General features: G+C 65.9%; 86 protein-coding genes, 1 tRNA gene and 1 pseudogene. 53 read left to right on the top strand and 35 right to left on the bottom strand.

Features of this window, described 5'->3' with window-relative positions; all coding sequences use genetic code 11:
* Positions 1-167: 167 nt before the first annotated feature.
* Entirely contained in the window at positions 168-617 is a 450-nt protein-coding gene (locus AC1DN0_RS10215; protein ID WP_441636727.1) for an Lrp/AsnC family transcriptional regulator, read from the bottom strand.
* Between the two features lie 154 nt (positions 618-771).
* Here AC1DN0_RS10215 and AC1DN0_RS10210 point away from each other — a divergent pair, with 154 nt between their 5' ends.
* Complete coding sequence (locus tag AC1DN0_RS10210) at positions 772-1,380, top strand: glutathione S-transferase (protein ID WP_441636729.1); 609 nt, start codon at positions 772-774, stop codon at positions 1,378-1,380.
* A gap of 22 nt (positions 1,381-1,402) precedes the next feature.
* On the opposite strand, the gene AC1DN0_RS10205 is transcribed toward AC1DN0_RS10210, so the two are convergent.
* Complete coding sequence (locus tag AC1DN0_RS10205; RefSeq protein WP_441636731.1) at positions 1,403-2,134, bottom strand: oxygen-binding di-iron domain-containing protein; 732 nt, start codon at positions 2,132-2,134, stop codon at positions 1,403-1,405.
* Between the two features lie 220 nt (positions 2,135-2,354).
* On the opposite strand from AC1DN0_RS10205, the gene AC1DN0_RS10200 reads away from it, so the two are divergent.
* Entirely contained in the window at positions 2,355-3,518 is a 1,164-nt protein-coding gene (locus AC1DN0_RS10200) for a CapA family protein (RefSeq protein WP_441636733.1), read from the top strand.
* Between the two features lie 4 nt (positions 3,519-3,522).
* Here the strand turns inward: AC1DN0_RS10200 and AC1DN0_RS10195 are convergent, their stop codons facing one another.
* The 4 genes from AC1DN0_RS10195 to AC1DN0_RS10180 all read right to left on the bottom strand — a co-directional run bounded on the left by AC1DN0_RS10195 (position 3,523) and on the right by AC1DN0_RS10180 (position 10,173).
* On the bottom strand, positions 3,523-3,981 hold the full coding sequence (locus AC1DN0_RS10195; protein ID WP_441636735.1) for a GNAT family N-acetyltransferase: 459 nt from the start codon (positions 3,979-3,981) through the stop codon (positions 3,523-3,525).
* Positions 3,982-4,276: 295 nt separating this feature from the next.
* Entirely contained in the window at positions 4,277-5,755 is a 1,479-nt protein-coding gene (locus AC1DN0_RS10190) for an efflux transporter outer membrane subunit (protein WP_441636737.1), read from the bottom strand.
* A 2-nt stretch (positions 5,756-5,757) separates the two neighbouring features.
* On the bottom strand, positions 5,758-8,910 hold the full coding sequence (locus AC1DN0_RS10185) for an efflux RND transporter permease subunit (RefSeq protein ID WP_441636738.1): 3,153 nt from the start codon (positions 8,908-8,910) through the stop codon (positions 5,758-5,760).
* Between the two features lie 30 nt (positions 8,911-8,940).
* On the bottom strand, positions 8,941-10,173 hold the full coding sequence (locus tag AC1DN0_RS10180) for an efflux RND transporter periplasmic adaptor subunit (protein WP_045241947.1): 1,233 nt from the start codon (positions 10,171-10,173) through the stop codon (positions 8,941-8,943).
* Positions 10,174-10,606: 433 nt separating this feature from the next.
* Here AC1DN0_RS10180 and AC1DN0_RS10175 point away from each other — a divergent pair, with 433 nt between their 5' ends.
* Complete coding sequence (locus AC1DN0_RS10175) at positions 10,607-11,350, top strand: TetR family transcriptional regulator (protein ID WP_441636740.1); 744 nt, start codon at positions 10,607-10,609, stop codon at positions 11,348-11,350.
* A gap of 21 nt (positions 11,351-11,371) precedes the next feature.
* On the opposite strand, the gene AC1DN0_RS10170 is transcribed toward AC1DN0_RS10175, so the two are convergent.
* Positions 11,372-12,514, bottom strand: coding sequence for an ABC transporter substrate-binding protein (locus AC1DN0_RS10170; RefSeq protein ID WP_477103014.1), 1,143 nt, complete (start codon positions 12,512-12,514; stop codon positions 11,372-11,374).
* Positions 12,515-12,814: 300 nt separating this feature from the next.
* Here AC1DN0_RS10170 and AC1DN0_RS10165 point away from each other — a divergent pair, with 300 nt between their 5' ends.
* From AC1DN0_RS10165 to AC1DN0_RS10125, 9 genes are all read left to right on the top strand, one after another.
* Positions 12,815-13,489 (top strand): response regulator, encoded by a 675-nt coding sequence (locus AC1DN0_RS10165; RefSeq protein ID WP_477145689.1) that lies wholly within the window; start codon positions 12,815-12,817, stop codon positions 13,487-13,489.
* On the top strand, positions 13,489-14,958 hold the full coding sequence (locus AC1DN0_RS10160; RefSeq protein WP_477103013.1) for a sensor histidine kinase: 1,470 nt from the start codon (positions 13,489-13,491) through the stop codon (positions 14,956-14,958). The genes AC1DN0_RS10165 and AC1DN0_RS10160 overlap by 1 nt, the downstream gene beginning before the upstream one ends.
* Positions 14,959-15,329: 371 nt before the next feature.
* Positions 15,330-16,298 (top strand): Bug family tripartite tricarboxylate transporter substrate binding protein, encoded by a 969-nt coding sequence (locus AC1DN0_RS10155; protein WP_441636762.1) that lies wholly within the window; start codon positions 15,330-15,332, stop codon positions 16,296-16,298.
* A gap of 259 nt (positions 16,299-16,557) precedes the next feature.
* The gene (locus AC1DN0_RS10150) at positions 16,558-17,031 is read left to right on the top strand and encodes a tripartite tricarboxylate transporter TctB family protein (RefSeq protein ID WP_035865703.1); all 474 of its coding nucleotides are present in this window, start codon (positions 16,558-16,560) and stop codon (positions 17,029-17,031) included.
* A gap of 13 nt (positions 17,032-17,044) precedes the next feature.
* Complete coding sequence (locus AC1DN0_RS10145) at positions 17,045-18,559, top strand: tripartite tricarboxylate transporter permease (protein ID WP_441636765.1); 1,515 nt, start codon at positions 17,045-17,047, stop codon at positions 18,557-18,559.
* Positions 18,560-18,713: 154 nt separating this feature from the next.
* Complete coding sequence (locus AC1DN0_RS10140) at positions 18,714-19,772, top strand: AbrB family transcriptional regulator (RefSeq protein ID WP_441636767.1); 1,059 nt, start codon at positions 18,714-18,716, stop codon at positions 19,770-19,772.
* A 51-nt stretch (positions 19,773-19,823) separates the two neighbouring features.
* Positions 19,824-20,252 (top strand): PaaI family thioesterase, encoded by a 429-nt coding sequence (locus AC1DN0_RS10135; protein ID WP_441636769.1) that lies wholly within the window; start codon positions 19,824-19,826, stop codon positions 20,250-20,252.
* Between the two features lie 30 nt (positions 20,253-20,282).
* Positions 20,283-21,215 carry a patatin-like phospholipase family protein gene (locus tag AC1DN0_RS10130; protein ID WP_441636771.1) on the top strand — a complete coding sequence of 311 codons (933 nt, stop codon included), beginning with the start codon at positions 20,283-20,285 and terminating at the stop codon, positions 21,213-21,215.
* Between the two features lie 83 nt (positions 21,216-21,298).
* A complete protein-coding gene (locus AC1DN0_RS10125) occupies positions 21,299-22,792 on the top strand; it encodes an FAD-dependent oxidoreductase (RefSeq protein ID WP_441636773.1) in 1,494 nt (497 codons plus the stop codon).
* A gap of 13 nt (positions 22,793-22,805) precedes the next feature.
* On the opposite strand, the gene AC1DN0_RS10120 is transcribed toward AC1DN0_RS10125, so the two are convergent.
* The 5 genes from AC1DN0_RS10120 to AC1DN0_RS10100 all read right to left on the bottom strand — a co-directional run bounded on the left by AC1DN0_RS10120 (position 22,806) and on the right by AC1DN0_RS10100 (position 30,935).
* Positions 22,806-23,687, bottom strand: coding sequence for a ChaN family lipoprotein (locus AC1DN0_RS10120; protein WP_441636775.1), 882 nt, complete (start codon positions 23,685-23,687; stop codon positions 22,806-22,808).
* Positions 23,688-23,754: 67 nt separating this feature from the next.
* Positions 23,755-24,075, bottom strand: a complete 321-nt coding sequence (locus tag AC1DN0_RS10115; RefSeq protein ID WP_477103012.1) for a DUF2149 domain-containing protein — start codon at positions 24,073-24,075, stop codon at positions 23,755-23,757.
* Entirely contained in the window at positions 24,072-24,581 is a 510-nt protein-coding gene (locus tag AC1DN0_RS10110) for a MotA/TolQ/ExbB proton channel family protein (protein ID WP_035865554.1), read from the bottom strand. Before AC1DN0_RS10110 ends, AC1DN0_RS10115 begins: the two co-directional genes overlap by 4 nt.
* A gap of 6 nt (positions 24,582-24,587) precedes the next feature.
* Positions 24,588-28,637 (bottom strand): cobaltochelatase subunit CobN, encoded by a 4,050-nt coding sequence (gene cobN / locus AC1DN0_RS10105; RefSeq protein ID WP_477145688.1) that lies wholly within the window; start codon positions 28,635-28,637, stop codon positions 24,588-24,590.
* A gap of 21 nt (positions 28,638-28,658) precedes the next feature.
* Positions 28,659-30,935: a TonB-dependent hemoglobin/transferrin/lactoferrin family receptor gene (locus tag AC1DN0_RS10100; protein ID WP_441634332.1), complete on the bottom strand. Its 2,277-nt coding sequence runs from the start codon at positions 30,933-30,935 to the stop codon at positions 28,659-28,661.
* Here AC1DN0_RS10100 and AC1DN0_RS10095 point away from each other — a divergent pair.
* The 7 genes from AC1DN0_RS10095 to AC1DN0_RS10065 all read left to right on the top strand — a co-directional run bounded on the left by AC1DN0_RS10095 (position 30,934) and on the right by AC1DN0_RS10065 (position 38,810).
* The gene (locus tag AC1DN0_RS10095; protein WP_441634330.1) at positions 30,934-31,065 is read left to right on the top strand and encodes a hypothetical protein; all 132 of its coding nucleotides are present in this window, start codon (positions 30,934-30,936) and stop codon (positions 31,063-31,065) included. The genes AC1DN0_RS10100 and AC1DN0_RS10095 overlap by 2 nt on opposite strands.
* Positions 31,066-31,511: 446 nt before the next feature.
* The gene (locus AC1DN0_RS10090; protein WP_441634329.1) at positions 31,512-32,786 is read left to right on the top strand and encodes a beta-barrel domain-containing protein; all 1,275 of its coding nucleotides are present in this window, start codon (positions 31,512-31,514) and stop codon (positions 32,784-32,786) included.
* 120 nt (positions 32,787-32,906) lie between these two features.
* Positions 32,907-33,146, top strand: coding sequence for a hypothetical protein (locus AC1DN0_RS10085; RefSeq protein ID WP_441634327.1), 240 nt, complete (start codon positions 32,907-32,909; stop codon positions 33,144-33,146).
* Between the two features lie 108 nt (positions 33,147-33,254).
* Positions 33,255-34,277 (top strand): radical SAM protein, encoded by a 1,023-nt coding sequence (locus AC1DN0_RS10080; protein WP_441634325.1) that lies wholly within the window; start codon positions 33,255-33,257, stop codon positions 34,275-34,277.
* Complete coding sequence (locus tag AC1DN0_RS10075; RefSeq protein WP_441634323.1) at positions 34,274-35,218, top strand: cupin domain-containing protein; 945 nt, start codon at positions 34,274-34,276, stop codon at positions 35,216-35,218. The genes AC1DN0_RS10080 and AC1DN0_RS10075 overlap by 4 nt, the downstream gene beginning before the upstream one ends.
* On the top strand, positions 35,218-36,735 hold the full coding sequence (locus tag AC1DN0_RS10070; RefSeq protein ID WP_441634321.1) for a S41 family peptidase: 1,518 nt from the start codon (positions 35,218-35,220) through the stop codon (positions 36,733-36,735). Before AC1DN0_RS10075 ends, AC1DN0_RS10070 begins: the two co-directional genes overlap by 1 nt.
* The gene (locus AC1DN0_RS10065) at positions 36,732-38,810 is read left to right on the top strand and encodes a peptidase domain-containing ABC transporter (RefSeq protein WP_477145687.1); all 2,079 of its coding nucleotides are present in this window, start codon (positions 36,732-36,734) and stop codon (positions 38,808-38,810) included. The genes AC1DN0_RS10070 and AC1DN0_RS10065 overlap by 4 nt, the downstream gene beginning before the upstream one ends.
* A 178-nt stretch (positions 38,811-38,988) precedes the next feature.
* Here AC1DN0_RS10065 and AC1DN0_RS10060 read toward each other — a convergent pair whose 3' ends face one another.
* From AC1DN0_RS10060 to AC1DN0_RS10045, 4 genes are all read right to left on the bottom strand, one after another.
* On the bottom strand, positions 38,989-42,192 hold the full coding sequence (locus tag AC1DN0_RS10060) for an efflux RND transporter permease subunit (RefSeq protein ID WP_441634317.1): 3,204 nt from the start codon (positions 42,190-42,192) through the stop codon (positions 38,989-38,991).
* Between the two features lie 18 nt (positions 42,193-42,210).
* A complete protein-coding gene (locus AC1DN0_RS10055) occupies positions 42,211-43,446 on the bottom strand; it encodes an efflux RND transporter periplasmic adaptor subunit (RefSeq protein ID WP_477103010.1) in 1,236 nt (411 codons plus the stop codon).
* 195 nt (positions 43,447-43,641) lie between these two features.
* Positions 43,642-44,271, bottom strand: a complete 630-nt coding sequence (locus tag AC1DN0_RS10050; RefSeq protein WP_441634313.1) for an MOSC domain-containing protein — start codon at positions 44,269-44,271, stop codon at positions 43,642-43,644.
* Positions 44,272-44,391: 120 nt separating this feature from the next.
* On the bottom strand, positions 44,392-45,567 hold the full coding sequence (locus AC1DN0_RS10045; protein ID WP_441634311.1) for an MFS transporter: 1,176 nt from the start codon (positions 45,565-45,567) through the stop codon (positions 44,392-44,394).
* A 247-nt stretch (positions 45,568-45,814) separates the two neighbouring features.
* Here AC1DN0_RS10045 and AC1DN0_RS10040 point away from each other — a divergent pair, with 247 nt between their 5' ends.
* The 3 genes from AC1DN0_RS10040 to AC1DN0_RS10030 are packed head-to-tail and all read left to right on the top strand — an operon-like array spanning position 45,815 to position 49,153.
* Entirely contained in the window at positions 45,815-46,810 is a 996-nt protein-coding gene (locus tag AC1DN0_RS10040) for a glycosyltransferase (RefSeq protein ID WP_428178334.1), read from the top strand.
* The gene (locus tag AC1DN0_RS10035; protein ID WP_441634309.1) at positions 46,807-47,199 is read left to right on the top strand and encodes a GtrA family protein; all 393 of its coding nucleotides are present in this window, start codon (positions 46,807-46,809) and stop codon (positions 47,197-47,199) included. The genes AC1DN0_RS10040 and AC1DN0_RS10035 overlap by 4 nt, the downstream gene beginning before the upstream one ends.
* A 40-nt stretch (positions 47,200-47,239) precedes the next feature.
* A complete protein-coding gene (locus tag AC1DN0_RS10030; RefSeq protein WP_441634307.1) occupies positions 47,240-49,153 on the top strand; it encodes a hypothetical protein in 1,914 nt (637 codons plus the stop codon).
* Positions 49,154-49,156: 3 nt separating this feature from the next.
* Here the strand turns inward: AC1DN0_RS10030 and AC1DN0_RS10025 are convergent, their stop codons facing one another.
* Positions 49,157-50,170 carry a D-2-hydroxyacid dehydrogenase family protein gene (locus AC1DN0_RS10025; RefSeq protein WP_035865572.1) on the bottom strand — a complete coding sequence of 338 codons (1,014 nt, stop codon included), beginning with the start codon at positions 50,168-50,170 and terminating at the stop codon, positions 49,157-49,159.
* A gap of 565 nt (positions 50,171-50,735) precedes the next feature.
* On the opposite strand from AC1DN0_RS10025, the gene AC1DN0_RS10020 reads away from it, so the two are divergent.
* Positions 50,736-52,592, top strand: coding sequence for a phosphoenolpyruvate carboxykinase (GTP) (locus AC1DN0_RS10020; RefSeq protein WP_477145686.1), 1,857 nt, complete (start codon positions 50,736-50,738; stop codon positions 52,590-52,592).
* 107 nt (positions 52,593-52,699) lie between these two features.
* Here AC1DN0_RS10020 and AC1DN0_RS10015 read toward each other — a convergent pair whose 3' ends face one another.
* Positions 52,700-53,362, bottom strand: coding sequence for a response regulator (locus tag AC1DN0_RS10015; protein ID WP_035865578.1), 663 nt, complete (start codon positions 53,360-53,362; stop codon positions 52,700-52,702).
* Positions 53,359-54,765 (bottom strand): cache domain-containing protein, encoded by a 1,407-nt coding sequence (locus AC1DN0_RS10010; RefSeq protein WP_441634303.1) that lies wholly within the window; start codon positions 54,763-54,765, stop codon positions 53,359-53,361. The genes AC1DN0_RS10015 and AC1DN0_RS10010 overlap by 4 nt, the downstream gene beginning before the upstream one ends.
* A gap of 393 nt (positions 54,766-55,158) precedes the next feature.
* On the opposite strand from AC1DN0_RS10010, the gene AC1DN0_RS10005 reads away from it, so the two are divergent.
* The 3 genes from AC1DN0_RS10005 to AC1DN0_RS09995 all read left to right on the top strand — a co-directional run bounded on the left by AC1DN0_RS10005 (position 55,159) and on the right by AC1DN0_RS09995 (position 58,118).
* On the top strand, positions 55,159-57,231 hold the full coding sequence (locus AC1DN0_RS10005) for a carbon starvation CstA family protein (protein ID WP_477145685.1): 2,073 nt from the start codon (positions 55,159-55,161) through the stop codon (positions 57,229-57,231).
* Positions 57,232-57,289: 58 nt separating this feature from the next.
* Positions 57,290-57,484, top strand: a complete 195-nt coding sequence (locus AC1DN0_RS10000; RefSeq protein ID WP_013958452.1) for a YbdD/YjiX family protein — start codon at positions 57,290-57,292, stop codon at positions 57,482-57,484.
* A gap of 157 nt (positions 57,485-57,641) precedes the next feature.
* Entirely contained in the window at positions 57,642-58,118 is a 477-nt protein-coding gene (locus AC1DN0_RS09995; protein ID WP_477103009.1) for a hypothetical protein, read from the top strand.
* Between the two features lie 396 nt (positions 58,119-58,514).
* Here the strand turns inward: AC1DN0_RS09995 and AC1DN0_RS09990 are convergent, their stop codons facing one another.
* On the bottom strand, positions 58,515-58,820 hold the full coding sequence (locus AC1DN0_RS09990; RefSeq protein WP_441637266.1) for a hypothetical protein: 306 nt from the start codon (positions 58,818-58,820) through the stop codon (positions 58,515-58,517).
* Positions 58,821-59,012: 192 nt separating this feature from the next.
* Between AC1DN0_RS09990 and AC1DN0_RS09985 the strand changes: the two genes are divergently transcribed.
* Positions 59,013-59,915: a LysR family transcriptional regulator gene (locus AC1DN0_RS09985; RefSeq protein WP_045241972.1), complete on the top strand. Its 903-nt coding sequence runs from the start codon at positions 59,013-59,015 to the stop codon at positions 59,913-59,915.
* A 63-nt stretch (positions 59,916-59,978) separates the two neighbouring features.
* On the opposite strand, the gene AC1DN0_RS09980 is transcribed toward AC1DN0_RS09985, so the two are convergent.
* From AC1DN0_RS09980 to AC1DN0_RS09965, 4 genes are all read right to left on the bottom strand, one after another.
* A complete protein-coding gene (locus AC1DN0_RS09980; protein WP_441637268.1) occupies positions 59,979-62,663 on the bottom strand; it encodes a DNA topoisomerase III in 2,685 nt (894 codons plus the stop codon).
* Between the two features lie 214 nt (positions 62,664-62,877).
* A complete protein-coding gene (locus AC1DN0_RS09975; protein ID WP_441637272.1) occupies positions 62,878-63,294 on the bottom strand; it encodes a thioredoxin family protein in 417 nt (138 codons plus the stop codon).
* Between the two features lie 94 nt (positions 63,295-63,388).
* The gene (gene dprA, locus AC1DN0_RS09970) at positions 63,389-64,531 is read right to left on the bottom strand and encodes a DNA-processing protein DprA (protein WP_441637270.1); all 1,143 of its coding nucleotides are present in this window, start codon (positions 64,529-64,531) and stop codon (positions 63,389-63,391) included.
* On the bottom strand, positions 64,528-65,700 hold the full coding sequence (locus AC1DN0_RS09965; protein ID WP_441637274.1) for a LysM peptidoglycan-binding domain-containing protein: 1,173 nt from the start codon (positions 65,698-65,700) through the stop codon (positions 64,528-64,530). The genes dprA and AC1DN0_RS09965 overlap by 4 nt, the downstream gene beginning before the upstream one ends.
* 162 nt (positions 65,701-65,862) lie before the next feature.
* Here AC1DN0_RS09965 and def point away from each other — a divergent pair, with 162 nt between their 5' ends.
* The 10 genes from def to AC1DN0_RS09915 all read left to right on the top strand — a co-directional run bounded on the left by def (position 65,863) and on the right by AC1DN0_RS09915 (position 76,438).
* Positions 65,863-66,378, top strand: a complete 516-nt coding sequence (gene def / locus AC1DN0_RS09960) for a peptide deformylase (protein WP_441632555.1) — start codon at positions 65,863-65,865, stop codon at positions 66,376-66,378.
* A 110-nt stretch (positions 66,379-66,488) separates the two neighbouring features.
* Positions 66,489-67,502 carry a methionyl-tRNA formyltransferase gene (fmt, locus tag AC1DN0_RS09955; RefSeq protein ID WP_477103008.1) on the top strand — a complete coding sequence of 338 codons (1,014 nt, stop codon included), beginning with the start codon at positions 66,489-66,491 and terminating at the stop codon, positions 67,500-67,502.
* A gap of 43 nt (positions 67,503-67,545) precedes the next feature.
* Positions 67,546-68,187: a LysE family translocator gene (locus tag AC1DN0_RS09950; protein ID WP_441632551.1), complete on the top strand. Its 642-nt coding sequence runs from the start codon at positions 67,546-67,548 to the stop codon at positions 68,185-68,187.
* A 185-nt stretch (positions 68,188-68,372) separates the two neighbouring features.
* Positions 68,373-69,233, top strand: a complete 861-nt coding sequence (htpX, locus tag AC1DN0_RS09945) for a zinc metalloprotease HtpX (RefSeq protein ID WP_035865619.1) — start codon at positions 68,373-68,375, stop codon at positions 69,231-69,233.
* A 210-nt stretch (positions 69,234-69,443) separates the two neighbouring features.
* Positions 69,444-70,796: a 16S rRNA (cytosine(967)-C(5))-methyltransferase RsmB gene (rsmB, locus tag AC1DN0_RS09940; protein ID WP_035865621.1), complete on the top strand. Its 1,353-nt coding sequence runs from the start codon at positions 69,444-69,446 to the stop codon at positions 70,794-70,796.
* A gap of 19 nt (positions 70,797-70,815) precedes the next feature.
* On the top strand, positions 70,816-71,685 hold the full coding sequence (locus AC1DN0_RS09935) for a DUF4390 domain-containing protein (protein ID WP_441632548.1): 870 nt from the start codon (positions 70,816-70,818) through the stop codon (positions 71,683-71,685).
* Positions 71,682-74,150, top strand: a complete 2,469-nt coding sequence (locus AC1DN0_RS09930) for a sensor histidine kinase (RefSeq protein WP_477103007.1) — start codon at positions 71,682-71,684, stop codon at positions 74,148-74,150. Before AC1DN0_RS09935 ends, AC1DN0_RS09930 begins: the two co-directional genes overlap by 4 nt.
* Before the next feature lie 52 nt (positions 74,151-74,202).
* A complete protein-coding gene (locus AC1DN0_RS09925; protein ID WP_045241983.1) occupies positions 74,203-74,907 on the top strand; it encodes a response regulator in 705 nt (234 codons plus the stop codon).
* A 60-nt stretch (positions 74,908-74,967) separates the two neighbouring features.
* Positions 74,968-75,043, top strand: a tRNA-Phe gene (locus tag AC1DN0_RS09920).
* Positions 75,044-75,649: 606 nt separating this feature from the next.
* Entirely contained in the window at positions 75,650-76,438 is a 789-nt protein-coding gene (locus AC1DN0_RS09915) for an aquaporin (protein WP_441632559.1), read from the top strand.
* On the opposite strand, the gene AC1DN0_RS09910 is transcribed toward AC1DN0_RS09915, so the two are convergent.
* Complete coding sequence (locus AC1DN0_RS09910) at positions 76,422-78,215, bottom strand: carbohydrate porin (protein WP_441632544.1); 1,794 nt, start codon at positions 78,213-78,215, stop codon at positions 76,422-76,424. The genes AC1DN0_RS09915 and AC1DN0_RS09910 overlap by 17 nt on opposite strands.
* Before the next feature lie 416 nt (positions 78,216-78,631).
* Between AC1DN0_RS09910 and AC1DN0_RS09905 the strand changes: the two genes are divergently transcribed.
* Positions 78,632-79,765, top strand: a complete 1,134-nt coding sequence (locus AC1DN0_RS09905) for a TRAP transporter substrate-binding protein (protein WP_441632542.1) — start codon at positions 78,632-78,634, stop codon at positions 79,763-79,765.
* 108 nt (positions 79,766-79,873) lie between these two features.
* A complete protein-coding gene (gene rarD, locus AC1DN0_RS09900; protein ID WP_441632540.1) occupies positions 79,874-80,764 on the top strand; it encodes an EamA family transporter RarD in 891 nt (296 codons plus the stop codon).
* Positions 80,765-81,039: 275 nt separating this feature from the next.
* Here rarD and AC1DN0_RS09895 read toward each other — a convergent pair whose 3' ends face one another.
* From AC1DN0_RS09895 to AC1DN0_RS09880, 4 genes are all read right to left on the bottom strand, one after another.
* A complete protein-coding gene (locus AC1DN0_RS09895; RefSeq protein WP_441632538.1) occupies positions 81,040-82,023 on the bottom strand; it encodes a 2-dehydropantoate 2-reductase in 984 nt (327 codons plus the stop codon).
* A 53-nt stretch (positions 82,024-82,076) separates the two neighbouring features.
* Positions 82,077-82,841: a class II aldolase/adducin family protein gene (locus AC1DN0_RS09890; protein ID WP_441632536.1), complete on the bottom strand. Its 765-nt coding sequence runs from the start codon at positions 82,839-82,841 to the stop codon at positions 82,077-82,079.
* Between the two features lie 169 nt (positions 82,842-83,010).
* Positions 83,011-83,988 carry a DUF2272 domain-containing protein gene (locus tag AC1DN0_RS09885; RefSeq protein WP_441632534.1) on the bottom strand — a complete coding sequence of 326 codons (978 nt, stop codon included), beginning with the start codon at positions 83,986-83,988 and terminating at the stop codon, positions 83,011-83,013.
* Between the two features lie 238 nt (positions 83,989-84,226).
* Positions 84,227-84,505 carry an HU family DNA-binding protein gene (locus AC1DN0_RS09880; RefSeq protein WP_006162250.1) on the bottom strand — a complete coding sequence of 93 codons (279 nt, stop codon included), beginning with the start codon at positions 84,503-84,505 and terminating at the stop codon, positions 84,227-84,229.
* A 1,475-nt stretch (positions 84,506-85,980) separates the two neighbouring features.
* Here AC1DN0_RS09880 and AC1DN0_RS09875 point away from each other — a divergent pair.
* A complete protein-coding gene (locus AC1DN0_RS09875) occupies positions 85,981-86,547 on the top strand; it encodes an SET domain-containing protein (protein WP_441632531.1) in 567 nt (188 codons plus the stop codon).
* Positions 86,548-86,598: 51 nt separating this feature from the next.
* On the opposite strand, the pseudogene AC1DN0_RS09870 reads toward AC1DN0_RS09875, so the two are convergent.
* From AC1DN0_RS09870 to phhA, 4 genes and pseudogenes are all read right to left on the bottom strand, one after another.
* Positions 86,599-88,073, bottom strand: a pseudogene (locus AC1DN0_RS09870) (sensor histidine kinase).
* 24 nt (positions 88,074-88,097) lie between these two features.
* Positions 88,098-88,802: a response regulator transcription factor gene (locus AC1DN0_RS09865; RefSeq protein ID WP_035865653.1), complete on the bottom strand. Its 705-nt coding sequence runs from the start codon at positions 88,800-88,802 to the stop codon at positions 88,098-88,100.
* 143 nt (positions 88,803-88,945) lie between these two features.
* Positions 88,946-89,263: a 4a-hydroxytetrahydrobiopterin dehydratase gene (locus tag AC1DN0_RS09860; RefSeq protein WP_045241992.1), complete on the bottom strand. Its 318-nt coding sequence runs from the start codon at positions 89,261-89,263 to the stop codon at positions 88,946-88,948.
* A 177-nt stretch (positions 89,264-89,440) separates the two neighbouring features.
* A complete protein-coding gene (phhA, locus tag AC1DN0_RS09855; protein WP_441632557.1) occupies positions 89,441-90,373 on the bottom strand; it encodes a phenylalanine 4-monooxygenase in 933 nt (310 codons plus the stop codon).
* A gap of 266 nt (positions 90,374-90,639) precedes the next feature.
* Here phhA and AC1DN0_RS09850 point away from each other — a divergent pair, with 266 nt between their 5' ends.
* The 4 genes from AC1DN0_RS09850 to pbpC all read left to right on the top strand — a co-directional run bounded on the left by AC1DN0_RS09850 (position 90,640) and on the right by pbpC (position 100,260).
* On the top strand, positions 90,640-91,113 hold the full coding sequence (locus AC1DN0_RS09850; RefSeq protein WP_035865659.1) for an Lrp/AsnC family transcriptional regulator: 474 nt from the start codon (positions 90,640-90,642) through the stop codon (positions 91,111-91,113).
* Between the two features lie 86 nt (positions 91,114-91,199).
* The gene (locus tag AC1DN0_RS09845) at positions 91,200-97,232 is read left to right on the top strand and encodes an alpha-2-macroglobulin family protein (protein WP_441632526.1); all 6,033 of its coding nucleotides are present in this window, start codon (positions 91,200-91,202) and stop codon (positions 97,230-97,232) included.
* Complete coding sequence (locus tag AC1DN0_RS09840) at positions 97,229-97,930, top strand: lysoplasmalogenase (protein WP_441632524.1); 702 nt, start codon at positions 97,229-97,231, stop codon at positions 97,928-97,930. Before AC1DN0_RS09845 ends, AC1DN0_RS09840 begins: the two co-directional genes overlap by 4 nt.
* Positions 97,927-100,260, top strand: a complete 2,334-nt coding sequence (pbpC, locus tag AC1DN0_RS09835; protein WP_441632522.1) for a penicillin-binding protein 1C — start codon at positions 97,927-97,929, stop codon at positions 100,258-100,260. Before AC1DN0_RS09840 ends, pbpC begins: the two co-directional genes overlap by 4 nt.
* On the opposite strand, the gene AC1DN0_RS09830 is transcribed toward pbpC, so the two are convergent.
* Positions 100,172-101,716 carry an MFS transporter gene (locus AC1DN0_RS09830; RefSeq protein ID WP_477103005.1) on the bottom strand — a complete coding sequence of 515 codons (1,545 nt, stop codon included), beginning with the start codon at positions 101,714-101,716 and terminating at the stop codon, positions 100,172-100,174. The two genes, pbpC and AC1DN0_RS09830, sit on opposite strands and share 89 nt — an antisense overlap.
* Before the next feature lie 153 nt (positions 101,717-101,869).
* Here AC1DN0_RS09830 and AC1DN0_RS09825 point away from each other — a divergent pair, with 153 nt between their 5' ends.
* The 3 genes from AC1DN0_RS09825 to AC1DN0_RS09815 all read left to right on the top strand — a co-directional run bounded on the left by AC1DN0_RS09825 (position 101,870) and on the right by AC1DN0_RS09815 (position 105,007).
* Positions 101,870-102,760, top strand: coding sequence for a LysR family transcriptional regulator (locus AC1DN0_RS09825; protein WP_441632518.1), 891 nt, complete (start codon positions 101,870-101,872; stop codon positions 102,758-102,760).
* A 260-nt stretch (positions 102,761-103,020) separates the two neighbouring features.
* A complete protein-coding gene (locus AC1DN0_RS09820) occupies positions 103,021-103,998 on the top strand; it encodes a delta(1)-pyrroline-2-carboxylate reductase family protein (RefSeq protein ID WP_441632516.1) in 978 nt (325 codons plus the stop codon).
* 280 nt (positions 103,999-104,278) lie between these two features.
* Entirely contained in the window at positions 104,279-105,007 is a 729-nt protein-coding gene (locus tag AC1DN0_RS09815) for an OmpW/AlkL family protein (RefSeq protein WP_045241997.1), read from the top strand.
* A 91-nt stretch (positions 105,008-105,098) separates the two neighbouring features.
* On the opposite strand, the gene AC1DN0_RS09810 is transcribed toward AC1DN0_RS09815, so the two are convergent.
* On the bottom strand, positions 105,099-105,299 hold the full coding sequence (locus tag AC1DN0_RS09810) for a heavy-metal-associated domain-containing protein (protein ID WP_035865681.1): 201 nt from the start codon (positions 105,297-105,299) through the stop codon (positions 105,099-105,101).
* 260 nt (positions 105,300-105,559) lie between these two features.
* Here AC1DN0_RS09810 and AC1DN0_RS09805 point away from each other — a divergent pair, with 260 nt between their 5' ends.
* The 6 genes from AC1DN0_RS09805 to AC1DN0_RS09780 form a co-directional block, all read left to right on the top strand.
* Complete coding sequence (locus AC1DN0_RS09805; RefSeq protein ID WP_477145684.1) at positions 105,560-108,034, top strand: heavy metal translocating P-type ATPase; 2,475 nt, start codon at positions 105,560-105,562, stop codon at positions 108,032-108,034.
* Positions 108,031-108,498: a Cu(I)-responsive transcriptional regulator gene (gene cueR / locus AC1DN0_RS09800; RefSeq protein ID WP_441632511.1), complete on the top strand. Its 468-nt coding sequence runs from the start codon at positions 108,031-108,033 to the stop codon at positions 108,496-108,498. The genes AC1DN0_RS09805 and cueR overlap by 4 nt, the downstream gene beginning before the upstream one ends.
* A 76-nt stretch (positions 108,499-108,574) precedes the next feature.
* Complete coding sequence (locus AC1DN0_RS09795) at positions 108,575-109,543, top strand: alpha/beta hydrolase (protein ID WP_441632509.1); 969 nt, start codon at positions 108,575-108,577, stop codon at positions 109,541-109,543.
* Between the two features lie 168 nt (positions 109,544-109,711).
* Positions 109,712-111,412 (top strand): GMC family oxidoreductase, encoded by a 1,701-nt coding sequence (locus AC1DN0_RS09790; protein ID WP_441632507.1) that lies wholly within the window; start codon positions 109,712-109,714, stop codon positions 111,410-111,412.
* A gap of 357 nt (positions 111,413-111,769) precedes the next feature.
* Complete coding sequence (locus AC1DN0_RS09785) at positions 111,770-112,546, top strand: ABC transporter ATP-binding protein (protein WP_477142923.1); 777 nt, start codon at positions 111,770-111,772, stop codon at positions 112,544-112,546.
* Between the two features lie 9 nt (positions 112,547-112,555).
* Positions 112,556-113,246: ABC transporter ATP-binding protein (locus tag AC1DN0_RS09780; RefSeq protein ID WP_477104806.1), on the top strand; the 691-nt coding region annotated here is incomplete at its 3' end.

Genomic DNA, 113,246 nt, shown 5'->3' with positions numbered 1-113,246 from the left:
GATGACTTTCTGTTCCTGAGTCATGGCGGACTCCTTGTGGATTCCGCCGCACACTGGCACTCTGGGCTACGCCCTTCGCACCGATGTGCGGCGGCATGGATAACCAACCACTGTCAGATTTAGTCTAGGCTATTACATTTTAAGCCTTTGAAGTTAAGCAGCCAAATTCACCTCACTTGCCCCCCAATCGTCACCACCTTCCGCACCGGACTCGACAACACCAACGACGTAGTCACCGCCCCATGCACCGCCAGCGCATCCACCACACGCTCCAGCCCGCTAGGATCGCCAATCGCGCAACGCACAATAAAGCAATGCTCTCCGGTCACACGATCGGCACTCAACACCTCCGGCATACTCTCAAAGAGCCTCACATACTTCTGGATATAAGCATGCGTGGTCTCGATATGGATGATTGCCTGCAGGCCAAGCCCCACCGCCCGCAAGTTCACCCTCGCCCCATATCCCTCGATCACCCCCGCGTCCTCCAGCTTGCGCACCCGCTCGCTCATGGCAGGCTGCGACAGCCCGATGCGCTTGCCGAGCGCCGCCAGGCTCTGGCGCGCGTCGGCCTGCAAGGCTTCGAGGATCAGTCGGTCCTTCTTGTCCAGCTCCATCCAGCGCTCCCTTGACGCCCGGCGCGCGCCGCCGATGACTCATCGGTACGCCGCGCTGTTTTCCAATGCCTTCCCATGTATCGCAATGGCATGCCCCGATTATGCTGGAACACGCCCGGCTCGATGCAGGGCCCCATTCTCTTGCGGAGACAATATGCAACTCGTAGGCATGCTCGATTCCCCCTATGTGCGCCGCGTCGCCATCTCGCTGCGCCTGCTGGATTTGCCGTTCGAACACAAGCCGGTCTCGGTGTTCAGCACGTTCGCGGAATTCCACGCGATCAATCCCGTGGTGAAGGCGCCCACGCTGGTTTGCGATAACGGCGTGGTGCTGATGGAGTCCGGCCTGATCCTCGACTACACCGAAACGCTGGCCAGGCGCAGCCTGATGCCAGCGGATCCCGGCCGGCGCCAGCACGCGCTGCGCTTGACCGGGCTGGCACTGGCCGCCTGCGAGAAGACGGTGCAGATCGTCTACGAGCGGAACCTGCGGCCGGCGGACAAGCAGCATGAACCGTGGATCGGGCGCGTGCAAGGCCAGTTGCTCGCGGCGTACTCGGCACTGGAAGTGGAACTGGCGGGCGCGGCGCTTCCAGCGGACGAGCGCTTGCTCACGCAAGCCGACGTGACCACCGCCGTGGCGTGGAGCTTCACGCGGATGATGCTGCCGGAATCCGTCGATGCGCGCACGTACCCGGCGCTCGCGTCGTTCAGCGCCGCCGCGGAACGGCTGGCCGCGTTCAAGGACACGCCGCAGACGTGACCCCTTCCGCGCCGGCCGGTCATCAGTGCGCCAACGCCTGTGCAAGCGCGCGCAACAAGCCGGCGCCATCGCCCCGCCAGGCACTGCCATGCATGCAGGCCAGGGTCGTGGGCTCGAGCAGCGCCATGCGCTCAAGCATGGCGCCTGCGTTCGGCGTGTGTGAGAAATAATCCATGCCGCGCCGGAACGCTTCGCTGGGCCCCAGGATATCGGCGTCGGTGAGAGGGGGAAGGCCGGAACCGCCCTGGGTGAACAAGTCGCCGCAGAGCAGCGTGCCGGTGCGCTCTTCCATCAGGAACCCGCACTCCCAGGCATGCGGCAGATGCGGCGTATCGAGCCAGCGCACGGTATGGCGGCCAAGCGCTACGGCTTGCCCGTCCGCCAGGCCCTGCGCGGGCCGGTCGGCCAGGTCGTTGATGGACACCATCGCCGCAATGCTGCCGCACAGCGGCGATGCGTGGGGCGCCGCGGCCAGCCAGTCATTGAGCGAGCCGCATTCGTCGGCCTCCACGTGCGAAAAGGAAATATGGCGCAGCCGGTCTGGCGCCATCACGCTGGCCAGGGCTTCGCGCACCAGCGGGAACATCTTGCGCGGCCCTGTGTGGAACAACAGCGGCTCGTCATCAAGGATCAGGTACTGGTTGAAAGAGAAGCCGCCGGGACCGCCGTCGATGGTGACCGGGGTATTGATCCGATAGATCCCGTCTGCGATTTCATGGACATTGGTACCCGACAGGGCATTGGTGACAGTCATCGTTGTCTCCTGGAGATCGTCGGGGCGCGGGGCCCGGCCGTCGGTGCCGGCCTGCTTCATTCTAGGCATTGAAACACCGCTGGCACGCCCCCTTTTGCCTGCCTGGATGCACATCTGCTGCCGGCGCATTTTCCCGCGCACCAGCGCAAAATGGGAATGGCTGCGATCTCGCAAGCGGGTAATCGCGTATCCGCGCCAGCCTGGAAGACGGAAGTGCACGATGAATGACGTCAGCGGGACAACCTCCGGCAACGCGGCTCCGGCCGGCAACCGTGCCTGCGTGCGCTTGTTCCTGTGCGGCGACGTGATGACCGGCCGCGGCATCGACCAGATCCTGCCGCATCCGGGCAGGCCGCGCCTGTACGAGCGCGGGGTACGTTCGGCAATCGGCTATGTCGAGCTGGCGGAGCGCGCGACAGGCCCGATGCAGCGGCCCGTTGACCATGCCTATCCCTGGGGCGACGCGCTCGCGCTGCTCGATCACTTCCAGCCGGATGCGCGCATCGTCAACCTGGAAACCGCGGTCACCACCTGCGAGGATGCGCAGCCGGGCAAGGGCATCCACTACCGCATGCACCCCGCCAATGTGCCGTGCCTCACCAGCGCGCGGCTGGATTGCTGCGTGCTCGCGAACAACCACGTGCTGGACTGGGGATGCGCCGGGCTCGACGAAACCCTGGCTGTCTTGCACGGCGCCGGCTTGCTTACCGCCGGCGCGGGACGCGACGAGACGCAGGCCGCCGCGCCCGCCGTGATCCGGCTCGCGCGAGGAGGAAGGGTTCTCGTGTTTGCCTATGCCACCGCGACCAGCGGCGTGCCGGCGGACTGGGCCGCGGCAGCAGGCCGCGCCGGCGTAAGTTTCCTGCCGGACATCTCGGCGCGCGCCGCCGATCGGGTTGCCTGCCAGACAGCGGCGTTACGGTGCGCGGGCGACATCCTGGTGGTGTCGCTGCATTGGGGTGGCAATTGGGGGTTCGATATTTCGCATCAGGAGCGGGCCTTCGCGCACCGGCTGATCGATGCTGGCGGCGCCGACATCGTGTACGGGCATTCGTCACATCATGTGAAAGGCATCGAGGTGTACCGCGAGCGCCTGGTTCTCTATGGCTGCGGAGACTTCCTCAACGACTACGAAGGCATCGGCGGCCACCAGACATACCGGCCTGACCTGGTATTGATGTACGTCCCGCTAGTGGACGCCGCGACCGGCGCATTGCGCGCGCTGTCCGCCGTGCCGATGCAGATCCGCCATTTCCGCCTGCACCGCGCGCCGGAGGAGGGCGTGGCATGGCTGCACGCCACGCTCGACCGGGAAGGCGGCAAGCACGGCGCGCATGTGATCCGCGCAGCGGACGATACCCTGGTGTTGCGCTGGAACGGCTAGCGCGCTACGCGCGAACGGCCTTGGCCATCTCGCTGGTCGCATGCCAGCCCAGCGCCACATACAAGGAGCGGCCCATCTCCGTTGCGTGCAGGATGGCGAACTGGATCTCGCGCCTGGCGAATTCATCCTCGGCCAGTTGCATCAGCCTGCGCCCCAGCCCCTGCTTGCGGTGCGTCTTGTCCACATACACGTTCAGCACGTACCCGCGCTTGTCCTGCGTGGGATGGGACGGATGCGGCGGCCAGTCGATCCCCATCAGGCCGATGCCGGCCACGGGCAGGCCCTGATCCTCCAGCACGAATCCAAAATAGCTGCCATCGCGCAGGCGCGGCTCCAGCCACGGCCGGAACTGCCGCGTCATGGTCTGGAGAATGTCATTGTCGCGGCCGGCCTCGCGGAACATTTCCTCGCGATGGCGGCAGACCAGTTCGACATCGTCGACACCAAGCGAGCGGACTTCCATGGACGGCTTCCTTCGGGTAGCGGGTTGGAGAGAAGTGCGCGCGGCAAGATATTGTCCAGGCCGCGCCAGCACTATCCTAGCGCACGCTCCGCGATTCGAAAATTCTCCGCACCGGCAGCGTGGGCGCTCGCAGCGATTGGCATGCATCATGGTTCGCCGTGGATCCGGAATTGCACTGGCGCGCCAGAACGCATGCAGGGAACCCAGGAAGAAAAAAAGCGAAGCACCAAAGGCGCTTCGCTTTGAGGCCATCCGGCAAGCACGCGCCGGATGGCAGGACGAAAAACTGTCTGTCTTACTGCGTCGTCACTGCTGGCTTGATGCCGTCGGCCGAAGCCACCGGACCGGTCTCGCTCAGGCCGCCGCCAAGCGACCGGTACAGGTCGATGGCGTTGTTCAGGCGCAGTTGCCGCGCCTGGATCAGGTTCTGCTCGGCGGTGAACAGCTGGCGCTGCGCGTCGAGCTGGTCGAGCTGGCTGGAAATGCCGCTGCGGAAGCGACGCGTCGACAACTCGAAGCGCGCCGCCTCGGCGTCGCGCACCTGCGCCTGGCTTGTGACCTGACCTTCCAGCGTGCCGCGCGCCACCAGTGCATCCGCCACTTCCGCGAAGGCCGTCTGGATGGTCTTCTCGTAGTTGGCGATCTGGATATTCTTGCGTGTCTTGGTCAGGTCCAGGTTGGACAGGTTGCGACCGTAATCGAAGATCGGCAGTACCAGTTGCGGCGCGAACGACCACGCGCCGGTGCCTGAGTCGAACAGGTTCGAGAAGACCGGGCTGATCGCGCCAGCATTGGCAGTCAACGTGATGCGCGGGAAAAAGGCCGCGCGTGCAGCGCCGATATTGGCGTTTGCTGAAAGCAACTGCTGCTCGGCCTGGCGGATATCGGGACGCTGCTCGAGCAGGTCCGACGGCAGCCCTGCCGGGATGTCGCTGATGATGCGTTCGTCCGACAGGCGCATCGCTTCGGGCAGGTTCTCGATGGTGCCCAGCGGCTTGCCCACCAGCACTTCGAGCGCGTTCTGCGCCTGCGCGCGCTGGCGTGCCAGCTGCGCCGCGGAGACGCGGGCCTGCGCCACCAGCGATTCGTTGTCGCGCAGGTCCAGCGCCGACGTGGCGCCCGCTTCGAAGCGCTGCTTGGCCAGGTTCAGTGTGTACTCGCGTGTCTTCAGCGTGTTCTGCGCCAGTTCATACTGCTCGGCAAAGGAACGCTCGGACAGGTAGGCCTTGGCAACTTCCGAGACCAGCGAGATCTGCGCGGAACGGCGCGCCTCCTCGGTGGCGAAGAACTGCGACAGCGCGGCATTGGAAAGGCTGCGCACGCGGCCAAAGAAATCGAGCTCGTACGAAGCGATCGACCCGCCCGCCTGGTAGTAGTCGACGATATAGGAATTGCCCGTGGCCGACTGCGCGCGCGCGAACCCCTGGCGCGTCCAGCCGGCCGTAGCGTTGACGGTCGGCAGCAGGTCGGAGCGCTGCACCTGGTACAGCGCGCGCGCTTCCTCGATGCGCAGCGCGGCGGTACGCAGGTCGCGGTTGTTTTCCAGCGAGGTGGCGATCAGCGTTTGCAGGCGCGGATCGCGGAAGAACTCGCGCCAGCCGATCTCGCTCGCATGGCGGCTTTCGCCGGTCTTCACCTCGGCGGCCGCGTACCCTTCCGGCGCGTCCGGATAGTGCGTGGCCACCGGCGGGGCCGGGCGCTCATAAACGGGTGCCAGTGTGCAACCCGAGAGGACGCCCGCCACCAGCAACAGCGTGGTCAGTGTCTTTGTCATTGTCAGATTCCCTCTTTGGGTTCGAGCCGCTGCTGGTCCAGCATATGCTCGCGCTTGCTGCCCTTGAAACGGCTGCGGATCACCACGAAGAACACCGGCACCAGGAAAATCGCCAGCACCGTGGCGGTGATCATGCCGCCGATCACGCTGGTACCGATGGCGCGCTGGCCACCCGAGCCCGCGCCGGTGGCGATCGCCAGCGGCAGCACGCCCAGGATAAAGGCCATCGAAGTCATCAGGATCGGGCGGAACCGCAAGTGCACGGCTTCAAGCGTAGCGTCGATGACGCTGCGGCCCTGCGCCTGCAGATCCTTGGCGAATTCCACGATCAGGATGGCGTTCTTCGCCGACAAGCCGATGGTCGCGATCAGGCCCACCTTGAAGTACACGTCGTTGGGCATGCCGCGCAGGGTCACGCCCAGCAGCGCGCCGAGCACGCCCAGCGGCACCACCAGCAGCACCGCGACCGGGATCGACCAGCTCTCATAGAGCGCGGCCAGGCACAGGAACACAATGATCAGCGACAGCGTGTACAGCATCGGTTCCTGCGAACCGGCCAGGCGCTCCTCATAGGACTGGCCGGACCACTCGAAGCCGAAGCCCGGCGGCAGCTTGGCGAAGTTCTCTTCCATGATTTTCATGGCTTCGCCGGTACTGCGCCCCGGTGCCGCCTGGCCAGCGATCTTCACTGCCGGCAGGCCGTTGTAACGCTCCAGGCGCGGCGAGCCCATGATCCACTTGGAAGTGGCAAAGGCGGCGAACGCAACCATGTCGCCATTCTTGTTCTTCACGCGCAGCTTGGTCAGGTCGTCGGGCAGCTTGCGGTCGCTGCCTTCGGCCTGGGCAATCACCTTGCGCACTCGGCCTTCGTAGATGAAGTCGTTCACGTAGGCGGAGCCGAACGCGATGGCCAGCGTCGAGTTGATGTTGGCAACCGAAACGCCCAGCGTGCGCGCCTTCTCGCGGTCGATGTCGATCTGCAGCTGCGGCGCGTCTTCCTGGCCTTCGGGGCGTACACCCACCAGCGCAGGATTCTTCGCGGCCATGCCGAGCATCATGTTGCGTGCTTCCATCAGCTTGGTGTGACCCTGGCCGGTGCGGTCCTGCAGGCGGAAGTCGAAGCCCGAGGAGTTACCGAGCTCGGAAATTGCCGGCGGGTTCAGCGGGAAGATGATGGCGTCCTTGATGAAGGACAGCGCACCGAACGCCCGGCCAACCAATGCCTGCGCGGTCTCGTTGGCACCCGTGCGCTCCTTCCAGTCCTTCAGGCGCACGAACGCGATACCGCCGTTCTGGCCGCGGCCGAAGAAGGAGAAGCCCGCCACGGTGATCATCTGGTCCACCACCTTGGATTCCTTCTGCAGGTAGTAGTCCTCGATCTGCTTGAGCACGCCGATGGTGCGCTCCTGCGTGGCACCGTTGGGCAGCTGCACCACCGTGATCATGTAGCCCTGGTCTTCCTCGGGGAGGAAGGACGAAGGCAGGCGCTTGAACAGCACCACCATGCCGACGATGATGAGGGCGTAGATGATCAGGTAGCGGCCGCCACGCTTCAGGATGCGTGCCACCGTGCCCTGGTAGCCAGTGGCGGCGCGCGCGAAGGTGCGGTTGAACCAGCCGAAGAAACCCTTCTTCTCGTGATGATGCCCGGCCTCGACCGGCTTGAGCAGCGTCGCGCACAGCGCCGGGGTGAGCGTCAGCGCCAGCAGCGCCGAGAACGCGATCGACGAGATCAGCGACAGCGAGAACTGGCGATAGATGTTACCCACCGAACCCGAGAAGAACGCCATCGGGATGAACACGGCGGTCAGCACCAGCGTGATGCCGACGATGGCGCCGGTGATCTGGCCCATGGCCTTGCGCGTGGCGTCACGTGGCGAGAGTCCTTCCTCGCTCATGATCCGCTCGACGTTTTCCACCACCACGATCGCATCGTCCACCAGGATACCGATCGCCAGCACCATGCCGAACATCGTCAGCACGTTGATGGAGAAGCCGAATGCCAGCAGCATGCCCGTGGTGCCCAACAGGGCCACCGGCACCACCACCGTGGGGATGATGGTGGCGCGCATGTTCTGCAGGAACAGGTACATCACCAGGAACACCAGCACCACGGCTTCGACCAGGGTCTTGATCACTTCCTCGATCGAGATCTTGACGAAGGCCGAGGTGTCGTAAGGCACCGAGTACTGGTAGTCGGCAGGGAAGAACTTGGACAGCTCTTCCATCTTGGCGCGCACCGCGGTGGCGGTGGCCAGCGCATTGCCGCTCGGGGCCAGCTTGATGGCGATGGCCGCCGACGGCTTGCCGTTGGTACGGGCCAGCGTGGAGTAATCGGCACCGCCGAGCTCGACGCGACCGACGTCCTTGACGCGCACCGAGGAGCCGTCCGGGTTCGTGCGCAACAGGATGTTGGCGAACTGCTCCGGCGTGCTGAGACGGCTTTCCGTGGTGACAGTGGCGTTGAGCTCCGTGCCCTGGGGCGACGGCGTGCCGCCAAGCTCACCCACGGCGACCTGCACGTTCTGCTCCGAGATGGCAGCGGTCACGTCTTGCGGCGTCAGGTTGTAGCCGGTCAGCTTGGCCGGGTCCACCCAGATGCGCATGGCGTACTCGGTACCGAACAGGTCGGCCTGGCCGACGCCCGGCACGCGACGGATCGAATCGATCAGGCTGGCCGAGACGTAGTTACCCAGCTGGATAGCATCGGCCTGCCCGGACTTGGACGAGACCGTCAGGAACATCATGTAGTTGTTCCCGGCCTTGTCCACGCGCACGCCCTGCTGGCGCACCTCCGCCGGCAGGCGCGCTTCCACGCGCTTGAGGCGGTTCTGCACCTCGACCGAGTTCAGGTCGATGTTGGAGCCCGGCTGGAAGGCGATCGTGATCGTCGACAGGCCGGTGGCTTCGCTGGTGGAGTTGTAGTAAAGCAACCCGGGAATGCCGTTGAGCTCTTGCTCGATCACCGAAGTGACCGAGTCTTCAAGCGTCTTGGCGGATGCGCCCGGATAGGTCGCCGTCACCGAGATCGTCGGCGGCGCGATGTTGGGGTACTGGGCGATCGGCAGTTGCACGACCGACAGCAGGCCCCCCAGCACGATGATCAGCGCGAGCACCCACGCGAACACCGGCCGGTCAATAAAAAACTTGGCCATAAAACTGGCTCCCTTCGTTTTGCGCTGTGATTAGCCCTGCTTGGCGTCGGTCTTGTCAGCGGTCACCGCGGCTGGAGCAGAAGCGCCGCCGGCGGCAGGCTGCGCGGCAGGCGCCGAAGCGGCGGCGGTCTTCGAGACAAACGGCACCGCCTTGGCGGGCGCGCCGACCTTGACCTTCTGCAAGCCCTCGACGATCACCTTCTCGCCACCCTTGAGGCCTTCGGTGACGATCCAGTTCTCGCCGATCGCCTGGGGTGCCTTGACCGGCACCGAAGCCACGTTGCCGTCGCCGCCGACCACCAGCACCGATGCGCCCTGGCCGGTGCGGATCAGCGCGCGCTGCGGCACGGTCAGCGCGTTCTCGTCCACGCCCTGCTCGATCTTGACGCGCACGAAGGTGCCCGACAGCAGTTCCCGCTTGGGATTGGGGAATTGCGCGCGCAGCGTGATGGCGCCGGTGGTCGGGTCGACCGTCATGTCCGAGAACAGCAGCTTGCCGGTTTGCGCGTACTCGCGGCCATCCTCGATAAACAGATGGACGCGCGCGCCGCCGTCGACGCCCTTGACCTGGCCGCTCTCGATGGAGCGGCGCAGCTTCATCACTTCGCTGGCGGGCTGGGTGAAGGTGACCCAGATCGGGTCCACTTGCTCGACCGTGGTCAGCTTGGTGGCTTCGCCGCTGCCTACCAGCGCGCCTTCGGTCACCAGCGCACGGCCCACGCGGCCACTGATGGGCGCGGTCACGGCCGTGTAGCCGAGATTGATCTGGGCGGTGGAGACGGCGGCCTTGGCCGAGGCGATGTCGGCGGTGGCCTGGCCGGCGGCGGCCACGGCTTCGTCATATTCCTGCTTGCTCACCGCATTGACGGCGACCAGTGGCTTGTAGCGCTCGGCCTTCTGGCGCGCCGCCACGGCATTGGCCTCGGCACGGGCAAGGCTGGCCTTGGCCGACTCGAGTTGGGCCTGGTAGGGCGCAGGGTCGATCTTGAACAGCAGCTGGCCAGCCTTCACCTCGCCGCCCTCGCTATAGTTGCGGGACAGCACGATACCTGCGACCCGCGCCCGCACTTCGGCGGTACGCACGCCTTCCAGGCGGCCAGGCAGTTCGTTGATGACGGAAACGGTGGTGGGCGTGACGGTGACGACACCCACTTCCGGCGGCGGCATGGCGCCGCCCTGCGGCTTCTTGTCGCCACAGGCGGAGAGCGCGAGCGCCGACAGAACAGCGGCGGCAACGCAAGTGATACGTTGGGACTTCCTCATCGATAACCCCATGATGGCAATTTGAGATCGGCCGCATGAGTTCCCGGTGTCGTGTCCGGATACGGCGCGGCCCGCCGTCCTGCAAAGCGCCGGAAAGCGGGCAAAAAGTTTGATGCTAGCCACAATTGGCAACGCTGGCGTGACGCTTGCGACGAACGGTTGCCAATTAGTAACGACATGCCGACATGGCACCGCGAAATGAAGGAGGGCGCTGCGGTGCCGTTCGGCCGATAGACTGGCCGAAAGTCAGGCGAACGCGTATTATATATACATTCAAGCATGTATGTAAGAACTTGTTGCAATGCGGCGATAAGCACCCCGCACACCGGTCCTCATGTACCGGCACGGCGCGCACGTGCACAGGCGGACCCCACCCCTGCATTCAGGGAGACAGAACCAGACCGGTCCTTCGTGGCCGGCATCAGAGAACATCATGGTCAGACGCACCAAGGAAGAGGCGCTTGAAACACGCCATCGCATTCTCGACGCGGCCGAGGCCGTCTTTCACGCCCGCGGCGTTGCCCGTCCCTCGCTAGCCGATATCGCCGAAGCAGCCGGCGTGACGCGCGGCGCCATCTACTGGCATTTCAAGAACAAGAGCGACGTTTTCGCCGCCATGTCCGACCGCGTCCACCTGCCGCTCGAAGCACTGTGCGAGCCGGAACGCATTGCGAGCCAGGAAGACCCGCTGGGCAGCATTCGCGACATCTGCGCCTTTGTGCTGCGCCAGACCGTGGAAAACCCGCAATGGCGGCGCGTGTTCGAGATCGTGTTCCACAAGTGCGAAATGGTGGAGGACAACGGCGCCATCTTCGAGCGGCAGCGCCAGTCGCACCAGGAAGGCACGGTGAAGATGCGGGAGCATCTGCGCATGGCCGTGGAGCGCGGGCAGTTGCCGGCCGACCTGGACCTGGACTTGGCCGTCAATGTGTTCCACGCCTCCATCGGCGGCATGCTGTCGCACTGGCTGTTCGCGCCCGACGATTTCGATCTCGAGACCAATGCCGAGCGCGTGTCCGACGCCTTCATCGACACCCTCAGGCTGTCGCCGGCCCTGCGCAAAGGCTATGTGCCGCGCCCCGTCCCGGAGCTCAAGGCGGAAGTGGATTCAATGTGCCAGGAAGCACAGAAAGCGCAGACCGCTCTGAGCGCGCAGAAGCTAGCCGGGAAATCGTAAGCGGCCATCGCAAGCGGCCGCTCAGCCGCGCACGGCGTCGCGCCAGCGCGCCAGGAAGGTCCGTTTGCGCAGCGTATCCTGCGCCGCCAGCAGGCCGGGGCCCACGCTGATCGGCTTGAGCGCGTAGCCCAGCCGCTCGGCCAGCGCCGCGGCGGTGTGCTCGCTGTCGGTATCGGTACGGATCGTGTAGAGCTGCGAGGCAGTCTGCCCGAGCAGGGTCTGGCCAGCGCGCGAGAGCAGGAAATCCAGCCATAGCCGCGCCGCGTTGGGATGCGGCGCGCGGCGCGCGACAAACGCCACGCGCGACATGACCAGCGTGTAGTCACGCGGGGCAATCACATCGATTTCGGCGCCGCGCTCCATCAGCGAGAGCGCGTAGGAGCCGAGCAGGTTGTAACCCATCACGAATTCACCGGAAGCGATGCGCTCGATCATGCTCGCGGTCGATGCCGACAACTGCACGCCGCAGCGGCCCAGGGCCTGGGCCAGATACCAGAACTCGTCGCCCATGCGTGCGTCCTGCTGCGCCAGCAGATAACCCACTCCTGACTTTTCCACATCGTAGGTCACTACCCGCTGGCGCCAGCGCGGCGTGTTCTCCTGCAGCAGGCGCGCCAGGCCGGTGCGGCTTTTCGGCACTTGCATGCCGGCGAAATGGCGGCGGTTGTAGACGATCACGGCGGGCTCGAAGGTAGTGCCCCAGGCTTCGTCGCGCCATGCCGCCCAGGCCGGCAGGCCGGCGCGCTCCGGCGAGGCGTAGCGCAGGGCATGGCCATCGTTGACCAGCTTGATCTGCAGGTCCATCGCCGTGCTCCACAGCACGTCGGCATAGTCCGGTCCGGCCGCCTGCCCCGCGCCCAGGCGCGCGCTCTCCGTCAGGAAACGATCGTTCAGCTCCAGCGTATTCAGATCCTGGTAGCGCACCTTGAGGCCGGGGTAACGCGCCTCGAACGCTGCCACCAGCGGCCGCGCGATCTCCACGTCGGTGGAAGCATGCACATTGACCATGCCCTCTTGCAGCGCCCGCGCAATGATCTCGGCATAGCCCGCCGGGTAGCCGGCCGGCACCGGCGGGCCGGCCTGGGCGCGCGCGCCGCCGCTTAGCCCGGCACCCAGCGCGGCGGCGCCGGCCAGCACGCGGCGCCGCTTCCAGCTTGCCGGCATACCGGCGACAGCGGACGCCGCCGGGAGCGAAGGCGAAGCCGGCGGCTGTACGGGCAGCTGGGACAGGTGAGGGGACAGGTACGGGGACAGGAAAGGGGGCAGCTTGCGCAAGGCAGGAACCATCGGTGCTGACATCGGTGGCTGGAAAGGGCCATGGCACGCTCGCCGCGCGCGGCCCGGGGCGGAGGTATTATAGGCGCCCGCGGCGTGTCCCCGCGGCGGGCGCGGCGTTGCCAGGCTTGGCAGCGCCGCGAAACGTATTTGTTGAAACGGACGCCTATCGAGCAGGGGAGGACCGCCGTGCGCTTGTTGCTGGTGGAAGACGAGATTGAACTGGCGCGCTGGGTGGCGCGCGCACTGGAGCAGGGCGGCTTCGTGATCGAGCACGTGGCCGACGGCCTGYAGGCCGAGGCGCGGCTGATGGCCGAGGAATACGATGTGGTGGTGCTGGATCTCCGCCTGCCCGGCAAGGACGGCCTGGCCGTGCTCAAGTCCATGCGTGGGCGCGACGACCGAACGCCGGTGCTGATCCTGACCGCGCAGGACACGCTCGACGAGCGCGTGCGCGGCCTCAACCTCGGCGCCGACGACTACCTGCCCAAGCCCTTCGCCATTGCCGAACTCGAAGCCCGCATCCTGGCGCTGATCCGGCGCAGCCGGGGGCGAGCCCACCCGCGCCTGCAATGCGGCACGCTGGTATTCGACGGCGAGACCCGCAGCTTCACGCTGGCCGGCGCGCCGCTGGCGCTGACGCCGCGCGAGTCGACCTTGCTGGGCGCGCTGCTGGCCAAGAGCGGCCAGCCGCTCACCAAGGCGCAGCTGCTTGACAAGGTGTTCTCACTCGATGCCGACGTCAGCCCGGACGCCATCGAAGTGCTGGTGTACCGGCTGCGCAAGAAGCTCTCCGGCCACGGCGTGACCATCGTCACGCTGCGCGGCTTCGGCTACCTGCTGGAACCGGAAGGTCAGCCCTGATGCTGCGCCGCCTGCCACGGCACTGGCTGCGGCGCTGGCTGCAGGGCAGCCTGCGCCGCCAGTTGCTGTTGCTGCTGGTGCCCGCGCTGGCGGCAATGATGGCGCTCGACACCTGGCTGACCTACGGCACGCTGCGCGACGCCGCCAACGCCGCCTACGACCGCTCGCTCTACGGCTCCGTGCGCGCCATCGACAACGCCATCGGCATGGCCGGCGAAAGCGTGCAGATAGCACTGCCGGACGCCGCCATGGAGATGTTCGAGACCGCGGCCCAGACCCACGTCTTCTACCGCGTATCGCTGGAACGCAATGGCCGGATCGAAACCGTCACCGGCTACGATGACCTGCCGCTGCCCAAGGGTGGGATCGCCAGCAACCAGCCGCATTTCTACGATGCCGACTATCGCGGCGATCCGGTGCGCATTGCCGTGCTTGCGCATCCGGTGTACCGGCCCAACGCGCATATGCGCGTCATCGTGCAGGTGGCGGAAACCGCCGAGCCGCGCTTCGAACTCATCGCCACCGTGTGGCGCGGCGCGCTGGCGCGCGGCGTGCTGCTGATCCTGGTCAGCGCCGGCATCCTCGTGGCCGGCATCACCTATGTGCTGCGCCCGCTGGCACGCGTGCGCGACGATGTGCAGGCACGTTCCGCCGGCGACCTGACGCCGCTGGCCTTCGACCACGTGCCGATGGAAGTCCGCCCCCTGGTGGACGCCGTCAACCTGCATGTCTCGCGCTCCGACGCGATGACGCAGGCCCAGGCGCAGTTCATTGCCGACGCGGCCCACCAGTTGCGCACGCCGCTGGCCATCCTCAAGACGCAAGCCGAGTTTGCCCAGCGCCAGCTTTCCGCCGGCGCCGATCCCGCTCACGCGCGGGATGCCGCCGGGGAGGCGGTAGGCGGCATCGTCACGCAGCTGGAGCAGGCCGCGCGCCTGACCAACCAGCTGCTGGCGCTGGCGCGCGTACGGCAACACCCGGGCAGCGACACACCTGGCGACGCCGAGCCGCCGGACCTGATCGATGCCGTGGCCGTGGCAGAGCAGGTGGCGCTGGACTACTTGCCGCTGGCGCGCGGCAAGCAGCAGGACTTTGGCTGGGAGCGGCCGCAGGGGCTGGTGCTGCCGGTACGGGCCGATGCCGCGCTGCTGCGCGAGGCATTTGCCAATCTTGTCCACAACGCGATCCAGTATTCGCCGCGCGGCAGCAGGATCACGCTTTCCGCCGCGCGTTTCGCGGATAGCGCCTGCCTGGTGGTGGAGGACGATGGGCCGGGCATTCCCGTCGAGGAGCGCGAAAAGGTATTTGCGCGGTTCTACCGGCGGGTCGGGAATGTCGAACCGGGCTCCGGCCTGGGGCTGGCGATTTCCCGCGAGATGGCCGCGCGGTTCGGTGGCACGGTGGAGCTGGGAGTCGCGGTGCAGGGCAAAGGGGTTCGGGCGGTGCTGGCGCTGCCGATCGGGGAGTGAGACGGCGCCAGAAAGACCAGAAAGTCCAAAAGAACCAAATGTCCATACATCCACCCCCACGTAAACCCCACCCCATTCCCTGACAAATTGACAGCCTTTTGACAGTTTCCACCCCATAGAATCGCGCCATGGTCGCCGTACGGGCCAGACCAAGTCAGAAAACCAAAGAACAAGTCCGGCATGCAAGCGCTGCCGGGGACAGGAGACAACGCCAAGCCGGCCGCCCAACGCAGGCAGCGCCGGCGCACCGCACGACTCTCCCGCCCCCGACAGCCAGCTTCACCGCCAGCCGGACACCTCCGGGTCGGTCCTCGCCAGCATCGCCGGCAACCGTTCACCGGCAATCCTCTGAAAAAGAACAGGAGACCGTAATGCGTCGTTCGATTCATCGCTTTGCCCACGTCGTCATGGCTTCGGCCGCGATCACCGCCAGCGTGGCTGCCGCGCCCGCGTTCGCGCTCGACAGCGTGAAGTTCATGATCGGCGCCAACCCGGGCGGCGGCTTCGACCAGACCGGCCGCTCGCTGGGCGCGGCGCTCGTTGCCGCCGGCGTGGCCAAGACGGCCTCCTACGACAACAAGGGCGGCGCGGGCGGCACCATCGGCCTGACGCAGTTCGTCAATACCGACAAGGGCAACCCGAACGCGATGATCGTCACCGGCGCGGTGATGGTGGGCGCGATCGAAACCAACAAGCCGCCGGTCACGCTGAAGAACGCAACCCCGATCGCTCGCCTGTTCGCCGACACCATGGTGATCACGGTGCCGGCCAGCTCGCCGCTGAAGTCCATCAAGGACCTCACCACGCAGCTCAAGGCCAACCCGGGCAGCGTCAGCTGGGGCGGCGGCTCCAAGGGTTCGATCGACCACATCCTCGCGGGGCTGGTGGCCAAGGAAAGCGGCGTGGATCCGAAGAAGATCAACTACGTGCCGTTCCAGGGCGGCGGCGAAGCCTCGGCCTCGATCCTGGGCGGCCACGTGACGGTCGGCATTGCCGGCGTGTCCGAGTTCCTGCCCTTTATCAAGAGCGGCAAGATGCGCGCGCTGGCCGTGACCTCCAAGGAGCGCACCGCCGATATCCCGACCCTGAAAGAGCAGGGCATCAATGTGGAGATCTACAACTGGCGCGGCGTGTACGGCGCGCCCGGCATCACCGCCGAGCAACGCAAGGCGCTGGTGGATGCGGTGGTGAAGGCAACCGAGACGCCGCTGTGGAAGGAAACCCTGGCCAAGAACGACTGGACCCCGTTCCTGCTGACCGGCGACGAGTTCGGCAAGTTCGTGGACAGCGAGTCGGCCCGCCTGGGTGGCACGCTGCGTGAACTGGGCGTGGCGAAGTAAGCAGCCCGGTCTTACCGCTTCATTGCTTCACCGCTTCACCGCTTCACTGTTCGAACGTTTTACCTGTCGGCCCTGCCTGCGGCGCACCATAACGCCCGGTGCGCATGCAGCTGGCGGGGGTCCGGTGTCCACCTGCGATACCCAAAAGACCAAACTACAAATCGCCGGGCCCCCGCCTTAAGCGGGGACGACAAACCGCGGCAAGCCAAGGGTCGGCCAACACGACCGCAGGCGCCGCATGAAGGAGCCACTTCACATCATGAAACCCTCGCACCTGGCGATCGGCATAGCCGTATTGCTGCTCTCCGTTTTCTATTTCGTCGGCCTGTCTGGCATCTCCGGCGACGAAGGCTATGCCGGCCTGTCGCCGCGCTTCATGCCGACGCTGGTCGCCATCGGCCTGGCCGTGTGCGGCGCGGCGCTGACCTGGCAGGGCATTCGCGGCGGCTTTCGCAATATGCCCGAGGAAGACGCCGAGCTGCCCTCCGCACCGCATAACTTCCGTGGCTTCCTGTGGGTGGCTGCCGGGCTGGTGGCCAATATGGCGCTGATCGGCACGCTTGGATTCGTGCTGGCGTCGACCCTGCTGATGATCTGCGTGGCACGCGGCTATGGCAGCAAGCGCTTCCTGCGCGATGGCCTGATTGGCCTGTGCATTACGTTGCCGATGTGGGCACTGTTTGAATTCCTGCTCGGCATCAATTTGCCGCTGCTGCCCGTCGCCGGGTTCTGACCGGAGCTGATCCATGGATACTCTCAACCTGCTGATGCATGGCTTTGCCATCGCCATCACGCCAATCAACCTGATGTGGGCCCTGGTCGGCTGCTTCCTGGGCACCGCCATCGGCGTGCTGCCGGGCATCGGCCCGGCACTGACCGTGGCGATGCTGCTGCCGCTGACCGCCAAGGTGGAACCCACCGCGGCGCTGATCATGTTCGCCGGCATCTACTACGGCGCCATGTACGGCGGCTCCACCACCTCCATCCTGATGAACACGCCGGGCGAGTCGTCGACCATGGTCACGGCGATGGAAGGCAACCTGATGGCCAAGAGCGGCCGCGCCGGCCCGGCGCTGGCCACCGCGGCCATCGGCTCCTTCGTGGCGGGCACGATCGGCACGGTGCTGCTGTCGATGTTCGCGCCGGTGGCGGCCGACGTGGCGCTGCAGTTCGGTCCCGGCGAATACTTCATGATCATGCTGCTGGCCTTCACCACGGTGTCGGCGGTGCTGGGTTCGTCGTTGCTGCGCGGCATGACCAGCCTGTTCCTTGGCCTGGGCATCGGCCTGATCGGCATGGATTCGCTGTCGGGCCAGACCCGTTACTCGATGAACGTGCAGGAACTGTACGATGGCATCGATATCGTGGTGGTCGCGGTGGGCCTGTTCGCGGTGGGCGAGGCGCTGTTCAATGCCTTCTTCCCGCAGCCGGACGGCAGCTTCAACAGGCTCAGCTCGATCATGATGACCAAATCGGATTGGAAGCGCTCGGTGCCGGCATGGATCCGCGGCACCATCATCGGCTTCCCGTTCGGCCTGATCCCGGCTGGCGGCGCTGAGATCCCGACCTTCCTGTCGTACGCCACCGAGAAAAAGCTGTCCAAGCACAAGGGCGAGTTCGGCACGGTAGGCGCGATCGAAGGCGTGGCCGGCCCCGAGGCCGCCAACAACGCCGCGGTGACTGCCACGCTGGCACCGCTGCTCACGCTGGGCATCCCGACCTCGAACACCACCGCGATCCTGCTGGCGGCGTTCCAGAACTACAACCTGCAGCCGGGCCCGATGCTGTTCCAGACCTCGGGCGACCTGGTGTGGGGCCTGCTGGCTTCGCTCTACATCGGCAACGTGATGCTGCTGGTGCTGAACCTGCCGGCCATCGGCCTGTGGGTGCGCATGCTGCGCATTCCCACGCCGCTGCTGTACGGCGGCATCCTGATCTTCGCGGGCCTGGGCGCCTACGGCATCCGCCAGTCGTGGTTCGACCTGCTGCTGCTGTTTGTGATCGGCGTGCTGGGCATGGCCATGCGCCGCTTCGACTTCCCCACCGCGCCGGTGATCGTGGGCATGATCCTGGGACCGATCGCGGAGAAGCAGTTGCGCAATGCATTGTCGATCAGCCAGGGCGACTGGTCGATCTTCGTGACCCAGCCGATCTCGGCCACCATCCTGGCCATGACGGTGGCGGTGGTGCTGATCCCGCGCATCCTGGGCTGGCTGTCCCGGCGCTCGGCGCGCGGCAAAGTGGCTGACGCCACCGGTTGATTGGCGCAAAATGCGGGCAAGGCCCGGCACTCCAGGGTGCCGGGCCTTTTCGTTTGTGGCGCCGTGGCAGGCCATCGCATCGGCGCTGTTGTCCCTACATTCCGCTTCATCACAAGAACACCGCGCCGGCGCCCGCGCGCCAGGCCGCTGCGACATGCCTTCTCTTCTTCACCGCTGGCGTCCGGTCCTGCTGACGCTGCTGCTCGGCCTGGCCGCCGCGCTGCTCTGCACGCTGCTTCACACGCCCCTGCCATGGATGATCGGGCCGTTGCTGGCGGTGGCCACCGCGCGCATGCGCGGCGCCGACCTGCGCGCGCCCACGCAGGCGCGCAATGCCGGGCAGTGGGCCATCGGGACTTCGCTCGGGCTGTACTTCACGTCCGACGTGGTGGAACGTCTGCTGGAGTTCCTGCCGTATATCGTGGCGGGTTCGCTGTTCGCGCTGGTGCTCGGCTGCGGGGGCGCGTTCCTGCTGCGCAGGAGCACGGGCGTGGCGTTCAAGACGGCGTACTTCTCCACCGCCATCGGCGGCGCCTCGGAGATGGCAAACCTGGCCGAGCGCAACGGCGCGCGCATCGACCAGGTGGCCGCCGCGCATTCGCTGCGCGTGCTAATGGTGGTGGTGGCGGTGCCCGCGCTGTTCCAGTACGGCGGCATCCATGGGCTCGATCCCTATATCCCCGGTCCGCGCACGGTGGACTACCTGGGGCTGCTCGGGCTGATCGCGATCACCGTCAGCGCAGCGCTGGTGCTCAAGCGCTTCAACCTGCCCAATCCCTTCGTGATCGGCACGCTGCTGGCGGCAGCGGTGCTGACCGCCTCGGGCGTGGAACTGTCGGCCATCCCCACCTGGATGAGCCGCGCCGGCCAGTTGCTGATCGGYGTCTCGCTGGGGGCGCGCTTCTCGCGCGACTTCCTCCACACGGCGCCGCGCTTTCTCACCGGCGTGGCGCTGTACACGCTGGTCGCACTGGTGCTCTCCGCGCTGTTCGGCTGGGCCTTGTCGGCGCTGTCTGGCGTGCATCCAGCCACCGCCATTCTCGGCACCACGCCCGGCGGCATCGCGGAGATGTGCATCACCGCCAAGGTGCTGGAACTGGGCGTGCCGCTGGTGACGGCCTTCCACGTGATCCGGATGGCGTTCGTGGTGCTGTGCACCGGCCCCCTGTATCATTGGCTCAAACATCGCGCCGCGCCGGAGGAGACGGAATAGCAACCTGGCCCGGCCCCACCCCAGACAAACGGGAGTGCCATGCCAGAGTCAATGCCAAGACCCAAGCCGGAATCCAGCCTGACGCTTGCCGATATCGACGGCATCTTGCAACGCGTACTGGCGCCGTGGGTGCGCCAACTCGGCCTGCGTGCCGAAGCCGTTGATGCGCAGGGCGTAACACTGCGCCTGCCTTTCGACGAATCGTTTCGCCATGCGGGTGGCGTGGTGTGCGGCCAGGTGCTGATGGCCGCCGCCGATACCGCCATGATCGTGGCGGTCGCCAGCGCGGCGGGCGGCTTCCGCCCCATGACCACCGTCACGCTGACAACCAACTTCATGCGCCCGGTGATCGACGGCGACGTGCTGGTGCGCGCCAACGTGCTGCGCCTGGGCAAGACCGTGGTGTTCGGCGAAATCGAGCTGACCGGCACCGACGGCAAGCTGGCCGTGCAGGCCACCACCACTTAYGCGCTGCTGTGAGCGGCGCCATCACTGAATTGCATGCAATCCATGTATGAGCCCCGCAGCGTAGTTCCTGCTTCCGTCCAGCCCGCCGCGGCAGCCTCTCCGTTCGACCAGGTGGTGTTCGCCGGCGGCGGCAACCGCTGCTGGTGGCAGGCGGGCTGGTGGGATAGGGTGGCGCCCGAGCTGGGCCTGCGCCCGCGCGTGATCACGGGAATTTCCGCCGGCGCCGCCACGGCCTGCATGGTCTACACGCACGATTCCCGCGAGGTGATGGCGTACTACCGCGAGGTGCTTGCCGGCAACCGGCGCAATGCCTACTGGGGCAACCTGCTGAACAGGCAGCGCGTGTTCCCGCACTACGGCATCTACCGCACCGCCCTGCTGAGCATCTTCGGCGAGGGCCGCCTGGCGCGCTTGCAGGCGGCGCCGGAAATCCGCATCGGCGTGGCCCATATCCCGCGCTGGAGCGGTCCGCGGCTGGCGGTCATGGCTGGCCTGGTGGCCTACAACATCGAGAAGCACTGGCTCAAGACGCTGCACCCGCGGCTGGGCCGCAAGCTGGGCTTCCATCCGGAGTTCGTGCGCGCGCAGGACTGCGGCTCGCCCGAGCAACTGGCCGACCTGTTGCTGCAATCTTCCTCGACGCCACCCTTCACGCCGGTGCTCCGGCGCGACGGCCGGCCCGTGCTCGATGGCGGCATGGTCGACAACGTGCCGGTCGACGCGCTCGACGCAACGCCCGGCGACGTACTGGTGCTGGTGACGCGGCTCTATCCGCGTCCACGGCGCTTTGTTCTGCAACACGGCGCGCAGCGCCGGCTCTACCTGCAACCTTCGCAACGGGTACCGATCTCGAGCTGGGACTACACCCAGCCCGGCGCGATGACCGGTGCCTACGATCTCGGCCAGCGCGATGGGGAGACCTTTCTGCGCGAATGGCCGTCTGTCCTGAAGACGGAGCTTGGCACCGCCGCGTAGCGTTCAACCAGCGCGACGGCCGCCCTAGCGGCTCCGTCATCACGATGTGCAATGCGGCCTTCGCGCCGCAACAGGAGGCATTGATGACGAAACGCCAGGCAAGACCCACGACCGAGCGCCGCAGCGCGCGCAGGGCGACATCCGAGCAAGTGGTGGAGCACGTTCCCCGCCGCGGCAAGCGCCGCGCCGGCGCGCAGCGCGAAGCGGACTTCGTGGTAATCGGCGCAGGCTCGGGCGGAGTGGCGGCTTCGCGGCGCGCGGCCTCGCACGGCGCGCGCGTGGTGCTGGTGGAGCGGGATGCCATCGGCGGCACCTGCATCAATCGCGGCTGCGTCCCCAAGAAAATGCTCTCATATGGCGCCAGCCTGGCCGCCGTCCTGTCGGGCTGCCTGTCGCACACCGGCGGCAAGGAGGACTGGAGCGATGCCATCGTGCGTGTCAATGCGGAGATGGCGCGGCTGCACGTGGCCTATACGCACCACCTGCAGGAAGCCGGCGTGGAACTGCTGCGCGGCGATGCCACGGTGATCGCGCCGGACCAGGTACAGGTGGGCGCGGAGGTCATCCAGGCGAAACGCATCCTGATCGCCACCGGCGCGCGGCCGCGTGCCTTGCCGGTGCCAGGCGGCGAACTCGCCTGCACCTCCGACGACATCTTCACCTGGCAAAGCCTGCCGGCTTCGCTGGTGGTGATCGGAGGCGGCTACGTGGCGGTGGAACAGGCCTCGATCCTGTCGCGCTACGGCGTCAAGGTGGAGATGCTGGTGCGCGGGGAACGCCTGCTGCCGCGCTTCGACCATGAAGTTGCCGAGGCACTGGCCGAGGCGCTCGCCGCCAAGGGCGTGCGGCTGCATTTCAATACCGAGGTAACGCTGCTGAACCAGGCCAACGGTGCCATCGATGTGTGCTACCGGCAGCATGGCAATGGCGGCAATGGCAACACTGGCAACACTGGCGCCGGCGGCAGGGACCGCATCCAGACCGTGCGCGCGCAGGCAGCGCTGGCTGCCATCGGGCGCGACCCGCATTGGGACGGGCTCGGCCTGGAGGCGCTTGGCGTGCAGAAAGCCGAACAGGGCGGCATCCAGGTGGACCGCTCGTTCCGCACCAAGGTCCGCGCGATCCACGCCATCGGCGATACCATCGACGGCCCGCACCTGACACCGGTGGCCAGCGCGCAGGGCCGCTGGCTGGCGGACCGCCTGTTCGGCCGCCGCGGCGACCGATCGGATTTCGACCTGGTGCCTACCGCGGTGTTCTGCGAGCCGGCCATCGGCAGCGTGGGCCTGAGCGAGCAGGCCGCCATTGAGGAGGCGGGCAAGCCGGAGCGCATCCACACCGTGGTGCGCCGCTTCGTCTCGCTGGAGAACCGCTTCGCCGGCAGCGAGCAGGCGTCCATGGTCAAGCTGGTGGTGAATACGCGCAGCGGCCGCGTGCTGGGCGCGCACATGATGGACAACGCCGCGCCGGAAATCGTGCAGGCGTTCGCCGTGGCGCTGCGGCTGGGAGTGAGGCTGTCGCACCTGCAGACCACGGTGCAGTTGCATCCGACCGTGGCCGAGGAACTGTTCGGCTAAGCGGCCCCCGGACTCAAGCCGGCGCGGCTCCCGTCGCCGGCTTGGCGCCAGCGCAGGGATCGGCCCGCTTGTGCGCGGGCACCAGCACCACGCGGTCGTAGGCGCCGGCCTCCTGGCCGCTGGCCTGCTCCAGGTAGCCCACGCTGTAGATACTGCCCGGCTCGGCGGCGAGCCAGCGCGGCGCGCCCACGTCGCGCCGCACATGGCCGTTGCCGGCGATCAGCACCGCGCCGCGTTCGGCGTATTCGCGCATCGCGGCCGCCATCACCGCATCGCGCGCGGCCTGGGCATCGAGCATGCCCGGCAGCATGGCCTTGGGGAAATTGCCGCAATGGCCGCGGTCGAGCACCGCGGTCTGTTCCGTCACGATGTCTTGGGGCAAGGGCGCGGCAAGGCCGAGGCGCTTGCGCTCGGCTGCATCGAATACGCCATCGAGCCCGCCGCGCACGATGCGCCCCGCATCCGCCCGCGACAGGTTGGCCGCCACCAGCGGCAGGTCATAGCGCAAGGCCAGGGCCACCACCGGCGTGTAAAGCTCCCACTGCCAGTTCTTGCCGCCCGCCTGCGCCACCACATACGCCGCGTCACCAGGGCGCTCGCGGCGGGCGCGGTCGATATCGGGCTGGCGTTCGCGGTCGAACTGCTCCATTGCGATGGCCGGGCGCCAACCCGCTTCGAGCGCGCTCGACAAGGCAAGCAAGCGCCGCTTCTGGCCATCGGCGTTGTCGTGGACCTCGCCCAGCAGCACGTAGGTCTTACCGGTGAACTGGTGCGCGACGTCGCCAGCCACGGCGGCCGGTGGCGTACCCGCGCAGCCGGCGAGCGCGGCAAGCAAAGCGGCGGCGAGCGCCACGCCGGCGGCGCGGGCAATGGCAAGGCGTGAGCGAGTCTGCATGGCGGCGGTAATCCTGGTTTCTGCGGTTTTTTGCCTATGGTCCGCGGGCATGCCGCGGACCTGCCTATTATTGCCCAGTTGCCGCTTCCGGCACATAGACCATCGAGCCGTCCTTCAGCCGATAGGCAACGCCGGCCTTGGTGCCATCCCCGCTGCCGACTTGTCCGCTCGCCTGGTAGCGCACGACCTTCTCGCCCTGCTTTGAGACGATCTCCATATTCGGCTTGCCGGGATTGGTGATGACGGTGACGTCCGCATGCGTGAACGGGTTCATCGGGTTCTGCGCGATCGCCACCAGCAATGCGGCGATCACCACCAGGAACACGTCGATCAGGTTGACCACCGACAGGATGGGATCGTCGGCTTCGCTTTCTTCCAGGAACTTCATGCGTCGACCTCCCACTGCGGCTGGTGCTTGCCCAGCCACACCAGTTCCTCGGCCAGCCAGCGGCGCCGCACATTGACCACCCAGAACGTGATGCTGGCGGCGATCAGCGCGAGGATCACGGCAGAGAAAGCGATGGTGAGGTTCTCGCCCACGTTGGCGAGGTTGCCGCCCGACAAGCCTTTCAACGCCGGCCCCATCGGGATCATGGTGGCTACAAGCCCCAGCATGGGCGCCACGCGCGTGGCGATGCGCGGCCACTCCAGCAACCGATGCGCGGTCACGTCGAGTGTGTCCGGGTCCTTCACGCGATGGCGCAGCGCATACGCCACCAGCACGTAGCCGCGGCCGGTTTCGATCGTGTTGCGGCGGCGCTGCCAGCCTTGCATGGCGAACTCGCCGAGCGCCCAGAAGGCGTAGAGGAAGAGCAGCCCGATCAGGGCAAGCGTCGGGTACAGGAACAACTGGCCGACGTCGTACATCAGGGTTTCAAGCAGGGTAGGGGTCATGATGCCTCAGTAGGGTTTTGTTGGATTCCGGAAGAGTGGTGCGGCGCTGGCGCGGCGCCGCGCGCTGAGGGCGCCGCCGAGCACGGCCCCGGCCAGCGCGATGCCGGCGGCGAGCCACGACAGCACCGGCACGAGCGCCGCGGCGGGCGGCTTGCGCTCCACCAGTTGCATGCCTTGCACGGGTACGGATTGCGATGGCGGCGCGGGCTTTGGCTCGGGCTGCGTTTTCGCTTCAGGCTGCGGCGGCTGCGGGGCAGCCTGCGCAGCCGCGGCCTTCGGTGCGCCCGCCGGCGGTGCCGCGGGAGCTTGCGTGCCATAGCCCGCCGCGCCGGGGGCCGTGGCCTGCTGTTGCACGTAGCGGTTGAAGCTGCGGTTGCCGCTGCGGATATCGTGCCGCTGCGAGAGCGTCTGCCAGCGGTCGGCCAGCGTCTTGAGCATCTCGGGGTCGGCTTTCCAGTAGCCCTTGCGCGCGGCTTCCAGCATGCGCTCGATCACCTGGGCCTGGGCCTGCGGCGCATGCTTCTCGAACCATTCATCAAGGCCGAGTTTGTGCTTGTCCTTGACGTAGACCTCGGCGAACTCGGTCCACTGGTCGTCGCGCACGATCTCCGGCGCGACCGCGGTCCAACCCCAGAAGTTGTTGACGGTGTCGAGCATGTTGAGCGCGCCGCTATAGCCTTCGGCCTTCATGCCTTCGATCCAGCCCGGATGGAAATAGCGCGTGCGCAGTTCGGTGGCGAGGAAGGAAGCCGCCGTTTCCGTGCGCGCACTGTTCGCATCGCGCAAATTGGAGATCAGCAGCTCCGGCGCCTTGCCCGTCAGATGGCGCACGGCCAGGCCGATGCCGCCGAGATACTGGAAGGGATCGTCGGTGGTCAGCATGCCATACAGGTTGGAGCTGCGCGCCAGCAGCGCGCCTTCCACGCCCTTGAGGTTCTCGGCGTAGAGGTTGAGCTGCGGCAGCTTCTCGCCCCAGGTTTTTTCGTCGGGCCCGTAGCCGTACTGCATGCGCGAGAGATAGAGATTGGCGAGCTTGGCGTCCGCTTGCTTGCCGCTGCCGAAGCTGTCGCTGGCGAGCGTAGCGTCGTTGAGACCGGTGCCGTAGTTGCCCGACTCGCTGGCAAAGATGCGCGTCAGCGCCAGCGACTCGATGCGCTCGGGATTCATCTCCGCCGCCTTGAGTTGCGCCAGGCGCTCGCGCACCGCGCGCGTGCTCGCGGCCACCGCGTTGTCGGGCTCGGGTTGCGCGGCGGCCAGCTTGACCGCTTCGGCCAGCCACTTGATCAGGTTGGGAAAGTGATCGCGGTACAGGCCGGTGGCGGACAGCACCACGTCCACGCGCGGATGCTTGAGCTCCGCGGCGGGAATCGCTTCCACCCCGACCACGCGGCCACCGCCGTCCCACTTCGGGCGGATGCCCATGGCCGCCAGCGCCTGCGCTTCGAGCATGCCCTGATGGCGCATGGTCTCCACGCTCCACAACGAGAAGGCCAGCTTGGCGGGCCACTTGCCGTGACGCTTGCGCCAGTCGGCAATCATGGCTTGCGCCGCTGCTTGTCCGGCCTGCCATGCTTCCCGGCTGGGCACCTTGGAAGGATCGAAGCCATACAGGTTGCGGCCGGTCGGCAGCGCATCGGGATTGCGCACCGGATCGCCGCCTGTGCCGGCCAGCACGTAGCGGCCCGCCAGCGCGGTGAGAATGGCTTCGCTCTCAGGCGCGGCATCGAGGCTGGCGTAGAGCGTGCGTGCGCGCCGCATGTCTTCACGCTGCCTGGCGTCGGAAAGGCCCGTCAACGGCGCGCCGTCGATGACGTAGCGGTGCAACATGGCGTAGGGTTCCGACCGCGCCAGCTGCTTGTAATCGAGCGCGAAGAGTTCCTCGGGCTCATCGGGAAACACGCGCTTGAGCCAGGACTGGCCAAGCATGGCCATCACCGTGTACAACCGCAGCCCGGGATCCTGCGACTGGCCGAACGTGTGCAGCCCATAAGGCTGCAATGCGCCCGCGAGTTCGTGCAGGTGCGTGTGCAACGCATCCAGGTACTCGGTGAACTGCGCGCTCGCACGCGCCTGCGGCCAGCCCATGTCGTCGAACAGATGCATGCGCGCGCTGCGCTTGAGGATGTCCTCGCGCAGTGTGTCCTTCACCGCGCCGTTGTCCTGCTGCAGGTAGTTGTGCAACTGATCATGCAGCGCCGACAGGTCGGTGTGCAGGCCGGCCGGCTTGAACGGCGGCGTCTGGTGGCTGACGATGGTGGCGCGGCCCCGGCGCTTGGCCTGCAACGCCTCGCCGACGTCGTCGACGATGTAGGGATAGATCACGGGCACGCTGCCGAGCACCATGTAGGGCTGGTCGGTCACGGACAGGCCGCGCTCCTTGCCCGGCGTCCATTCCTGCGTCCCGTGGGTGCCGTAGTGCACCAGCGCCTCGCGCCCTTCGCGCGCCCACAGGTAGGCCGCCATGTAGAAATGGTTGAGCGGCGTCTTGGTGGAGTGATAAAGCGCCTTCTCGGCGGCTTCGTCGCGCTCGCCGCGTGGCGGCACCGGCATCAGCGCCACGTTGCCGAGCTGCAGGCGCGGGATGGCGAAGCCGGCCACGCCGTTGCGCCTGATCGCCATCGACGAGGCTTCGGGCTCGCCCCAGCGCGCGCTGACCTCGGCGCGGRACGCGGCGGGCTGCGCGTCGTACCAGCGGCGGTATTGCGCCATCGGCATCCACGCGGCGCGGTCCGCATCGAGCAGCGCGCCGAGCTGGCCTTCGCGGTAGAAGGGCGCGAGCAACGCGCCAAGATCGCGCTGCAGCGCGAGTTCGCCGGCGGCCTCGGTGCGGTAGCCCGCGGCATGCAGCGCGGCCAGGGTGGAAGACAGGCTGCGCGGCAGGTTGAGGAAGGATGCCGACAGGTTCTTTTCGCCAGCGGGATAGTTGTAGAACAGGATCGCCACGCGCTTCCCGGCATTGGGCGTGCGCTGCAGACGTGTGAGCGCCAGTGCCTTGTCGGCCACGGCATCGAGCTGCGCCGGCAGGCTGACGATGCTGCCGTCCTTGTGCGAAGTGGCGGCGGCCAGCATGGGATCGCTGACGCCGGCCAGTTCGGGCTGCACCAGGTAGAAGGGTGTATCGGTGAGGCTGATGCCGTGCGGATCGCGCTCCCAGTCCTGCGCATCGCCCTTGCGGTAGGGTATGACCTGCAGCACCGGGATGCCTAGCGTTTCAAACTCCGCCTTGCGGCCCGCCGCATTGAGCATGATCTGGCCGTTGACCAGCACATCGACAATGCGCTTGCCGCCGGGCGCGGCCATGCGCAGCACGCCGTCCGCATCCATCACCGGGCTGTAGAAGACGAGCGCGCGCGCGCCACGCGCTTCGATGCTCGCGATCAGGTCGTCGATAAAGGCGCTGTCCAGGCCGGAGACATAGGCCTGGTGGATGGCGACGCCGATCACCGGCGTGCCAGCGTGGCCGGATGCGCCGAGCGCCTCGTCCGGCGATTCGGTCACCACGCTGGCCAGGCGCGGATGGTAGTAAGCGGCTTTTGGAAACACCACCGGCGCGGGAATCGCGCCGTCCGCGCGCAGCTTGAACTGCTGCGCGGCCAGCGTGCGCATCATGGCGTCGAAGTTGGCGCGGCCACCGTTGACATAGTACGCATGCAGCTTCGCACCCAGCGCATTGTCGAGGCCGTGCGCCTCGAAGCGGTCGGTGGCGATCAGCAGGCGCGGCACGCGCGCATTGGTCCATTGCGGCCCCAGCTTCGCCAGCATCTCGGTGACAATGTGATCGCGCGGCGCATCGAGGATCAGCAATCCCGCGCCGTCGATGAATGGCGCCACATCCTGCGCGCTCATCCGTTCGAGATAGCGCGCATCGAGCGTCATGCCGTGCGCGCGCGCCATCGCCTGCAGGGGCTCGAACTTGCCCGCCGGCACCGGCGAGGTGGTCAGCACGGCAATCTTCGGCGTGGCCCGCGCCTGCTGCATGCCGAGCGCCAGAAGGGCAAGCCACAGCAGGCACAGCGCGCGGATCAGCCGCATCTTGGTTTTGTTTTGTGGGGACATGTCGGGTCGAATCGCCTCAGGTCAGAACGACAGCTTCACGCTGGCGGCGAAGGTACGCCCGGGCTGCGTATAGAAATCCAGGCCCGGCTCGCTGGCGGCCACGCTGCCCTGGCGCACATCGCCCCACAGCCAGTATTTCTTGTCGAACACGTTGTTCACCGACAGCACCAGGCTGGCGTAGCGGTTGAAGCGCCACCAGCCCTGCAGATCGACCACACCATAGCCGCCCGGCTTGAAGTAGGTGAAGGACGTGTCGTCGGTGCGCGTCACCGGGCGCGCTCCACGCCAGCGCAGGCTAGCGCCCTGGCCCTGGCTGTCGCTGCCGCGTTCCCAGGTCAGTGCGGCGCTGGCGCGCAGCGGCGAGACGCTGTTGAGCGGCTGGCCGGTCTGTTCGTTGTTGCCGTGCGCATAGGCCACGGCGCTGTCGACGCGCCACTGCGGCAGGAAGCGGTAGCTGCCGCGCCACTCGGCGCCGTAGATGCGCACGCTGCTCTGGTTGCGGTACTGGTACGTGGCTCGCAGGCCGGCGAGACAGGCGGGGTCGGACGGGCAGTTCAGCGCCACCTGTTCGATAAAGTCCTTGTAGCGGTTGTCGAATACCGCGACGCTGGACTGCACGCGCTCGTCGGTGTAGCGCGCACCGATCTCGAAGGAGCGGCTCTTCTCCGGATTCAGATCGCCATTGGGCGCGGCGCCGTAGCCCTGGATGGTGTTGCGGAAGCTGCCGTTGATTTCCTGGTAGTTCGGCGCGCGGTAGCCGAAAACGTACTGGGCCCACACATTGATGCGGTCGGTGGCTTGCCACAGCGCGGACAGCTTGGGCGAGACCGCCCAATCGCTCTTGCTGATGGCGGGCTTGGCGGCGACGCTGTTGTAGAGCTTGTCTTCGTCCGGCCCGAGCGCGTAATGGTCGAAGCGCAGGCCGGGCGTGAGCGTGAAGCGGCCGCCGGCGAACTGCAGTTCATCCTGCACGAAGATGCCGGTCTGGCGGGTCTCGCCCTTGGGGAAATCGTGGATCGGGAAGTTGTCGCCGGCCAGCGATTTCGACACCACGCCGGTGGTGCGGTTGTAGGCGGTGCCATCGCGCATCTCGCTGGTCTGCGTGCGCAGGAAATCCACGCCGGTGATCAGCCGGTGGCCTACGAAGCCCGTGTTGAACGACTTGTCGGCCTGCAGGTTGAAGCCGGTCTGCTGCTGTCGGAAGCCGAACAGCAGGTTCACGTCGCACAGGCTGCTGCCCGCCGTGGAGCCTGAGCAACCGGAGCTGGTCCTGCTGCGCACCTGGTTGGTCACGGTGTTGGACTCGCTCTCCTGATAGAACACGGTGGCGCCGAGGCGGTCGATCACGTGGCTGCCCGGCTTCCACTCGTAGTCCAGGCTGACGCGGTTGCGCGACAGGTCCTCGGTGCCGCTGGCGGCGGTCACGCGCGGCAGCGCGGTGGACAGGCGCAGGATATCGGTAAAGGTGTCGCTGTCACGATGCTCGTAGGTCAGCCTGAAGCGGTGGCCGGCGGCAGGATCGAGCACGATCTTGCCGAGCCAGGCGTTGGTCTCGCTGTTCTGCGGATTGGGCTTGGTGCGGCCGGTCGAGGTGGAACCGTTGCCGCCCATGTTTTCCACCTCGTGCCCCTTGCGGTGCGCATACATGAACAAGCCCTTGATGGTCTCGTTGCCGCCCGCCACGCCGGCGGTCTGGCCGAAACCGCGGTCGATGCCGTTCCACGACAGGCCCGCCTCGCCGCCCACCGCGCGGCCGCGCATCAGGTCCTCGGGATCCTTGGTGACGTACGAGACCACGCCGCCGATGGCGTCCGAGCCGTACAGGCTGGAGGCCGGCCCGCGCAGCACCTCGACCCGCTTGAGGAAGGAGAACTCGGGCGCGTCCCGGGTGGCGCTGGACAGGTTGGAGGGGCCGCCGCCGTTGTAATAGTCCGGCAGGCGCACGCCGTCGACCATCAGCAGCACGCGGTTAGCCTCGATGCCGCGGATATTGATGCTGCCGGCGCCAAAGCGGCGCCGGTCGCGCGGTACGTCGATATCGGGTTCGTCGGCAAACAGGCCGGTCTCGTCGACCGGCTGGGCGCGCTCGATGCGGCTGCCCTCGATGACGGTGATGGTGGAAGCGACGGCATCGGCGCGTTCCTCGGTGCGGGTGGCGGTGACCACCACCTCGCCCAGCGGGCGGACCGGATCGACGGCCGGTTCAGCGGCCAGCGCCGGACCACCGAGGGTGGCGCAGATGGCGATGGGCGTGACTCGTACGGAGGCGCGCAAGCGCGCCAGACAGCGGCGTTTCATGGATTTTCCCCAAAAGAAAACGAAACGCTGGCTGGCGGACACCGGGTCAGAACGGCTGGCTGGCGTAGTGTTGGCGCAGGTGCAAAGCGAGCCTGATCAACTTGAGAATGCGAATTATTCTCAACTTTGAGCAAGAAGTAAAGCCCCCCTTCCTGGGAGAGGGCGCATGGTGCCGACGAACGGTAGCAACTCGCTGGGAGCCACTGTCCGCCAACACCCATTCCTCAGCCACCGCAGCCGCCCGCTACCCTCGCTACAGCCGGGTCCAATTGACGGAGCGAGGCGTAGCTCATCCTCATTTTTTGCCGTTACAGCGCGAGGCGGGTTCATCGGCGCGAGTCAGAAAAATCGCCAGTAACTTTGGGAAATTTCTGCTGGCTGGTGACTATTTGCTTTTCTACAAATAAGGGCACTACCCAGCAATCTTGTCGTCTGGATGCTCGCAATAGCGGATGGGCGCCTCCGTGGGCTCTAGCGTTTGTTGCGCGCGAAGGTGCTCAACACGAGCATTGGCCCGATTTTTCCACGATTCTCGGGGCAGTCCACTTGTGTCGTCACAACAAAAAGGAGGGCTCTATGAACGAGAAGGCTCGACGAAGTATTTTTCGGCGAGAGGTATTGCAAAGGCACGACCAACAGGAACACGGGCCGATTCTCTTGGCGCAGTCAAGCCATAGTTGGCTGCTTGTTGGGCTGGCTGCCGCGATGTCTCTGGCGATTTTGCTGTACCTATTCTTTGGTAGCTACAGGCCTCGTACTGCTGCTACCGGCGTCCTAGTTCCTGAGGGGGGTGCGATTAGAATCCTTGCCCCCACCGGCGGCATTGTTTCTGAGCGTCACGTTCGCGAGGGGGAAATTGTGAAACAAGGTGCCGTTCTCTTTGTTCTTGCCGATGAACGAAGGCATGTCGGACAGCAGGAAAATACGAAGATCTCCGAATTACGTACGGCTTCGCTCAGTGAGCGCCGGGCAAGCCTGATGCGGCAGCGCGAAGCTGCGCACGAACTTGGTGTGACGGCGGAGCGTGGACTCCGCGCACAGTCTGAGAACGTCATGGACGAGCTGCGGCACAACAAGCAGGAACTGGACCTCCACGCGAAACGATTGACCGCATCAGAGTTATCTATCGAGAAACACAGAACACTGGCGAAATCGAACTACATATCTCAGGTGGCATTGCAGGAGAAGGAAGATCAGGCAGCCGCTCTTCAAGCGCAATTTCTCTCGATGCAGCGAACGCGCTCCCAGCTTTCAAGAACCCTCGCAACATTGAAAAGTGAGCTGGACCAGGTCTCTCTCAAGACGGCAGCTCAGATTGCTGAAATTAGTCGGGATCTGGCGATGCTCTCTCAGGAGACCACTGACGTGCAATCCCGCGACGTCTTCGCTATCACGGCACCGATGACGGGCAGGGCCACAGCCATTAATGCAGAACCTGGAGAGACCGTCTCCACGCAAACGCTTGCGGTGATTATCCCGGAAGGCGTGCCATTGGTAGCGCACTTGTTCGCGACCTCAAAAGCTTTCGGATTCGTACAAGTCGGCCAGTCAGTCCGATTGCGGTATCAACCCTATCCCTATCAAAGATTCGGACTGCAACGTGGCACTGTCGTTGAGGTTGCCAGCAGTCCCCTGCAGTCTGAAGAGGTCGCGGCGATGTCGGGGCTACCTGACAAGGAGGCCATGTATCGCATCATCGTCAGGCTTGACAGTCAAAGCATCCAAGCCCATGGGCGGCAGATTGATCTGTTGCCAGGAACCCTGCTCGACGCGGACATTGAACAAGAGAAGCGGCGCCTTATTGACTGGGTTCTTGCCCCAGTCGCGAGTGTAAGCAGCAGATATCTGTAGTTATCAATGGACAGTGGATTTGTCCGCTGTTTCCGCGGGCTCTAATCCGCATAACGGAGCGTCCTGCTCCGCAGGCGAACTCGTCCCGCCCTAGAACGGACGGTCATGGAAGGAAAACCAATGAATAAGTCGACCACGTTACCCATGGCGATTGAAAACATGCAATTCGATGAGTTCGGCCGCTACGAAGTGACCGAACTCATTATAGATGAGGAGCTCGATCTTGTAAGCGGAGGCTTTACCATCGGACAAATAAACATTGGCTATTGCCCACCTAAATCCAATGCCGGCTATTGCCAAGAACGACCTCCTCCTCAACCCAACAAAAAATGTGGAGAGGACGGCGATGAAGAGGGTTAAACAGAGCCACTAGCCGCAGACTTCGAGTGTCGGTCTCCGACCGACTTTTTTAACGCTCTGGCCGTCGGCTGTATAAATGGATGAGTCAGATTAAAGTTGCAGGACATTATGTTTCAGACCAACAATCAGTTGCTCTGGTCGACCCTCGACCCTAGATGCCTTGAACTCACACTTATGCCGACGGAACAGTGCAACTTTCGTTGCACCTACTGTTATGAGGATTTCTCCATCGGGAAGATGAGTCCCAGGGTGCAGGCAGCCTTGAAGCGATTCATGATCAATCGTATGGAAGGCCTCAAATACCTCAGTTTTCAATGGTTTGGCGGTGAGCCGCTGGCTGCCAAGAACATTGTTTATGAACTCAGTGCGTTCGCCCAAAAGCTGTGTCTGGACCACGGTGTGGGATTTGGCGGTGCTTTGACAACCAATGGCTATCTGCTGGACATGCAGACGGTTCAAAAGCTGTTCGGCTTGGGGCAGAGGGGTTATCAAATTTCCCTGGATGGCATGGGAGATGCACACGACAGAACCAGAAAGCTGACCTCCGGCACGGGTACATTTGATCGGATCTGGACCAACCTGAAGAGGCTCCGGGATAGCGAGCTGGGCGTATCGGTACTGCTTCGGGTGCACCTGACACCAGAGAACGCACAATCCGTGAAAGCGCTTGCGGTAATGTTGCGCGAAGAATTCCTCCACGACCCGCGGTTCTCCGTGCTGCTCAAGCCCATTGAAAATCTGGGTGGCCCTAACAGCGCGAGCATCGCGGCGTTGAACAAAGCGGAGCGGGCCAAGCTACTGGGTGAAATGCGAAGCCTGTTGTACCGCGACATGCCTTCCGCCGAGCCGTCTAAGACAACGGTCGGGGAGGTCTGTTACGCGAGCCGGCCGAATTCGTTCGTGATTCGCGCGGACGGCCGTGTACAGAAGTGTACGGTCGCACTGTCCGAGGCGCACAACACGGTTGGAAATCTGACCGACGATGGCAGCATTCGGCTCGACAGGCCACTCATGGGCCAATGGATGCGAGGCTATGAAACCGGTGATTCTCGCGACTTGCGTTGTCCCGCAGAACGTTTTCCCCAGCGCAACAACCATGAAAAGTTCATTCCTGTCGCACTGATTTCATGAAAAAGCACATCAATTTCAATATTGCCAAAGAGGAATTTATTTCCGACTTTGCTGATCGCAAGATGTACGTCGTACGAGCCGCGGTTGCGCCTTCGCTCTTGAGTTGGTCTGACCTCAACGCAGCGCTCTATTACATCGATCCCGTGCCACCCCATGTCCGGGTGCATCACAATGGCCTGGTCTCCGAGTCACGCTATGTGGAAGACTGTTCGATCGGAGGTCTTGCGGGGAAACGGCTCAACACCAGTGTGGTTCAAGGCTTGCTGTCCAGCGGCGCGACGATCGTACTCAATCGTATTGACGCCCGCCTTGAGCGAGTCCGACATCTGTGTGCGGAGGTCGGCGAATTTTCGAACGCCGAGACGCTGGCGAATGGTTACCTGGCCTTTTCCGGACGGGGCAGTTTCGGGCCCCATTGGGATACACACGACGTCATGGCCATCCAACTCATAGGCCGTAAACGGTGGAAGGTATATAAGCCAACTTTTCCATTGCCACTCCCGGGTCAAACCAGCAAGGAACACAAGGCCGATTGTCCAGCTGAACCCGTCTTCGACGGAATCCTGGAGGCGGGCGACCTGCTCTATCTTCCCCGAGGCTGGTGGCACGATGCCATACCTATTGGCGAGACGTTCCACGTTGCGATCGGCATGTACACGGCAAACGTGTTGCACTTTGTTTCGTGGCTTTGCCAACATGCCCTTCGCGAACACGAAGAACTGCGAAGAACCTTAAAACCTGGATGCGATGTGACTCAAGGGATTGCGGCGGCCGGCAAAGTCATTGAGAGACTGGTGAATGATCCCAGGCAACTTGCCCTTTTCATGGAGAAACTGAACAAGGCGAGAGTCACGCCCCATCAACCCTTCTCTCTTGAGTCTCTGGTGAGCTCAGCATCTATGAAGGAGCGGGAATCCGCCACAGTGAAAGGAGTTTGTTAGTGGTCCGCCCGCTTGTGATTCTGCTGTCGTCCTTTTTTTGGATCTTGTCGTGTCACGCGGACACGGCGACGAATCTTGGTGCCAAAGAGAAGGAACACTCGTCCACGGACATCAACTGGAGCAAGAGCGCCATTCAAGACATCACGCGCGCGCACGAAATCATCCGGGAGGCACATCCCGGCGTTCTGGACCCGACGGATCACGGCTTTCAACAGTGGTTTAAGCAAGGGTACGACGAAGCGACGGCGCTCGCCCTCCGTGCGAATTCCGAGGGCAAGGCGTTGGCGGCGCTACGCTTCTACATCGCGGGCTATAGGGATGGACATCTGGTCGTATGGAAGGAAGGCCAAGTTGGTGAGTCCCCTCGCTGGGCGGGATGGATCGTGCAGCGCCGCAATGGCAAGTACCGCGTTGCGGCGCGGGCCTCGGACTGGCCCGTCGACGTGCCCCAAATAGGCGATGAACTGCTTTCCTGCGACGGCCAGCGCATTGACGATTTGCTGGTGGAAAAAGTCGCTCCGTTCGTGGATAGACGCGTGGACCTGGAGGGCTCGCTGTCTCGTCTTGCGCTGCATCTGACCAGTGAGCCGCACTACGAAACGCTGTGGGAACCTTTGCGGTTGAAACACTGCGAGGTTCGATCCCCCTCAGGGAAAATTCGCCAGTTCTTGCTGAAGTCGCAGCTCTTCACGGAGGAGTTTCAAGCGATGACCAGGCCAGCGATGCCACGCCAAGGTATCAAGCAACCACGGCAGGGCATCCACTGGATTCATGCTACGGATTTCACCTTGTCGAGTAGCAAAGACATTGCATCGTTCGAAAGACTGTTGAACAGGGTCCGGGCTCTGGGAGAAGCCGATGCTGTGGTGCTTGACATTCGAGGCAATAACGGCGGAAAAACTTTGGTGGGCTACCGAATCCTATCGGCGCTATTCAAGGATGCCGTAGGGCGGAAACCCTCATCTGAACAAGTAGAGTCCAAGGCGTACTGGCGCGTTTCTGCGACCGCCCGCGAAGCGCTTGAGGCATACAAGACTGCGTTCAGCCAGGCGGAAGGCCCGGCAAGCCTGACTTACAGACTCCTGGACACTCTCCTGTCCCGCATGAATGAAGCCGCATCACTCGGCCAGGCGTTCGTCGAGCAAATGGATGTACCGCTCGATGAACTGACTGAGCATGGCAGTCCCTTTGATGGCAAGCTTGTGCTGGTCACAGGCCCGAACTGTGCGAGCGCTTGCCTGGACTTTGTGGAGATGGTGTTAAGCATTCCCGGAGCGGTTCACGTTGGGAGCGTGACCAGCGCGGATACGCGGTATTCGGACATAGCGCACGTATCGCTTCCAAGCACGGCGAAGATGTGGGTTCCACTCAAGGTTTGGAAGAACCGTAAACGCGCAGACAATGAACCTTATGTGCCGAAGTTCACCTTCGACGGCGATCTCAACGATACGGCGGCTGTTCAGGCATGGGTGATTGATCGCGTGTTGCCATCCATCACAAAAATTTCAACCAAGTGAATACCTATCTGCAAACTACTGCAGCAGAGTGCGGGCTAGCCTGCCTGGGCTACATAGCGGCTCACCACAAGCATGAGTTCTCGATGAGCGAACTTCGAGCTCGATTTTCTGTTTCCATCCGTGGCACGTATCTGCGCGATCTGATTCGATTGGGAGGTCTTTTGGGGCTAGGCGCAAGACCGGTTCGCCTTGAACTCGACGGACTTTCAAGGCTCTCTCTGCCATGCATACTTCACTGGGATCTCACGCATTTCGTGGTCCTGATGAGGGTCTCTGGCAACAGGATCACGGTACATGACCCAGCGCGCGGAGAGCGCTCAATGGCCCAGGCAGAGGCTAGTCAGCACTTCACCGGAGTGGCATTGGAAATGTGGCCCACCACGGCCTTTCAACAAATTAAGCCGAAGCCGCCGATAAACTGGCGAGACCTGATGGGCCCTATCTTGGGTCTTAGGCGTAGTCTGTCGCAGCTCTTTATACTGGCAGCAGCATTACAAGTACTGGCTTTGGTACTACCTCTTTTCACTCAATGGCTTATCGACGGCCCCGTTGTCTCTGGAGATACTGAACTGATATGGGTAGTCATCACGGGCTTCGTGATGGTAACGCTAATGCGGGTCGTGCTCGAATGGACACGTGGCTGGCTCGGAATCATTGCTATGCACCAACTCGGCATTCAATGGGCGTCGCGTGTGGTTGGGCATTTGCTTCGATTACCGACGAAATGGTTCGAGGTTCGACACACGGGAGACGTACTCTCGCGCTTTCAGTCCGCACAAAGCATCCAGCAAACCGTGACTGGAAAATTCGTCGACATACTACTGGATGGCCTGTTCGGTACTGTGACTGCCATAGTGATGGCGATCTATAGTCCAACGTTGGCAGCCGTCGTCGTAGCCACGATTGCAGGCTATGCCGCGATCCGTCTATTAGCCCACGACGCGTTTCACCGGGTTAGCGATGAGGCAATGACACATGAGGCGGTTGCGCAAACCCATTTCCTGGAGAGTTTGCGAGCCAYGCAGGCCATAAAAATTGCTGGTCTGGAAGAGCAAAGAGCCTCCCGCTGGTCAAATCTCGTTGTTCGAGCAGTCAATAAGCGAATGCAGGCAAACAGGATGACATTGAGCTTCGGAGCGAGTTACGGATTGTTGTTTGGTATGGAAACTGTCACTGTGCTTGGCGCGGGTGCTTACATGACCATTCAAGGCGGACTAACCGTGGGAATGTTGATGGCCTTTATAACCTATAAGGACGAGTTCTCGTCGAGGATGCAGAGATTTATCGACAATATGATGTCGGTAAGAATGCTTCGCTTGCACGTGGAGCGACTGTCTGACATCGTAATGGCCGAACCCGAGAAGACGACTGGTGCAATGCCTGAGCGATTCGATACTGATGGCTGGCTGGTCCCCGATATTTATCTCGATAGTGTGAGCTTTCGCTACGCCGAGGGTGCCGATTGGGTTCTAAGGAATATCACTCTCACCATTCGATCTGGTGAGCACGTGGTGATCATTGGCCCGACTGGATGCGGGAAGACGACGCTGGCCAAAATCATTCTTGGCCTTCTGGAGCCGACGGAGGGCACCGTGCGCGTGGGAGGCCATCCACTTTCTCACGTCGGGCTTGCAAACTGGCGGCGCCACGTAGGTGCGGTGATGCAGGACGATCAGCTGTTCTCAGCGAGCTTGAAGGAAAACATCGCGGGGTTTGACGACGAGATCGACATGGATCGCGTCCAAGCTGCAGCTGAATCTGCGGCCATACATGATGAAATTCTTGCGATGCCAATGGGATACCATACGCTCAACGGCGACATGGGCAATACCCTATCTGGCGGCCAGCGGCAGCGACTCCTTTTGGCACGCGCGCTGTATCGCCAGCCACGCGTCCTTGTCCTGGACGAGGCCACTAGTCATTTGGACGTGGCGCGAGAACGGCAAGTCAATGACGCGATTTGCAACTTGCCGGTAACGCGCATCACCATTGCACATCGCCCAGAAACGATTGCCATGGCCGAGCGAGTTATTGATATCACGCGGCTGGAATCGACCGCCATCGCCACTGACTAGTGGCCCTTAACACAGCCGAAGGTCACTGTCTTGGTGAAGCAAAGCTTCGCGGCGGACGCCGAGCTTTACTCTCTCTCTCGGGTTCGTGGTCGATCTTGCATACCGCACCGCCGCTGGGCGGCGGATGCGCACGAAATCCCTTGGCCCCGCGACGGCGGGGCCAAGGAGAAAGGAAGGCTCAGCGCTGCGGCGCCACTTCCCCGCCCACCAGGGCCGGCAACCGATTACCCTCCGCATCGATCTGCAGCGGGCCGGTGCCCGAGAAGCGATCCAGCGCGAGGTAGATCACCGGCGTGATGAACAGCGTGATCACCTGCGAGAACAGCAGGCCGCCCACCACCGCCAAACCCAGCGGCTGGCGCAGTTCGGCGCCGGCGCCCAGGCCCAGAGCCAGCGGCAGGGCGCCCATGATGGCCGCCAGGGTGGTCATCATGATCGGGCGGAAGCGCAGCAGGCAGGCCTGCCGGATCGCGCGCGCCGGGGCCATGCCCTGTTCGCGCTGCGCCGCCAGCGCGAAGTCGATCATCATGATGGCGTTCTTCTTGACGATGCCGATCAGCATCAGCACGCCGATGGTGGCGATCAGCGACAACTCCACGTTGAAGATGAACAGCGTGAGCAGCGCGCCCACCGCCGCCGACGGCAGGCCTGCCAGGATGGTCAGCGGATGGATGTAGCTTTCATACAGCACGCCCAGCAACGTGTAGATCACCGCGATGGCCGCCACCAGCAGCAGCACCTGGGTCGCCTGCGAGGACTGGAACACCGCAGCGTCGCCGCCCCAGCTCGTGAAGATCGCGGTGGGCATGGCGATCTCCTGCTTGTAGGCATCGATCCTGGACGAGGCATTGCCCAGCGCCGCGCCCGGCGCAAGGTTGAACGACACCGTCACGGAGGGCAACTGGCCCTGGTGGTTCACGGCGATCGGCCCGACCCGGCGCTCGGTGGTGGCGAAGGCCGAGATCGGCACCATCTGCCCGGTCTTGCTGCGCACGTAGATCTTGGAGAAGGCGGTCTCGTCGGCACGGTCGATATCGGCCGCCTGCAGGATCACGTAGTAGTTGTCGATCGGCGTGTAGATGGTGGAAACCTGGCGCTCGCCAAAGGCGGAATACAGCGCCTGGCGCACGTCCTGGATCTGCACGCCCAGCGCGTTGGCCTTGTCGCGGTCGATGGAGAGCTGCGCTTCCAGGCCCGACTGCTGCGAATCGCTGGTGACGTCGCGGAACAGCGGGTCGGCGCGCATCTTGCCCATCAGCTTGTCGGAGTACTCCTGCAGCTGGCCGGCCTTCACGCTCTGCAGCGTGTACTGGTAGCGGCTCTTGCTCTGGCGCCCGCCCAGGCGCAGGTTCTGCACCGGCGAGAAGTAAACCGCCAGCCCGGCGATCCCGGAGACATCCTTGCGCAGCGACTCCACTACCTTTGCCATCTTGGGCCGCTCGCCGAGCGGCTTGAGCTCGACGAACATGCGGCCGGTGTTGATGGCGGGGGAGGGCCCGCCGCCGATCGACACCACGATGCTGCGCACCGCGGGGTTCTTGCGCATGCGCTCCGCGGCATCGCGCAGGCGGTCGGCCATGGCGTCGAAGGAGATGTCCTGCGGGCCTTCGGCGTTGACCTGGATCTGGCCGATGTCTTCTTCCGGGAAAAAGCCCTTCGGAATGGTCGCGAACAGCACGGCCGTCAGCACGAAGGTCAGGCCGGCCACCGCCAGCACCGACTTGCGGTGCGCCAGGCACCAGTCGAGCCCGCGCGCGTAGCGGTGCAGCGTGAATTCGAACAGGTTTTCGAACCACTGGGTGGAGCGCAGGCCGATGGTCTGCTTCTGCTTGATGGCTGGCGCATGGGCCGCGCCGGCATGGTCGCCATAGGCGTGCTGGGACTCGTCGATCGGCACGTTCTCGGCCGACAGGAAGCGCGCGCACAGCATCGGGATCAGCGTCAGCGACACCAGCGCCGAGACCAGGATCGACAGCGACACCACGGCGGCGAATTCATGGAACAACAAGCCGATCACGCCCGGCATGAAGAAGATGGGGATGAACACCGCGACCAGCGAGATCGAGATCGACAGGATGGTGAAGCCCATCTCGCGCGAGCCGACCAGCGCGGCCTTGAGCGGAGGCACGCCTTCCTCGATGTGCCGCACGATGTTTTCCAGCATCACGATGGCATCGTCCACCACCAGGCCCACGGCGAGCGTGATGGCCAACAGCGAGACGTTGTCCAGGCTGTAGCCGAAGGCCTTCATCAGCGCCACCGTGCCGATCAGCGAGATCGGCAGCGACACGGTGGGGATCAGCGTGGCGGCGGCGCGCCGCAGGAACAGGAAGATCACCATCACCACCAGCCCCACGGTGAGGGCCAGCGTGAACTGCACATCGTGGATGGACTCGCGGATCGATTGCGAGCGGTCGTTGACCACGCTCACGTTGACCGAGTCCGGCATCTGCTGGATCAGGCGCGGCAGCGCGTTCTTGATGGCGTCCACCACCGCCACCGTATTGGCGTCGGGCTGGCGCAGCACGGCCAGCACGATCGAGCGTTCGTTGTTGAGCCAGCTGCCGGTCTTGATGGTTTCGACGCTGTCTTCCACGTCCGCCACGTCGGACAGCCGCACCAGCGCCCCGCTGGGCTGGCTGGCCACGATGATGTTGCGGAAGGCATCGGCGCTGGCGAGCTGGCGGTTGGCCTGGATGGTCAGCGTCTGGCGCGCGCCGTCCAGCGTGCCGACTGGCGTGTTGGCGTTGGCGCGGTTCAGCGCCGTGGCCAGTTCGTCCAGCGTGAGGCCGCGCGCGGCGAGGGCATCCGGGTGGGCACGCACGCGCACCGCAAAGCGCTTCTGGCCAAACACCTGCACCTGCGCCACACCCGGCAGGGTAGCCAGGCTGGGCGAGATCAGGTTGTCGCCGAAGGCATTCAGCTCGGCCAGGCTCATGGCCGGCGAGTTGATCGCCAGCAGCAGCACCGGCGCATCGGCAGGGTTGACCTTGCGGTACGACGGCGGCACCGTCATCTCGATGGGCAGCGCGCGCTGCGCGCGGAACAGCGCCGCCTGCACGTCCACGGCCGCGGCATCGATGTCGCGGTCGTTGTTGAACTCGATGGTGATGCTGGAGTTGCCGAGCGTGTTGGACGAACTGATCACCGACACGCCGGGGATGGTGGCGAACTGCTTTTCCAACTGGGTCGCCACCGAGGCCGCCATGGTCTCGGGGCTGGCCCCTGGCAGCGTGGCGGTGACCTGGATCACCGGCGAATTGAATGACGGCAGCGCCGCGATCGGGATGGTGGGATAGAGCGCGATACCGGTGACGATCACTGCCAGGCATAGCAGGATCGTCATCACCGGACGGCGGATACAGAGCTCGGACAGGGTCATGATGTCAGCGCCCCGGGCTCAATGCCTGGCGTCGGCGGCCGCCGCGCTGGCGGCACCTGCCTTGGCGGCTGGCGTGGCTTCCCGCACCAGGCTGCCGGCACGCAGGTTCTGCGCGCCTTCGACCACCACGCGCGTGCCTGGCGCCACGCCTTCGATCACGGCGGCGCTGGCGGTCGAGACCTGCACCTTGACCGGCATCGGCTTGACGCGGCTGTCTGGCTGCACGGCGTAGACGAAGCGCCCCTCGGGTCCGGTCACCACCGCCTGCGGCGGCACGGAGAGCGCATCCTTCAGCGTCTGCACCACCGCCTCCACGTTGGCGTAGGTGCCCGGCCACAAGCGCTGCAATTCATTATCGAACTGCGCCTTGATGCGGATGCTGCCGTACTGCGGGTCCACCGTGTTGTCGACAAAGCTGATCTTGCCGGTCACCGGGACCTTGCTGCCGTCGTTGGGCAGGGCGGTGACAGCGACGGGGCCGGCGTGCAGCGCCTCGCGCAGCGCGGCGAGCTGGCGCTCGGGCAAGGTAAAGGTGACGGCAATAGGCTGTACCTGGGCGATGGTGACCATCGGCAGAGCGCTGTTGGGCATCACCAGCGAGCCGGGGAACATGTTGATCACGCCGGTGCGCCCGCCGATGGTGGCGCGGATGGCGCCGTAGCTGACCGCCACGCGACTGGCCTCGATGGCGGCCTGGTCGGCGCGGATGGTGGCCTCGAAGCCGTCGACCTTGGCCTGTGCGGTATCCACCGCGCTCTTGGAGATGAAGTTGCGCTCCAGCAGTTCCTTGCTGCGCGCCAGCGTGCGGCGCGCATCGGACAAGTCGGCCTGGTCACGCATCAGCTGGGCCTGCGCCTTGGCGAGGTTGGCCTCGTCCATGCGGGTATCCAGCGTGAAGAGCAGGTCGCCAGGCTTGACGGTCTGGCCTTCCTTGATATGGACAGTGCGCACCGTGCTCGACACCTGCGGGCGGATTTCCACCGTGGCGAGCGCGCTCACCGTGCCGTTGGCCGTGACCCGCAGCGGCACGTCGCCCTGCTGCACCAGGGCGGTGCTGACCACCACCACGGGGGGCGCCTTGGCCGCCGGCTTGGGCGCCATCCAGGCGCGCCAGCCGAACCATCCACCTATGGTCAGCGCGATCAGGACCGCGCCGGTCATCCATGGTGAAACACGTCCTTTCCCGGTACCCATGGCCGGACTCCACTTGCCGTCGACAAAGCCCTTGGCCTGGTCGATCCCGTTCGTTTTCATGTGTGGACTCTCTTACAGTGCGCGCACGAATGCGCCCGCTCCCCGGCGGCCCGGCTTCTGGGGTCCGGTGCCGCGCCGCGACAAAACTGCTACTAGTACAGGATCAGGGGCTTCGACCGCTAGTGCCCCTGCCATCCATGCCATTACAAAGTATTACAGGGATGGATGCCTGCTTGTATCGAGAGTCAAACATTATCAGAAAAGCTGGCTCTGGCGGCCATTGCGTTGCCTGGCATTGATGCTGGCAATCGATACTTCGCGCGGTCCCGGCTCGATGCGTACCGCTTCGCCCGCCCGGAGCTGGCCCGGCGTCACCACGCTGAGATAGATGCCCGAATAGCCGCTTTGCACCATGTGCTGGACCGCGTGCCGGTAGCCCATCACCGCATTCAATTTGTAGCAGGGCCGGCGCGGGGACTCCACTTCGAGCAGCACATCGCCGATCCGCAGGTGGTCCCCCACCCACAAATCGGTCTCCAGCACGCCTTCCAGGGTCAGGTTCTCGCCCATGGCACCGTAGGCGAGCGGCCTGGCGGCGTCGGGGAGGTGAGCTTCCCGGCGCCGCTCGTTCCACCAGGCGAAGTGCTCGGCGGGGTAGGCATAGACCGCTTTATCCAGCCCGCCATGCACGCTCAGGTCGGCCTGTTCGTCACCCGCCAGCCCGAGCGGGCGCACCGCGACCGCGAGCGGATGGAGCAGGGTACTGAGCGGGTGCTTGCGGATGCCCGACATCACGACCGCCTCGGTACCCGCCGCCGCCACGAAGAGCGGCAGGGCCCTGCCGACATTGATGGCGAGCAGGCGCATGCCGTTGGGTGTGCTCATGACGTCTCCCCTGGTCGTTTTTCTCCCATCTTAGCGCGGCGAGTCTGGGGAGGGCGGCGCCAGGCGGATGCCCCGTGTGCGGCGCCGCACGGCCAGGCGGCCGGGAGGCGCCGGGTTGCGTCAGGCCTGCGGCTGCACCGCTTTTCGGCTGCGCCACAGGCAGCCCAAGGCACTCGCCCGTTGCGAAACCACCACCGCCAGCAGCATCAGCGCCGCCGCGCCCCAGTGCAGGGCATTGGCGCCGGCGGTGGCGTAGATCGCCGCGCCGCCCATGGCGCCCAGGGCCTGGCCGAGATAGATGGAGGAGGAGTTGAGCGAGATCGATACCGAAGCGCGCTCTGGCGCCAAAGCCACCAGCCGCGCCTGTTGCGCGCTGTTGGTGGCAAAGCCGCCCACGCCCCACAGCATGAAGATCAGCACCAGCGCCACCGGCCCCAGCGTCGCCAGCGGCCACAGCAGCATGGCCGCCAGCGAAGTCAGCATGGCAAACAGGACAATGCGGGCGGGCGTTACCCGGTCCATGCGCGAAGCCGCCAGCACATTGCCGCTGACACCGCAGGCACCGTAGGCCAGGAACATCAGGCTGAGCGCGCCGCCGCTGATGCCATGCACGTCGCGCAGCAGCGGCGCGATATAGGTAAACAGGGTGAACATGCCGGCCGACTGGATCATGGTAGTGGTCACTACCAGCACCATCGGCGTGTGGCGCAGCACCGCGCCCCAGGCTGCCCGCCCCACCGGTTCGACGTAGAGCCGGGGCGGCAGCGCACGCCATACGCCCACCGCCGCGCCCAGCGCCAGCAGGCCCACCAGCCCCATGCTGAAGCGCCATCCCAGCGTGCTGGCGATCCAGGTACCCAGTGGCACGCCGACCACGCTGGCGACGCTCCACCCCAGGAATACAAAGCTGATGGCACGCCCGCGCGTCTGCGCATTGACCAATAGCGGCAGGGTCGCGGCGGTTTGCGGCGTGTAGATGGCAGCCCCGATCGCGGTCAGGAAACGGATCGCCATCAGGCTGGCGAAGCTTGGGGCAAAGGCCGCCGCCACATGCATCACGGCATACACCAGCAGCGAGCCCGCCAGCAGCAAGCGGCGGTCGATGCGCGAGCCGAGCGTGGCGAACAGCGGCGCGCCCACGCAGGTGGCCAGCGCGAACACGGAGATCAGCTGCCCGGCGGTGCCGGCGCCAAGCTGGAAGTCGCCGGCGATGTGATTCAGCATGCCGGTGACGATCATCGCGCCCGTACCGATGACAAAATTGCCAAGGCACAGCATCAAGAGCCTGGGATCCATGGCGACCGGGGCAGGTAGGAGACGGTGGAAGGACGAAAAGCGCGGCCAGAGGCCGCGCGGAATCTCCCGAGTGTAGCGGTTTTGTTTCGTTCGCGTTGAGCGCAGCGCACTCAGGCGCGGCAGGGGGAACGACCGGGTGCCGGGTATCCGACTTGATTAATCCCGCGCCAGTCGGTAGCGTATCGGCTTTCCCGAGCGCCTGGCCGTCGGCCGCTCCGGCACTTTCTGCTGTAATTCCCCACCCTGTATGCCCGAACTCAATCCGCCCCGCGTGGCGGTCATCATCCCCTGCTACAACGAAGCGGCGACCATTGCCGGCGTTGTGCAATCGTTCCGCCAATACCTGCCGGATGCCGGGTTGTACGTCTTTGACAACAATTCCAGCGACGACACGATCGCCCAGGCGCGCGCCGCTGGCGCAGTGGTACGCTCGGTACCCCTGCAGGGCAAGGGCAACGTCGTACGCCGGATGTTTGCCGATGTCGATGCCGACGTCTATGTCATGGTGGACGGCGATGGCACCTACGACGCCAGCGTCGCCCCGGAACTGGTCCACCGCCTGTGCGCCGAGGGCCTGGACATGGTGGTCGGCGCGCGCGTCAGCGAAGAGCAAGCGGCCTATCGCTTCGGCCACCGCTTTGGCAACGTGCTGCTGACCAGTTTTGCCGCTACCTTGTTTGGCCGCACCTTCACGGACATGCTGTCGGGCTACCGCATCTTCTCGCGCCGCTATGCGAAGTCGTTTCCGGCGCATTCGTCCGGCTTCGAGATCGAGACCGAACTGGCGGTGCACGCGCTGGAGCAGCGCATGCCCGTGGCGGAACAGGAAACCATCTACTATTCGCGCCCGACCGGTTCGGAGAGCAAGCTCAATACATACCGGGACGGCTGGCGCATCCTGATGACCATCCTGCGTCTGTTCAAGTCGGAGAAGCCGCTGGCTTTCTTCTCCACCGGCTTCATGGGTTGCTCACTGCTGTCAGTGATCCTGGCTGTGCCGCTGTTCGAAACCTACCTACGCACGGGCCTGGTGCCACGCCTGCCAACGGCGCTGGTGTGCGTGGCCCTGGTCCTGCTGGGCATCATCCTGCTCACTTGCGGCATCGTGCTCGACACGGTTACGCGTGGCCGCCTGGAGATGAAACGGCTCGCCTACTTGAGCCTACCCGCGCCGCTTGCCCCCCCGGCGGTCACCGCGCAGGCACCGGTCACGCCGCCCGCCGAGCCAGTTGCCGCACCGTGATTCGCAAGCAACTGCTCACGTTCGCCCTGGCGGGGGCAACCGGGTTCGTCGTCGATAGCGGCGTGCTATATGGCGCCCTGGCACTGGGCGCCGGCCACTACCTGGGGCGCCTGCTGTCCTTCCTGGTCGCGGTCTTCGTCACCTGGCGCATCAATCGCCGCCTTACGTTCCCGACGCGGCCAGGAGAATCGGCCTGGCACGAGTGGTGGCGCTATCTGGTGGCGATGTCCGCCGGCGGCGTCATCAACCTGGCCGCCTACAGTGTCGTGATCGCACGCCTGCCCGCCGCCGCCTGGGCGCCGTTGCTGGCGGTTGCCTTCGGCACGGGTTGCGGCCTGGTCTTCAACTTCTTGTCCGCCAAATACTGGGTATTCCGCAAGAAGTCCTGAATCCCTGCCGCCCTTGGCGCGGCAGCCCACCCCGTCAACCATGCCCGTCTTCCCCCGCCTCGCCGCGCTTGTGTCCCGGACCTTCATGCGGCTGCAGCAGCCGCGCGCCCCGTTGCTGGCGTGCATCCTGGTACCGCTCGCCTTCGGCCTGTTTTCTCTCGCGCTGGGCCAGGACCGCAACTGGGACTTGCTCAACTATCACCTGTACAACCCGTACGCATTGCTGAAGGGCCGCATCGGCACCGACCTGGCGCCAGCGCAAATGCAGAGCTACTTCAACCCGCTGCTGGATATCCCGTACTGGCTGATGACGCAGTACTGGCCCGCGCCCCTGGCGGGGTTTGCGATGGGGGTGCTGCACGGGCTCGCCTTCGTGCTGGTGTTTGGCATTGCCCGGCGGGTACTGGTGCCGGCCGGGGCAGGCCAGGAACAGACGCGGCATGGCAGCGCAGTGGCCTTGTTGCTTGCGTTGGCGGGCTGCCTGGGACCGGGCTACCTGTCGGAATTGGGCAACACCATGGGCGACAATGCCACGGCACTGCTCGTATTGGCCGGCTTGTCCGTGCTGCTGCACGGCTGGGAGCGCCTGGGGAGCGCCCATGCCGCCTGGGCTCTGGCCGCGGCAGCCGGTGTGCTGGTGGGCGCAGCCACCGGGCTGAAGCTGACCAATGCCATCTACGCGGTAGCGCTTTGCGCTGCCATGCTGAGCCTGCCGCTGCGCTGGCCGCGCCGGCTCTGGCTGGCCTGGGTGTTCGGGCTGGGCGTGCTGGCGGGGATCGCCCTGACCGCGGGATACTGGTTCGCCCTGATGTGGTCGAATTTCGCCAATCCGCTCTTTCCGCAGTTCAATGCGTTTTTCCACAACACGCTGGCGGCGCCGATCTCGGTGGCGGACACGCGGTGGCTGCCACGCAGCGCGATGGAAGCCGTGATGTTTCCCTTCGTCATCGTCGCCGATGCCAAGCGCGTGGGCGAGGTGCCGACGCGGCCGTTCGTGTGGCCGCTGTTGTATGCGCTGGTCTGCTGCTGGACTGTGCGCGCCGGCTGGCGGGCGTGGCGCGGCAAGCCGTCAGGCGCCGCCAGCGCTGACTTGCCGCCGCTCGCGCCGCAAGCGCGCCTGGTGCTGGCGTTCGTGGCAGCGGCATTCCTGACCTGGCTGGCTTTGTTCAGCATCTACCGCTATTGCGTCGCCATGGAGCTGCTGGCGCCCCTCGCCGTCTGGCTGGTGGTGCAACGCCTGCTGCCAGCCCGTGCGGCCGGGCGCACGGGTGCCATTGCGCTCGCCATGGTGGCGCTTGCCGCACTGACTGGCATGAAAACCTGGGGCCACGAATCCTGGGCACGGCAGGCCTTCAGACTCACGCTCCCGGATGTGCCGCTTGACACAAATACCACCGTCTTCCTGACTGGCGGGGCTGTGGCCCAAGGATGGCTGGCAACGCAATTTCCGGCTGCAGTGACATTTGCAGCGCTCAACTCCAACTTTCCGGAAGGGCCAGCCTATGTCGGGCGCGTGCAAGCCATGCTGGCCCAGCGGCCGGGCCAGGCCTACGCGCTGCTGCCCGCAAATGTGAACTGGCGTGCGCAGAGCGTGGCGCGGATGAACGATTCGCTGGCGGGAATCGGGGTGTCGGCCAATGGCAGCCTCTGCAAGATGCTGGGTTCGGCACTTGGCCGGCTGCGCGTCCATGCACAACTGGCCGCGCCACAGCCGGGCGGCGAAGGCGCCACCTGCACCCTGGCCCCGCTGCCGCAGGACCTGAGCGACCTTGCCGCCGAAGATCGGGCGGAAGTGGCGCTGCAAAGCCCCGGCCTGCTGCGCTATGGTCTGGTGCTCCAGGCCGGAGGCTGCCGCACCTATGATGCCTTCATCGGCGCGGACGCGCGGCCTTACCAGTTGTGCCCGGTAAAGCTGGGCCATCCGGCAGGCGGTTCAGCCGCACCTGGCGCCTAGCGCCTAGCGCGACAACGCCGGCGTCAGCGCCTTGGGGTTGGCGATGCTGTCGTGCTTGCCGGACAGCACATCGAGGATGTTCTGGAACGCGATGCGGAAGTACATCTCGTAGCTTTCGCGCTCGACATAGCCCAGGTGCGGCGTGCAGATGCAGTTTTCCATGCGCAGCAGGGCATGGCCCTGCAGGATGGGTTCGGACTCGAACACGTCGACCGCCGCCATGCCGGGGCGGCCGCGGTTGAGACCGGTCAGCAGGGCGTTTTCCTCCACCAGTTCGGCCCGGCTGGTGTTGACGAACAGCGCGGTCGGCTTCATGCGGGAGAAGTCTGCCAGCTTGACCAGTCCGCGCGTCTCGTCATTAAGGCGCAGATGCAGCGACAACACATCGCTTTCGGTAAACAATTGCTCTTGCGACTCCGCCACGGCCAGGCCATCCTCGCGGGCGCTTTTCTGCGAGTTCTCGCGTCCCCAGACCAGTACGTTCATGCCGAAGGCGCGGCCATAGCCCGCCAGCAACTTGCCAATCTTGCCGTAGCCCCAGATCCCGAGCGTCTGCCCGCGCAGCACCTGTCCCAGGCCGAAGTTGGGCGGCATGGTGGTGGACTTGAGCCCGGACTGCTGCCAGGCGCCATGCTTGAGGCTGGCCACGTACTGCGGAATGCGGCGCTGGGCCGCCATGATCAGGGCCCAGGTGAGTTCGGCCGGGGCCACCGGCGAGCCCGCGCCTTCGAGCACGGCCACGCCGCGCTCGGTACAGGCTTCGACATCCACATGGCTGCCAATGCGGCCGGTCTGGCTGATGATCTTGAGTTTGGGTAGTTTTTCCAGCAGTTGGCGGGTGATGCGCGAACGTTCGCGAATCAGCACCACGGCCTCCACGTCCGAAAGGCGCGCGGCCAGCTGGCCGACGCCCTTGACGGTGTTGTTGAACACCTTGACGTCATGGCCGTCAAGCAGGCTGAAGCAAGACAGCTTGCGCACGGAATCCTGATAATCGTCGAGTACGGCAATCTTCATCGGAAACTCTGGTTTGGCAATCGCAAGGTGCGCCCACCCACAGAACAGGGCACCCATCAACGTTATAGTTTTTACCACCTGTCGCGCGACACCGCGGTGGATGCGGGGCGCAGCGGGAACGGCGAGAACAATTCGGCACAACAACGGAAGTGCGCCGCCAGACAGGGAAACGGGACAAAACGACAAGGCCGGAATCGCGCACGAACATTGCTGCGGAGCAAAAAACAGCGGCGTGCGGCAGTGGTATCCTTGCCGGTTCCGATTCGGGAACGGATTGTCGGTCGAGCCTCGCTCCCGCCACCCGGACCGCGTCGGACAATGCTTGCCGGCCCCTGTCATGGGCGAAGCGCCACTGTAGCGCAGCCGCAGGGCCAGCCGCGACCTTTTGCGCAGTTCCGGTCGCTGTGGAGTTGTAACGGGATGTGACGATCCACCGGCCCGGCGCGGAACCAGCGGCGAGCCGCCGCGGTCTGCTCTGGCAAGGAGGCTCGCCGCCAGCCGTTTCCGGCGGTGGCAGTGCGGGCCAGGCTTTGCAAGAATTCTCTCTACGCTTTGGAGTTGCAGTATGAACCACCCCACAATGCAGGGCACGCCCGCACTCAACGTTCCAGCCTGGGTCAAGCACCAGAAGCTGATTGCCTGGGTTGCCGAGTTCGCGGCCCTCGCCAAACCCGACAATATCCACTGGTGCGACGGCTCGCAGGAAGAGTACGACCGCCTGTGCGAGCAGATGGTCGCCGCCGGCACCATGAAGCGCCTCAACCCGGCCAAGCGCAAGAACTCGTTCCTGGCGCTGTCCGATCCGTCCGATGTGGCGCGTGTGGAAGACCGCACCTTCATCTGCTCGCAGAAGAAGGAAGATGCCGGCGCCACCAACAACTGGACCGCCCCGGCGGAAATGCGCCAGACGCTGGCCGGCCTGTTCGATGGCTGCATGCGCGGCCGGACCCTGTATGTGGTGCCGTTCTCGATGGGCCCGCTGGGCTCGCCGATCGCCCACATCGGCGTGGAACTGTCGGATTCGCCATATGTTGCGGTCAATATGCGCATCATGACGCGCATGGGCCGCGCCGTGTTCGACGTGCTGGACACCGATGGCGAGTTCGTACCGTGCGTGCATACCGTGGGCAAGCCGCTGGCTGCCGGCGAGAAGGACGTGGCGTGGCCGTGCAACGCCACCAAGTACATCGTGCATTTCCCGGAAACGCGCGAGATCTGGTCCTACGGCTCGGGTTACGGCGGCAACGCGCTGCTGGGCAAGAAATGTTTCGCACTGCGTATCGCTTCGACCATGGGCCGCGATGAAGGCTGGCTGGCCGAGCATATGCTGATCCTCGGCGTGACCTCGCCCGAGGGCAAGAAATACCATGTGGCCGCGGCGTTCCCGTCGGCCTGCGGCAAGACCAACTTCGCCATGCTGATCCCGCCCAAGGGCTTCGAGGGCTGGAAGGTCACCACCATCGGCGACGATATCGCCTGGATCAAGCCGGGCCAGGACGGCCGCCTGTACGCCATCAACCCGGAAGCCGGCTATTTCGGCGTGGCGCCGGGCACCAGCGAGAAGACCAACTTCAACGCGATGGCCACCCTGAAGGAAAACGTCATCTTTACCAATGTCGCGCTGACCGACGACGGCGACGTGTGGTGGGAAGGCATGAGCAAGGAAGCTCCGGCCCACCTGATCGACTGRCAGGGCAAGGACTGGACGCCGGCCATCGCCAAGGAAACCGGCGCCAAGGCCGCGCACCCGAACGCCCGTTTCACCGCGCCGGCCGTGCAGTGCCCGTCGATCGACGAGAACTGGGACAACCCGGCTGGCGTCGCCATCGACGCGTTCATCTTCGGCGGCCGCCGCTCCACCACGGTGCCGCTGGTGACCGAAGCCCGCAACTGGACCGAAGGCGTCTACATGGCCGCCACCATGGGCTCGGAAACCACCGCCGCCGCTGCCGGCCAACAAGGCGTGGTGCGCCGCGACCCGTTCGCCATGCTGCCGTTCTGCGGCTACAACATGAGCGACTACTTCGGCCACTGGCTGGCGCTGGGCAAGAAGCTGGAAGCCAGCGGCGCCAAGCTGCCGGGCATCTACTGCGTCAACTGGTTCCGCAAGGACGCGGACGGCAACTTCGTGTGGCCGGGCTTCGGCGAGAACATGCGCGTGCTGTCGTGGATGATCGACCGCGTCGAAGGCCGTGGCCAGGGCAGTGACCACGTGTTCGGTACCTCGCCGCGCTACGAGGACCTGAACTGGCAAGGCCTGGATTTCACCAAGCAGCAGTTCGACCAGGTCACCTCCATCGATCACGCCGCCTGGCAACAGGAACTGGCGCTGCACGAGGAACTGTTCACGCAACTCAAGCACAACCTGCCGCAAGCCCTGGTGGATGCCAAGGCCGCGCTGGCCAAGCGCCTGTCTGCCTAAATAGCAGGCAACCTGGCTGGCAACCCGGGTCCGTCCCGGGCACCGGCAAAAGGAAGCCCACCCCGGCAACGGGGTGGGCTTTTTCCATTGTGGCGCCGCCGGCAGCGTCAGCCCGGGCTGCCGCCCTGCGCATCGCCATGCTCCACGGCATATTTCACCAGTTCCGCGCGGCCTTCGATGCCGAGCTTGCGCCGCAGGTTGAGCCGGTGCGTCTCGATGGTGCGCACCGACACGCCGAGCGCCGCGGCGATGTCCTTGTTGGCCTGCCCCTGGCCGATGCAGTTGAAGATATCCCGCTCGCGCGGAGTGAGCGCGTCGAGCGGGCCGGCGGCAGGCGTCTGCTCGGCCATGCTGCGGGCGATGCGCGCGCTGTAGAAGACGCGTCCGGCCAGCACCGCGGCAATGGCGGCCATCAGCTCGTCGGCCGGCGCATCCTTGAGCACATAGCCGCGCGCGCCGGCACGGATCGCCTGGCGCACGTATTCGAGGTTGTCATGCATCGACACGATCAGCACGGCCAGTTCGGGATAGTCCTCGTGCAGAGCGGCAGCCAGCGCGATGCCGCCCATGCCCCGCATGCCGATATCGGTGATGACCAGGTCCGGCATGCGCTCGGCGCCGGCGTGCGCCAGCCAGGCCAGCGCGGCTTCGCCGTCGTCGGCTTCGCCCACTACCGCGAGTTCGGGCTGCAGGCCCAGGCGCATGCGCATGCCGTCGCGCACCAGCGCATGGTCGTCGATCAGCAGGACACGGGCGGGTGCATGGCTCATGAGTGTGTAGTTCCAGGTAAGTCTTGGGGGGCCTGCCGCGATGGGGCGGGCACGACCGGCACCGCGGCGTGCAGCCGGGTCGTGCCCGGCGCGGAGACGATATCGAACTCGCCGCCCAGCGCGGCAATGCGTTCGCGCAGATTGCGCAGGCCAATGCCGCGCTTGGGATCATGCTGCATGCGCGCCACGTCGAAGCCGGCGCCGTCATCCTGCACCGTCAGCCGGGTAGCGTTGGCGTCGAACGCCAGCACCAGGGTGACATGGCGCGCATGCGCGTGACGCTCCACATTGGTAAGCGCCTCCTGGGCGATGCGGAACAGCGCGGTGGCCTGCTCGTCGGCCAGTTCGCGCGGCTTGCCGGTACGCGATACCGTGATCTGCAGCCCGCTGCCCTCCTGCATCTCGCGAGCGAGATGCTCAAGCGCGGCGAACAGGCCGAGGTCGTCCAGCAGGGCGGGGCGCAGGTTGCGAGCCACCCTGCGCACTTCATTGAACACGGTGTCCAGACGGACCAGCGCCGTGCCAAGCACGGGCGCAACCGAGGTGCCCTCTGCCGGCGCCATGCGCAGGCGGTTGGCGGCGGTCTCCAGCAGCAACTTGACCGACACCAGCAGTTGGCTGATGCCGTCATGCAGTTCGCGAGACAGGCGCGCGCGTTCCTCCTCCTGCGACTGCACCACGCGCTGCGCCAGTTGCCGGAGCTTGGCGTCGGCCTCGCGGTGCTCGCTGACGTTGAGGGCGAGCCCGCTGGCGGCGACCAGCAGGATGCTGATGGCGGCGATCACGCCGATCCACGCCATGGTTTCCCGGATGTCGGTCTCCGCCCGCGCATCCAGCTGGCGCAGCGTGCGCTCGACGTCGTCGAGGTAAATGCCCGTGCCCAACATCCAGTTCCATTCCGGCACGGCGACCACATAGCCAAGCTTGGGGGCCAGTTGCTGCGAGGAGGGCTTCTTCCACTGGTAACGCACCGACCCGCCGCCCGCCCGGGCCGCCGCGATCAGCTTCTGGATGGTGAGAGCGCCCTGCGGGTCACGCATGCTCCACAAATCCTGCCCCACCAGCTCGGGCTGGCGTGGGTGCATCAGGTTGCGGCCCTGCATGTCGTAGAGGAAAAAATAGCCATCGGGACCGTAGTCGAGGCGCGCCAGCGCCTGCATGGCGGCATCGCGCGTGGCGGCATCGATGCGGCCGGAATGCACCATCGGCGCAATCGCGCTTTGCGCCAGTTCCACGTAGTGGCGCAGCTCGGTTTCCTTGCTTTGCAGGTAGGCTGCCTCGACCAGCACGCGCTCATGGCGGGCCAGTTCGCTGGCCTGGTAGCGCACGGCCAGGGCGATGCCGAGCATGGCGACGGCGAGCGGCGCGACGGCCAGCAACAGGATTTTTTGACGGAGTTTCATCGGTACCGGGGTAAACACGGATAACGCGCAAGCGGCATGTGATCGTCGATCTGCGTAGTAACACGCAGCGCCGCTGCGTAGTTCCGCGCTTGTGCCGCCAGGGACGGGTGTCAATACTACACGCCGGACGCGCGATCTCTGCCCGGCAGTGGTTTGCATGCGTCCTGCGCAGTGGGTGCGCCCAGCGACAAAGCTGTTTGCATCGCCCGCCTGCGACGACGGAACCGGAACTTGCGAGACATACCGGGCGCCGGCGAAAGATCTGGCAGGGAACAGCTTGTGCCGCCCGCCTCCCTTCGCCCGCCGCCGCCAGGGACACCAACCGCGTGTCCCGCTTGCTTGCCTGCCCTGCCGCCGCTGGCTCCCAATAAATGGTCTGAGGAGATCCTCATCATGAATCGCATCGGGCAACACCTGGTGTGGCTGGCCGTCGCCATCCTTGGCGCCTTCGCCTTTGCCACCGTTGCACTGTCTCGCGGCGAAGCCGTCAGTGCCTTGTGGATCGTGGTCGCCGCGGTCTGTATCTATCTGATCGCCTACCGCTACTACAGCAAGTTCATCGCCGAAAAGGTGATGCAGCTGGATCCCAAACGCATGACGCCAGCCTGGCGCCACAACGACGGGCTGGACTACGTGCCGACCAACAAGGCCGTGCTGTTCGGCCACCAYTTTGCCGCCATCGCCGGCGCCGGCCCGCTGGTSGGCCCGGTGCTTGCGGCGCAGATGGGCTACATGCCGGGCATGCTGTGGATCCTGGCCGGCGTGGTGTTTGCCGGCGCGGTACAGGACTTCATGGTGCTGTTCATCTCCASSCGCCGCRACGGSCGYTCGCTGGGYGACCTGATCAAGTCCGAAATGGGCMMGRTACCCGGCAYSATCGCSTTGTTCGGCKSCTTCMTGATCATGATCATCATCCTGGCGGTGCTGGCGCTGATCGTGGTGAAGGCGCTGGCGGACTCGCCCTGGGGCACCTTCACGGTGGCGGTGACGATTCCCATCGCCCTTTTCATGGGGATCTACACGCGCTACATCCGCCCGGGCCGCATCGGCGAAGTGTCGGTAATCGGTTTCGTGCTGCTGATGCTCGCCATCATCGGCGGCCAGTATGTGCATGAAAGCGCCGTGCTGGCGCCGCTGTTCACCTACGACGGCAAGGCGCTCACGTGGATGCTGATCATCTACGGTTTTATCGCCGCCGTGCTGCCGGTGTGGCTGCTGCTGGCCCCGCGCGACTATCTGTCCACCTTCCTGAAAATCGGCACCATCATCGCGCTGGCCATCGGCATCCTGATCGTGGCGCCGGAGCTGAAGATGCCGGCGTTCACGCAGTTCGCCAAGGGCGGCGGGCCGGTGTGGTCGGGCAACCTGTTCCCGTTCCTCTTCATCACCATCGCCTGCGGCGCGGTATCGGGCTTCCACGCGCTGATCTCGTCGGGCACCACGCCCAAGCTGCTGGAAAGCGAAGCGCATATGCGCTTTATCGGGTACGGCGCGATGCTGGCCGAGTCCTTCGTCGCCATCATGGCGCTGGTGGCCGCCTCGGTGATCGAACCGGGCGTGTACTTCGCCATGAACAGCCCGGCGGCCGTGATCGGCACCTCGCCGGAATCCGTGGCCCAGGTGGTATCTGGCTGGGGCTTCGTCATCACCCCGGACGTGCTGATCCAGACCGCCAAGGATGTCGGCGAAAACACCATCATCTCGCGTGCCGGCGGTGCGCCGACGCTGGCGGTGGGCATCGCCCACATCCTGCACCAGGTGGTGGGCGGCCAGGCCATGATGGCGTTCTGGTACCACTTCGCCATCCTGTTCGAGGCGCTGTTCATCCTGACCGCGGTGGATGCGGGCACCCGTGCCGGCCGTTTCATGCTGCAGGACCTGCTGGGCAGCTTCGTGCCCTCGTTCCGCCGCACCGACTCGCTGCCGGCCAACCTGATCGCCACGGCGCTGACCGTGTCGTTCTGGGGCTACTTCCTGTACCAGGGCGTGGTTGACCCGCTGGGCGGGATCAACACGTTGTGGCCGCTGTTCGGCATCTCCAACCAGATGCTGGCCGCGGTGGCGCTGGTGCTCGGTACCTGCGTGCTGGTGAAGATGAAGCGCGGGCAGTACGCCTGGGTTACCCTGGTGCCCACCATCTGGCTACTGATCTGCACGCTGACCGCCGGCTGGCAAAAGCTGTTCGACGCCGATCCCAAGGTCAGCTTCCTGACCCACGCGGCCAAGTTCAGCGACGCCATCGCCCAGGGCAAGGTACTGGCGCCGGCCAAGTCGATGGAGCAGATGCACCGAATCGTCTTCAACGATTACCTGGACGCCGGCCTGTGCGCGCTGTTCATGTTCGTGGTGCTGTCGATCGTGTTCTACGGTTTCAAGACCGCCATGAAGGCCCGCGCGGTGAACCGCCCGACCGACCGCGAGACGCCGTTCGAACCGATGCCGGCTTCGGCCTCGGCGCAGTCCTGAGTTCGCGCGGCAGCCACTGGCAAGCGCAAACCCGATATTTGGAAACAGGAGATCCAGCATGCTTGAGCAACTTGGAACCATGGGACGCTACCTGGGCCAGTCCCTGCGCCTGATGGTGGGTTTGCCGGACTACCAGACCTATGTGGCCCATATGGAGTCAACCCACCCCGACCGCGAGCCCATGAGCTACGAGGCATTCTTCCGCGAACGCCAGGAAGCGCGTTACGGCGGCGGGCAGGGCAAGTGCTGCTGAACCGCATGATATCCACGTAACATCGTGGACGGGCCGCCCCAAAAGGCGGCCCGTTTTACGTTTCCCCAGGGGTTACAGGGCCTTACACGTGGTTACAGCAAGTCCGGAGCGACTTCTCTACACTTGCGCCATCGTTGCTAACCCAAGGAAAAAGAACATGTCTCGCCACACCGTTCGCAGTTTCACCCTGGCCATCGCCCTGGCGGCATCCGCGCTGCCGGTGTTCGCGGGCGATATGAACAATGCCCTCGGCGGCGCGCTCGGCGGTGTCGCCGGGGCGGCGGTGGGCGGCGCGCTTGGCGGCTCGACCGGTGCCGTGATCGGCGGCGCGGTAGGCGGCGGCGCTGGCGGCGCGGTCACCTCCAACCGGCGCGAGCGCACCGGTGCCATCATCGGTGGCGCGCTGGGCGGCGGCGCGGGTACGGCAGCAGGCAACGCCATGGGCGGGCGCACCGGCGGCCTGCTGGGTGCCGCGGTAGGTGGCGGCGCTGGCGCCGCACTAGGCGGCAACGTCTCGCGCAGCAACTCCTATGCGGACGAGCGCGCCCGCGGTTATCGCGACGACCGCTATTACCGCAGCGGCTACAAGCGCAAGCATGGCCGTGGCCACTACCATCACGATCACGACGACTGATCGGCCTGGTGGGGCCGTTGCCCCGCGCGCAGGCGGCCGGTGTGCAATGCCGGCAGGAAAACGGGCCATTCGCGGCCCGTTTTTTTATGCCCGCGAGGCCCGTCAGCAGAGATTTCAGGAAAGAGGACAAGGCAAGGGATGAGCATCGGGGCGTATGATGCATCACCTGCAGGCTACGTCCGTAGCAGGACACCACGCGGACGGGATAGTAGGGCAGGGGCAATGCCGGACAATGAGGTGCCCAAAAACAAACATGCCCGTACCGGCGCGGTACGGGCATGTCCTCCGGTTAGTACGGGGAGAGAGCTTCCGCTCCCTCCCCGTCGGCCTGTGGAGATCAGCCGAAAGGGGTGAAAACCGCCGGCAGAGACGATGCCTGCCGGCTGGCCAGCGGCCTTACAGGCTTGCTGCGCCGTCGCTGAACACGTCGAACTTGCCGGCCTTGGCGCCGTCGGTGTACGGGTCGAACTTGCCGGCGCGGGCGCCATCGGTGAATGCGTCGAACTTGCCGGCGCGGGCACCGTCGGTGAAGCTGTCAAACTTGCCGGCCCTGCCGCCGTTGCTGTAAACCGAGGTCTGGGTGGCGCGGGCGCCATCGGTATAGGGGTCGAACTTGCCGGTCTTGGCGAAAGCGGGCGCGGCGGTCAGGGCAGCGGCGAGCGTGGCGGCAGCGGCGATCAGGGCGTAACGTTGGTTTTTCATGATTGAGTCCTTTCCACAGGCAGGATGCCTTGTCTTCTCAGCAGCCTTCGCTGCAATGCGGCATCCGATGGCTCCATATTAGGTATTTCCCTGATATGAATAAAGATTGCCCCCGACAATGATTAGTTGTAGTTTTAACAATAAATAACCCACTTCTCGTAAAAGTTCGCGGGCAAGACTGGAGACTATGTCATGGACCGGCTGCAATCGATGCGCGTCTTTTCCAAAGTGGTCGAGCTGGGCAGCTTTGCTCGTGCAGCGCAACAACTGGAAATGTCCAATGCGGTGGTGACGCGTTATGTGGCCGACCTGGAGAGCCACCTGGGCACCCGGCTGCTCAATCGCACTACCCGCAGCCTGTCGCTGACCGACGCCGGCGAAACCTACCTGCAGCGTTGCCAGCAGATCCTGGAAGACGTGGAGGAGGCCGAATCGGTAGTGACGGCGCGCAGCCAGTCGCTCTCGGGCACACTGCGGCTGGTGGCGCCGGTGATGTTCGGCCTGCACCTGCTCCCGGCCACGCTGGCGCGTTTTCAGGCCCTGTACCCCGAAGTGGTGTTCGATGTGCTCTTATCGGACCGTATCGTCGATATCGTGGAAGAGGGCCGCGACGTAGGCGTGGTGTTGTCTGACCTGGGGTTGGGCTCGCACCTGGTGGCGCGCCCGCTGATCTCGGCAGAGATCATCCTGTGCGCCTCGCCAGGCTATCTGCGCCAGCACCCGCCGCTGCGCCACGCGCACGAACTGGCCAACCACCGCTGTATCGCGATGCGGATTCCCACCGCGGAGCATGAATGGACGCTGTCGGGGCCGGAGGGCGAGGTGACGGTGCCGATCCGGCCTGGCCTGCTGTGCAGCAATGCCGAGCTGGCGCACCAGGCGGCGCTGGCCGATATGGGGGTGGCGATGCTGTCTGCCTATCTGGCGCGGCCGAATATCGAATCAGGGCGGTTGACGCACATCCTCCAGCAATACCGACTGCCTCGGCGCGATGTCAGCGTGGTCTATCCCAGCCGCAAGTTCCTGCCGACCAAGGTCCGCGCCTTTATCGACTTCCTGCTGGAAGAAGGCAAGATCCGCGGCAACGATCAGTAAAGGATCGAGACTGGCGCAAGGACAGGATTCGCGGAACCGGCGCGAAGCCGGTTCCGCGGCGGCTCACTCCTCGGCGTCGGCGGTGGCCTCGCCGCCGGCGCGCGACTTGCCGGTAGCACGCTTGGCCGCCGGCGCCTTGGCTGCGGCCTTCTTGGCTGCGGGCGCCTTCTTCACGGCAGCCGCCTTCTTGGCTGGTGCCTTGGCCTTGCTCGCCGTTTCAGCGTCCTGAACGTCCTCGCCGCCCGCCTTGGCGGAAGCGGTCTTGGCAGCCGTCTTCGCACCTGCCTTGGGCTCGCGGGCTTCGAACTCGAAGCCGATCTTGCCATCAGGCTGCTTGACCAGGAAGGCCTTGAAATTGCGCCCGGTGCGCGATGACTTGAATCCCGTCAGCAAATCCGTGCGTCCCGCGCCCAGCAGCTTGCCGATCTGCTCGCGCGAGATCTCCTGCTGCAGGATGATCTTGCCAGTCGTGAAGTCGCAAGACTTGGGACTGGCAACCGAGTTCTCGCACACGTACTTCATGCCATGCTCGAACACCGAGCCACTGCACTTGGGACAGGTGCCAACCGGTTCCTGGCCGCTGAAATCGACCGGCTCGCCATCGTTATCGTCGTCGTTCTGGCCGAAGTCGAATTCCATCTTGTAATGGCCTTCGTCGTCCTTGCCCAGCTTCAGGATGGCGGCGAAGGGCCGGCCCATCTTGCTGCGGAAGCCTTGCAGCGGACCGATTTCCTTCTTCAGCAGCAGCTCTTCGACCTCGTCGATCTCGAACTGGCGGCCGCCCGGGATCTTGCTGATCGAGAACTCGCAAGCGGTGCAGGCAAAGCGGCGGTAGTTCTCCTTGACCTGGCTGCCGCACTGCGGGCACGGCGTGGCCAGCGTGGCGTAGTCGCCCGGGATGGTGTCGCTGTCGTACTCCTTGGCGCGCTTGACAATCTGCTGCGTCATCTGCGCGATCTCGCGCATGAACTCGTCGCGCTTGAGGCCGCCGCGCTCGATCTGCGACAGCTTGTGCTCCCATTCACCGGTCAGCTCAGCCTGGGTCAGTTCGAGCACGCCCAGGCCTCGCAGCAGCGTCATCAGCTGGAAGGCCTTGGCGGTGGGGATCAGTTCGCGGCCCTCGCGCACCAGGTATTTCTCGGCGAGCAGGCCTTCGATGATGGCCGCGCGCGTGGCTGGCGTGCCCAGGCCCTTGCCGGCCATGGCCTCGCGCAGCGCGTCGTCGTCCACCAGCTTGCCTGCGCCTTCCATGGCGGAGAGCAGCGTGGCTTCGTTGTATCGCGCCGGCGGCTTGGTGGTCAGGCCAAAGCTGTCGACCTTGTCGACCTTGACGCGCTCGTCCTTGGCCACCGCCACCAGGTTGGCGTCGTCGCCTTGGGCTTCGCGGCCATAGACCACCAGCCAGCCCGGATTGACCAGGACCTTGCCCTCGGTCTTGAAATGATGGCCGGCCACTTCGGTAATCCGCGTGGTGACCTGGAACTCGGCCGCCGGGAAGAACACCGCCAGGAAGCGGCGCACCACCAGGTCATACAGCTTCTGCTCCGGCTCCGAGAGGTTCTTCGGGGCCTGCAGCGTCGGGATGATAGCGAAGTGATCGCTGATCTTGCTGTTGTCGAAGATCTTCTTGTTCGGCTTGACCCAGCCGCTCGCCAGCACCTTCTTGGCATGCGGCAGGTAGTTGGGCGAGCTCTCGGCAAGCATGTCCATGGTCTGCTTGACCGTGTCCATGTAGTCCTCTGGCAGCGCGCGCGCGTCGGTACGCGGGTAGGTCAGCACCTTGTGCTTTTCGTACAGCGCCTGCGCCAGGCCAAGCGTGTTCTTGGCCGAGAAACCGAAACGCGAGTTGGCCTCGCGCTGCAGCGTGGTCAGGTCGAACAGCGCCGGCGACTGCTGCGTGGAAGGCTTGGACTCTTCGGTGACGGTGCCGGTCTTGTCACGGCAGGCCGCCACGATGCTCTTGGCTTCGGCCTCGCTCCACAGGCGCGACTCGCGCGCCTCGGGATCGAACTCGTTCTTCTTGAACTTGGGATCGAACCAGCGCCCTTCGTACAGGCCGGCGGCGGCGATGAACTCGGCGCGCACTTCCCAGTAATCGCGCGGGACAAACTTCTTGATCTTCTCCTCGCGCTCCACCACGATCGACAGGGTAGGGGTCTGCACCCGGCCAACTGTGGTCAGGAAGAAGCCGCCGCCCTTGCTGTTGAAGGCGGTCATGGCGCGCGTGCCGTTGATACCCACCAGCCAGTCGGCCTCGGAGCGGCAGCGCGCGGCATCGGCCAGCGGCATCATGTCGGCGTCGTCGCGCAGGCGCGCGAAGCCGTCGCGGATTGCCTGCGGCGTCATCGACTGCAGCCACAGGCGCTGCACCGGCTGCTTGGCCTTGGCATGCTGCTGGATCAGGCGGAAGATCAGCTCCCCTTCGCGCCCCGCGTCGCAGGCGTTGACCAGGGCGGTGACATCCTTGCGCTTGATCAGGCGATTGAGCACCTTCAGGCGCGATTCGGTCTTGGCGATCGGGCGCAAATCGAAGTGCGGGGGAATCACCGGCAGGTTGGCGAAGCTCCACTTGCCTCGCTTGACCTCGTATTCGTCCGGGGCGGCAATCTCAACCAGGTGGCCGACGGCCGACGAAAGTACGTAATCATCACTTTCGAAGTATTCGTCATGCTTGGTAAAGCCCCCGAGGGCACGGGCTATATCGGCAGCAACCGATGGCTTTTCCGCGATGATGAGGGCTTTTGACATGGATCGGGTCCTTGCTGGCCGCACTCTGGCGGCCTGCGAATTATTGCCACTAAGGGCTCTGCACTATATGTAAACAGCGAGCTCGGGGCTTTGAGGCGCCAATAATAAGCGCGGTTCCGACGGCGGTGCAAGCAAGCACGCCGCCGGCGCCTTCGTCAAACAGCCGTTGCCAGCATGCGGGCCAGGCCCGGTGCGGTTGCTGTCGGTTCTTTTTTCAATGCGAATCCAGGCCGTCGCCGGCACCCTGCGCCAGCCAGTCCAGCACTTCCGGCACCTCGGCCCCGGCCGCCACCGGCATGGCGGCGCCGCGCGCCAGCATACGCTCAAGCACCTCGATATGCGGCAACAGCGTACCGTAGAACTGCGGCCGGCCCCCTGCGGCCGGCTGCACCAGCACCGTGGGAAAGTTGTCGATGTCGAGGTCGCCCAGCCGGTCGGCATGGGTTTCGATATCGATCCACACGAAGCAATCGCCGGAAAAGCGCGCCGCCAGGGATGTGAACGCCTCCTGGTAGGTCTCGCAGGTGCCGCACCAGGCCGCGCACAGGCACGCGACCAGGCGGCCTTGCGGACGCGCTGCCAGCGCCTGGGCGATCGCGCCCGGGTCCTGCTCCGGAAAGTAAACGGTCATGGCGGGATAAACATGAGCCTTTTCAGGCACGGGAAATCGTTTGATTGTAGCGGTCGCGGGGAAAACCGTGCTTCGACCGGCCTTGCGGCACCCACTAGCTTACCCGGCGATAGAAATTGCCCGGCAGCCGCTCCACGGCGCCCGCCAGTTCCAGGTTCAGCAGGACGGCTGCCACCTGCTCGGGTGGCAGGGCGGTGCGGGCGCACAGTGCATCGAGCGTGACGGGATCGTGGGTAAGCGTGAGGCCGAGGACATCGTCCAGTGCCGGCATCGGCGCAGGCAACACGGTCCGGACACCGGCGCCGCCCCAACCGAGTTCCTCCAGCACATCGTGCGCGGTTTCCACCAGCTTGGCGCCCTGGCGTATCAGCAGGTGGCAGCCCTTGGACAGCGGCGCATGGATCGAGCCGGGAATGGCGTAGACCTCGCGCCCTATTTCGGCGGCCAGCCGCGCCGTGATCAGCGACCCCGAGCGCGCCGCCGCCTCCACCACCAGCACGCCGCGCGCCAGCGCCGCGATGATGCGGTTGCGCTGGGGGAAATGATGACTGCGCCCCGGCGCGCCGAGCGGAAACTCGCTGACGATGGCGCCATGGGTGGCAATGCGGTGGGCCAGCTCGCGATGGCGGGCGGGATAGACCAGGTCGGCACCCGTGCCGATCACCGCCACGGTGCCGCCGATGCCCGCCAGCGCGCCGTCATGGGCAGCGCCATCGATCCCCAGCGCCAGCCCCGACACCACGGCCAGCCCGGCATCGGACAGCACGCGGGCGAAGCGCCGCGCATCTTCCACGCCCTGCACCGTGGCGCTGCGCGCACCGACCATGGCGACGGCCGGAGCGCCAAGCGCGTCCAGCCGGCCTTTGATGTACAGCACCAGCGGGGGGTCGGAAAGGTCCAGCAAGGGGCGGGGATAGGCTGCGTCGGCCAGCGTCACCACATGGTTGCCGGGCTCGGCGGCCCAGGCCACGGTACGCTCGACCAGCGCCATGGTGGTAGCGTCGGGCGGGGCCAGCAAGGCGCTCGCTTGCTTCTCGGGGATGACCGCCGCCAGCGCGCTGACGCTCTGCGCCAGCAGTTGCCGCGGCAGCCCGAAGACGGCCAGCAACTGGCGCAGGGCGCCCGTACCGAGGCCGCGCGCGCCCGTCAGCCGCAGCCACGCCTCGATGTCCGCGGCGTCGCGCGTGGTGGCCGGCGCCTGCACCGGACCGGCGCAGGCTGCTGCTGGCCTGGTCAACGTGGCGAGGTCACGCGGTCGCCAACCTCGATCGCGTTCGTGGCATCGGTGACCAGGGCATAGGCCACACCGGGGAACACCCGGAACACGAAGGCCAGGCCGTAGCGCTCGTCGGGCAGCAGGATGGGGCGATTGCCGTCGGTACGATCGGGCACCAACTGGCCGGCGCGGGAAAGCGCAACCACGTGGCCTGGCTCAAGGCCCGCGGTGGTGCCGAGGTTGAGCACCACCACCTGCTTGGCGCCGCCAAACTGCACGCCGCCATAGACCGCCGCGATGCGGCCATCGAGCGCGACTTCCGGGGCGCGGGGCACATAGCGCACCGGCTCGCGCGCGGGCTGGGGCATCAGCAAGGTGCCGGTGCCCATCTCCTGCTGCGCCTGTGTCACCTTGATGGTGGTCACCGCGTCGAAGCCTTCCGGATGGCGCGACACGCGGACATTGCCCTGGTATTCGGCCTCGTAGCCCAGCACAACACCGCTGACGGGGTCCTTGATCGGCTTGACCGGCTTGAAGGCCTGCCAGTCGCTGCCGATCACCGCCTCGGGCGGGGCGATGCCGCGCGCATAGGCGATGTCGCCCATGGCCAGGTAGACCCGCGACTCGGGCAGGGCGAAGATGCGCGCCGAGGTCTCCAGCGTGCCTTGGTCCACCACCAGCGGGCGGATCAGGAAGGACTCGATGTCCTTGGCGGGAATGCTGGCGATGGCGCCTTCCGGGCCACCCTCGCCGCGCACGCCCGGCGTGAGGCGCACCGTGCCGCCGGCGTCCGGGCTGGTCGAGAGCCAGGCGCGTCCGTCGCGCTGAATCAGGTACAGGACCTGGCCGGGATAGATCAGGTGAGGATTGTGGATCTGCTGCCGGTTCATGCCCCACAGCTCGGGCCAGCGCCAGGGCTGGCGCAGGAAGCGGCCCGATATGCCCCAGAGCGTGTCGCCACCGCGCACCACGTACTGCTGTGGCGCGTCCGGTGCCAGGTCGGTGGCGGGTATGCCTTGCTGCCCGGTGACAGTGGCCTGGGCCAGCTGGGCAGGGGTGACGGTAAGCTCAGCGGCATGGACTGGCGCCCCGGCGGCGGCAGTGATGCCAGCCGCACACAACATCAATCGGGCAAACGCGTGCAGCCTGCGGCCCGGCGCCGCCTGGTGTTCTTTGGTAAGATCGCGCATTTTCTCGAACCGGCTGGCAGAACAGCCGGATTGACCCTGGAGAGCGTGCCTGTTGCGGCGCGCCTTGAATTTTTGTACTTGCGCCCCGATTCTGCATGTAAACACCCGTAGCCGCAACGCGCGGGTCACATGTGTGAGCGGCAGGCGTTGCGCCCCAGCATCATGGCTAAACTCGATATCCTGACCTACCCCGATCCCCGCCTGCATACCGTGGCAAAACCGGTTGCCGTGGTGGACGACCGCATCCGCAAGCTGGTGCAGGACATGGCCGAGACCATGTACGAAGCACCGGGCATCGGCCTGGCCGCAACCCAGGTGGACGTGCACGAGCAGGTGGTGGTGATCGACATCTCCGAAACCCGCGACGCGCTGCAAGTCTTCATCAACCCGGAAATCGTCTGGTCCAGCGAGACCCGCAAGGTATCGGAAGAGGGCTGCCTGTCGGTGCCCGAGGTCTACGACCGCGTGGAACGCCCGGACCATGTGCGCGTGCGAGCCCTCAACGAAAAGGGCGAGAGCTTCGAGATCGAAGCCGACGATCTGCTGGCCGTGTGTATCCAGCACGAGATGGATCACCTCAAGGGCAAGGTCTTCGTCGAGTACCTGTCACCGCTCAAGCTTCAGCGTATCAAGTCCAAGCTGGTCAAGCTGCACAAGCGCGAACGCACCCGCATGTAAGGTAGCCGCGCCCGGACGCCCCGGCACCGGTCTGCTATCGTATTGCCTTCCCGATGAATCAAGTTGCCGGCCGCTGATGCGGCCGGTGCCGCTTTATGCCGGAGCGCGCCATGTCCCAAGCCGCAAGCCCAACCCAAGCGCTGCGCGTAGCCTTTGCCGGCACGCCCGAATTCGCCCGCGTGGCGCTCCAGGCCATCCATGAGGCCGGCTTCCCCGTCGTGGCCGTGCTCAGCCAGCCCGACCGCCCGGCGGGCCGCGGCATGCAGCTGCAGGCCAGCCCCGTCAAGCAGTACGCGCTGGAGCATGGTCTGGGCCCGGTGCTGCAGCCGCGGTCCCTGCGCCGCAACGGTAAGTACCCGGAGGAAGCCGGCGCCGCGGTGGATACGCTGGCGCAGCTTGCGCCGGACGTCATGGTAGTGGCCGCCTACGGCCTGATCCTGCCAGCCGAGGTGCTGGCGTTGCCGCGCCACGGCTGCCTCAATATCCATGCCTCGCTGCTGCCGCGCTGGCGCGGCGCGGCGCCCATCCATCGCGCCATCGAGGCCGGCGACGCGCAAACCGGCATCACGCTGATGCAGATGGACGAAGGCCTGGATACCGGCGCGATGATCCAGGGCGAAACGGTGCCGATCGGGCCCGACGACACCACCGGCACGCTGCACGACACGCTGGCCGCGCTGGGCGGCCGCATGGTGGTGGACGCGCTGCGCCGGCTCGCCGCTGGCCAGCCGCTGCCCGGCACGCCGCAGCCTGCCGAGGGCGTCACCTATGCCGAAAAGATCGCCAAGGAAGAAGCGCCGCTGGACCTGCGCCGCCCGGCCACGGCACTGGCCAGCCAGGTGCGCGCCTTCAATCCCTTCCCAGGCGCCACCGTGCAGGTCGGCCAGACCGTCATCAAGTGCTGGCAGGCCCAGGCGACGGAGGCCGTGCCCGGTCTGCGGCAGGCGCCGGGCACAGTGCTGGCCGCGGATGCCGACGGCGTGGTGATCGCCTGCGGTGAGGGCGCGCTGCGCGTGGCCGAGCTGCAGAAGCCGGGCGGCCGCAGGCTGCCGGCCCAGCAGTTCCTGCAGGGCATGCCGCTGCCGGCTGGCACCCGCTGCGCCGTGCCGGAAGGCACGGCATAACCGGCGCCTGCCCGCCATTGCCAATCCAGCAGCCAGGAATCCCATGCTCGGTATTACTGACTTCCCCCTGTTCGTCGGCGCTGTGTTGCTGCTCAATGTGACACCCGGACCGGACACCGCCTACATCGTCGGGCGCAGCGTGGCGCAGGGCAGGGCGGCGGGCGTGGTCTCGGCGCTCGGCGTCAGCGCCGGCTGCTGCGTGCACTCGCTGGCCATCGCCTTTGGCCTGACCGCCCTGCTGGCGGCGTCGGCCACTGCCTTTACCGTGATCAAGTTTGCCGGCGCGGCCTATCTGGTGTGGCTGGGGCTGCGCCTCATCTGGCAGCAATCGGCGCCCCGGGAGGCAAGCGCGGCCCCCGCCGCGCAACCGGGTACGCACGGCCTGCGCGCCTTGTTCATGCAGGGCTTCCTGACCAATGTGCTGAATCCGAAGGTGATCCTGTTCTTCATTTCCTTCTTTCCGCAGTTCGTCGACCGTCATGCCGGACATCAGGCCCTGGCATTCCTGGCACTGGGCGGCGTCATGGTGCTGATGTCGACGCTTTGGAACGGCCTGGTCGCATGGATGGCGGGCACCCTGACCCGCCGCGCTAGCGAGGCGCCCCGGCTAAAGTGCTGGCTGGATCGCATTGTTGGCGCCGCGTTCATCGGGCTGGGTGTCCGCCTGGCGCTGGCTCAGCGCTGAGCCCCCGCTGGCGGACAAACGGCCGAAGGCGTCGCTAACTGTGGTATTGCTCTATTTTTAGGCACCCCACGGTTGAATTTCCGCCCAGGGGTACCATCTAATCATCACCGCGTCGCGCTTCGCAGGCCTGGCCAGCCCGGCCACCGGGTGCGCGCGCGAGGATGATTTTTTCGGAGATCACGACAATGTTCAACTGGGTCAAGACCTTCATGCTGATGGCAGCCATCACGGCGCTGTTCATCGTCATCGGCGGCATGATCGGCGGCCGCAGCGGCATGATGTTCGCGCTGATCATGGCGCTGGGCATGAACTTCTTCTCTTACTGGTTCTCGGACAAGATGGTCCTGCGCATGTACAACGCGCAGGAAGTCGACGCGAGCACGGCGCCGCAGTTCTATGGCATGGTGCAGGAGCTGGCGCAGCGCGCCCAGTTGCCGATGCCGCGCGTGTACCTGATCAACGAGGACGCGCCCAATGCCTTTGCCACCGGCCGTAATCCTGAGCATGCGGCCGTCGCCGCCACCACCGGCATCCTGCGCGTGCTGTCGGAGCGCGAGCTGCGCGGCGTGATGGCGCACGAGCTGGCCCACGTGCAGCACCGCGACATCCTGATCTCGACCATTGCCGCCACCATGGCCGGCGCGATTGCCGCACTGGCCAACTTCGCCATGTTCTTCGGCGGGCGCGACGAGAACGGCAACCGCTCCAATCCCATCGCCAGCATCGCCGTGGCAATCCTGGCGCCGCTGGCGGCCTCGCTGATCCAGATGGCGATCTCGCGCGCCCGCGAGTTCGAGGCCGACCGTGGCGGCGCCACGATCAGCGGCGATCCTCAGGCGCTGGCGATGGCGCTCGACAAGATCCACCGCTATGCCCAGGGCATTCCCTTCCAGACCGCGGAAGCGCACCCCGCGACCGCGCAGATGATGATCATGAACCCGCTCTCGGGCAGCGGCATCGCCAACCTGTTCTCGACCCACCCGGCCACCGAGGAGCGCGTGGCACGGCTGATGCAGATGGCCCAGACCGGCGTCTACCCGGTTTAGGGTCGGTTCAAGCCGTCCCGTTGCTCCAGGCGCCGGCCAGCCGGGCGCAAAAAAGCCGGCCCTGGGCACATACAGGGTAAACTGCCCGCCGTGCTTCCCTTCGAAGCGGCGGGCAGTGTTTTTTCCGGCCCCGCCCGGCCTTGCCGCCAGTCCACGCCGCTTGCGGCTTGCCTTTGCCACCCCGCGTTACCGTCTCACTGCCTCACTGTCATGCGCCTGCCACACGAATCACTCGCCTTCCAGATGCTCGCCGCCGCGGCCGCCGTACGCGGCGTCAACGAAGGCAGCGCGCTGCCGCTGGCCATCGACAACGCCGCCGCGCAATACCGCCTGGACCGCGTGCGCGACGCGGCCACGCGCGGCGCCTTGCAGGACCTGGCTTACCGTACCATGCGCCAGTTCGGCACGGCGCGCGCGCTGGTCACCAAACTGGTGACCCGGCCGCCCGGCGCGCTGGTGGATTCGCTGCTGGCGGTGGCCCTGGCGCTGCTGGTCGAGGATGAGCAGGGTGAGGGCGGCTATACGGAGTTCACCGTGGTGGACCAGGCCGTCAGCGCCGCCGCCTCCGAGCCCAAGACGGCTCATGCGCGCGGGCTGGTGAACGCCGTGCTGCGCCGTTTCCTGCGCGAGCGCAAGGCGCTGCTGGCCGAAGTGCGCCAGGACGACGAGGCGCGCTGGAACCTGCCCGCATGGTGGCTGGACGCGCTGCGCAAGGCTTACCCGGACCAGTGGACCGCGCTGGCCGAAAGCGCCAACGTGCGTCCGCCCATGACCCTGCGCGTCAATACCGCGCGGGTCACGGTCGCCGAGTATCTCAAGCGCGTGGCCAACGCCGGCATGGCTGGCGTGGCCATCGGTCCGCAGGCGGTCAGGCTGGTGCGCGCGTTTCCCGTGTCGCAGATCCCCGGCTTTGCCGAGGGAGACGTTTCGGTGCAGGACGCAGGCGCGCAACTGGCCGCGCCGCTGCTGGACCTTGCCGACGGTCAGCGCGTGCTCGATGCCTGCGCAGCGCCCGGCGGCAAGACCGGCCACATCCTGGAATTGGCCAAGGTCGAGGTGACGGCGCTCGAGAGCGATGGCCAGCGTGCCACGCGCATCGACGAGAACCTCGCGCGCCTGGGTCAGCAAGCCACCGTGGTAGTGGGCGACGCGAGCCGCCCGCAGGACTGGTGGGATAACCGCCAATACGATCGCATCCTCGCCGACGTGCCTTGTTCCGCTTCGGGCATCGTGCGCCGCCATCCGGATATCCGCTGGCTGCGCCGCGAGGTGGACATTCCCCGCCTGGTGACCGAGCAACGGCGCATCGTGTCGCAGCTCTGGAGCCTGCTCAAGCCGGGCGGCATCCTGGTTTATGTCACCTGTTCTATTTTCCCAACGGAGGGGGAAGAGCAGGCGCGCTGGTTTGGTGCACAGCTACCAGATGCGATACGATTGCAGGCACCCGGCCAGATGCTGCCTGGCAACAAGGACCAGGTGGCCGGCGGCGGCAATGCCAGCCAGGAAGGCCTGCCCACCGACCACGATGGCTTCTTCTACGCCCGCTTCCAGAAACGACCCTGACCGATCCGTATCGATCCCAATGCCGAGCCCGCTTCGCTTGTTCGTCCTTCGCGTCCCTGACGACAGTGCGTACGTGCCCGTGGCGGCAGGTAGTGCAATAGTCGGCGCCGCGCGCAAGGCGCGTACCTGGCTGGCAGCCTGGCGGCTTGCGTCGGCGATCATGCTGTGCGTGCTGATGGCACTGATGGTGTTGTCGGGAGCGGCGCGCGCCGATGGCATCGAAGTCAACGAAGCGCGCATCGAGTACCAGGACGGCGGCTTCGATCTTGCCGCGAGCTTCGATTTCGAATTGCCGCCACCGCTCGAAGACGCGCTGAACAAAGGTATCTCTCTGTATTTCGTGGTCGATTTCCAGCTCACCCGTCCGCGCTGGTACTGGTTCGATGAAAAACCGGTCAATGCCAGCCGCAGCGTGCGGCTGTCCTACCATCCGCTCACGCGGCAGTACCGCGTTTCCACCGGCGGCCTGCAGCTGCCGTTCATGCGGCTAAAGGGCGCGCTGCAATTCATCCAGCGCGTGCGTGGCTGGCGCGTGTTCGAGCGCAATATGGTCAAGCCGGGCGAGACCTACCAGGCCGAAACGCGCATGCGCCTGGACCTGACGCAACTGCCCAAGCCGTTCCAGATCAACGCCGTCAATACGCGCGAATGGAACCTGGCATCGGAATGGCGCCGCTTTAATTTCACTGTACCCACCGAGTTCCCGCAGCCCCCCGCGCCCACGCCACCGCCGGTGTTGCCAGTACCGGTGCCGCCCCCCGTGCCAGGACCGGCATCCGCCGCGTCCGCGGCAGTGGCCGGCGAAACGCGCGCGGTACCGTTCGCGCAGACCGTATCGACCGTGCTCTCCCCCAATACCCTGGTGCAGCCGGCCGCGGGCCAGCCATGAGCACCGCCCCCAGCCTTTGGGACAGCCGTTTCCGGCGCGTGCTTTACCGCGTCGTGGCCGGCATCATCGTGTTCCTGGCACTGGTGCTGGTAGCGCTGCTGGCAGGCGCCTCGGCCAATACGGAATTCTTCGACCGGTATTTCACGCTGCTGTTCAAGATCAACCTGGTGATCGGCATCCTGCTGGTGCTGATCATCGGGGCGCTGGCGCTGACCTTGTGGCTGCGCTACCGCCGCGGCAAGTTCGGCACGCGGCTGATGACCAAGCTCGCGGTGTTCTTCGGCGTGGTGGGCGTGCTGCCCGGCGTGCTGATCTACCTGGTGTCGCTGCAGTTCGTCTCGCGCAGCATCGAGTCCTGGTTCGATGTGCGCGTGGAAACCGCGCTCGAGGCCGGCCTGAATCTTGGACGCTCGACCATCGACAGTTCGCTGTCCGACCTGCAAGGCAAGGCGCGGCTGATGGCCGACCAGATCGCCAGCTCGTCGAATGTCGCCACCTCGCTGCAGCTCAACCGGTTGCGCGAGCAATACGGCGTGCAGGAAGCCGCCATCTTTACCGGCAGCGGCCGTGTGATCGCCACCGCCTCGAGCAACTATGCCTCGCTGGTGCCCGACCTGCCTTCCGGCGTGCTGGCCGAGCAGGCGCGGCTGGCCGGCGGCTACGCCGCGGTGGAGGGTGGCTCCGATCCGGTGGTGGACGGCCGCCACAAGCCCGAACGAACCGATGGCGGCCACTTGTACCGGCTGCGCGTCATTGTGCCGCTTGGCCCCGCGCCCACCGCGCAGACCAATGCGCAAACCCTCGCGGAAAGCGCCAGCGGCCCGGCGGCAAAGCAGCCCCTGAATGCAGCCAGCCGCTGGGCGGGCTCGGGGCTGGCCGTGGAACGCCGCCCGGAAGACGCGGCTTCTTCCGGCTTCGGGCTGGTGGGCGACACGGTGCGCGAGGAACGCTATCTGCAAGTCGTGCATCCGGTGCCGGCGGCGTTGGCGCGCAATGCCGACGAAGTCCAGCGGGCCTACCAGGAGTACCAGGAGAAGGCGCTTGGCCGTACCGGCCTGCGCAAGATGTATATCGGCACGCTCACGCTCACGCTGTTCCTGGCGGTGTTCATTGCCGTGATGCTGGCGCTGCTGCTCGGCGGCCAGCTGGCGCGGCCGCTGCTGATGCTGTTGCAAGGGACCAAGGAAGTGGCAGAGGGCGATCTCTCGCCCAAGCGCGAACTCAAGAGCCGTGACGAGCTCGGCATGCTGACACAGCAGTTCAACATGATGACGCGCCAGCTCTCGGAAGCGCGCATCGCGGTGGAACAGAACCGCAGCGCGCTCGAAAAATCGACGGCGTATCTCGAAAGCGTGCTGCAGAACCTCACCGCCGGCGTGTTTGTGTTCGACCGCCGCTTCGTCCTGATCACCGCCAATCCCGGCGCCGAGCGCATTTTCCGCCAGCCCTTCGCCGGCGCGCTGGGACAGCCCATCGACAGCATCCCGGTGCTCGGCGCATTCGGCGACATCGTGCGGCAGGCCTTTTCGGAGCAGACCACCAGTGAAATGCTGGGTGGCGCGCAGCACTGGCAAAAGCAGATCGAACTGCCGCAGGGCGATGAGGAACAACCGCTCACGCTGCTGGTGCGCGGCGCGCGCCTGCCCGGCGGACGGGGCGACGAGCAAGGCGAGCCCGGCTACGTGGTGGTGTTCGACGATATCTCGGATGTGATTTCCGCTCAACGCTCCGTGGCCTGGGGCGAAGTGGCGCGGCGCCTTGCGCACGAGATCAAGAACCCGCTGACCCCGATCCAGCTCTCGGCCGAGCGCCTGCAGATGAAGCTCTCGCCAAAGCTGGAAGGCCACGACGTGGACGTGCTCAAGCGCGGCGCCACCACAATCGTCAACCAGGTGCAGGCCATGAAGCGCATGGTCGACGACTTCCGCGACTACGCGCGCACGCCGCCAGCGCTGCTGCAGTCACTGCAGATCAACGGCCTGGTGGCGGAAGTGCTGCACCTCTACGGCATCGACGACACCGGCCCCCACGAGCATGCGGTGATCCATCCGTCGCTGGCTGCCAGCCTGCCTGAAATCAAGGGCGATCCGACCCAGTTGCGCCAGGTGATTCACAACCTGCTGCAAAACGCGCAGGATGCCGTGTCGGACAACGTTTCGGCGGCCAGAATGGCGCCCCATATCGCTCTGCACACCGAGACTGTAGAATACAAAGATTCTGCCGGCGAAGACCGGCAGGCCGTCAAGCTCACCATTGCGGATAACGGTCCTGGTTTCGCCCCGCGCATCCTTAGTCGCGCGTTCGAACCGTATGTGACCACCAAGGCCAAGGGAACCGGCCTCGGGCTCGCAATGGTGAAGAAGATCATTGACGAACACGGCGCACGCATCGAGTTGCGCAATCGCATGGAGGGCACCGAGATCATCGGGGCACAGATCTCCATCCTGTTCGTTAAACTGGCATAGTCAATGTGCGGCCCCGAACCCGGCAAGCCGCGGTAGGGTCAAGAGGGGAAGTATGGCAACCATCCTCGTAGTCGACGACGAAATGGGTATCCGGGAGTTGCTCTCGGAAATCCTCAGCGACGAAGGCCATGTGGTCGAAGTGGCAGAAAACGCGCAGAAGGCGCGCGAGTACCGTGCCGGCAATACGCCGGATCTGGTGCTGCTTGACATCTGGATGCCCGATACCGACGGCGTCACGCTGCTCAAGGAGTGGTCGGCCCAGGGCCTGCTCTCCATGCCCGTCATCATGATGTCGGGGCACGCCACCATCGATACCGCGGTGGAGGCGACCAAGATTGGCGCGCTCAATTTCCTCGAGAAGCCTATTGCCTTGCAAAAGCTGCTGTCGGCGGTCGAGCAGGGCCTGGCACGCGGCGTCGAGCGGCCACGCGCAGGCGTGGCCGCCGGCACGGCATTGCCCGCGAACGGCAGTGGTGAAGGCATCGCGGCGGTAGTGGCGGAAAGCGCCGCGGAAAGCGCCAATGGCGCCCCGCAACGGCTACCCGAAGCGGAGATGCACTTCTCCTTCGATATGCCGCTGCGCGAGGCGCGCGACCTGTTTGAGCGCGCTTATTTCGAATACCACTTGCTGCGCGAACACGGCAGCATGACCCGCGTCGCCGAGAAAACCGGCCTCGAACGTACCCACCTGTACCGCAAGCTCAAGCAACTCGGCGTGGAACTCGGCCGCAATAAGCCGGAGCCAGCAGAACAATGATGCGGTGATGCGCGCAGCGCTTGACTGATTCAAAATGCGCTGCTATGATTTCGCTTCTTTGGCCCGGTAGCTCAGTCGGTAGAGCAGAGGATTGAAAATCCTTGTGTCGGCGGTTCGATTCCGTCCCAGGCCACCAGCATTACGAAAAAGCCCAAGATCTGAAAAGGTCTTGGGCTTTTTTCATTTGCCGGTGTTCATTTTTTACCGACGCATAAGATGCGATGCGCTTCGCCGTATTGGCATTCCCATGTGCCGCCGCACGGTGGCGAAGAAGGCCATGGGCGCGTTGTCTCCCTGCTCCGGCTGTCCTGTATGCCCACGCGCAAACGGGGGCATGGACGTCCTTTCCAGTCCTCGCATGGCTATCGCCAGACGCCCGCTACGCCCTTGCTTTGTCCACTGTCACCGCCTATTGTTTAGGCACAATTTCCTCGACCAATGCTATCGCACCCGCGATTATCGGCATTGCGCCAAATACCCCTGAATTCCGGCTTCCGCATTTCAGCCTGACCTCCGAATTTCATCATTGCACGCTTCGTATCCGTGCCGTGCGGGTAGCCATCTGGCAAAACACGCCGCGCATTCGATACCACCAGTTCATTCAAAACTAGCCGCGCGTGCATTGACGCCGGAAGACGAAAAACGAACACTGCGCGCTCCCGCGGCGAGGACTGATTCCATGTCCGAGGCGGTTTCCAGGCCATGCCAAGCAAACCCGATGCGCAAGCACCCCGACGATGTAATGACCGCTGAACCGCATGGACGCGCCGTACCCGTGCCTGCGAGCACACTGGCCAGGCGCCTGGTGGCCGAAGCCTTGGGCACAGCGTTGCTGGTTGCAGTGGTGGTGGGTTCCGGCATTCGCGCGCAGCAGCTGGCCGGTGGCAATGTCGCACTGGCATTGCTGGCGAATTCGCTGGCCACGGGGGGTGGGCTCATCGCGTTGCTGCTGGCGCTGGGACCGGTATCGGGCGGTCATTTCAACCCCGTGGTAAGCCTTTGTGCATTGGTACAGGGCACGCTGCCGGCACGCGATGCGTGGCGCTATGCGCTGGTACAGGCTGCTGGCGCCATCGCGGGCGTCATCTGCGCGCATGCGATGTTTGGCGAGCCGATGCTGGCCTGGTCGGCACAAAGCCGCACCGGGACATCGATGTGGTGGAGCGAGTTCGTGGCCACCTTCGGCCTGATCAGCGTGGCCACCGGTACCGGACGCAGCCGGCCCGGCCTGGTTCCGTTCGCCGTGGCGGCCTATATCACGGCTGGCTACTGGTTCACAGCATCAACCTCTTTTGCCAACCCGGCACTCACCATTGCCTGTGCGTTGACGGCAACCTTCACAGGTATCCGTGCCATCGATGTGCCCGGCTTCATGCTGGCGCAACTGGCGGGAGGGTTGAGCGCCACGCTGATCTTCCACTGGTTGCTGCGCGCGCCGGCAGCGCTGCCGGGCCGTTCACATGCGAAGCAAACGGCGGCATGGCCGACGCCTGGCCCGGCGGCCACTCCGGCCGCTACCAGCGCCGATTGAGCTGGACGCCGAAGATGGAGCCGGACGTTTGCGAGGCCCACGTATCCGCCGGCGAGGCGAACGCTATGCCATCCACGTCGCTGGCCTTGCTGTACGTGTAGAAAGCGCGCAGGTTGGCATTGCCGGCCGCCTTGCCAAGCGTGAAAGTCGGCGCCACGGTCAGGGCGGTGCGTTGCCCGCTCGCGCCAAAACCCGAGGAAATCTGGTCACGCGCCACCTCGAAGGTAAGCTTGAACTGCTCGCTGGCGATGTAGGCGGGACGCACGCGCGTGGCTATCCATTGCAGCGTTCCGACCGGCGAGCGGTCGAACTGCATGCTGGACTCGACCGAGCCTGCCAGGCCCAGGCCGGAGCGTTGCTTCCATTCCATCGATTCGGCCAGGCGTACTCGGGACAACGCAGGACCCATGCCTGTGTAGCCAGTCAGCGCATTACGGCTGCCTTCGCCAAACTGCATGCCGAAACGATTGGTCCCGGCGAGCACGCCCTGTTGCTCGTGCATGGCCGACACCCACCATGCGCTGCCGGTCTGCTGGATCAGCGGCTGCGCTTCCACCCGCGTATAGCCGAGTTGCACCGAGCCTTTCTCGTTGGTCGTGATGGGGGCGGTGCGCAGCGAATGGTAACTAGGCAGGTTGGCGCCATTGAGATCGTTGCGCGCGGTGTACTGGTAATTGAGCGCGATATCGCCAAAGCGTGCATTGTCCACGCCGAAGCGCATTGCCGGGGAGGTGGGCGGAAGCAGTCCCGAGGACATCAGGAAGGCCGAGGTCTCGCGCCGGCCAGCCCACATGGTGGCGCCGTCGAGTACCGACAGGCCACTGACCGAGGTATAGATCTGGGGCAGCAGGGCATACGGATCGACCGCTGCCGGGCGGCCATTGACCGAGGTGGCATCCGTCCCCTTGGCCTGCGCCACCAGTTGCACCTGGCCGCCGCCATCCAGGGCGAACAGCGATTCCTTGAGCTTGACCTCGCCCGTGCTGCGGCAGGCCAGCCCTCCGCCTACGCCGGTGGACAGCGTGCCGCCACCGGCGCAGGCACGCGTGGCCGTGTTGCGGTCGTCATAGGCAGCTCGTCCGCTGTAACCTAGCCGCCAGACCTGGTCGCCGGCCGGATCGTCGACCGGCAACTGCGAGACCAGGGCGAAGCCCTCGCTGGCTGGCGCCTCGGGGGCATCGCCGTCGACCGGCTCGGCCAGCTTCGGCGATGCTTCCGCGACGAACTGGCCCAGGCGCTTCGGAAAGAACACGACAGGAGGCGGCGGCGCCATCACGGGCTCTGGGGGCAAGGCAGGCTCGGGCGGTCCGGCGAGTTCCATGCCGTCGTCGGCCAGGCCTGCGTTGGCCCAGGTGGCCGGAAGCGGCGGGGCTGGCAGGGCGGCGTCCGCGGCACCGGCCTTGGGGGCGTCTGGTGCACCGGACTCGGAAGGATCGGCGGGAGCAGGGGCCGCAGCGGCGGCAACGGGCACGGAAGGCGCTTCCATGACCGCAGGCGCGGCGTCAGCCAGGCGTACTACCGCTGGGCTGGTCTCGGCACCACCAGCTGACTCGCGCGCAACCAAGGCTGCCAGCGGGTCTGTCTCCGGATCTACCTGTGGCGAGGGCCGGGGCTGTACCGCCACGGCCGGAGGTGCCACCAGCGCGTCCGATGCCGCCAGACCCGTGCCGGCCTGCGCACACGCGTTTATCCCCCAGGCGGCCAGCACGGCAACGGCGAGGCGGCGAGAGTGACGAGGCAGCGGGCGGCCCGATTCGGCCGGGACAACAGGCAACATAGGCAACACCAGTAAGGCGTGATTTTTTAACAGTCGCCCGATTGGACAGCAAGCGGGGTTACAAAATCCGCGGCAAAGGCGGCCTTTTCACCATATGGAACAGGGCGGAGGAACCACCCGGAAAGCAGCGCTTTCCTAGCGAAAACCCGGACTTTCGCGGTTCCCCGTGGCGAAAGGGCCACCGCTATAATCATCGGGCTTGTCCGACGGGTACGGACCGGCGCCCCCCGAGCCTGTTACAAAGGCATGCCAAGGTCATCCGCGGATCCTGGCATGCCTTTGTAACAGGCTCATTAATTGCGCAGCCGCCGTACCCCGGCTTCATGCGCGACACGGTACAGAGCCGGATGCCCACGCATGACGTGAGCGTGCCTGACGCTGCTGCCGCACCAAAAAATTTATAAAGAGGAGAAGTTATGGAACGTCGTTCCTTTCTGTTGAAGGCATCGGCCGTGGCCGCCACCGGGGCGCTGGCCGCCTGCGGCAAGGAAGAAAAGGCTGCCGCGCCGGCCGCCGCCGGTGCCAGCGCACCGGCCGTGATCGGCAGCAACCCGGCCGTGGAATGGCGCCTGGCTTCCAGCTTTCCCAAGTCGCTCGATACCATCTTCGGTGGCGCCGAGCTGCTGTCGGCCCGGGTCAAGGAACTGACCGACGGCAAGTTCAACATCAAGGTGTTCGCCGCCGGCGAAATCGTGCCGGGCCTGCAGGTGCTGGACGCGGTACAGAACAACACGGTGCAGATCGGCCACACCGCCGGCTACTACTACTTCGGCAAGAACCCGACGCTGTGCTTTGACACCACCATCCCCTTCGGCCTGACCGCACGCCAGCAGAACGCCTGGATGCTGCAGGGCAACGGCATGAAGCTGATGCGCGAATTCTTCAAGGAATACAACGTCGTCAACTTCCTGGGCGGCAATACCAACGCGCAGATGGGCGGCTGGTTCCGCAAGGAAATCAAGACGGTAGCCGACCTGCAGGGCCTGAAGTACCGCATCGCCGGATTTGCCGGCGTGGTGCTGGCGCGCCTGGGCGTGGTGCCGCAACAGATCGCCGGCGGCGACATCTATCCGGCACTGGAAAAAGGCACCATCGACGCGGCCGAATGGGTTGGCCCCTACGATGACGAGAAACTGGGCTTCTACAAGGTTGCGCCGTACTACTACTACCCGGGCTGGTGGGAAGGCAGCGCGCAGCTGTCCTTCTATTCCTCGGCCACGGAGTACGAGAAGCTGCCCGCGCTGTACAAGCGCGCGCTGGAAACGGCCACCATCGAGGTCCACACCAACATGATGGCCAAGTACGATACGGTCAATCCGCAAGCCCTGGCGCGCCTGCTGGAGAACGGCGTGAAGCTGCGTCCGTTCTCCAAGGAGATCATGGAGGCCTGCTTCAAGGCCACCCAGGAAGCCTACGCCGAGGAAAACGCCAAGAATCCTTCGTTCAAGAAGATCTACGACGACTGGCGCGTATTCCGCAACAACGAAGCCGCCTGGTTCAATGTGGCCGAGCAGGCATTCTCGCAATTCAGCTTCACGCACAAGCTGTAAATGCCCTGACACATGCGGGCCGCTGCCCGCTGCGCCGCAAGCGATAAGCCCGTGCCAAGCACGGGCTTTTTTACGCCGGTAGAATCGCCCGATTCTTTGGGACTTCTCATGCAAACCGGCATCATCTACGCGCTGCTCGCCTACACCATCTGGGGCCTGCTGCCGCTTTATATCAAGTCCCTGCACGGCATCGCGCCGATGGAGATCCTGCTGCACCGGATGGTGTGGTCGCTGGTGTTCCTGGGCCTGGTGCTCACCTGGCGGCGCCACTGGGGCTGGCTGCGCGGGGTATGGTCCAATCCGCGCCTGCTGGCCGGCTTCGCCGCCAGCGCGCTGCTGCTTAGCGGCAACTGGTTTCTCTACATCTGGTCGGTATCGAACGGGCGGGTGGTGGACGCAAGCCTGGGGTACTTCATCAATCCGCTGTTCAACGTGCTGCTGGGCGTGCTGTTCCTGCACGAGCGGCTGCGCCCCGGCCAGTGGGCCTCGATCGCGCTGGCGACCGCGGGAGTGGCCTGGCTGACCGTGGCAGCCGGCCAGTTGCCGTGGATCGCGCTGGCGCTGGCCGCCACGTTTGGCGGGTACGGATTGCTGCGCAAGACCGCCACGCTTGGCGCGCTGGAAGGCCTGTCGCTGGAGACCCTGCTGTTGTTCCCGCTGGCGGCAAGCTCCCTGGCCTACCTGTTCGCCACCGGGCAGGCGGACTTCAGCCAAGCCAGCGGCGGCGTGCAGTTGCTGGCATTGCTGGCCGGTCCCGTCACCGCTGTCCCCCTGCTGTTGTTTGCGGCGGGCGCGCGCCGCATCCCGCTGTCCTTGCTAGGGCTGCTGCAATACACGGGGCCGACGCTACAGCTACTGCTCGGCGTGTGGCTGTGGAACGAGCCGTTCCCGGCAAGCAAGCAGGCCGGGTACGCAATGATCTGGATATCGCTGGCTGTCTATGCCATCGAAGGCATCTGGGCGGGGCGCCGGCGCAGCGCCGCCGTGGCGCAAGGCTGAGGGAAGGGGGGGCTCCTTCCGCTGGGGCCTCATCTTATTCTTGCCAGAAATAAATATAAGAACAAAAATCGAGTCATCATCCATTCTGTTGATGAATTTCGAAGATTTCCGACATTTTCACTGAGAGAACGGGTAGGCGGGGACCATCAGATCCTGACACAAATATTCGCTGCATCTATCGCGACAACCAAAATTTCGCGAGCATTCATTGATGTAGAGAATACTCATTCCCATCTATCAAATCGTTCAAAGCCCTGCCTGCAGTCCAATCCCCCTCAGTAAAGGCCGCGCACCTGCGCATGCAGACGCACCAGGCCGAGCAGCGCATCGATATTGGGCGTAGCAATCCCCACGTGCTCGCCAATTTCCCTCACTGAGGCCACCAGCGCGTCGATCTCCAGTGGCCGCCCCGCCTCGGCATCCTGCAGCATTGAGGTCTTGAAGGCTCCCAGCTTGCGCGTCACCTGGCTACGCTCCTCGCCGCTCTGCGCGATCGGGCAGCCAATAGCCGCGCCGATCCGTCCAGCTTCCTCCATCACCGCCAGGCAGAAGCGGTTGACCAGCGGGTCGTCGAGGATGCGGTCGCAAGTCGCGCCGGTCAGCACTGAGACCGGGTTCATCGTCATATTGCCCCATAGCTTGAACCAGATGTCCTGCTGGATGGCCGCGCTGCGCTCGATCTCCAGGCCACCTCGGGCGAGCAGGCTGGCCACCGTTTCGACCTTGCCGGCCGCCATCCCCGAATCGCCACCGGCGGCACCAAGGATCAGGCGCTCGCCAAAGCCATGGCGCACAGTGGCCGGCGCCGGCGTGGAGGCCGTCAGGTGCACCACGCAGCCGATCACCTGCGTGGCCGGAATGGCACGCGCGATGGCGCCTTCCGGATCCACGGTGTGCAGCGACAGCCCCGCGTGCGGGCCGGGGCGCTCGAAAAACCACCACGGCACGCCATTCATGGCCGTGACCACCACCGTATCGGGGCCGATCAACGGCCCTATGGCCCGCGCCAGCTGCGGCAACGCCGGGGCCTTCACCGCCAGGATCACCACGTCCTGCGTACCTAGCGCTGCGGGATCGCCTTCCGCGTGCACCTGGAAGGTCTCGCTACGTTCGCCTTCGACCAGGGTCAGACCCTGCGCGCGCAGCGTGGACAAGGTCTGGCCGCGCGCCAGCACATTGAGCCCCTGGCCGGAACGCGCAAGCCGCGCGCCAATAAAGCCGCCGACGGCGCCTGCGCCGACGATGCAAAGAGATGTCATGGCCGTCACTCTCGTGGGTTTCTTTGTTTATTTACGGAACGAATCATATGTATCTAATTACGATACGAACCATCGATAGCATCAATCTCTCGAGTCAGCGCCGCGAACACGTCTTCACCCGCGCCAAACTTCGGATTGAACTGCAGCGAGTCGCGCGTGCACTTGCGCTGGATCTCCTCCGGCACGGGCAGCGCGGCACCCATGGCCAGCGTGGCAAGCTGGATCTCGCAGGCGCGGTTTAGCAGCCAGAGGGTGGAGAAGGTGCGCGCGATGCTGTCGCCCCAGGCGAGCAAGCCATGGTTGCGCAGGATCACGGCCGGCTTGTCCCCGATATTGCGCACCAGCCTGGGCCCTTCCTCGTCGTGCACGGTAATGCCTTCAAAAGGATGGTAGGCCACCTTGTCGAACAATTGCGCTGCATAGAAATTGCTCATCGACAGGCCCTGCGCCGAGCACGCCACCGCCATGCCGGCCGTGGTGTGCGTATGCATTACGCAATGCGCGCCCGGAATACCGGCGTGGATCGCCGCATGCACCACGAAGCCGGCAGGATTGACCGGCCAAGGACTCTCACCGACAACCTGGCCGGCCAGGTCGATCTTCACCAGGTTGGAGGCGGTCACCTCCGCATAGCGCAAGCCGAACGGGTTGATCAGGAACAGTGGCTTGCCGGTATCGCCGCCGGCCTCGGGCGGCAGGCGCAGCGTGATGTGGTTGTAGATCAGCTCGGTCCAGCCCAGCCGGTCGAAGATGCGGTAGCAGGCGGCGAGCTTGACGCGCGCCTCCCATTCCGCCGGGTGACAGTTAGCGACAGCCATGCAGGTCTCCTCTGCGTTTTCGCGCGTCGGTGCGCGCACCGTGGGGTGCTATTCGGGTGGGGTCGGGCTACGGCACGCGCATGGCGATACCGATGCCTCGATTAATTACCATGTTAATGATTATATGGAGCCGGTCAAGCCGGAGGTACCCGCAGGCCCATATCGACACTCAAGGCAGGGTGTTGCGCATGATCAGCAGCCACGGCATGTGCGAGTTGGTCACGCCATCGATCATGCCGGAGTCTCCCAGCTCGATCAGTTCCATCGAGACCGATTGCTGGACATTGCCGCCAATCGCCTTGACCATCCGTGCCGCCGGGTCCACCTCGACGACGATGTCGCAATGCATGGGCGTAGTGCCAAAGCCGATTGCGGCCACGCTGGCCAGGTATTTGTCGCTGCCGCGCCCGGCGCAAAGCACATCGCCTGGCCGCGGCATGGCCGGCAGCGGTTCAATGCGGAAGGCTGGCGCGGGCAGGATGCCGTCGCGCGCGTCCACTACGTACATCGAGTGCGAATCGCCGGTGAGGAACTGGCGGTCGTCCAGGCCCGCCTTGCGCATCACCCAGGAAATAAAGACCGCGGACCAGGCCCAGCTGCCCTGGGTGATCTGGTGGCACGTGACCGCCTTGCCGACGATGGCCCAATAGCGCTGCGCCAGCCGGCACCCCTGGGCGGTGGCTTCCATGCCGGTGCCATCGGGAAAGTGCAGGCAGCTCGACTCGCCGCTTTCCTCATCCTCGCGGTCGGCCGTCCGCCCCGTCGCATCGCTGGCGTCCGGATTGCCCTCGGTATCCGTCGCCGCCGGCAGGCCAGGCAGCGCCGGCGCCGGCAGTGGGCTATCGGCCACGCAAGCGGTATCGTCGCGGCCCAGGCGCACGGTCTGCCCTCCCCAGCGCTGCCACTCCTGCCAGGCGATCTCGACAATGCGCTGGCGCTGCGTGGCGCCAGGTGTCGTCGCGGGGCGTTCGGTGTCAGGCAACGGGATAGCCTGGGGCCGCGCCGGCTGGGATGGCGTGGTGCAACCCGACAGTAGCGCGAGAGCCGTCAGCAAGCTCAGGCCGAGCCGGCGCGCCTGTGGAAAATTTTGTGGGAAACGCTGTGAATAAAACTGTGGAAATCTGCCTGGCGGCGATCGACGGGACATGAGGGGCCTACTGAGCAGGACGCCCGAGACCCTTGTATTTACTGAGGGAAGGCGCCGATAGGGCACGATCTTACCGGTCTTGCGCGGGGTGCGGCGTATACCGCGATGGCGCAGGATAACCAGTGGGCAAATATTGTGGATAACGCCCCCCGCCTGGCGCTCACCAGCGCCATCAGGCTACGGGTGGCGGCACGGCGGGGTAGATCCAACGGGGCTGGCACGAGACCGCCCGCGGGACTCACTGGTTCACTGCGTCCTTGAACTTCTGGCCAGCCTTGAACTTGACGGTCTTGGCGGCTTCCACCTTGATTTCTTCGCCGGTGCGCGGGTTACGCGCCATGCGCTCGCCGCGCTCGCCCTGGCTGAAGGTGCCAAAGCCGATCAGGCTCAGGGTGTCGCCCTTGGCCACGGCTTCCATGATGGCGCCAAGCGTCACGTTCAGCGCTTGTTCTGCCTTGGCCTTGGTCAGGCCGTCCACGCCGGCCGCGATGGCGTCGATCAGTTCGGTTTTCGTCATGCTTCACTCCGTGTCGAGTTGATAAAACAAGGACGCCTGGCTGGGCCGGCCCACTGGGCACCGGCGTCGGCAAAGGCGCCGCGGGCCACATCATACCGTGTCGGGCAAGGCGGACTGGGAACAGATTGTTACAGCGCAGGCGCCGCCAGCCCGCGCTGGCTGGGGCTTTGGGGGGATTTGGCGGGGCAGGCCGAGCCTTTGAGGGCGTCAGGATGGCCCTCAGGCGAAAGAACGTACATAGGTGCCCCACAGGGCATCCCAGCCTGGAAAACGGCTACAGCGGCCTCCTGGCCCCTCTCAGGGGCATTGGCACGATGGAGGTGTGGCCCAGGGCATCCGGGCGATTTCCCGGCGTATACCTGGACCGCAGGCGGCACCAACGGCAGGTGGCCGCCCTGGCAGGCGCTCTCTGCCCGCCAGAGGGCCTTAGCGGCGCTGTGAGCGACTCTTCAGCCGGAGTCCTGCCCCCGGCAACGCGTACCCAGTGCAGCGTAGCTACGGGGCGCAGGCGCTCCCGGGCAACCTCATGAACTATTGTGCATGTCCGATAGCCCCCGACGGGGAATGGATTTTCGCGGATATTCGCATCGTGCATGCCTTGCGTGCGGCGCTAACGGCATGCGTTTACGTCTTGGCCCGCAGATCCCCGCCAGCACAGAAATCCCCCGTTCCACGCAGCGCGCTCGTCGGTAAACCGGGGTCGAACGTATACGCAGCCTTCGAGGACGAGCGTATACCACCTCGCCTGGCCATCACCGCCATGCGGATACGTCGAGTTCCCGCGAAAAAACCTTTCGGGACATCGCAGTAAACCTCAGTTCGACAGGTCATTTCGCCTTGCTTAAAAAAGAAGCCCCGCCTGAAGCGGGTTTCCGGCAGTTTATTTTCCGGCTGCCTTCTTTCTTTGCCGATAGCAGGACGCTGTCCTTTCGGTTTACTTCTTTCTTTAATGTATACAAATAGTAGTAGTAGGTAAACGGCTGCCTTTTCTGTGGATAACCCGGTAAACACTTTTGAAATCAATGGGTTGTGGGAAGCAAAAGTGGTCGGACCGGATGTTGGCTGCCGTGGATGACTTGGCCTTTTGGATGAGGGGTCCAGGTGCAACCCTCCGACTTATGCCTGACGCGTCCCCATGCCAACCCCAGGCAGCCCACATGAATCGCATGTCTTTATCCACAGATTTTTGCCGGGTTATCCACATCGTCTGGGCTGGCCGATGGCGGTATACGTGCCGTATACGCGGGTGGACAAGGGCTTCTTAAGGCTGTTTGCCGGGCGGCAAATCGACGGGACGCACGACTTGCGGGCGGTACGTATACCTGCCTTGACGTATACGGGCCGGCCGGTTCATCCGTAAACGTCTATTTGCCGGCAAGGGGGATGCCGCGGCCAATATGGGCAGGTATCATCGCCATCGCGCCGGGCGGCGCACAGCCACGCGCAGTGGCAGGCGGATCAATACGGGATGGCACATGGCGGAACAGGCGAAGCAAGAGGAATTGAAGCAGGAAGGGACTGACGTGAAAGACGCAGGGAGCGGCAAGGGCGTCAAGAGTCCCAAGGAAGGCAAGCGCAAGACCGCTGCCGACCGCGTCGAAGTGCGTCGTTCGGGCGTGCACGGCAAGGGCGTCTACGCGATCGCGCCGATCGGTGAGGGCGAACGCATCATCGAGTACAAGGGCGAGCATATTTCGTGGAAGGAAGCGCTCAAGCGCCATCCGCACGATCCGGCGGATCCTAACCACACCTTCTATTTCAGCCTGGAAGACGGCGATGTGATCGACGCCAAGTTCGGCGGCAACCGCGCGCGCTGGATCAACCATGCTTGCGAACCCAATTGCGAGGCGCGTGAGAAGAAGGGGCGTGTATTCATCCACGCGCTGCGCGATATCGCCGGTGGCGAGGAATTGTTCTACGACTATGGACTGGTGATCGACGCGCGCTACACCAAGAAGCTCAAGAAGGAATTCGAGTGCCGCTGCGGCAGCCCGAAGTGCCGCGGGACCATGCTGGCGCCGAAGGCAAAGAAAGGCCGGTAACAATGCCAGCCGCGGCGCAGATGCCGGATCTGCGCCGCAGCTTGATGCGGTTCAGGCGGCGCCCGCCGCCTCGCATGGAATGCGGATCACAAAACGCATGCCGCGCGCCTCAGCCTGCTCGCCGGTGGTGGGCACATCCTCGATACGGATGGTGCCGTGATGCAGCCCGATGATTTCATGCACGATCGCCAGCCCCAGGCCGGCGCCGCCGGGCGGTTGCGCCGGCGCATTGGGGCCCGGCGTATGGTCGCCCCGGAAGAAGCGCTTGAAGACTTCCTCGCGGCGCGCCAGGGCGATGCCAGGCCCGTTGTCTTCCACCATCACGACCGCCATGCCGCGATGGCCAAGTGCCTCGCCGCCGGCACGCACGGTGATGCGTCCGCCGGGCGGCACATATTTCACGGCATTGTCGATCAGGTTGCTGAGCGCTTCGCGCATCAGCAGCCGGTTGCCGCGCACGGTGGACGGTGCCGCGCCGGTAAAGGTGGGGCCGGGCAAGGTCTCGAAGCCCAGGTCGATCTGGCGCGCGAGTGCCTGCGGCGGGCGTGGTCCGTCACCGCGGGATCGTTCGACTGCACCGCGCGGTCGGCATGTAGCTTGACGGCGGTCAGCGGCGTGCGCAACTGGTGCGCGGCGTCGGCGATGAACTTGCGCTGCGCATCAAGCGCGTCGCGCAGCCTGGCCAGCAGCGCATTGAGCGCACGGATCAGCGGCTCCACTTCGGCCGGCACCTGGGTTTCATCGAGCGGCGCCAGCGAGCGCGCGGTCTGGCGATTGAGCTTGTCGGTGRGGATCTGCAAAGGCACCAGCTCTTCCTTGAGCACGTGCGAAAGGATCAGGCTGCCCACCACCAGCAGCAGGATCAGCGGCACCGACACCGACAGCAGGATCTCGTTGGCGGCGGTTTCGCGCCGGTCCAGCAACTCCGCCACTTCCACCACGATGGGCCCACGCGGGGCGCGGCCAGCCTCGCTGGTGGCCAGTTCGTCCGAAGCCGGGCTGGGCAGGTTGACCGGCAGCCGCACGGCGCGCACCTGGCGCCCGCTGAACCAGGCGTAGAACAGCCGCGCATCGTGCAGCGATGTCTGTCCGGTGCCGTAGCCCAGCCAGGTGTCCATGCCGCCGATCAGCCCGTCCGGGCCGTGGATGCGCCAGTAGATGCGGTCGGTGCCTTCGGCCTCGACCAGCGTCTGCGCGATCATCGGGATGTCCTGCTCCAGGCGCGGGCCGGCAATGCGGATCTGCTGGGCGATATTGTTGGCCACGCCGTACAGGGCGCGGTCGAATACCTGCGTGGTGTAGTGCGCGGCCAGCCAGTAGGAGAGCGAGCCGCTGGTCAGTACCAGCGCAAACAGCGGCGTGGCCAGCGCGCGCAGCAGGTGCACGCGCAGGCTTTGCGTGGAGGCGGTGCGCGCGGGTGCCGCCGCCGAGGGTTGTTCCGCCGCTGCGGCAGGCTTTCCGGATACGCCGCCAGCGGTGCCGGTCAGGCCCTCGGGCGGCTGGGGAGGACGTGGGCGCAGCCACATGGCGGGCTTGCTCTGTGCGCGGCGTCAGGTGCCGGCGCGAATCTGCAGCAGGTAGCCGAAGCCGCGCACCGTGACGATCTCCACGTCGCTTTCTTCCAGCTTCTTGCGCACGCGGTGCACATAGACTTCGATGGCGGTGTCGCCGACCGTGTCGCCGCCTTCGCCCGCGGGATGGGCGAAGGTGGCGAGGTGGTCCTGCAGCTGCGCCTTGCTGACCACGCGGCCCTGGCGCTGCAACAGCAGTTCCAGCACGGCGAACTCACGCGGGGAGAGTTCCAGCGGCTTGCCGTCGATAAACATGCGGCGGTCGTTGCCCGACAGGCGCAGCCGGCCCAGCCGCACGTCGCGCTCGGGCGCGGCCTCGCCATGCTGGCTGCGCCGCAGCAGCACGCGCACGCGTGCTTCCAGCTCCGGCAGGGCAAAGGGTTTGACGAGGTAGTCGTCGGCGCCGGCGTTCAGACCGGATAGCTTGTCTTCGAGCTCGTCGCGCGCAGTCAGGATGATGACGGGCGTGGTGCGGTTGCGGGCGCGGTAGCGCGCCAGCAGGGTCATGCCGTCGATGCCGGGCAGGCCCAGGTCGAGGATGACGAGGTCATGCTGTTCGCGCAGCAGGTGCTCGGTGGCGTAGACGCCGTCGTGCACCACGCGCACCTGATGGCCGGCCTGGGACAGGCCGGCTTCGACGCCACTGGCAATCTGGCGGTCGTCCTCGATCAGAAGGATACGCATGGGGGCAGGAGGAAGCTGGAAAGGAACGGGAAAGCAATAAACCGGTGCGTTGATTAACCGGTTAGCCACCGATTGTACAGGGCGGGGCCGCCTCCGACCTTTCGGTTTGCCTACAGTCCCCTGCGTTGCCGCATGCGGTGTGCTCAGGCTTTGGCCAGCGACGCGGCAGCGCGTTCGATAAAGCCCGCCAGGTCGGTATCGCGCCGGGTCAGGCCATTGGCGTCATGGGTGGACAGGGTGATATCGACCCGGTTGTAGACGTTGAACCATTCGGGATGGTGGTCGGCTTTTTCCGCCGCCAGCGCCACGCGCGTCATGAAGGCGAAGGCGGCGTTGAAGTCGGCAAAGGTAAAGCGCTTGTGGATCGCGTCGCGGTCTTCGACGAGGCTCCAGCCGGGCAGGGCAGCCAGCAGCGGTGCACGTTCTTCCAGCGAAAGGGGCACGAGGGGCGCAGGGGACATGATGGGCTCGATGGTCGGAAAGGGATAAGCAAAGGATGAAACCGGCCCGCCCGCGCAGCCTTCCAGCCTGTGCGACCTGGGTCGGGGCTGGGGGCCGGGCGGGCATGCCGTCATTGTTTCACAAAGTGCGTGCGTGGGCAGCCTGCAGCCGTTGTGCAAAGGCAGCCGGAGCCGGGATCAGACGTCGTCGCTGTCGGCCCAGCCTTCACGCGTGCCGCGGTTGAGCACGAGGTCGGTGGCGGCCACGTCGCCGGCGCCCAGCGTGGGCAGCGCGCGCAGTTCCTCGTAGAGCGGCGCGAAATCCGGGCGGGTAGCGTCGAACAGCTGGTCGAAGCTGTCGATCACGAAGTACGTCTTCTGGAAGGTGTCGATGCGGTAGCGCGTGCGCATGATGCGGCGCACATCGAAGCCGATGCGGTTGGGGCTGGCCGAATCCAGGCTGTAGATCGACTCGCCCTGGCTCGACAGGATCCCCGCGCCGTAGATGCGCAGGCCTTCCGGCGTGCGGATCAGGCCGAACTCCACGGTGTACCAGTACAGCCGCGCCAGCATGTCGAGCGCGCCCAGCGAGGCGGCCTTGAGCCCGCCCTTGCCGTAGGCTTCCATGTAGTTGGCGAAGACCGGGTTGATCAGCAGCGGCACGTGGCCGAACACGTCGTGGAAGCAGTCGGGCTCCTGCAGGTAGTCGAGCTGCTCGGGCTTGCGCATCCACCAGCTGGCGGGAAAGCGCCGGTTGGCCAGGTGCTCGAAGAACACGGCATCCGGCACCAGGCCGGGCACCGCCACCACCTGCCAGCCTGTGGCGCGCATCAGGGTCTCATTGAGCTGGTCGAAGCTGGGTACGCGGTCGCGCTCCATGCCCAGCGTGGACAGGCCCTGCAGGAATTCGTCGCAGACGCGGCCGCGCAGCATGGTGGCCTGGCGGTCGTACAGCTTGCGCCATACCGCGTGGTCGGTCTCGGTATAGCGCTCCAGCGGCTGTGCGATGGTGAAATCGTCGCGCAGCGCCTGGCCGGACAGCAGGCCGGCGTCGAACTGCTCTTTCAGCTTATCGGTCAGGGTGCCGGCAAAGCTGGCTTGGGCGTTGCTTGCCTGGGTGGCGGTAGCCATGGCGTCCATGATGTCTTATCTCCTGCAGATTTACCGCACAGTTTAGCGAGGAGATGACGCAGATGGCCCGCAAAAACGGCTTACTTTCGTATAGTGATGCATTGAGCGCGCAAGAATTTGTTATTTTATGCGTGAAATCTGCGCGGGTGCGTTGCTGCCGACAATCGGCGCGCCGCCACCAGGCCGGGAGGGTTAGCATTCCTTCCGGCGTAGTGCACAACAAGAAGCGATTCTGACTCGACTAACGCGATCGAAGCGACCCAACCATGATCAACCTCGACCCATTCGACCTCGCGCTGCTGGCGGCGTTGCAGACCGACGGCCGTTCCACCCACCAGCAGCTCGCCGAGCGCATCCATCTTTCACCCAGCCAGATCGGGCGGCGCCTGGCGCGGCTGGAAGCCGACGGCGTCATCACCGGCTACCGCGTGGTGCTGTCGCCGCCGGCGCTCGGCCTCGGCGTGCTGGTCTTTACCAGCGTCAAGCTGGCCCACCATGGCGATACCATCGTCGAGCGCTTTCGCGAGGACATCCTGCTGCTGGAGGAGGTGCAGGAGTGCTACTCCGTGGCCGGCGAGGCCGACTACCTGCTGCGCATCATGGTGCCGGACCTGCCGACCCTGGCCGAATTCACCATGAAGAAGCTGATGCGCGTGCCAGGCGTGGAGAGTGTGCGGTCCAACATTGTGCTGACCGCGCTCAAGCGCGACGGGCCGCTGCCGCTGTCGCATTTGCGATAGCCATCGGGCCCGCGCGTCCTGCGCGGACTTGCACTTGCCATCGGCGCATGTCACCCTCGCCGGGTGCCGTAAACGGGAGGGTCAGGATGACGCAGATCGTCGCTCGGATGGACAAGCGTGCGAAACGTGGTGAGTACTGGTGGGCCGGGTGGACCGCAGCGGCTTGCCTGCAGGTTGTGTTGGCGACGATGCCAGGTTCGGGCCAGGCCGCGCAGATTGCGCGCTTCTCGCCGGAGGGCGAGGTCTCGCGCGTGCGGCAGGTGGCGATCCGGTTCGACGAAGCGATGGTGCCGCTGGGCGACGCACAGGCAAGCCCGCCCGCGGTGGTGTCCTGCAGCGGCAGCGCAATCGCCGGACAGGCGCGCTGGATCGACGCGAAGAACTGGGTGTTCGATTTTGCGCGCGACCTGCCGCCCGGCGTCAAATGCGCGGTGCGCATTGTCGCGGGCCTGAAGAGCGAGGCAGGCAAGGCCTACGCCGGCAAGCCGGAGTACCGCTTCGAGACCGGCGGCCCGACCGTGGTGACGGCGCGGCCAGGTGGCGGCCAGATCGAGGAAGACCAGGTATTCGCGTTGCGCTTCAACGGGCCGGCCACCGCCGACTCGGTGCGCAGCGCCGCATGGTGCCAGGCTCAGGGCCTGGGCGAGCGCATTCCGGTGCGGCTGCTGGGCGGCAAGGAACGCGAGGCCGTGCTGGCCGCGCTGCACTGGAAGCTGAAAGCCGGCGAGGCCGACACCGTGCACCTGCTGGCCTGCCAGCAACGCCTGCCGTCCGGCGCGCGCATGCAACTTGTGCTGGGCGGCGGCATTGCCACGCCGTCGGGCCTGGCCACGCGCGACGAACGGCGCTTCGACTACACCGTGCGCGAGCCTTTCACCGCCAGCTTTACTTGCGAACGCGAACGCGCGCAGTCGCCTTGCACGCCGTTGCGCCCGATCTCGCTGTCGTTCTCGGCACCGATCTCGCGCAAGGATGCCGAGCATATCCTGCTCAATACGCCGAAAGGTCCGCGGGCTCCGCAATTCGAGCCGGGCGCGGCGCGCGACGCGCCCGTCAGCAGCGTCACCTTCACGCCGCCCTTTGCCGAGAAGACCGAGTTCACGCTGTCGGTACCTTCCGGCCTGAAGGACGACAGCGGCCGCGTGCTGTCCAATGCCGACCTGTTCCCCCTCAAGGTGAGCACGGCCGCGATGCCGCCGCTGGCCAAGTTCCCGGCCGCGCCGTTCGGCGTGCTTGAGCGTTTTGGCGAGCTGCCCAAGGGCAAGTCGCCGGCCGACTTCCCGGCGCTGTTGCCGGTGACGCTGCGCAATGTCGAAGCCGACCTGCCCGCGCTGGGCGTGCGCGCGCAAGCCGGCACCGTGCGYCGCCTCAAGGTGGATGACGACGGCGCCGTGCTGCGCTGGTACGGGCTGGTGCGCCGGCTGCACGAGAGCAGCTGGACCCGGAGCGAACTCGATGCCATTCTCGCGGGCCGGTCGCCGTCCGCCGTCAACAACCCGCGCAATGCGCCTTCCATCGAGACCCGTTCGATCTCGCTGCTCGATGGCGCGGCCGGCGCGCGCAAGCTTGCCATTCCGCAATTGTCGGAGCCGGGCGGCAAGGCGCCGCGGCCGTTCGAGGTGGTGGGCATTCCCTTGCCCGAAGCCGGTTTTCATGTGGTGGAAATCGCTTCGCCGATGCTCGGCGAGGCACTGCTCGGCAAGCCGGCGCCGATGTACGTGCGCACCGCCGCGCTGGTGACTAACCTTGGCGTGCATTTCAAGCTCGCGCGCGGCCCCGGCAAGATGACCGCGCTGGCCTGGGTCACCACGCTCGACGACGGCAAGCCGGTGGCCAATGCCGCCGTGGCGCTGCGCGATTGCAGCGGCAAGCTGCTGGCATCGGGCCGCACCGATGTCGCCGGGCTGGCCAGTTTCAACGGCGTGGACGACGTGCGCGAACGCAGTTGCGACGACACCGGGCTATCAGGCTATTTCGTCTCCGCCCGCATTGCCGCGGACCATCCGCAGGCGCGCGGCCAAGCCGACATGGCCTTCGTGATGTCCGGCTGGAACCAGGGCATCGAGAGCTGGCGTTTCAACGTGCCCACCGACACCAGCGTGGTGCCGGATGTGCGCGCCCATACGATCTTCGATCGCACCTTGCTGCGTGCTGGCGAAACGGTGTCGATGAAGCACGTGATCCGCACCGAGACCGCGAATGGTTTCGCGCTGCCGCCGGCAGGCGATCCCTTGCCGGAGAAGATGGTCATCCTTCACGAAGGCAGCGGCCAGACCTACGAGCAGCCGGTGCAGTGGCGCACCACAGCCACCGGCGGGCGCAGCGCCGAGAACACCTTCGCGATTCCGCAGGCGGCCAAGCTGGGTATCTACTCGGTATCGTTCAGCGATGCGAAGGATCGCGTGCTGGACAGCGGCAGCTTCCGTGTCGAGGCGTTCCGCCTGCCGGTGCTGGCGGGGACGCTCAAGGCGGGCAGCGGCGGGGCGCTGGTGGCGCCGCCTGAGGTGCCGCTCAACCTGGAAGTGCACTACGTATCGGGCGGCGGCGCGGCGGGCCTGCCGGTACAGGTGTCGGCACTGCTGCGCGACAAGTACGTGCGCTTTGCCGACTACGACGGTTACGCATTCGATGCGCCGCGCAAACCGCGCAAGGACAGCGGCGGCGACGAGGACGAAAGCGAGGACGGTGCCGCGCAGCGCGAAGAGGCGCAGAAGCTGGTTGCCGACAAGCTGCCGCTCAAGCTGGACAAGAATGGCAGCGGCACGCTGAACCTCAAGAACATGCCCAGGCTGGATGCGCCCAAGGACCTGGTGGTGGAATCGGGCTTTGCCGACCCCAACGGCGAGATTCAGACGCTACGGCAAACCGTGCCGCTGTGGCCGGCTGGCGTGGTGGCGGGGATCCGCACGGAGAGCTGGGTTTCGGTCAGGCAGAAACTCCTCGTACATGCCGTGGCGCTCGATCCGCAAGGGCGGCCGCAGGCCAACGTGCCGATCGCCCTGCGCGCGCAACTGCGCATCACCACGTCTGTGCGCAAGCGCGTGGTGGGCGGTTTCTATCGCTACGACAATCGCAACGAGAGCAAGGATCTCGGCAGCGTGTGCGAGGGCAGGACCGACGCGCAAGGCCGCATGCAATGCGAGGTTTCGTTGCCCGAGGCCGGACAGGTGGAGCTGATCGCGCAGGCCAGGGATAACGCGGGGCGCGTATCGCAGGCGGCTACCTCGGTGTGGGTGACGCGGCAGGGCGAACTGTGGTTCGGCGGCGAGAACAACGACCGCATCGATCTGCTGCCCGAGAAGAAGGCGTACGCGCCGGGCGAGACCGCGGTGTTCCAGGTGCGCATGCCGTTCCGCCACGCCACCGCGCTGGTGGCGGTGGAGCGCGAGGGCGTGCTGGAAACCAGCGTGGTGGAGCTCAACGGACGCGATCCCACCGTGCGGGTCAAGATCAGGCCGGAGTGGGGGCCCAATGTGTATGTGTCGGTACTGGCGCTGCGCGGACGCTTGCGCGAGGTGCCCTGGTATTCCTTCTTCACGTGGGGCTGGCGCCAGCCGGGCGAGTGGTGGCAGGCGTTCCGCAGCGAGGGCCGCGAGTATGCCGCGCCCACCGCGCTGGTCGATCTGTCCAAGCCGGCGTTCCGCCTCGGGCTGGCGGAGGTCCGCGTGGGCAACGAAGGCTACAGGCTTGATGTGAAGGTGACGCCGGACAAGACCAGTTATCCGGTGCGCGGCAAGGCGCAGGTGGCGGTGCAGGTGAAGCTGCCCGACGGCAAGCCCGCGGCCAATGGCGAAATCGCGCTGGCCGCTGTCGATGAAGCGCTGCTGGAGCTGATGCCGAACACAAGCTGGAACCTGCTCGACGCCATGCTGCGGCGGCGCAGCTACGGCGTGGAGACCGCTACCGCGCAGATGGAAATCATCGGCCGGCGCCACTACGGACGCAAGGCGGTGCCGGTCGGCGGCGGCGGCGGCAAGAGCCCCACGCGTGAGCTGTTCGATACCTTGCTGCTGTGGAACCCGCGCGTGCAGCTCGACGGCGATGGGCGGGCCACGCTGACGGTGCCGCTTAACGATTCGCTCACGCGCTTCCGCATCGTCGCCGTGGCGGACCTGGGCGTGAGCCGCTTTGGCAGCGGCAGTGCCAGCATCGCCGCCACGCAGGATCTGCAACTGATTTCGGGCCTGCCGCCGCTGGTGCGCGAGGAGGATCGTTACCGCGCGATGTTCACCTTGCGCAACACGACGCAGCGCGCTATGACGGTGCAGGCCGTGGCGCGCGTCAGTCCGCCGGGGCAGTCCGGACAGTCTCAGGCGCTGCCGGCGCAGACCGTGGAGATTCCCGCCGGCGAATCGCGCGAGACCGGCTGGGACGTCAGCGCGCCGCTGTTGGCAGCGGGATCGCTGGTGCAGGAGGGCACGGTGCAGTGGGAGGTGGAAGCCACCGAGACCGGCAAGGCCGCCGGCGCCAGCGACCGCGTGAAGCTCTCGCAGCAGCTGGTGCCCGCGGTTCCACTTACCGTGCAGCAAGCCACGCTGGCGCAACTGGCGCCGGATCTGTCGGTGCCGGTGCGTGCGCCGCAGGGCGCGCTCGCGGACGCCACGGGCCAGCCTCGCGGTGGCCTGCAGGTGAACCTGCAAGCTTCGTTGGCGGGCGGCATGCCGGGCGTGCGCGACTGGTTCCGCAATTATCCGTTCTCGTGCCTGGAGCAGCGCGCCTCGCGCGCGGTCGGGCTGGGCGATGCGGTGCAGTGGAACGCGCTGACGGCGCAGTTGCCGGGCTATCTCGACGACGACGGGCTGGCCGCGTATTTTCCGCTGCAAAACGAGGGGAATGCCGGCAGCGAAGTGCTGACCGCATACCTGCTGGCCGTGTCCGACGAAGCCGTGCGCGCGGGCCTGCCGCTGCGCCTGCCCGACGAGACGCGCGAGCGCATGGAACGCGGGCTGGCCGCCTTCGTCGAGGGCCGCATCAAGCGCGAACGCTGGGCGCCCACGCAGGACCTGGAAGTGCGCAAGCTGGCCGCGCTCGAGGCGCTGTCGCGCAACGGGCACGCGCAGGCACGCATGCTCGGGTCGATCCAGATCCTGCCCGCGCAGTGGCCGACCTCGGCGTTGCTCGACTGGATCGCCGTGCTGTCGCGCGTGCAGGATATCCCGCAGCGCGACGAGCGGCTGGCGCAAGCGCAGCAGATCCTGCGTTCGCGGCTGACAGTGCAAGGCACGCGGCTGGCGTTCTCCACCGAGCGCGACGACAACTGGTGGTGGCTGATGAGCGGCGGCGATTTCAATGCGGCGCGCCTGCTGTCGCTGTCGCTCGACCTGCCCGGCTGGAAGTCGGAAAGCGCGCAACTCGCAACCGGCCTGCTCGGCCGCCAGATGCGCGGCGCCTGGGGCACCACCACGGCCAACGCGTGGGGCGCGCTGGCGATCACGCGCTTTGCGCAAGCCTTCGAGAAGACGCCGGTGGCGGGCGCGACGCGCGTGACGCTGGAGGGCGTGCCCGAGGCCACGCGCAGCTTCGACTGGGTGCGCGCCGCGAAGGTCGATGGCGTGGCCGGAGGCAGCGTCAGCCTGCCGTGGCCGCGCGCGGGGGTTGCCGCCAACTTGCGCGCCGGCCAGGAAGGCGCGGGGAAGCCCTGGGCCACGGTGCGCGCGCTGGCGGCGGTACCGCTGGCCTCGCCGCTGTCGGCGGGCTACCGCATTACGCGCAGCGTGACGCCGGTGGATCAGGCGGTGGCGGGCAAATGGTCGCGCGGTGACAGCTATCGGGTGAAGCTCCAGATCGACGCTCAGGCCGATATGACCTGGGTGGTGGTGAGCGATCCGGTGCCTGCCGGCGCCACCATCCTCGGCAGCGGCCTCGGGCGCGATTCGGAGATCGCCTCGCGCGGCGAGCGGCGCAAGGGGGCATGGCCCGCATTCACCGAGCGCACGCCGCAGGCCTTCCGCGAGTACTACGCCTACATGCCGCGCGGCAGCGCCACGGTGGAATACACCGTGCGGCTGAACAACGCCGGCGAGTTCGCGTTGCCGCCCACGCGGGTGGAGGCGATGTACGCGCCCGATGTGTTCGGCGCGCAACCCAATGCCAGACTGACCGTAGGAGCACGCCCTTGAGCTGGCTTGCGATGATGATGCCCGCGCGGGTGCGCGAATGGTGGCTGGCAGGCACGATGGCCGGGCTGGTCTACGGCGGCCTGCTGGTCACTGTGGCGATGGATTCGCCGCCCGGTGCGCCGTTGAATGGGCAGATTGCCTTCCAGCCGGTATGGAAGACGGCGATGGCGCTGCTGCTGGTGCGCGCGGCGCATTTCCACCCGCCGCGCCGCGAGCGGCGCTGGCTGATGGCGGCGCTGCTGTTCTCGGCGATCGGAGACTTCCTGCTGGCGATGCCGTGGCTGTCGTTCTCCTTTATCGGCGGGTTGGGGGCCTTCCTGATCGCGCACTTCGCTTACCTTGGCTTGTTCTTGCCGATGGCGGGCGACTGGCGGGCGCATCGCCTGCTCGCCTGCGGCATGGTGCTGGGCGCGGCCGGCGTCATGCTCGGGCGCTTTTGGCCCAACCTGGGCACGCTGGTGGTGCCGGTCTCGGTTTATGTGGTGGCGCTGGCGTCGATGGTTTGCGCCGCGCTGGTGGCGAAGCTGCCGACGGCGCTGGCGGCTATCGGCGCGGTGTTCTTCGCCGTGTCCGACGGTTTGCTCGGCAGCGCGCGTTTCCTGGTGCCGTTCGATACCTTCGCGCTTGGCATCTGGTGGACTTACGCGGTCGCGCAGGTGTTGCTGGTGGCCGGCGTGGTAGCCAGGCGAAGCGAATGAACGCAAGCCGGTACGCCGTGCGCGCCGTCCTCCTCGCTGCCTGCGTGGCGAGCGCGCAGGCGCATGCACTACCCACCTTCGATAGCGTTCGCGCAAGCTGGCGCAGCGCCGACGTAGTGGTGCTCGACCGCCACGGCGAGCCTTTGTCGCGCGTGCGCGACGACTTCCGGGCGCGGCGCGGCGACTGGGTCACGCTGGCGGAGATTTCGCCAGCGGTGCGCACCGCCATCGTGCTGTCCGAGGACCGGCGCTTCTATGCGCATAGCGGTGTCGACTGGCAGGGTGTGGCCGCCGCCGCGTGGGCCAATCTGTGGAACACGCGCACGCGCGGCGCGTCCACCCTGACCATGCAGCTCGCGGGCCTGCTCGACGAAGACCTGCGGCGTGCCGAGGGCGGGCGCAGCGTGAGCCAGAAGATGGCGCAGGCCGTGCGCGCCGCGGCGCTGGAGCGCAGCTGGAGCAAGGACCAGATACTCGAGGCCTATCTCAACCTGGTGCCGTTCCGCGGCGAGCTGGTGGGATTGTCCGCGCTGTCGCAGGCGCTGTTCGGCAAGTATCCCAGCGGGCTCGACGCACGCGAGGCGGCGCTCGCGGTGGCGCTGGTGCGCGCGCCCAATGCACGCGCGCCACAGGTGGCGCAGCGCGCCTGCGGCATCCTGCGCGAACAGCAGTTGCCCAAGGCGTGCGACGGGCTGGACGGCTTTGCGCAACTGGCGTTGCTGCGCAGTGGCGGCGGTGCGGGCAGCGCATCTGCATCCTCCGCACAGGCGTCGGCCCTGGCGCCGGATCTCGCACCGCATCTGGCGCGCCTGCTGGTCGCGCAAGCGCGTGCCGCGGGCACCGTACCGCCCACCATCACATCCACCCTCGATGCCGGCTTGCAGCGTGCCGCTTCGCGCAGCCTGGACCGTCATCTGCGCGAACTCGCCGGACGCAACGTGGAAGATGGCGCGGTGGTGGTGATCGACAATGCCAGCGGCGACGTGCTCGCCTACGTCGGTTCGTCAGGCGTCCTGTCGGCGGCCGCGCAGGTCGACCACGCGGCGGCGCCGCGCCAGGCCGGCTCCACGCTCAAGCCTTTTCTGTACGAGCAGGCGCTCGAGGCGCGGCGGCTGACCACGGCATCCCTGCTCGACGACCGGCCGGTCAACCTGCCTACCGGCGGGGGCGGCGGGCTCTATGTGCCGCAGAACTATGACCGCCAGTATGCGGGTTGGGTCAGCATGCGCGCGGCGCTGGCTTCCTCGCTCAACGTCCCCGCGGTGCGCACGCTGGTGATGGTGACGCCGCATCGATTCCACCAGCGCCTGACGGCGCTCGGGTTGCCGCTTGCTCAGGCTGGCGACTACTATGGCTACAGCCTGGCGCTGGGCAGCGCCGACGTACCGCTGGCCGCGCTCACCAATGCGTATCGCGCATTCGCCAACGGCGGGCGCTACGCCCCCGCGCGATGGCGCACCGATGCGGCGCCCGGGGCGGCGCGCGCCGTGATGTCGCCGGCTGCCAGCTACCTGGTGGCGGACGTGCTGTCGGACCGCCACGCGCGGGCGCGCACGTTCGGTCTCGACAGCCCGCTCACCACGCGCTTCTGGACCGCGGTCAAGACGGGTACGTCGAAGGACATGCGCGACAACTGGTGCGTGGGCTGGTCGCAGCGCTACACCGTGGGGGTGTGGGTGGGCAATGCCAGCGGCGCGAGCATGCACGAGGTGTCGGGCGTGTCCGGCGCGGCGCCGGTGTGGCACGAAATCATGGACGCGTTGCACCGCTCGGTGCCGAGCGTGGCGCCGGTCATGCCCGCGGGCGTGGAACGTGTACCGCTGCGCTTTGCCGATGATCTCGAACCCGCGCGCGACGAAGTCTTCCTGGCCGGTACGGCATTGCGCATGGTCAACCTGGCCAGCGCGGATAGCGCGCGCGGCGCCGCGCGTACGGACAAGCAGGGCGGCAGCCAGGATCGCGCAGCCGCCATTGCAAGTCCCGCCGACGGCACCGTGTTCGCGCTTGATCCCGATATCCCGCCGACGGCGCAGCGTGTGTGGTTCCACGCCGAAGGGGTCAGCGGGCAGACCGCGCAGCGCGTCAGCTGGCGCATGGACGGCAAGCCGCTGGGGCGTGGAGGGCAACTGGCCTGGCTGCCCTGGCCGGGCCGGCACCAGGTGGAACTGCTGGATGCCGCCGGCAAGGTGGTGGACCAGATCGGCATCGAGGTGCGCGGCGCGGTGGCGAAGGCGCCGCTGACTATGCCGGCTCCGGCGCGGATCCGGAGCGATGCGGCAAGCGTGAATGACTCAGGAAGCCGAACACCAGCGCCGCCGACACCACGGTGATTGCCGCGAGGATATACAGCAGCAGGTGGAATGCGTCGCCGTAGCCTTGCACCAGCGCGTGCTGGCCGGCTTGGGGCAGCAGGGACATGGCGCGCGGCAGGTCGCCCATGGCGAGCCGGTGGGCGGCTTCCGGCAGTGCTGTGGCAGGCCCGGCGATGGGCAGGCCATGCAGCCTGGACTCGGCGAGCCCCGCGAGCGTGGCGCCGACGATGGCCAGCGCAATGCCTTCCCCGGCGACCCGCGTCGTGTTGAAGATGCCTGTGGCCATGCCGGCGCGCTCCCTGGGCACCACGCTCACGGCCAGGCCATCCATCAAACCCCAGGGCAGGCTGATGCCAAGCCCAATGGTCAGCATGGGCAGCACCAGCGCCGCGCCTGGCTGGCCGGGCGCGCATTGCGCCAGCCACAGCAAGCCGCCGGTGCAGACCAGCAAGCCCAGGCCTGAGATGAATCCCGCCGCGAGCCAGCGCGTCAGCTGGCCAGCCAGCAGCGGCACCACCAGCATGGGGGCGGAGAGGGCAATCATCATGCGGCCCGCTTCCATCGCGCTGTAGCCCTCGATGCCGATCAGGCGGATGGGGAGCAGCACTTGCAGCACCACGTAGGAATACGCTGGCGCGGCGGCGAGGAATTGCACGCCGACAAAGCGCGGATAGCGAAACAGCGACAGGTCCAGCATGGGTGCGCGCACGCTCCGTTCGATGACGATGAACGCCGCCAGCAGTACCACCGCGCCCGTCAGCTGGATGACCACCGGCGGGCTGCTCCAGCCGTTCTCCGGTGCGCTCAATACGGCATAGGTGAACAAGGCCAGCGCGCCCGTGAAGGTGGCCGCACCCGGCCAGTCGAGCCCGGTGGCGGCGGGGTCGCGCGACTCGCGCATGCAGCGGGCGCCCGACACCAGCGCGCATGCGGCGATCGCGGTTGCGCTGAGAAACACTGAGCGCCAGCCATGGTGCTGGATCAGGAATCCGGCTAGTACGGGGCCGAACGCCAGTCCGACGCCGAAGGTGGTGCCCAGCAAGCTGAAGGCGCGGGTAGCGGCCTGGCCCTCGAACTCTTGCGCCAGTGCTGCCACACCGCCGGACAATGCCGCGGCGCCGGCTACCCCCTGCGCTGCGCGCAGGAAGGCGAGCCAGGTGGTGTCGGGTGCCGCGCTCAGGGCCAGGGAGGCGAGTCCGAAGCCGGCGATGCCTGCGATGAAGATGCGCTTGCGTCCAAAGCGGTCCGCCAGTGCGCCGGCGGCCATCAGGCAACTCCCAAAACTCAGCATAAAGGCGTTGGTGACCCAGCTCAGCGCGATGGGGCTGCCGCCAAGGTCATCGGCAATCGCCGGCAACGCCACGGCGGGCCCGGTGAAGCTCAGCGGCATGGCCAGTGCCGCAAGGCAGACAGCGCCCAGGATCAACAGTTTTTGCGCGGTCTTGCGCACGGCGGGCTGTGCAGGTGTGCTCATCGGAAGTCCGTGTCGGGAGGCGAGGGGAGCGGGCACGTTCGATAGCCGACAGCGCCACTCCGCGAAAGTGCACTGATGATAGGATCGCTTTAATGTTGCTTAAAGCACCGTGATTTCCGCTAATAACGGACAAAAATTCTCTAATGGCCCGGTATGGATAGTCTCAGCGGTTTGTATGCCTTCGTGCGCGCAGCGGAGTCGCGCAGTTTCGTCGCCGCAGGGCGGCTGCTCGGCGTATCGTCATCCGCCATCGGCAAGAGCGTGATGCGGCTCGAATCCCGGGTCGGCATTCGCCTGTTTCACCGCAGCACGCGCCAGATCAGGCTGACGGAGGAGGGCGAGCTCTTCTTCGAGCGCTGCCGGCGCATCCTCGGCGAAATCGATGAAGCCGAACTCGAGTTGACGCGGCTGAAGGAGGCGCCGCGCGGCCGGTTGCGCATCAGCGTCCCGGCGATCGGCTATCGCCTGCTGCTGCCGGACCTGGCCGCGTTCTGCGCGGCTTATCCGGAGATCGAGTTCGACCTGGACTTCAGCGACCGCATGGTCAATGTGGTCGAAGAGGGCTTCGACATGGTGATCCGCAGCGGCGAACTGTCGGATTCCCAACTGATGGCCAGACGCCTGCGTCCATTCCGTTTTGTGGTTTGTGCTTCGCCCGGGTATTTTGCGAGTCGCGGCATGCCGCGGCTGCCGAAGGACCTGGAGCAGCACGCATGCCTGCGCTACCGGTTTCCCTCCAGCGGGAAACTCCAGGACTGGGTGCTGGTGGAGGATGCCGGTGCTGAGGCATTACGGTTGCCGGCCGCCTTCGCGTTGAACAATATCGAAGCCGTACTGGCTGCCGCAATCGACGGCCTGGGCATTTGCTATGTGCCGGATTTTGTCGCGCAAGACGCGCTGCGCGACAAGCGCCTGGAAACCACGCTGGACGAATACAACGTGGTCCAGGGTACGTTCTGGATGCTGTGGCCATCGAGCCGGCACATGCTGCCGAAGCTTCGGGTGCTGGTCGACTTCCTGTCCTGGCGGGAGGGTCAGGCTTGATCGTGAAGTTGTGCTTGGCTGGGGCCCGCCATGGTCCGCGGGGGTTCCCCTCGGCCCTGGCTGCATGGGCATGAGCAAGTTGACGGTGCCCATGATGATGGAATTTTTATTCGTGATATCAATCACGTGGCATCTAATTTAATCAATGATATTAATACGGGTGATGTACGTAGACCGCATCGCAGTAGCGGGTACGCGTTACCCAGGTGGCGAGTTCGCCGATAATCCAGCATCGCGAACCGCCTCCAGAGTTATCCGCCATGTCCCTTGCCCTGCTCGACGCCGCCCAGACCGCGGCCCGCCTGCCGTATCCCGCGCTGGCCCGCGCCATTGCCGGCATGCTGGCCGAACTGCGCGCCGGCACGGCCATGGCGCCGCCACGCATTGCCTTGCCGGTGGGCGATGCGGCCGGTGGCGAAGGCACGCTGCTGGTGATGCCGGCGCGTAACCGAGAACTGGTGATGACCAAGAACATCACCGTGCACCCCGGCAATCCGCGGCGCGGCCTGCCCAATATCCTCGGTGAAGTGGTGGTGGCCGACGCCCATACCGGGCGCCGGCTGGCGCTGCTGGACGGTCCCACCGTGACCGGCCGGCGTACCGCCGCCGTGTCGCTGCTGGCGGCGCAGACCTTCGCCCCGGAGCCCGGCGGCGAACTGTTGATCATTGGTGCCGGCGTGCAGGCCCAGACGCATCTGGAAGCCTTTGTGGCCGGGCTGACGCCGCGTCGCGTGTGGTTGCATTCGCGCACGGCCGCCAAGGCCGAAGCCCTCGCCGCGCACGCGCGCACGCTCGGTGTCGAGGCGCAGACGGTGGCGGACGTGAGCGCCGTGCTGCCGCGCGTGTCGATGGTGGTGACCGTGACGTCCAGCCTGACCCCGGTGCTGCCGGACCTGGATAGCGGCTTGTGGCGCGACGAGCATTTCATTGCCGCGGTCGGCGCTTTCCGCCCGGAGATGTGCGAGCTGCCACCGGCTTTGTGCCAGGCGGCTTCGGCGCATGGCCGGCTGCTGGCCGACACATCGTTCGGCATCGAGGAGGAGGCGGGCGACCTGCTGCAGGCGGGCATCGACTGGGCCACCGTGCAGCCCTTCGAGCAAGCCATCCTCGCCGCCGACGAACTGCGCGCGCGCAGGGGCAGCCCGCTGGTATTCAAAAGTGTCGGCTATGCCTTGTGGGACCTGGCCGCCTGTGTGCTGGCCAGCGCCGGACCCGAGGCGGGCAACCCGGCGGCCTGACACCTTCGTACTGTGCTTCGGGAGCCTCGCCGGCCGGTGGACTATGGGAATTCCCTTGTCCAAAGTAGGCCTATACCGCGCAGTAGGATTTTCGGCCGGCGGGCGTCGCATATTCGTTACAGTTTTGAACGCGATTTCGCCGTGATTTGTCGCTTTTTTAATGGTTAACCCGCACTTTAGGGTGAGCCTTCTACAAATGTGTTAAGCGCTTGAAACAGACGGGTCATACCAAGCAGGATAATGCGTGCCTCGGGTAGAGAATTAACTAGGAGTAAGAGGCATGTCCCATAAGAAGATCCTGCTGGCCAGCGTAGCCATGCTAATCGCCGGTGCCGCGCAAGCGCAAAGCGCCGGCAGCAACATCGTCAGCCTGGGCTGGTTCCGCGTGATGCCGACCAGCTCCGCCGACCCGCTGGTGGTCGATAGCATCAACGGTGCTCCCGTTGGCCTGACCGAGACCGGTACCAGCGCCAAGATCAAGTCCGCGGATACGCTTGGCATCGCGTTTACCCACTACTTTACGGACAATATCTCGGGTGAATTCGTGGCCGGCATCCCGCCGAAGCACGATGTGCAGGGCTCGGGGTCGTTTTCCAAGTACGGCACGCTGGGCAATGTGAAGCAATGGAGCCCGGCGCTGCTGGTGAAGTACCACTTCCTGGAAGCGAAGTCCAAGTTCCGCCCCTATGTGGGCATCGGCGTGAACTACACGTGGTTCACCGATGAGACCATCAGTAACCAGACGTTTGTGAAGTCCGAGTTCGGTCCGAAAGCCACGATGTCGGCCAGCGCCAAGAGCTCGTGGAACCCGGTCTTCAATATCGGCGCCAACTATGCCGTGACCGACAACTGGTTTGTCGGCCTGTCGGTTTCCTACCTGCCGCTGTCCAGCACCGCTACGCTGACTACGCAGAACGCCGGTCCGGCGGGCAATGCCACCGTGGTGTCGCACACCAAGATCAAGATCGATCCGGTAGTGACCTTCCTGAACGTCGGCTACCGCTTCTAAGCTGCCGTATCGCCAGAAAGCAAACGGGCGCCTCTCGCGAGGCGCCCGTTTTGTTTTCCGGGCAGCCGCGGGCCATGCCCGCGGTGCCAGCTTATGCGCTGGCTTTGACGGGATAGCCGGCCGCTTCAATCGCCTCGCGCAGCGCCTGGCTGCTTGCCGTGGCTTCGACCATAACCGCCTGCGCGGGAATGTCGGCCGACACCTTCGCGGCCGGATCGAGCGCCTGTACGGCGCGGGTGATGGCGCCCACGCAGTGGCCGCACGACATGCCTTCAACCTGGAACTGGATCATCTGGAATCTCCTGTAGGAAAGGATTCAATGAAAGCGTCCGGCGGCCCCGGAAAAAGCGTACCCACCGCTGCGCTGACCGGGCCGGACTGCATCTACCCCTGAAGTTTGCACCTTCCCACGGTGGCAAGCGCAAGGCCTTTTCGAAGCAAGGTCCGCTTGCGCGGGTGATTGAAGAGTGGCTTGTCTTCGCCCTTGACCTTCCCAGCATGGTAAGGTCCATCATGTGTTGGTCATCATTGAGGATCTCTTTCCTTCAGGCCATGCCCGCCAATTCCCAAGTTCTTCCCGTACCCGGCGCAGCGGCGAGCGCGCCGGCTTCCGAATGGCGCCTGCCGATCGGCGGCATGACGTGCGCCTCATGCGTGCGGCGTGTCGAAACCGCGCTGGGCAAAGTGCCTGGCGTGCGGCAGGTCGCCGTTAACCTCGCCACCGAAGAGGCCACGCTGCAAGCCGATAGCGCGGCGGTGTTGCCCGCCGCGGCCGAGGCGGTGAAGGCTGCCGGCTACGAGGTACCGCACCAGGCCATTGCCTTGTCCATCAGCGACATGACGTGCGCGTCCTGCGTGGCCCGCGTCGAGCGTGCCTTGAAAGCGGTGCCGGGCGTGGTGGATGCGCAGGTCAACCTGGCCACGGAGCAGGCCGAGGTCACGGTGCTGCGCGGTGCCGTGGACGCCGATGCGCTGGCCGCGGCGGTCGCGCGCGCCGGCTATGGCGCCGTGCCGGTGGGCGGCGAATTGCCCGCGGGCGCGGCAGGCGAGGGCTTCTGGTCCGGGCCGTGGCCGGTGGCGATCTCGGCGGCGCTGTCGCTGCCGCTGGTGGCGCCGATGGTGGCGCAATGGTTCGGCGTGCACTGGATGCTGCCGGCCTGGGTGCAATGGTTGCTGGCCACGCCCGTGCAGTTCGTCTTCGGCTGGCGTTTCTATAAGGCGGGCTGGAAGGCGGTGCGCGCGGGCGCCGGCAATATGGACCTGCTGGTCGCGCTCGGCACTTCGGCGGCCTATGGCTTGTCCCTGTGGCTGATGTGGCGCGGCGCGGACGGCATGCCGCACCTCTACTTCGAAAGCGCGGCGGTGGTCATCACGCTGRTGCGGCTGGGCAAGTGGCTGGAGACGCGCGCCAAGCGCCAGACCGCCGACGCCATCCGCGCGCTTGCCGCGCTGCGCCCCGATAGCGCGATCGTGCGTCGCGATGGCGGCGAAGTCACGGTGCCACTGGGCTTGGTACGGGTGGGCGACGAGATCGTGGTGCTGCCGGGCGCACGCGTGCCCGTCGACGCTCAAGTGATCGAGGGCAGCAGTCATGCCGACGAATCGATGCTGACCGGCGAGAGCCTGCCGGTGCCCAAGGAGCCTGGCACGCTGCTGACCGGCGGTGCCATCAATTACGAAGGCCGTCTGGTTGCGCGCACCGTGGCGGTGGGCGCTGAAACGGTGCTGGCCCGCATTATCCGCATGGTCGAGCACGCGCAGGCGGCCAAGGCGCCGATCCAGCGCATGGTCGACCGCGTCAGCTCGGTGTTCGTGCCGGTAGTGCTGGGTATCGCCATGGTCACGCTGCTGGGCTGGGGCGTGCTCGGCGGCAACTGGGAAGCGGCCTTGCTCAACGCGGTGGCTGTGCTGGTGATCGCCTGCCCGTGCGCGCTCGGCCTGGCGACGCCGACGGCGATCATGGCGGGCACCGGCGCGGGCGCGCGCGCCGGCATCCTGATCAAGGACGCCGAGGCACTGGAAGTGGCGCACCGGGTCAAGGTGGTGGCTTTCGACAAGACCGGCACGCTCACGGTGGGCAAGCCGGAAGTGGTGGCGCTGGCGGTGCCCGAAGGCGCCGGCGCGGACGAAGCGCAACGCTTGCTGGCACGCCTGGCCGCGCTGCAGGCCGGCAGCGAGCATCCGCTCGCGCATGCCGTGCTGGCGGCGGCCCGTGCGCGCGGCATCGAGGCGCCGACGGCTACCGATGTGCGCGCGCTGCCGGGCATGGGCCTGGCCGGCAAGGTGGACGGCGTGGCGCTGCAGCTCGGCAGCGAGCGCCTGCGTGCTTCGCTGGGCGCAGCACCGGGTACGCTCGGCGCACAGGCGCAAGCACTGCAGGACCAGGGGCGCACGGTGTCCTGGCTGATCGAGACGGGCGCGCAGGATGCGTCGCCTGCGCAAGGACTGCCGCGCGTGCTGGGCCTGGTCGCTTTTGGCGACGCCATCAAGCCCGGCGCGCGCCGCGCGATCGACCGGCTGCGTGCCGCTGGCGTGCGTACCGTGATGCTGTCCGGCGACAACAGGGGAGCCGCGGCACGCGTGGCCGAGACGCTCGGGCTGGACGAGGTGCAGGCGGAAGTGCTGCCGGCCGACAAGGCGGAGCGCGTCATCGGACTCAAGGCGGGTGGCACCGTGGTGGCGATGGTSGGCGACGGSMTCAACGATGCGCCGGCGCTGGCCGCTGCCGATGTCGGGATTGCCATGTCCACCGGCACCGACGTGGCCATGCATGCCGCCGGCATCACGCTGATGCGCGGGGATCCGGCGCTGGTGGCCGATGCGCTGGCGATCTCGCGCCGCACTGTGCGCAAGATTCGCGAGAACCTGTTCTGGGCCTTCTTCTACAATGTGATCGGTATCCCCCTGGCGGCAGCCGGCTTGCTGAACCCGGTGGTGGCCGGCGCGGCCATGGCATTCTCCAGCGTGAGCGTGGTCGGCAATGCACTGTTGTTGCGGCGCTGGAAGCCGGCGGGAGACAGAGCATGAATATCGGTGAAGCGGCACAAGCTTCCGGCGTCTCCGCCAAGATGATCCGGCACTACGAAGCCATCGGCTTGCTGGCGGCGCCGCCGCGCAGCGAGGGCGGCTACCGGCGCTACGACGAGCGCGCGGTGCACACCTTGCGCTTCGTGCGGCGTGCCCGTAATCTCGGGTTCTCGCTGGACGAGATACGCGGCCTGCTGTCGTTGTGGCATGACCGCGCGCGGGCCAGCGCCGATGTCAAGGCGCTTACCTTGCGTCACGTGGCGGAGCTAGAGCAGCGCATCGCCGAGCTGGCCGCCATGCGCGACACGCTGCGCCAGCTGGCCGAGGCCTGCAGCGGCGACGCGCGGCCCGATTGCCCGATCCTGGCGGATATGGCGCGGGCCGGCCTGGACGAGGCTGGCGGCGTGGCAATGCCTGATTGCCATCGCCATGCCCGTGAAGGGGACGGCACGGCGGCCACCTAGCCGCGCGGCGCCGGCCAGTGGAACCGTAGCGCCGTACCAGCACCACCGTAGCGGAACAGATATGGAGACCAATCGCATGGATCGACCGAGTACCGCTGCTCCCGCCGGGGCTCCCGCGAGCATTGCTGGCGGTGGTGCCGGCGAGGCCGGTGGCGCTGGTTCCGGCGCCGCGGCACCGGCGCGGCCTGTCGTTCCCTCTGAAAGCCGCCAGCGCATGCGTGACGGCACGGAGCTGCTGCTGCGTACCTGGCAGCCCGATCCCGACTCCTTTCCCGAGGCCACTGGCTCGCTCTTGCTGGTTCATGGCCTGGCCGAGCATTGCGGCCGCTACCAGCACGTGGCCGAGCTGTTGTGCGGCCTGGGCCTGCGCGTGCGCGCCTACGACCAGCGGGGCCATGGCGCCAGCGGCGGTCCGCGCATGGTGGCCGGGCACCCGGACGTGTTTGTCGACGACCTCACCGAAATCCACGATGCGGCCTTGAGCCAGTGGAAGGAACTGCCATTCCTGCTGGGCCATAGCATGGGCGGCCTGGTGGCGGCGCGTTTTGCCACGGCACGGGTGCGGCCCGTGCGCGCGCTGGTGCTGTCGTCGCCGGCGCTGGCATTGAAACTCTCCGCACCGATGCTGACGCTGCACCACATATTGCTGGCGCTGGCGCCGCGCCTGCGCGTGCCGAACCCGATCGACGCGCGCTACCTCTCGCACGATGCGGCGGTGGTGGCGCGGTATCGCGCCGATCCGCTGGTGCAGGGCACCATCAGCGCCAGCGTGCTCGAGACGTTCCTGCGCGGCATGGCGCAGGCGCAGGCCGATGCGATCTTGCTGGAAGCGCCCACGCTGATGCTCGTCGCGGGCGACGATCGCATCGTCGACCCGGCCGGTAGCCGCCGCTTCTGCGATAGTGCGCCGCGCGACCTGTGCGAAGCGCGCTGGTTCGATGGCGCTTACCACGAGATTTTCAACGAGGCCCAGCCGTTGCGCGGCGAGGTTTTTGCCGCGCTCGCCGATTGGCTGCGCAAGCATTTGCAGCCGCAGGCTGCGTGAGCGCATGATGCGTTGCCGGCTGCGGCTTCCTGAACCATTGCGCGCGGCCATGGCCCAAGTTCCGCAGCCCGCGCAGGGCCGCATGGTTTCGCAAGCCCGGCGGAGCGTTCCCGTGCGGGCCCATCTTCAACCCTTTCAAACGCGGCGCAAGGCCTGACAAGAAAAAGCATGGAGACTTACGACTACATCATCGTCGGCGCCGGTTCGGCCGGCTGCGTGCTGGCCAACCGCCTGACCCTGGACCCCGAGGTGAGCGTGTTGCTGCTCGAAGCCGGCGGGCGCGACGACTATCACTGGATCCATATCCCGGTGGGCTACCTGTATTGCATCGGCAACCCCCGCACCGACTGGATGTACCGCACCGCCGCGGAGGCTGGCCTGAACGGCCGCACGCTGGGCTATCCGCGCGGGCGCGTGCTGGGCGGCTCGTCGTCGATCAACGGCATGATCTATATGCGCGGGCAGCGCGAGGACTATGACGACTGGGCACGCCTGACGGGCGACGACGGCTGGCGCTGGGACAATGTGCTGCCGCTGTTCAAGCGCAGCGAGGACCATCATCGCGGCGGCGACGAATTCCACGGCGCCGGCGGCGAATGGCGGGTGGAAGGGCAGCGTCTGCACTGGGATATCCTTGAGCGCTTCATCGAGGCCGCCGAGCAGGCCGGCATCCCGCGCACCGACGATTTCAATCGCGGCGATAACTTCGGCGTGGGCTACTTCGAGGTCAACCAGCGCCGCGGCATTCGCTGGAATACCGCCAAGGCCTTCCTGCGCCGCGCGGCCGAACGGCCCAACCTGACCATCGTCACCGGCGCGCAGGTCAGCGCCCTGACGTTCGATGGACGGCGTTGCAGCGGCGTGGCCTATCTCGGCGGCGGCACGCCGTTCACGGTGGCGGCGCGCGAGGAGGTGATCCTGGCGGCGGGCGCGGTCAATACGCCGCAGCTGCTGGAGCTGTCCGGCGTCGGCCAGCCCGAGCGGCTGCGGGCGCTGGGCATCTCTGTGCGCCATGCGCTGCCCGGCGTGGGCGAGAACCTGCAGGACCACCTGCAACTGCGCAGCGTGGTGAAGGTGGAAGGCGTGCGCACGCTCAATACCCGCGCGGGCAGTTGGTGGGGCAAGCTCGGCATCGGCCTGCAGTACGCGGTCAACCAGAGCGGCCCGATGAGCATGGCGCCGTCGCAACTGGGCGCGTTCGCGCGCTCGGACGCTTCGTACGCGCGGCCCAATCTCGAGTACCACGTCCAGCCGCTATCGCTCGACAAGTTCGGCGATCCGCTCCATCGCTTCAATGCCTTCACGGCCAGCGTGTGCAATCTGCGCCCGACCTCGCGCGGCAGCGTGCATATCGCCGATCCGGACTTCCGCCATGCGCCGGTGATCGCGCCCAATTACCTGTCCACCGATGCGGACCGCAAGGTCGCGGCAGATTCGCTGCGGTTGACGCGGCGCATCGTGGCATCGCCGGCGCTGGCACCCTACAAGCCGCTGGAATGGCTGCCCGGCGCGGCCCTGCAGACCGACGAGCAGCTCGCTCAGGCAGCGAGCGAAATCGGCACCACTATCTTCCATCCGGTGGGCACCTGCCGCATGGGGCGTCCCGACGATCCGCAGGCGGTGGTGGACCAGCGCCTGCGCGTGATCGGCATCGATGGTCTGCGCGTGGTGGATGCCTCGGTGATGCCGCTGATCACCTCGGGCAATACCAACTCGCCCACCATCATGATCGCGGAGCGCGCCAGCGACATGATCCGCGAAGACCGGCGCCTGCGCGTGAGCGGCGTGGCCGGCAAGGTGGCGGGGGATGCTGTTTCCCCGGCGGAAGCCTCGCTCGCCGTCAAGGCGGGAGCCGCAACCCAGGCCTGAATGCGCCGGCATCGCAAAACTGACGCGAACCTGACACCAACCTGACATCTGGTTCATGTTTCATAATTAGTGCAAACCCGGATGTTTTGCGACGCAGCAGACGCACACAATAGACGCCGAGATGCCGTGCAGTACCGCTCACATTGGCGCGCCCTCCCCAGGGCGCGTCGCGCGTTCAGGGAGGGCGGGGCACGGCGGGTAGAAAAAGACAAGCGGCGCCAACGCCGCAGCAGCCACGGGGAGCGCAACTGGATTGGCGCGACCCGTGCCGTGGTGGTGCGACAGGCACCACAGTTCTGACCATTTGGCGGTGCCGACCAGAAGCCGGGGCCGCAGCAAGAGGGCGGGCAGGAGACCATGAATCAGCAAGACACGATCCTGGAAACGCGGAACCTCACCAAGGAGTTCAAGGGGTTTACCGCGGTGAGCGACGTCAACCTGCGGGTGAGCCGCGGGTCCATCCATGCCTTGATCGGCCCCAACGGCGCCGGCAAGACCACGTGCTTCAACCTGCTCACCAAGTTCCTAGAGCCGACGACCGGCACGATCCTGTTCAACGGCATCGACATCACGCGCGAGAAACCGGCGCAGATCGCCCGGCGCGGCGTGATCCGTTCGTTCCAGATCTCGGCCGTGTTCCCGCACCTGACGGTGCTGGAGAACGTGCGCATCGGCCTGCAGCGGCAGCTCGGCACGTCCTATCATTTCTGGCGCAGCGAGAACACGCTCGACACGCTCAACGGGCGCGGCATGGAGYTGCTCGATCAGGTCGGCCTGACCGACGTCGCGCAGACCGTGACCGTCAACCTGCCGTATGGCCGCAAGCGCGCGCTGGAGATCGCCACCACGCTGGCGATGGAGCCGGAGCTGATGCTGCTCGACGAACCCACCCAGGGCATGGGCCATGAGGACGTGGCGCGTGTCACCGAACTGATCCGCAAGGTGGCGGTGGGGCGCACCATCCTGATGGTCGAACACAATATGAACGTGGTCTCGTCGATCGCCGACAAGATCACGGTATTGCAGCGCGGCGCGATCCTGGCCGAAGGGCCGTACGCCGAAGTATCGAAAGACCCGCGCGTGATGGAGGCCTACATGGGCACCGTCGACGCTGAACTGCAGGGCGCGCACTGAGGAGCCAGGATGAGCACAACGCCCGCACTAGAAATCAAGGACCTGCACGCCTGGTACGGCGAATCGCACATCCTGCATGGCGTGGACCTGACCGTGAATCCCGGCGAGGTGGTGACGCTGCTGGGCCGCAACGGGGCCGGGCGCACCACCACGCTGCGCGCGATCATGGGCCTGACCGGCCAGCGCAAGGGTTCGATCCGCGTCAACGGCACCGAGACCATCGGCATGCCGACGCACAAGATCGCGCATTGCGGCATCGGTTACTGCCCGGAAGAGCGGGGCATYTTCGCCAGCCTGTCGTGCGAGGAAAACCTGCTGCTGCCGCCGCTGCTGAAAGGGCAGGGCGGCAGCGCGGTCACCGGCATGAGCGAGGCCGAGATCTACGACATGTTCCCCAACCTGAAGGAGCGCCGCCAGAGCCAGGGCACGCGCCTGTCTGGCGGCGAGCAGCAGATGCTGGCGGTTGGCCGTATCCTGCGCACGGGGGCCAACCTGCTGCTGCTCGACGAGATCTCCGAGGGCCTGGCGCCGGTGATCGTGCAGGCGCTGGCGCGCATGATCCTGATGCTCAAGAAGAAGGGCTACACGGTGGTGATGGTGGAGCAGAACTTCCGCTTCGCCGCGCCGCTGGCCGATCGCTTTTATGTGATGGAACACGGCACCATCGTCGAGCGCTTCGCGGCCGCGGAGCTGCAGGCCA

The organism is Cupriavidus sp. 05N39 (assembly GCF_056397325.1).
The sequence above is the reverse complement of the archived record's forward strand: the minus strand, read 5'-3'. Positions and strand labels throughout refer to the sequence as shown.

What these genes read in the sequence shown, in the direction of transcription:
- AC1DN0_RS10215 (WP_441636727.1), bottom strand. Translation starts at nt 617, where the DNA reads ATGGAGCTGGACAAGAAGGACCGACTGATCCTCGAAGCCTTGCAGGCC.
- AC1DN0_RS10210 (WP_441636729.1), top strand. Translation starts at nt 772, where the DNA reads ATGCAACTCGTAGGCATGCTCGATTCCCCCTATGTGCGCCGCGTCGCC.
- AC1DN0_RS10205 (WP_441636731.1), bottom strand. Translation starts at nt 2,134, where the DNA reads ATGACTGTCACCAATGCCCTGTCGGGTACCAATGTCCATGAAATCGCA.
- AC1DN0_RS10200 (WP_441636733.1), top strand. Translation starts at nt 2,355, where the DNA reads ATGAATGACGTCAGCGGGACAACCTCCGGCAACGCGGCTCCGGCCGGC.
- AC1DN0_RS10195 (WP_441636735.1), bottom strand. Translation starts at nt 3,981, where the DNA reads ATGGAAGTCCGCTCGCTTGGTGTCGACGATGTCGAACTGGTCTGCCGC.
- AC1DN0_RS10190 (WP_441636737.1), bottom strand. Translation starts at nt 5,755, where the DNA reads ATGACAAAGACACTGACCACGCTGTTGCTGGTGGCGGGCGTCCTCTCG.
- AC1DN0_RS10185 (WP_441636738.1), bottom strand. Translation starts at nt 8,910, where the DNA reads ATGGCCAAGTTTTTTATTGACCGGCCGGTGTTCGCGTGGGTGCTCGCG.
- AC1DN0_RS10180 (WP_045241947.1), bottom strand. Translation starts at nt 10,173, where the DNA reads ATGAGGAAGTCCCAACGTATCACTTGCGTTGCCGCCGCTGTTCTGTCG.
- AC1DN0_RS10175 (WP_441636740.1), top strand. Translation starts at nt 10,607, where the DNA reads ATGGTCAGACGCACCAAGGAAGAGGCGCTTGAAACACGCCATCGCATT.
- AC1DN0_RS10170 (WP_477103014.1), bottom strand. Translation starts at nt 12,514, where the DNA reads ATGCCGGCAAGCTGGAAGCGGCGCCGCGTGCTGGCCGGCGCCGCCGCG.
- AC1DN0_RS10160 (WP_477103013.1), top strand. Translation starts at nt 13,489, where the DNA reads ATGCTGCGCCGCCTGCCACGGCACTGGCTGCGGCGCTGGCTGCAGGGC.
- AC1DN0_RS10155 (WP_441636762.1), top strand. Translation starts at nt 15,330, where the DNA reads ATGCGTCGTTCGATTCATCGCTTTGCCCACGTCGTCATGGCTTCGGCC.
- AC1DN0_RS10150 (WP_035865703.1), top strand. Translation starts at nt 16,558, where the DNA reads ATGAAACCCTCGCACCTGGCGATCGGCATAGCCGTATTGCTGCTCTCC.
- AC1DN0_RS10145 (WP_441636765.1), top strand. Translation starts at nt 17,045, where the DNA reads ATGGATACTCTCAACCTGCTGATGCATGGCTTTGCCATCGCCATCACG.
- AC1DN0_RS10130 (WP_441636771.1), top strand. Translation starts at nt 20,283, where the DNA reads ATGTATGAGCCCCGCAGCGTAGTTCCTGCTTCCGTCCAGCCCGCCGCG.
- AC1DN0_RS10125 (WP_441636773.1), top strand. Translation starts at nt 21,299, where the DNA reads ATGACGAAACGCCAGGCAAGACCCACGACCGAGCGCCGCAGCGCGCGC.
- AC1DN0_RS10120 (WP_441636775.1), bottom strand. Translation starts at nt 23,687, where the DNA reads ATGCAGACTCGCTCACGCCTTGCCATTGCCCGCGCCGCCGGCGTGGCG.
- AC1DN0_RS10115 (WP_477103012.1), bottom strand. Translation starts at nt 24,075, where the DNA reads ATGAAGTTCCTGGAAGAAAGCGAAGCCGACGATCCCATCCTGTCGGTG.
- AC1DN0_RS10110 (WP_035865554.1), bottom strand. Translation starts at nt 24,581, where the DNA reads ATGACCCCTACCCTGCTTGAAACCCTGATGTACGACGTCGGCCAGTTG.
- AC1DN0_RS10095 (WP_441634330.1), top strand. Translation starts at nt 30,934, where the DNA reads ATGGATTTTCCCCAAAAGAAAACGAAACGCTGGCTGGCGGACACCGGG.
- AC1DN0_RS10100 (WP_441634332.1), bottom strand. Translation starts at nt 30,935, where the DNA reads ATGAAACGCCGCTGTCTGGCGCGCTTGCGCGCCTCCGTACGAGTCACG.
- AC1DN0_RS10090 (WP_441634329.1), top strand. Translation starts at nt 31,512, where the DNA reads ATGAACGAGAAGGCTCGACGAAGTATTTTTCGGCGAGAGGTATTGCAA.
- AC1DN0_RS10085 (WP_441634327.1), top strand. Translation starts at nt 32,907, where the DNA reads ATGAATAAGTCGACCACGTTACCCATGGCGATTGAAAACATGCAATTC.
- AC1DN0_RS10080 (WP_441634325.1), top strand. Translation starts at nt 33,255, where the DNA reads ATGTTTCAGACCAACAATCAGTTGCTCTGGTCGACCCTCGACCCTAGA.
- AC1DN0_RS10075 (WP_441634323.1), top strand. Translation starts at nt 34,274, where the DNA reads ATGAAAAAGCACATCAATTTCAATATTGCCAAAGAGGAATTTATTTCC.
- AC1DN0_RS10060 (WP_441634317.1), bottom strand. Translation starts at nt 42,192, where the DNA reads ATGACCCTGTCCGAGCTCTGTATCCGCCGTCCGGTGATGACGATCCTG.
- AC1DN0_RS10055 (WP_477103010.1), bottom strand. Translation starts at nt 43,446, where the DNA reads ATGAAAACGAACGGGATCGACCAGGCCAAGGGCTTTGTCGACGGCAAG.
- AC1DN0_RS10050 (WP_441634313.1), bottom strand. Translation starts at nt 44,271, where the DNA reads ATGAGCACACCCAACGGCATGCGCCTGCTCGCCATCAATGTCGGCAGG.
- AC1DN0_RS10045 (WP_441634311.1), bottom strand. Translation starts at nt 45,567, where the DNA reads ATGGATCCCAGGCTCTTGATGCTGTGCCTTGGCAATTTTGTCATCGGT.
- AC1DN0_RS10040 (WP_428178334.1), top strand. Translation starts at nt 45,815, where the DNA reads ATGCCCGAACTCAATCCGCCCCGCGTGGCGGTCATCATCCCCTGCTAC.
- AC1DN0_RS10030 (WP_441634307.1), top strand. Translation starts at nt 47,240, where the DNA reads ATGCCCGTCTTCCCCCGCCTCGCCGCGCTTGTGTCCCGGACCTTCATG.
- AC1DN0_RS10025 (WP_035865572.1), bottom strand. Translation starts at nt 50,170, where the DNA reads ATGAAGATTGCCGTACTCGACGATTATCAGGATTCCGTGCGCAAGCTG.
- AC1DN0_RS10015 (WP_035865578.1), bottom strand. Translation starts at nt 53,362, where the DNA reads ATGAGCCATGCACCCGCCCGTGTCCTGCTGATCGACGACCATGCGCTG.
- AC1DN0_RS10010 (WP_441634303.1), bottom strand. Translation starts at nt 54,765, where the DNA reads ATGAAACTCCGTCAAAAAATCCTGTTGCTGGCCGTCGCGCCGCTCGCC.
- AC1DN0_RS10000 (WP_013958452.1), top strand. Translation starts at nt 57,290, where the DNA reads ATGCTTGAGCAACTTGGAACCATGGGACGCTACCTGGGCCAGTCCCTG.
- AC1DN0_RS09995 (WP_477103009.1), top strand. Translation starts at nt 57,642, where the DNA reads ATGTCTCGCCACACCGTTCGCAGTTTCACCCTGGCCATCGCCCTGGCG.
- AC1DN0_RS09990 (WP_441637266.1), bottom strand. Translation starts at nt 58,820, where the DNA reads ATGAAAAACCAACGTTACGCCCTGATCGCCGCTGCCGCCACGCTCGCC.
- AC1DN0_RS09985 (WP_045241972.1), top strand. Translation starts at nt 59,013, where the DNA reads ATGGACCGGCTGCAATCGATGCGCGTCTTTTCCAAAGTGGTCGAGCTG.
- AC1DN0_RS09980 (WP_441637268.1), bottom strand. Translation starts at nt 62,663, where the DNA reads ATGTCAAAAGCCCTCATCATCGCGGAAAAGCCATCGGTTGCTGCCGAT.
- AC1DN0_RS09975 (WP_441637272.1), bottom strand. Translation starts at nt 63,294, where the DNA reads ATGACCGTTTACTTTCCGGAGCAGGACCCGGGCGCGATCGCCCAGGCG.
- AC1DN0_RS09965 (WP_441637274.1), bottom strand. Translation starts at nt 65,700, where the DNA reads ATGCGCGATCTTACCAAAGAACACCAGGCGGCGCCGGGCCGCAGGCTG.
- def (WP_441632555.1), top strand. Translation starts at nt 65,863, where the DNA reads ATGGCTAAACTCGATATCCTGACCTACCCCGATCCCCGCCTGCATACC.
- fmt (WP_477103008.1), top strand. Translation starts at nt 66,489, where the DNA reads ATGTCCCAAGCCGCAAGCCCAACCCAAGCGCTGCGCGTAGCCTTTGCC.
- AC1DN0_RS09950 (WP_441632551.1), top strand. Translation starts at nt 67,546, where the DNA reads ATGCTCGGTATTACTGACTTCCCCCTGTTCGTCGGCGCTGTGTTGCTG.
- htpX (WP_035865619.1), top strand. Translation starts at nt 68,373, where the DNA reads ATGTTCAACTGGGTCAAGACCTTCATGCTGATGGCAGCCATCACGGCG.
- rsmB (WP_035865621.1), top strand. Translation starts at nt 69,444, where the DNA reads ATGCGCCTGCCACACGAATCACTCGCCTTCCAGATGCTCGCCGCCGCG.
- AC1DN0_RS09935 (WP_441632548.1), top strand. Translation starts at nt 70,816, where the DNA reads ATGCCGAGCCCGCTTCGCTTGTTCGTCCTTCGCGTCCCTGACGACAGT.
- AC1DN0_RS09930 (WP_477103007.1), top strand. Translation starts at nt 71,682, where the DNA reads ATGAGCACCGCCCCCAGCCTTTGGGACAGCCGTTTCCGGCGCGTGCTT.
- AC1DN0_RS09925 (WP_045241983.1), top strand. Translation starts at nt 74,203, where the DNA reads ATGGCAACCATCCTCGTAGTCGACGACGAAATGGGTATCCGGGAGTTG.
- AC1DN0_RS09915 (WP_441632559.1), top strand. Translation starts at nt 75,650, where the DNA reads ATGACCGCTGAACCGCATGGACGCGCCGTACCCGTGCCTGCGAGCACA.
- AC1DN0_RS09910 (WP_441632544.1), bottom strand. Translation starts at nt 78,215, where the DNA reads ATGTTGCCTGTTGTCCCGGCCGAATCGGGCCGCCCGCTGCCTCGTCAC.
- AC1DN0_RS09905 (WP_441632542.1), top strand. Translation starts at nt 78,632, where the DNA reads ATGGAACGTCGTTCCTTTCTGTTGAAGGCATCGGCCGTGGCCGCCACC.
- rarD (WP_441632540.1), top strand. Translation starts at nt 79,874, where the DNA reads ATGCAAACCGGCATCATCTACGCGCTGCTCGCCTACACCATCTGGGGC.
- AC1DN0_RS09895 (WP_441632538.1), bottom strand. Translation starts at nt 82,023, where the DNA reads ATGACATCTCTTTGCATCGTCGGCGCAGGCGCCGTCGGCGGCTTTATT.
- AC1DN0_RS09890 (WP_441632536.1), bottom strand. Translation starts at nt 82,841, where the DNA reads ATGGCTGTCGCTAACTGTCACCCGGCGGAATGGGAGGCGCGCGTCAAG.
- AC1DN0_RS09885 (WP_441632534.1), bottom strand. Translation starts at nt 83,988, where the DNA reads ATGTCCCGTCGATCGCCGCCAGGCAGATTTCCACAGTTTTATTCACAG.
- AC1DN0_RS09880 (WP_006162250.1), bottom strand. Translation starts at nt 84,505, where the DNA reads ATGACGAAAACCGAACTGATCGACGCCATCGCGGCCGGCGTGGACGGC.
- AC1DN0_RS09875 (WP_441632531.1), top strand. Translation starts at nt 85,981, where the DNA reads ATGGCGGAACAGGCGAAGCAAGAGGAATTGAAGCAGGAAGGGACTGAC.
- AC1DN0_RS09865 (WP_035865653.1), bottom strand. Translation starts at nt 88,802, where the DNA reads ATGCGTATCCTTCTGATCGAGGACGACCGCCAGATTGCCAGTGGCGTC.
- AC1DN0_RS09860 (WP_045241992.1), bottom strand. Translation starts at nt 89,263, where the DNA reads ATGTCCCCTGCGCCCCTCGTGCCCCTTTCGCTGGAAGAACGTGCACCG.
- phhA (WP_441632557.1), bottom strand. Translation starts at nt 90,373, where the DNA reads ATGGCTACCGCCACCCAGGCAAGCAACGCCCAAGCCAGCTTTGCCGGC.
- AC1DN0_RS09850 (WP_035865659.1), top strand. Translation starts at nt 90,640, where the DNA reads ATGATCAACCTCGACCCATTCGACCTCGCGCTGCTGGCGGCGTTGCAG.
- pbpC (WP_441632522.1), top strand. Translation starts at nt 97,927, where the DNA reads ATGAACGCAAGCCGGTACGCCGTGCGCGCCGTCCTCCTCGCTGCCTGC.
- AC1DN0_RS09830 (WP_477103005.1), bottom strand. Translation starts at nt 101,716, where the DNA reads ATGAGCACACCTGCACAGCCCGCCGTGCGCAAGACCGCGCAAAAACTG.
- AC1DN0_RS09825 (WP_441632518.1), top strand. Translation starts at nt 101,870, where the DNA reads ATGGATAGTCTCAGCGGTTTGTATGCCTTCGTGCGCGCAGCGGAGTCG.
- AC1DN0_RS09820 (WP_441632516.1), top strand. Translation starts at nt 103,021, where the DNA reads ATGTCCCTTGCCCTGCTCGACGCCGCCCAGACCGCGGCCCGCCTGCCG.
- AC1DN0_RS09815 (WP_045241997.1), top strand. Translation starts at nt 104,279, where the DNA reads ATGTCCCATAAGAAGATCCTGCTGGCCAGCGTAGCCATGCTAATCGCC.
- AC1DN0_RS09810 (WP_035865681.1), bottom strand. Translation starts at nt 105,299, where the DNA reads ATGATCCAGTTCCAGGTTGAAGGCATGTCGTGCGGCCACTGCGTGGGC.
- cueR (WP_441632511.1), top strand. Translation starts at nt 108,031, where the DNA reads ATGAATATCGGTGAAGCGGCACAAGCTTCCGGCGTCTCCGCCAAGATG.
- AC1DN0_RS09795 (WP_441632509.1), top strand. Translation starts at nt 108,575, where the DNA reads ATGGATCGACCGAGTACCGCTGCTCCCGCCGGGGCTCCCGCGAGCATT.
- AC1DN0_RS09790 (WP_441632507.1), top strand. Translation starts at nt 109,712, where the DNA reads ATGGAGACTTACGACTACATCATCGTCGGCGCCGGTTCGGCCGGCTGC.